The 115,343-nt window shown below is 68.9% G+C and carries 92 protein-coding genes and 3 tRNA genes (1 of these 95 running past the window's edge); 30 read left to right on the top strand and 65 right to left on the bottom strand.

Annotated elements, in window-relative coordinates; genetic code table 11:
• On the top strand, positions 1–425 hold the 3' portion of the coding sequence (locus ACYVDG_RS06255; protein ID WP_460747382.1) for a phosphotransferase family protein. It extends 226 nt beyond the left edge of the window; 425 of the gene's 651 nt are visible here — the last part of the coding sequence; its start codon lies off the left edge, out of view; it ends in the stop codon at positions 423–425.
• Positions 426–467: 42 nt separating this feature from the next.
• Here ACYVDG_RS06255 and ACYVDG_RS06250 read toward each other — a convergent pair whose 3' ends face one another.
• The 8 genes from ACYVDG_RS06250 to ACYVDG_RS06215 form a co-directional block, all read right to left on the bottom strand.
• Positions 468–1,355 carry an alpha/beta hydrolase fold domain-containing protein gene (locus tag ACYVDG_RS06250; protein ID WP_460747381.1) on the bottom strand — a complete coding sequence of 296 codons (888 nt, stop codon included), beginning with the start codon at positions 1,353–1,355 and terminating at the stop codon, positions 468–470.
• 1,632 nt (positions 1,356–2,987) lie between these two features.
• On the bottom strand, positions 2,988–4,151 hold the full coding sequence (gene proB, locus ACYVDG_RS06245) for a glutamate 5-kinase (RefSeq protein WP_460747426.1): 1,164 nt from the start codon (positions 4,149–4,151) through the stop codon (positions 2,988–2,990).
• Between the two features lie 99 nt (positions 4,152–4,250).
• Entirely contained in the window at positions 4,251–5,615 is a 1,365-nt protein-coding gene (gene obgE / locus ACYVDG_RS06240; protein WP_460747380.1) for a GTPase ObgE, read from the bottom strand.
• A gap of 137 nt (positions 5,616–5,752) precedes the next feature.
• Positions 5,753–6,010 carry a 50S ribosomal protein L27 gene (gene rpmA, locus ACYVDG_RS06235; RefSeq protein ID WP_460747379.1) on the bottom strand — a complete coding sequence of 86 codons (258 nt, stop codon included), beginning with the start codon at positions 6,008–6,010 and terminating at the stop codon, positions 5,753–5,755.
• 13 nt (positions 6,011–6,023) lie between these two features.
• Entirely contained in the window at positions 6,024–6,335 is a 312-nt protein-coding gene (gene rplU, locus ACYVDG_RS06230) for a 50S ribosomal protein L21 (RefSeq protein WP_460747425.1), read from the bottom strand.
• A 283-nt stretch (positions 6,336–6,618) separates the two neighbouring features.
• Positions 6,619–9,771, bottom strand: a complete 3,153-nt coding sequence (locus ACYVDG_RS06225; RefSeq protein ID WP_460747378.1) for an Rne/Rng family ribonuclease — start codon at positions 9,769–9,771, stop codon at positions 6,619–6,621.
• A 158-nt stretch (positions 9,772–9,929) separates the two neighbouring features.
• Complete coding sequence (locus tag ACYVDG_RS06220) at positions 9,930–10,712, bottom strand: TIGR03936 family radical SAM-associated protein (RefSeq protein WP_460747377.1); 783 nt, start codon at positions 10,710–10,712, stop codon at positions 9,930–9,932.
• Between the two features lie 625 nt (positions 10,713–11,337).
• Entirely contained in the window at positions 11,338–11,880 is a 543-nt protein-coding gene (locus ACYVDG_RS06215; RefSeq protein WP_460747376.1) for a TetR/AcrR family transcriptional regulator, read from the bottom strand.
• 164 nt (positions 11,881–12,044) lie between these two features.
• On the opposite strand from ACYVDG_RS06215, the gene ACYVDG_RS06210 reads away from it, so the two are divergent.
• Entirely contained in the window at positions 12,045–13,022 is a 978-nt protein-coding gene (locus ACYVDG_RS06210) for an aldo/keto reductase (RefSeq protein WP_460747375.1), read from the top strand.
• Positions 13,023–13,107: 85 nt separating this feature from the next.
• Here ACYVDG_RS06210 and ACYVDG_RS06205 read toward each other — a convergent pair whose 3' ends face one another.
• From ACYVDG_RS06205 to ACYVDG_RS06165, 9 genes are all read right to left on the bottom strand, one after another.
• A complete protein-coding gene (locus tag ACYVDG_RS06205) occupies positions 13,108–15,048 on the bottom strand; it encodes a TIGR03960 family B12-binding radical SAM protein (protein WP_460747374.1) in 1,941 nt (646 codons plus the stop codon).
• A gap of 170 nt (positions 15,049–15,218) precedes the next feature.
• The gene (rodA, locus tag ACYVDG_RS06200) at positions 15,219–16,403 is read right to left on the bottom strand and encodes a rod shape-determining protein RodA (protein WP_460747373.1); all 1,185 of its coding nucleotides are present in this window, start codon (positions 16,401–16,403) and stop codon (positions 15,219–15,221) included.
• Entirely contained in the window at positions 16,404–18,536 is a 2,133-nt protein-coding gene (mrdA, locus tag ACYVDG_RS06195; protein WP_460747372.1) for a penicillin-binding protein 2, read from the bottom strand.
• 4 nt (positions 18,537–18,540) lie between these two features.
• Positions 18,541–19,101, bottom strand: a complete 561-nt coding sequence (gene mreD / locus ACYVDG_RS06190; RefSeq protein WP_460747371.1) for a rod shape-determining protein MreD — start codon at positions 19,099–19,101, stop codon at positions 18,541–18,543.
• Entirely contained in the window at positions 19,098–19,997 is a 900-nt protein-coding gene (gene mreC / locus ACYVDG_RS06185; protein ID WP_460747370.1) for a rod shape-determining protein MreC, read from the bottom strand. The genes mreD and mreC overlap by 4 nt, the downstream gene beginning before the upstream one ends.
• Position 19,998: 1 nt before the next feature.
• Positions 19,999–21,033, bottom strand: a complete 1,035-nt coding sequence (locus ACYVDG_RS06180) for a rod shape-determining protein (protein WP_460747369.1) — start codon at positions 21,031–21,033, stop codon at positions 19,999–20,001.
• A 227-nt stretch (positions 21,034–21,260) separates the two neighbouring features.
• Positions 21,261–21,665: a nucleoside-diphosphate kinase gene (gene ndk, locus ACYVDG_RS06175; RefSeq protein WP_460747368.1), complete on the bottom strand. Its 405-nt coding sequence runs from the start codon at positions 21,663–21,665 to the stop codon at positions 21,261–21,263.
• 173 nt (positions 21,666–21,838) lie between these two features.
• Positions 21,839–22,318, bottom strand: a complete 480-nt coding sequence (locus tag ACYVDG_RS06170) for a DUF4233 domain-containing protein (protein ID WP_460747367.1) — start codon at positions 22,316–22,318, stop codon at positions 21,839–21,841.
• 29 nt (positions 22,319–22,347) lie between these two features.
• Positions 22,348–23,697, bottom strand: a complete 1,350-nt coding sequence (locus ACYVDG_RS06165) for a bifunctional folylpolyglutamate synthase/dihydrofolate synthase (protein WP_460747366.1) — start codon at positions 23,695–23,697, stop codon at positions 22,348–22,350.
• A 111-nt stretch (positions 23,698–23,808) separates the two neighbouring features.
• Between ACYVDG_RS06165 and ACYVDG_RS06160 the strand changes: the two genes are divergently transcribed.
• Together ACYVDG_RS06160 and ACYVDG_RS06155 are read left to right on the top strand one after the other, a co-directional pair.
• Complete coding sequence (locus ACYVDG_RS06160) at positions 23,809–25,062, top strand: hypothetical protein (RefSeq protein ID WP_460747365.1); 1,254 nt, start codon at positions 23,809–23,811, stop codon at positions 25,060–25,062.
• Between the two features lie 152 nt (positions 25,063–25,214).
• Entirely contained in the window at positions 25,215–26,087 is an 873-nt protein-coding gene (locus ACYVDG_RS06155) for a hypothetical protein (protein WP_460747364.1), read from the top strand.
• 111 nt (positions 26,088–26,198) lie between these two features.
• On the opposite strand, the gene ACYVDG_RS06150 is transcribed toward ACYVDG_RS06155, so the two are convergent.
• The 7 genes from ACYVDG_RS06150 to ACYVDG_RS06120 form a co-directional block, all read right to left on the bottom strand.
• On the bottom strand, positions 26,199–26,804 hold the full coding sequence (locus ACYVDG_RS06150) for a response regulator (protein ID WP_460747363.1): 606 nt from the start codon (positions 26,802–26,804) through the stop codon (positions 26,199–26,201).
• Positions 26,801–28,069 carry a sensor histidine kinase gene (locus tag ACYVDG_RS06145; RefSeq protein WP_460747362.1) on the bottom strand — a complete coding sequence of 423 codons (1,269 nt, stop codon included), beginning with the start codon at positions 28,067–28,069 and terminating at the stop codon, positions 26,801–26,803. The genes ACYVDG_RS06150 and ACYVDG_RS06145 overlap by 4 nt, the downstream gene beginning before the upstream one ends.
• Positions 28,066–28,917, bottom strand: a complete 852-nt coding sequence (locus ACYVDG_RS06140; protein WP_460747360.1) for an ABC transporter permease — start codon at positions 28,915–28,917, stop codon at positions 28,066–28,068. Before ACYVDG_RS06140 ends, ACYVDG_RS06145 begins: the two co-directional genes overlap by 4 nt.
• Positions 28,914–29,933 (bottom strand): ABC transporter ATP-binding protein, encoded by a 1,020-nt coding sequence (locus ACYVDG_RS06135; RefSeq protein WP_460747359.1) that lies wholly within the window; start codon positions 29,931–29,933, stop codon positions 28,914–28,916. Before ACYVDG_RS06135 ends, ACYVDG_RS06140 begins: the two co-directional genes overlap by 4 nt.
• Before the next feature lie 190 nt (positions 29,934–30,123).
• Positions 30,124–31,539 carry an LVIVD repeat-containing protein gene (locus ACYVDG_RS06130; RefSeq protein ID WP_460747358.1) on the bottom strand — a complete coding sequence of 472 codons (1,416 nt, stop codon included), beginning with the start codon at positions 31,537–31,539 and terminating at the stop codon, positions 30,124–30,126.
• Between the two features lie 192 nt (positions 31,540–31,731).
• Complete coding sequence (locus ACYVDG_RS06125; protein WP_460747357.1) at positions 31,732–33,141, bottom strand: LVIVD repeat-containing protein; 1,410 nt, start codon at positions 33,139–33,141, stop codon at positions 31,732–31,734.
• A gap of 193 nt (positions 33,142–33,334) precedes the next feature.
• On the bottom strand, positions 33,335–34,699 hold the full coding sequence (locus ACYVDG_RS06120) for an LVIVD repeat-containing protein (protein ID WP_460747356.1): 1,365 nt from the start codon (positions 34,697–34,699) through the stop codon (positions 33,335–33,337).
• 260 nt (positions 34,700–34,959) lie between these two features.
• On the opposite strand from ACYVDG_RS06120, the gene ACYVDG_RS06115 reads away from it, so the two are divergent.
• Positions 34,960–35,670, top strand: coding sequence for a DUF305 domain-containing protein (locus ACYVDG_RS06115; protein ID WP_460747355.1), 711 nt, complete (start codon positions 34,960–34,962; stop codon positions 35,668–35,670).
• A 144-nt stretch (positions 35,671–35,814) separates the two neighbouring features.
• Here ACYVDG_RS06115 and clpX read toward each other — a convergent pair whose 3' ends face one another.
• The 5 genes from clpX to ACYVDG_RS06090 form a co-directional block, all read right to left on the bottom strand.
• Positions 35,815–37,092, bottom strand: coding sequence for an ATP-dependent Clp protease ATP-binding subunit ClpX (gene clpX, locus ACYVDG_RS06110; protein ID WP_460747354.1), 1,278 nt, complete (start codon positions 37,090–37,092; stop codon positions 35,815–35,817).
• A gap of 287 nt (positions 37,093–37,379) precedes the next feature.
• On the bottom strand, positions 37,380–38,036 hold the full coding sequence (locus ACYVDG_RS06105; RefSeq protein ID WP_460747353.1) for an ATP-dependent Clp protease proteolytic subunit: 657 nt from the start codon (positions 38,034–38,036) through the stop codon (positions 37,380–37,382).
• Between the two features lie 62 nt (positions 38,037–38,098).
• The gene (locus ACYVDG_RS06100) at positions 38,099–38,662 is read right to left on the bottom strand and encodes a ClpP family protease (RefSeq protein ID WP_460747424.1); all 564 of its coding nucleotides are present in this window, start codon (positions 38,660–38,662) and stop codon (positions 38,099–38,101) included.
• A gap of 270 nt (positions 38,663–38,932) precedes the next feature.
• Complete coding sequence (tig, locus tag ACYVDG_RS06095; RefSeq protein WP_460747352.1) at positions 38,933–40,387, bottom strand: trigger factor; 1,455 nt, start codon at positions 40,385–40,387, stop codon at positions 38,933–38,935.
• 225 nt (positions 40,388–40,612) lie between these two features.
• Positions 40,613–40,687, bottom strand: a tRNA-Pro gene (locus tag ACYVDG_RS06090).
• 117 nt (positions 40,688–40,804) lie between these two features.
• On the opposite strand from ACYVDG_RS06090, the gene ACYVDG_RS06085 reads away from it, so the two are divergent.
• Positions 40,805–40,878, top strand: a tRNA-Gly gene (locus tag ACYVDG_RS06085).
• Between the two features lie 118 nt (positions 40,879–40,996).
• On the opposite strand, the gene ACYVDG_RS06080 is transcribed toward ACYVDG_RS06085, so the two are convergent.
• Complete coding sequence (locus ACYVDG_RS06080; protein WP_460747423.1) at positions 40,997–41,260, bottom strand: hypothetical protein; 264 nt, start codon at positions 41,258–41,260, stop codon at positions 40,997–40,999.
• A 282-nt stretch (positions 41,261–41,542) separates the two neighbouring features.
• Between ACYVDG_RS06080 and ACYVDG_RS06075 the strand changes: the two genes are divergently transcribed.
• Both ACYVDG_RS06075 and ACYVDG_RS06070 read left to right on the top strand, forming a co-directional pair.
• Positions 41,543–42,046, top strand: coding sequence for an adenylyltransferase/cytidyltransferase family protein (locus ACYVDG_RS06075; protein ID WP_460747351.1), 504 nt, complete (start codon positions 41,543–41,545; stop codon positions 42,044–42,046).
• Positions 42,047–42,188: 142 nt separating this feature from the next.
• Positions 42,189–44,051: an ABC transporter ATP-binding protein gene (locus tag ACYVDG_RS06070; RefSeq protein WP_460747350.1), complete on the top strand. Its 1,863-nt coding sequence runs from the start codon at positions 42,189–42,191 to the stop codon at positions 44,049–44,051.
• 71 nt (positions 44,052–44,122) lie between these two features.
• Here ACYVDG_RS06070 and ACYVDG_RS06065 read toward each other — a convergent pair whose 3' ends face one another.
• The 11 genes from ACYVDG_RS06065 to ACYVDG_RS06015 all read right to left on the bottom strand — a co-directional run bounded on the left by ACYVDG_RS06065 (position 44,123) and on the right by ACYVDG_RS06015 (position 54,781).
• The gene (locus ACYVDG_RS06065; RefSeq protein WP_460747349.1) at positions 44,123–44,902 is read right to left on the bottom strand and encodes an AfsR/SARP family transcriptional regulator; all 780 of its coding nucleotides are present in this window, start codon (positions 44,900–44,902) and stop codon (positions 44,123–44,125) included.
• Between the two features lie 57 nt (positions 44,903–44,959).
• The gene (locus ACYVDG_RS06060) at positions 44,960–45,538 is read right to left on the bottom strand and encodes a (2Fe-2S) ferredoxin domain-containing protein (protein WP_460747348.1); all 579 of its coding nucleotides are present in this window, start codon (positions 45,536–45,538) and stop codon (positions 44,960–44,962) included.
• Positions 45,539–45,702: 164 nt separating this feature from the next.
• The gene (gene tnpB, locus ACYVDG_RS06055; protein ID WP_460747347.1) at positions 45,703–47,211 is read right to left on the bottom strand and encodes an IS607 family element RNA-guided endonuclease TnpB; all 1,509 of its coding nucleotides are present in this window, start codon (positions 47,209–47,211) and stop codon (positions 45,703–45,705) included.
• 208 nt (positions 47,212–47,419) lie between these two features.
• On the bottom strand, positions 47,420–48,232 hold the full coding sequence (locus ACYVDG_RS06050) for a M23 family metallopeptidase (RefSeq protein ID WP_460747346.1): 813 nt from the start codon (positions 48,230–48,232) through the stop codon (positions 47,420–47,422).
• A gap of 65 nt (positions 48,233–48,297) precedes the next feature.
• Positions 48,298–49,638, bottom strand: a complete 1,341-nt coding sequence (mgtE, locus tag ACYVDG_RS06045) for a magnesium transporter (protein ID WP_460747344.1) — start codon at positions 49,636–49,638, stop codon at positions 48,298–48,300.
• A 279-nt stretch (positions 49,639–49,917) separates the two neighbouring features.
• A complete protein-coding gene (locus ACYVDG_RS06040; RefSeq protein ID WP_460747343.1) occupies positions 49,918–51,021 on the bottom strand; it encodes a PP2C family protein-serine/threonine phosphatase in 1,104 nt (367 codons plus the stop codon).
• Positions 51,022–51,521: 500 nt separating this feature from the next.
• On the bottom strand, positions 51,522–51,989 hold the full coding sequence (locus tag ACYVDG_RS06035; RefSeq protein WP_460747342.1) for a ribose-5-phosphate isomerase: 468 nt from the start codon (positions 51,987–51,989) through the stop codon (positions 51,522–51,524).
• 98 nt (positions 51,990–52,087) lie between these two features.
• Positions 52,088–52,234, bottom strand: a complete 147-nt coding sequence (locus ACYVDG_RS06030) for a hypothetical protein (protein WP_460747341.1) — start codon at positions 52,232–52,234, stop codon at positions 52,088–52,090.
• Positions 52,235–52,360: 126 nt separating this feature from the next.
• The gene (locus tag ACYVDG_RS06025; RefSeq protein WP_460747340.1) at positions 52,361–53,782 is read right to left on the bottom strand and encodes an aldehyde dehydrogenase family protein; all 1,422 of its coding nucleotides are present in this window, start codon (positions 53,780–53,782) and stop codon (positions 52,361–52,363) included.
• A 123-nt stretch (positions 53,783–53,905) separates the two neighbouring features.
• Positions 53,906–54,037: a hypothetical protein gene (locus tag ACYVDG_RS06020; protein ID WP_460747338.1), complete on the bottom strand. Its 132-nt coding sequence runs from the start codon at positions 54,035–54,037 to the stop codon at positions 53,906–53,908.
• Positions 54,038–54,136: 99 nt separating this feature from the next.
• Positions 54,137–54,781, bottom strand: coding sequence for a mycothiol-dependent nitroreductase Rv2466c family protein (locus ACYVDG_RS06015; RefSeq protein ID WP_460747336.1), 645 nt, complete (start codon positions 54,779–54,781; stop codon positions 54,137–54,139).
• Between the two features lie 209 nt (positions 54,782–54,990).
• Here ACYVDG_RS06015 and pepN point away from each other — a divergent pair, with 209 nt between their 5' ends.
• Positions 54,991–57,534, top strand: a complete 2,544-nt coding sequence (gene pepN / locus ACYVDG_RS06010) for an aminopeptidase N (protein WP_460747335.1) — start codon at positions 54,991–54,993, stop codon at positions 57,532–57,534.
• A gap of 218 nt (positions 57,535–57,752) precedes the next feature.
• Positions 57,753–60,011: a WD40 repeat domain-containing serine/threonine protein kinase gene (locus tag ACYVDG_RS06005; protein ID WP_460747334.1), complete on the top strand. Its 2,259-nt coding sequence runs from the start codon at positions 57,753–57,755 to the stop codon at positions 60,009–60,011.
• Positions 60,012–60,014: 3 nt separating this feature from the next.
• Here the strand turns inward: ACYVDG_RS06005 and malQ are convergent, their stop codons facing one another.
• Complete coding sequence (gene malQ, locus ACYVDG_RS06000) at positions 60,015–62,051, bottom strand: 4-alpha-glucanotransferase (protein WP_460747332.1); 2,037 nt, start codon at positions 62,049–62,051, stop codon at positions 60,015–60,017.
• 198 nt (positions 62,052–62,249) lie between these two features.
• On the opposite strand from malQ, the gene ACYVDG_RS05995 reads away from it, so the two are divergent.
• Positions 62,250–63,674, top strand: coding sequence for an MFS transporter (locus ACYVDG_RS05995; protein ID WP_460747331.1), 1,425 nt, complete (start codon positions 62,250–62,252; stop codon positions 63,672–63,674).
• Here the strand turns inward: ACYVDG_RS05995 and ACYVDG_RS05990 are convergent.
• Positions 63,571–65,010: an amidase gene (locus ACYVDG_RS05990; RefSeq protein WP_460747330.1), complete on the bottom strand. Its 1,440-nt coding sequence runs from the start codon at positions 65,008–65,010 to the stop codon at positions 63,571–63,573. The genes ACYVDG_RS05995 and ACYVDG_RS05990 overlap by 104 nt on opposite strands.
• A 211-nt stretch (positions 65,011–65,221) precedes the next feature.
• On the opposite strand from ACYVDG_RS05990, the gene ACYVDG_RS05985 reads away from it, so the two are divergent.
• Positions 65,222–66,007: a nuclease-related domain-containing protein gene (locus tag ACYVDG_RS05985; protein ID WP_460747422.1), complete on the top strand. Its 786-nt coding sequence runs from the start codon at positions 65,222–65,224 to the stop codon at positions 66,005–66,007.
• A 279-nt stretch (positions 66,008–66,286) separates the two neighbouring features.
• Positions 66,287–68,149: a dihydroxy-acid dehydratase gene (gene ilvD / locus ACYVDG_RS05980; RefSeq protein WP_460747329.1), complete on the top strand. Its 1,863-nt coding sequence runs from the start codon at positions 66,287–66,289 to the stop codon at positions 68,147–68,149.
• Between the two features lie 3 nt (positions 68,150–68,152).
• Here the strand turns inward: ilvD and ACYVDG_RS05975 are convergent, their stop codons facing one another.
• Positions 68,153–68,359 carry an FmdB family zinc ribbon protein gene (locus ACYVDG_RS05975; protein WP_460747328.1) on the bottom strand — a complete coding sequence of 69 codons (207 nt, stop codon included), beginning with the start codon at positions 68,357–68,359 and terminating at the stop codon, positions 68,153–68,155.
• A gap of 188 nt (positions 68,360–68,547) precedes the next feature.
• Positions 68,548–69,099 carry an HNH endonuclease gene (locus ACYVDG_RS05970; protein ID WP_460747327.1) on the bottom strand — a complete coding sequence of 184 codons (552 nt, stop codon included), beginning with the start codon at positions 69,097–69,099 and terminating at the stop codon, positions 68,548–68,550.
• A 327-nt stretch (positions 69,100–69,426) separates the two neighbouring features.
• Here ACYVDG_RS05970 and ACYVDG_RS05965 point away from each other — a divergent pair, with 327 nt between their 5' ends.
• On the top strand, positions 69,427–71,520 hold the full coding sequence (locus tag ACYVDG_RS05965; RefSeq protein WP_460747326.1) for a prolyl oligopeptidase family serine peptidase: 2,094 nt from the start codon (positions 69,427–69,429) through the stop codon (positions 71,518–71,520).
• Between the two features lie 252 nt (positions 71,521–71,772).
• Positions 71,773–72,219: an acyl-CoA thioesterase gene (locus ACYVDG_RS05960; protein WP_460747325.1), complete on the top strand. Its 447-nt coding sequence runs from the start codon at positions 71,773–71,775 to the stop codon at positions 72,217–72,219.
• Positions 72,220–72,231: 12 nt separating this feature from the next.
• Here ACYVDG_RS05960 and ACYVDG_RS05955 read toward each other — a convergent pair whose 3' ends face one another.
• The 3 genes from ACYVDG_RS05955 to ettA all read right to left on the bottom strand — a co-directional run bounded on the left by ACYVDG_RS05955 (position 72,232) and on the right by ettA (position 75,481).
• Positions 72,232–72,783, bottom strand: coding sequence for a globin (locus ACYVDG_RS05955; RefSeq protein ID WP_460747323.1), 552 nt, complete (start codon positions 72,781–72,783; stop codon positions 72,232–72,234).
• Between the two features lie 84 nt (positions 72,784–72,867).
• Complete coding sequence (locus tag ACYVDG_RS05950; RefSeq protein WP_460747322.1) at positions 72,868–73,626, bottom strand: arginase family protein; 759 nt, start codon at positions 73,624–73,626, stop codon at positions 72,868–72,870.
• 190 nt (positions 73,627–73,816) lie between these two features.
• Positions 73,817–75,481: an energy-dependent translational throttle protein EttA gene (ettA, locus tag ACYVDG_RS05945; protein ID WP_460747321.1), complete on the bottom strand. Its 1,665-nt coding sequence runs from the start codon at positions 75,479–75,481 to the stop codon at positions 73,817–73,819.
• Between the two features lie 615 nt (positions 75,482–76,096).
• On the opposite strand from ettA, the gene ACYVDG_RS05940 reads away from it, so the two are divergent.
• Positions 76,097–77,428, top strand: a complete 1,332-nt coding sequence (locus tag ACYVDG_RS05940) for an HNH endonuclease signature motif containing protein (RefSeq protein WP_460747320.1) — start codon at positions 76,097–76,099, stop codon at positions 77,426–77,428.
• A gap of 818 nt (positions 77,429–78,246) precedes the next feature.
• On the opposite strand, the gene ACYVDG_RS05935 is transcribed toward ACYVDG_RS05940, so the two are convergent.
• On the bottom strand, positions 78,247–78,495 hold the full coding sequence (locus ACYVDG_RS05935; RefSeq protein ID WP_460747319.1) for a GntR family transcriptional regulator: 249 nt from the start codon (positions 78,493–78,495) through the stop codon (positions 78,247–78,249).
• 163 nt (positions 78,496–78,658) lie between these two features.
• Between ACYVDG_RS05935 and ACYVDG_RS05930 the strand changes: the two genes are divergently transcribed.
• Both ACYVDG_RS05930 and ACYVDG_RS05925 read left to right on the top strand, forming a co-directional pair.
• Positions 78,659–79,093 carry a hypothetical protein gene (locus tag ACYVDG_RS05930; protein WP_460747318.1) on the top strand — a complete coding sequence of 145 codons (435 nt, stop codon included), beginning with the start codon at positions 78,659–78,661 and terminating at the stop codon, positions 79,091–79,093.
• Positions 79,090–79,440 (top strand): hypothetical protein, encoded by a 351-nt coding sequence (locus ACYVDG_RS05925; protein ID WP_460747317.1) that lies wholly within the window; start codon positions 79,090–79,092, stop codon positions 79,438–79,440. Before ACYVDG_RS05930 ends, ACYVDG_RS05925 begins: the two co-directional genes overlap by 4 nt.
• A 135-nt stretch (positions 79,441–79,575) precedes the next feature.
• Here the strand turns inward: ACYVDG_RS05925 and ACYVDG_RS05920 are convergent, their stop codons facing one another.
• The 7 genes from ACYVDG_RS05920 to ACYVDG_RS05890 form a co-directional block, all read right to left on the bottom strand.
• Positions 79,576–80,655, bottom strand: a complete 1,080-nt coding sequence (locus tag ACYVDG_RS05920; RefSeq protein ID WP_460747316.1) for a DUF4192 domain-containing protein — start codon at positions 80,653–80,655, stop codon at positions 79,576–79,578.
• Between the two features lie 265 nt (positions 80,656–80,920).
• Positions 80,921–82,273, bottom strand: a complete 1,353-nt coding sequence (locus ACYVDG_RS05915) for a sensor domain-containing diguanylate cyclase (RefSeq protein ID WP_460747315.1) — start codon at positions 82,271–82,273, stop codon at positions 80,921–80,923.
• Between the two features lie 574 nt (positions 82,274–82,847).
• Entirely contained in the window at positions 82,848–85,862 is a 3,015-nt protein-coding gene (locus tag ACYVDG_RS05910) for a GTPase (RefSeq protein WP_460747314.1), read from the bottom strand.
• Positions 85,859–87,751 carry a dynamin family protein gene (locus ACYVDG_RS05905; RefSeq protein WP_460747313.1) on the bottom strand — a complete coding sequence of 631 codons (1,893 nt, stop codon included), beginning with the start codon at positions 87,749–87,751 and terminating at the stop codon, positions 85,859–85,861. The genes ACYVDG_RS05910 and ACYVDG_RS05905 overlap by 4 nt, the downstream gene beginning before the upstream one ends.
• A gap of 73 nt (positions 87,752–87,824) precedes the next feature.
• Positions 87,825–89,105: a uroporphyrinogen-III C-methyltransferase gene (gene cobA / locus ACYVDG_RS05900; protein ID WP_460747312.1), complete on the bottom strand. Its 1,281-nt coding sequence runs from the start codon at positions 89,103–89,105 to the stop codon at positions 87,825–87,827.
• A gap of 341 nt (positions 89,106–89,446) precedes the next feature.
• Entirely contained in the window at positions 89,447–91,387 is a 1,941-nt protein-coding gene (gene cobT, locus ACYVDG_RS05895; RefSeq protein ID WP_460747311.1) for a nicotinate-nucleotide--dimethylbenzimidazole phosphoribosyltransferase, read from the bottom strand.
• An 844-nt stretch (positions 91,388–92,231) separates the two neighbouring features.
• Entirely contained in the window at positions 92,232–92,558 is a 327-nt protein-coding gene (locus ACYVDG_RS05890) for a hypothetical protein (RefSeq protein ID WP_460747310.1), read from the bottom strand.
• Positions 92,559–92,706: 148 nt separating this feature from the next.
• On the opposite strand from ACYVDG_RS05890, the gene ACYVDG_RS05885 reads away from it, so the two are divergent.
• Complete coding sequence (locus ACYVDG_RS05885; protein WP_460747309.1) at positions 92,707–93,828, top strand: peptidoglycan recognition protein family protein; 1,122 nt, start codon at positions 92,707–92,709, stop codon at positions 93,826–93,828.
• Positions 93,829–94,018: 190 nt separating this feature from the next.
• The gene (locus ACYVDG_RS05880) at positions 94,019–94,600 is read left to right on the top strand and encodes a GNAT family N-acetyltransferase (RefSeq protein ID WP_460747308.1); all 582 of its coding nucleotides are present in this window, start codon (positions 94,019–94,021) and stop codon (positions 94,598–94,600) included.
• A 63-nt stretch (positions 94,601–94,663) separates the two neighbouring features.
• Here ACYVDG_RS05880 and ACYVDG_RS05875 read toward each other — a convergent pair whose 3' ends face one another.
• Positions 94,664–94,951: a DUF6504 family protein gene (locus tag ACYVDG_RS05875; protein ID WP_460747307.1), complete on the bottom strand. Its 288-nt coding sequence runs from the start codon at positions 94,949–94,951 to the stop codon at positions 94,664–94,666.
• A 342-nt stretch (positions 94,952–95,293) separates the two neighbouring features.
• On the opposite strand from ACYVDG_RS05875, the gene ACYVDG_RS05870 reads away from it, so the two are divergent.
• Together ACYVDG_RS05870 and ACYVDG_RS05865 are read left to right on the top strand one after the other, a co-directional pair.
• On the top strand, positions 95,294–97,540 hold the full coding sequence (locus ACYVDG_RS05870) for a serine/threonine-protein kinase (protein ID WP_460747306.1): 2,247 nt from the start codon (positions 95,294–95,296) through the stop codon (positions 97,538–97,540).
• A 70-nt stretch (positions 97,541–97,610) separates the two neighbouring features.
• Positions 97,611–98,576, top strand: a complete 966-nt coding sequence (locus tag ACYVDG_RS05865; protein ID WP_460747305.1) for a quinone oxidoreductase family protein — start codon at positions 97,611–97,613, stop codon at positions 98,574–98,576.
• 146 nt (positions 98,577–98,722) lie between these two features.
• Here ACYVDG_RS05865 and ACYVDG_RS05860 read toward each other — a convergent pair whose 3' ends face one another.
• The 3 genes from ACYVDG_RS05860 to ACYVDG_RS05850 form a co-directional block, all read right to left on the bottom strand.
• A complete protein-coding gene (locus ACYVDG_RS05860; protein ID WP_460747304.1) occupies positions 98,723–99,814 on the bottom strand; it encodes an SPFH domain-containing protein in 1,092 nt (363 codons plus the stop codon).
• 213 nt (positions 99,815–100,027) lie between these two features.
• Positions 100,028–100,498, bottom strand: a complete 471-nt coding sequence (locus ACYVDG_RS05855) for an NfeD family protein (RefSeq protein ID WP_460747303.1) — start codon at positions 100,496–100,498, stop codon at positions 100,028–100,030.
• A gap of 152 nt (positions 100,499–100,650) precedes the next feature.
• Positions 100,651–103,536 carry a penicillin acylase family protein gene (locus ACYVDG_RS05850; protein ID WP_460747301.1) on the bottom strand — a complete coding sequence of 962 codons (2,886 nt, stop codon included), beginning with the start codon at positions 103,534–103,536 and terminating at the stop codon, positions 100,651–100,653.
• Positions 103,537–103,812: 276 nt separating this feature from the next.
• Between ACYVDG_RS05850 and ACYVDG_RS05845 the strand changes: the two genes are divergently transcribed.
• On the top strand, positions 103,813–104,322 hold the full coding sequence (locus tag ACYVDG_RS05845) for a hypothetical protein (protein WP_460747300.1): 510 nt from the start codon (positions 103,813–103,815) through the stop codon (positions 104,320–104,322).
• Between the two features lie 231 nt (positions 104,323–104,553).
• Here the strand turns inward: ACYVDG_RS05845 and ACYVDG_RS05840 are convergent, their stop codons facing one another.
• Positions 104,554–105,450, bottom strand: coding sequence for a cobalamin biosynthesis protein (locus tag ACYVDG_RS05840; RefSeq protein WP_460747299.1), 897 nt, complete (start codon positions 105,448–105,450; stop codon positions 104,554–104,556).
• Positions 105,451–105,948: 498 nt separating this feature from the next.
• Here ACYVDG_RS05840 and ACYVDG_RS05835 point away from each other — a divergent pair.
• Positions 105,949–106,024: transfer RNA gene (locus tag ACYVDG_RS05835), tRNA-Arg, on the top strand.
• 361 nt (positions 106,025–106,385) lie between these two features.
• Here the strand turns inward: ACYVDG_RS05835 and ACYVDG_RS05830 are convergent.
• From ACYVDG_RS05830 to ACYVDG_RS05820, 3 genes are all read right to left on the bottom strand, one after another.
• Entirely contained in the window at positions 106,386–106,556 is a 171-nt protein-coding gene (locus tag ACYVDG_RS05830; RefSeq protein ID WP_460747298.1) for a hypothetical protein, read from the bottom strand.
• A 272-nt stretch (positions 106,557–106,828) separates the two neighbouring features.
• On the bottom strand, positions 106,829–107,548 hold the full coding sequence (locus ACYVDG_RS05825) for a FadR/GntR family transcriptional regulator (RefSeq protein ID WP_460747297.1): 720 nt from the start codon (positions 107,546–107,548) through the stop codon (positions 106,829–106,831).
• 44 nt (positions 107,549–107,592) lie between these two features.
• Positions 107,593–108,765, bottom strand: coding sequence for an MFS transporter (locus tag ACYVDG_RS05820; protein WP_460747296.1), 1,173 nt, complete (start codon positions 108,763–108,765; stop codon positions 107,593–107,595).
• A 217-nt stretch (positions 108,766–108,982) separates the two neighbouring features.
• Here ACYVDG_RS05820 and ACYVDG_RS05815 point away from each other — a divergent pair, with 217 nt between their 5' ends.
• From ACYVDG_RS05815 to ACYVDG_RS05790, 6 genes are all read left to right on the top strand, one after another.
• Positions 108,983–109,183 (top strand): ferredoxin, encoded by a 201-nt coding sequence (locus ACYVDG_RS05815; RefSeq protein ID WP_460747295.1) that lies wholly within the window; start codon positions 108,983–108,985, stop codon positions 109,181–109,183.
• The gene (locus ACYVDG_RS05810) at positions 109,173–110,423 is read left to right on the top strand and encodes an NAD(P)/FAD-dependent oxidoreductase (protein ID WP_460747294.1); all 1,251 of its coding nucleotides are present in this window, start codon (positions 109,173–109,175) and stop codon (positions 110,421–110,423) included. Before ACYVDG_RS05815 ends, ACYVDG_RS05810 begins: the two co-directional genes overlap by 11 nt.
• A 38-nt stretch (positions 110,424–110,461) precedes the next feature.
• Entirely contained in the window at positions 110,462–111,895 is a 1,434-nt protein-coding gene (locus ACYVDG_RS05805) for an aromatic ring-hydroxylating oxygenase subunit alpha (protein ID WP_460747293.1), read from the top strand.
• Positions 111,896–111,938: 43 nt separating this feature from the next.
• Complete coding sequence (locus ACYVDG_RS05800; protein ID WP_460747292.1) at positions 111,939–112,475, top strand: 3-phenylpropionate/cinnamic acid dioxygenase subunit beta; 537 nt, start codon at positions 111,939–111,941, stop codon at positions 112,473–112,475.
• A gap of 170 nt (positions 112,476–112,645) precedes the next feature.
• The gene (locus tag ACYVDG_RS05795; RefSeq protein WP_460747291.1) at positions 112,646–113,449 is read left to right on the top strand and encodes an IclR family transcriptional regulator; all 804 of its coding nucleotides are present in this window, start codon (positions 112,646–112,648) and stop codon (positions 113,447–113,449) included.
• A 283-nt stretch (positions 113,450–113,732) separates the two neighbouring features.
• Positions 113,733–114,446 (top strand): isochorismatase family protein, encoded by a 714-nt coding sequence (locus ACYVDG_RS05790; protein WP_460747290.1) that lies wholly within the window; start codon positions 113,733–113,735, stop codon positions 114,444–114,446.
• 26 nt (positions 114,447–114,472) lie between these two features.
• Here ACYVDG_RS05790 and ACYVDG_RS05785 read toward each other — a convergent pair whose 3' ends face one another.
• Positions 114,473–115,216, bottom strand: a complete 744-nt coding sequence (locus tag ACYVDG_RS05785) for an MFS transporter (RefSeq protein WP_460747289.1) — start codon at positions 115,214–115,216, stop codon at positions 114,473–114,475.
• Positions 115,217–115,343 lie beyond the last annotated feature (127 nt).

Genomic DNA, 115,343 nt, shown 5'->3' with positions numbered 1-115,343 from the left:
TCCGGTTCGACAACGTCGTCCTGGACGCCGAGGACCCCACCCGCCCGGTCGGACTCCTGGACTGGGAGATGGCCACCCTCGGAGACCCGCTCATAGATCTGGGCGGTTCCCTCGCGTACTGGGTGGAGGCCGGTGAAGACCCGCTGTTCCGCCTGTTCCGGCGCCAGCCCACCCACCTGGAGGGCATGCTCACCCGCACCGAGGCCCGCGACCACTACCTGGAGCGCGTCGGTATCGGGCTCACCGAACGCGAGTGGGCGTTCTACGAGGTCTTCGGGCTGTTCCGCCTCGCGGTCATCTGCCAGCAGATCTACTACCGGTACCACCACAAGCAGACCACCAACCCGGCATTCCGGTTCTTCGGGCTGGCCTGCCGCCTGCTGGAGCAGCGCTGCATGAGGATCATCCGCCGCGCCGACCGCTGACCCCGCGGTCCCGGGCGCGCCTGAAGCGCCCCCGGGGCGGCGTCACAGCTCCTGGACGGTCCGCATGATCCGGTCCCGGGCGTCGCTGCCCTCGGGAACCGGAACCAGCGGGTGGATGTGGAAGGCGCCCTCCTGCTCGAACAGGTGGGACTCTCCCCCCACTTCAGTCACCAGTTCGTGCAGTCGGCGCGTGTCCGGCAACAGCAGGTCTCGCGTACCGATGTAGAGGTCCATGGGCGGCAGGGTCGCCAGTTCCCCGTAGACCGGACTCAGCCGTGGCAGGGACAGGTCGTCGCCGCCCGCCCAGGACCTGGCCGCCTCCACCATGCCCACGGGGCTCAGCCAGGGATCGCGCACTTCCACTTCGGCGATGCCGGGGTTGGACATCGTCATGTCGGCCCACGGAGAAATCAGAAGCAACCTCGCGGGCTCCGGCAGCCCCGCGCCAGTCAGGGTCTGGGCCAGGGCGAGCGCGAGCCCGCCGCCGGCGGAGTCCCCCGCGATCAGCGTCCGCCCGGGTGACACGTCCCCGAGAAGCTCCCGGTAGACCTCCGTCAGGAACGGGAAGGCCTCCCGGTAGGTGTGTTCGGGGGCCAGCCCGTAGATCGGCACCTCCACCCGGCAGCCCGCGTCGGCCATCCTGGAGATCAGCACCCAGTGCCACGCGGCGATCTCGCTGACGTAGGTGCCTCCGTGCACGTACAGCACGGCCTTGTCCGTCTCCTCGACTTCGCGGGGAAGCACCGTGTAGGTGGAGAAGCCACCGACATCCCGGAGGGTGATCCAGTGCCGCTGGGTGAGCCAGATGGGCGGGTCGGGGTCGTCCTTGGGTTCGTGGAGCCACTCCCTGGTGTCCTCCGCCGATTCCAGGGTTGGTTTACGGAAGACCCGGAGGGCCAAAGACAGCAGGCGCGTCATCAGGCTCGGCATGGGTGCCACCCTCCTCAGGAAGTCCTGTCATGGAGCCTTTCACAAGCTCACGGCAGGGCGGACCGAGGAGGGCCCTGGAACCCCGATGTGGCGTCCAGCGGGCAGTCCGGCCCTGAACCGGAGGACTCAGGACTGCTGACAATGGGTGTTGGGTTCTCCTGCCCTTGGGGTGTGCCCCTTTCCGCGTGGGTGCGGGAGGTTCCCCGCGGGTGCGGGAGGTTCCCAGCGGGTGCGGGAGGTTCCCCGCAGGTGCGGGAGGTTCCCCGCAGGTGCGGGAGGTTCCCCGCAGGTGCGGGAGGTTCCCCGCAGGTGCGGGAGGTTCCCCGCAGGTGCGGGAGGTTCCCCGCAGGTGCGTTCGGTCCTGCGTGGCCGTGGGGTTCTCTGCGGGTGCGGGTTGCCCCGTTTCCTGCCGCTTGATGGTGGCCGTCTCCGCTGCGCGCGTCAAGGTCGTCGCCGTCGAAGCGCTGGCGCGCTGTCGAGGGCGCTCCACCTTGACCCGCTTCGCTGCGACGGCGGGTCGGCGGCTATCAGGAAACGGGGGACGTGTGGTCGGGGTGGCGACGGGACCGGCCTTCGGCCGGGAACTGCCCCGAGCCTGCGGCCCGGTCCGGCCGTGGCCGGCCGGATTCCTTCCCGTAGGTCTGGTTGTGTCGGCAGACGCGTCGCAATCCAGTGGCCGGCCGGCGACGAAGAGCCCGATTAGGCCGGGGCGTGGCTGGGCGCGTCCCACCGGTCTTCCGGCTCGGCGGTGGGTGGCCAATACGGGTGCGGGTGGTGCTGTTGGACCGGTCGGGTGTGGGTTCCAGGGCATCGAACCCCCCTGTTGGAGTCATTTTGGGCACCGAGATTGCCTCCAGGGAGGGGGTTCACCGGCCCCCGGGTGCTTCCGGGAGGGGGCTCGGCGCCCCAGGCGCCCCCAAGTGGGGGTAGCGGGCGTCCCCCGGGGGCAGCCCCGCTGTCCGAAACTGGCCCGGCGAAGATGACCGCTGCGTCCGAAACCGGTTGATCCCCGATGATCTTGCCCCTGGCTCAACCCTCGACGGCCGAGGGTGGAGCTGGGAGCAAGATCATCGTTGGAAAGGGGGGCTGAATCCGACCGAAAGCCCGGTGGGACGCGCTCAGCCACCCGCCCGGCCTGATCGGGCCCTTCGTCGCCCACTGGCCACTGGAATGCGACGCGCTGGCCGATCAAGCCGGGCGGACGGGCAGGCATCCGGCCGACCACGGCCGGACCGGGCGAAGCCCGGCCCACCGGGCCGCAGGCCCGGGGCCCGAAGGGCCCCATATCGGCCCCGACCACACCTCCCCCGTTCCTGACAGCCGCCAACCCGCCGTCGCAGCGAAGCGGGTCAAGGTGGAGCGCCCTCGACAGCGCGCCAGCGCTTCGACGGCGACGACCTTGACGCGCGCAGCGGAGACGGCCACCATCAAGCGGCAGGAAACGGGGCAACCCGCACCAGCAGCAAACCCACACCCACCGCGAGCCCCCACGCAGAACCCCAAGCCCACCCCGAACCCCATGCCCGCGCGGACCTCCCACACCCGCAGGGGAACCACCCGCACCCACGCGGAAAGGGGCACCCCCAAAGGGCAAGAGAACCCAACACCTTTTCTCAGCTTCTCAGCAGACTCTCAGAGCAGCACGAGGTCGTCGCGGTGGACCAGCTCCCGCTCGTAGGAGGGGCCCATTTCCCGGGCCAGCCAGCGGGTGGAGCGGCCCATGAGGTCGGGCACCTCGGCCGCGTCGTAATTGACCAGACCGCGGGCGACCACCGTGCCCGACTCGTCGCGCAGGTCCACGGGGTCCCCGGCGCTGAACTCACCGTGCACCTTCACCACCCCGGCGGGCAGCAGCGAGGCCTTCTCGCTCACCACCGCGTTGACCGCGCCCGGGTCCAGCACCAGACTGCCGCGGCCGGCGGTGGCGTGGGCCAGCCACAGCTGACGGGCGGAAGGGCGGCGGCGGTCGGCAGGGGCGAAGAACGTGCCCACCCGGTCCCCGGCCAGGGCCGAGCGTGCGTTGGCGGCCGAGGTCAGCACGGTGTGCACGCCCGCCTCAGTGGCGATCCGGGCGGAGTCCACCTTGGTGACCATGCCGCCGGTGCCCACACCGCGCTTGCCGGTGCTGCCAATGTCGATGCCGTCGAGGTCCGCGGGGCCGCGGACCAGGTTCACCACCGAGGTGCCCTCATCGGCCGGGTTGCCGTCGTAGAGGGCATCCACGTCCGAGAGCAGTACCAGGGCGTCGGCGCGCATCAGGTGCGCCACCAGCGCCGCCAGGCGGTCGTTGTCCCCGAAGCGGATCTCATGGGTGGCCACGGTGTCGTTCTCGTTGACGATCGGCAGGGCACCGATGTCGAGGAGGCGGCGCAGAGTGCGCTGGGCGTTGCGGTGCTGTACCCGGCGCATCATGTCCTCCACCGTGAGCAGGACCTGGGCGGCGGTCAGGCCGTGACCGGCCAGCTCGGCGGCGTAGGAGGCCACGAGCAGGCCCTGGCCGACGCTCGCGGCAGCCTGCTGGGATGCCAGGTCACGCGGGCGCCGCGGCATCCCCAGCGGGCTCATGCCTGCCGCCACCGCGCCGGAGGAGACCAGGATCACCTCCTGGCCGAGGGCGCGGCGGGCGGCCAGCACCTCGACCAGGTCCCGGATACGGCCGGAGTCGATCAGCCCCTCCGAGGTGGTCAGTGAGGAGGACCCCACCTTGACCACCACCCGGCGGGCGTCGCCGATCGCCGTGCGCCCGGTCTGCTCCAGGGGGTCGATGTGCTGCTGTTCGGTGTTTGCGCTGTGCACCACGAGGGGCTTTCCATCCGTGGCACGGAGCCCGGACCGGGCGCCGTGTCCCTACCTGTATGGGTCCGGCTGGTATGGAGCGGTCGGTCCCCGCGCGGGTCAGCCCAGCCGGGCGTCGGTTCCGCGCGGGCCAGACGGGACGGCCTCGGCGTCCGCGGAGGTGTCCCAGTCGAAGACCACCGAGTCCTCCTCCGTACCGATGTGCACCTCGGCGCCCTCCTTGGCACCCGCCTTAGCCAGCTCCTCCTCGATACCCAGGCGGTTGAGGCGCTCGGACAGGTAGCCGACGGCCTCGTCGTTGGAGAAGTCGGTCTGGCGCACCCAGCGGGCGGGCTTGTCGCCGCGCACCTGGAAGACGTTGTCACCGATCGGCACGACCTCGAAGGGGGTGTCGCCGATCATCTTCGGCCGGATCACGACGCGGGTGGGCTCGGCGGCCGGTGCGGCGGCGCGGGCCGCGGCGACCTGCTCGCCCAGTGCGAAGGAGAGTGCGCGCAGCCCTTCGCGGGAGGCCGCGGAGGCCTCCATGACCTTGTACCCGCGCTCCTCCAGGATCGGGGTGACCAGGTCGGCCAGGTCACGGCCGTCGGGCACGTCCACCTTGTTCAGGGCGACGATGCGCGGGCGGTCGGACAGGTCCACCCCGGCCTGTTCGCCGTAGGCGGCCAACTCGGCCTCAAGGGCGTCCAGGTCGCTGACCGGGTCGCGGTTGGGCTCGAAGGTGGCGCAGTCCAGGACGTGCAGAAGGGTGGAGCAGCGCTCGATGTGGCGCAGGAACTCCAGACCGAGGCCCTTGCCGGCGCTCGCGCCGGGGATCAGGCCGGGCACGTCGGCGATGACGTACTGGGTGGCACCCGCCTCCACCACGCCCAGGTTCGGGATGAGGGTGGTGAACGGGTAGTCGGCGATCTTGGGCCTGGCCGCGGACATCGCGGCGATCAGCGAGGACTTGCCTGCGCTGGGGAAGCCCACCAGGCCGACGTCGGCGATGGTCTTCATCTCCAGCCGGACGTCGAAGGCCTCGCCCTCCTCGCCCTTGAGGGCGAAGCCGGGGGCCTTGCGCTTCTTGGAGGCCAGCGCGGCGTTGCCCAGGCCGCCGTTGCCGCCCTGGGCCAGCACCAGGCGGGTGCCGTGTCCGACCAGGTCGGCGATGACCTCACCGTTGTCCTTGGTGACCACCGTGCCGTCGGGCACGGTCAGGACGAGCTCCTGGCCGTTGGCTCCGGCTCGGTGGCCGCCCTGGCCGGGCGTACCGTTCTGCGCGCTGCGGTGCGGTCGGCGCTGGTAGTCCAACAGGGTCGCGGACTGGGTGTCGACCTCGAGGACGACGTCGCCGCCCCGGCCGCCGTTGCCCCCGTCCGGGCCGCCCAGCGGCTTGAACTTCTCCCGGTGCACGGAGGCGCAGCCATGCCCGCCGTTTCCGGCCTTGACGTGCAAGACCGCCTCGTCGACGAAGTCAGGCATTGCTCTCCCCGGGGTTCAGGGGCCACCACCGCCCGGCGGGGCCCGATACTGCATGCGTGTCACCTGTGACAACGCGAGGGGCGGGCCAGTGTTTCCCTGGCCCGCCCCCGAAAACCGCTCTTGATCGGCGCGAACTGCTAGGCGCCGGCCGGAACGATGTTGACGGCCTTGCGGCCGCGGAAGTTGCCGAACTTGACCTCGCCCTCGACCAGGGCGAACAGCGTGTCGTCGCCACCACGGCCGACGTTGGCGCCGGGGTGGAACCTGGTGCCGCGCTGACGGATCAGGATCTCACCGGCGGAAACCTGCTGACCACCGAAACGCTTCACGCCGAGGCGCTTAGCGTTGGAGTCGCGACCGTTCTTGGTGGACGAAGCGCCCTTCTTGCTTGCCATATCTCCAGGCCTCCTACTTCGCCGCGATGCCGGTGACGCGCACCTGGGTGTGCTTCTGGCGGTGCCCCTGGCGCCTCTTGTAACCGGTCTTGTTCTTGTACTTCAGGATATTGATCTTGGGGCCCTTGGTCTCGCCGAGGACCTCGGCGGTGACCGTGTAGCCGTTCAGCTTGTCGGCCTCGCTGATGACACTGTCACCGTCGACCACAAGGATGGGCTGCCACGTCAGGGTGGCACCGGTCTCATCCGAGACCCTGTCGATGTTCAGGACGTCATCGACAGACACCTTCTCCTGTCGGCCGCCCGCTCGCACGATCGCGTACACCGGGGAACTCTCTTCCTGCTCGCTCAACGAATAATGCGCTCACTCATGACCGTGATGCCACGATCCACGAATCGCCTGTAGCGGGGCGTGGGGATCTGAGGGAAACAAACCCACCTTGGTGGAGAGCACTTCGGTCTCGGGGCGCGCGAACATTTGGGGCGCGCCGACGCACCGTCCATCAGATTACCATCGACCCGGCACAGGACCGCACACGTGTCCTGGTCCGAACCCGTTCGTTACCGGGTCCGGACCAGGTTGCTGTCCCGCCTTTACCGCCGGTCGGTCAGCCGGCGTCGACCGCGGTGGACCCACTGGTCGGTGAGGTCACCGCCGTCTTGGTCCGCCGCGTACGGCGACGCTTGGGCCGCTCAGCGGTGCCGTCGGACTCGCCGTCGGCGGAGGCGGGTGCCTCGGTGGCGTCGGTGTCCGAGTCCTGCTCGTCACCGCTCGCCTGCGCCTGCTCACCCTCACCGCTGTCGGCCTTCGCGGCCTTGCGGGTGCTGGTGCGCCTGCGGGTCTTCTTCGCCGGTGCCTCCTCGGCCGCAGGGGCCTCGGTCTGCTCCGTGCTCTGTCCGTCCTGCTGCGCCTCGTCCCCGGCCTCCGCGGGGTCCGCTGCCTTCTTGGCCCGGGACGTGCGCTTACGGGTCTTCTTCGCGGGTGCGGGCTGTTCGGACGCGTCCTGCTCAGCTGCGACCGGCTCTGAAGCTGCCTGCTCGGATTCAGGTGCCTGTGCTTCGGCGGGCTCGGACTCGTTCTCCGGCGGCCCTGCGACCCGGCGGCTTCGGCCCTTGGCCGCGGCCTTGGCCGGCTTGCCCGATTTCTCGGCCTTGTCCCCGGGGTGGTCTCCGCCGTCGGCGTTCTCGTCGCCGCCCGCGGACTTGTCGGCCTTGTCCTGCTTGTCCTTGTCGGCCTTCTCACCCGAGGGCTCGACCTCGGCCTTGCCCTTTTTCTTCTTGCGGCCACCGGTGCTGCCGCCGCCCTTGTTCTCCACTGGTTCGCTGGAGACCACCAGGCCGCGACCGTTGCAGTGGTCACAGTTGTGGGAGAAGGCTTCGAGCAGGCCCTGCCCGACCCGCTTACGGGTCATCTGCACCAGGCCCAGCGAGGTGACTTCGGCCACCTGGTGCTTGGTGCGGTCGCGCGAGAGGCACTCGAGCATCCGGCGGAGCACCAGGTCGCGGTTGGACTCCAGCACCATGTCGATGAAGTCGACCACGATGATGCCGCCGATGTCGCGCAGCCGGAGCTGGCGCACGATCTCCTCGGCCGCCTCGAGGTTGTTCTTGGTGACCGTCTCCTCGAGGTTGCCGCCCTGCCCGGTGAACTTGCCGGTGTTGACGTCGACCACGGTCATGGCCTCGGTCCGGTCGATGATCAGCGAACCGCCGCTGGGCAGGTAGACCTTGCGGTCGAGAGCCTTGTTGATCTGCTCATCGATCCGGTAGGCGGAGAAGACGTCCTGGTCCTCGGACCAGTGCGACAGGCGCTCGGCGAGGTTGGGCGCCACGTAGTCCACGTACTCGTGGACGGTGGTCCACGCCTCGTCACCGGAGACGACGAGGCTGGAGAAGTCCTCGTTGAACACGTCGCGCACGACTCGGACGGTGAGGTCCGGCTCGCTGTTGAGCAGGGCCGGGGCGCTCGCCGACTTGGACTTGCGCTTGATCGAGTCCCACTGCTTGGCCAGGCGGTTGATGTCGCGCTCGAGCTCCTCCTCGCTGGCGCCTTCGGCCGCCGTGCGCACGATCACCCCGGCGCCGGAGGGCATCACCTTCTTGAGGATGGCCTTGAGGCGGGCGCGCTCCTTGTCAGGGAGCTTACGGCTGATACCGGTCATCGAACCGCCGGGCACGTACACCAGGTAGCGGCCGGGCAGGCTGATCTGGCTGGTCAGACGGGCGCCTTTGTGTCCGACCGGGTCCTTGGTGACCTGCACCAGCACCGACTGGCCGGACTTGAGCACGGACTCGATGCGCTTGGGCTGGCCCTCCAGGCCGAAGGAGTCCCAGTTGACCTCGCCCGCGTACAGCACGGCGTTACGGCCCTTGCCGATGTCGACGAAGGCGGCCTCCATCGACGGCAGCACGTTCTGCACCCGGCCCAGGTACACGTTGCCCACGTACGAACGGTGCGCGGCCCGGTCGACGTAGTGCTCGACCAGGACGTCGTCCTCGAGGACGGCGATCTGGGTGCGGTCACCGGTCCTGCGGACCACCAGGTCGCGCTTGACCGCTTCCCGGCGGGCCAGGAACTCCGATTCGGTGACGATCGGCGCGCGGCGCCGACCCTGCTCGCGCCCCTCGCGGCGGCGCTGCTTCTTGGCCTCCAAGCGGGTGGAACCGCGGACCGCCTGGACCTCGTTCTCGATGGGCCGTTCCGGACGCGGCTCGCGCACCTTGACCACGGTGTTCGGCGGGTCGTCGTTGGTGTTCTCGCCACCCGAGCCCGTCCGGCGCCGCCTACGGCGGCGCCGTCGACTGCTGCCCCGCTCATCACCGTCATCGGAGTCGCCACCGGAGCCGCCCTCGGAGCTGTCGTCCTCCTCGGTGGCGGACGATTCCGTCTTCTCCGTCTTCCGGCGGTCCTTGGTGGAGCCCTCCGCAGGCGCGGTGTCGTCCTGGCCGTCCTCGTTGTCGCCGTCATCGGCGCCACGCGACCGGCCTCGGCCGCGGCCGCCTCGGCGACGGCGGCGGCGACTCGGGCGCTCGTCCGAACCGGTCTCCTCGGCCTGGTCGTCCTGCTCGTCGGTCTCTTCCTCGACCTCCGGCTCAGCGACCTCCTGGGGCTTCTGCTGGGCCTTCCTGGCCTTCTCCTTGGTCTTGACCGGAGCGCTCTGATGGGCGACCGGAGGCTGGAAGAGCATGCCGCCTGGCGGCTGGAAGGCGGAGCCGCCGGATTCTTCCGGGGCCTCCTCCCGGACCTCTTCCTCGGGAGCCTCAGCGGCGGGTGCCTCGACCGTCTTCGCGGCACGGCCGCGAGTCCTGGTGCGGGATCGGCCCTTGGGGCCGGTGCCCTCGGACTCGTCAGCGCTGTCCGAGGCCTTGTTCCCCTGGCCTTTGCTCTCCTGGGCCTTGTTCGCCGAGGCCTGCTCGCCCGTGGACCGGGTACGGCCGCGGCGCGTGGCTGCGGCCGGAGCGTCCTCGGGGCGGCCGGCGGCACGCACGGTCCGCCTACGAGAGCTAGGAGTGGTCACCTCGGTCTTGACCGTGCCGCCCTCGCCGGAACCGGCCAGGGTGGTGGTCGGTTTGGCCGGCGCGGAGAACACGTCGTCTGGCTCAGGGGGTGGACCTGCCGCGCGGCGAGCGCCCTTGGCGGACGCGGGTGTGGTCACCCGCACCGCGCCGTCCCCCGAGGGGGGCGTCGCCGCCCTGTTCTCGGTTGTTTCAGTTGTACCCGCGGTGCCTTCGGCACCGTTCTTGGGCTCGTTGTCGAGCATCCGGGCGGTCTCCCGTCAAAGCCTCCGGGCGCGCCGCGACCTCGCGGTCGGCGTCGCGGCTCACGAAAGCTGTCGTCGCTGTGTCAGCGCCGGCGGCACCAGAGTGCCTCCGGGGCAAAGTCCTGTGGTTTCGCCCATGTTCCCCGCTTTGGGACCGCTCATCCTCGCGGTCCCGTCATGGACGATGACGGCCGTGGTGCGCGGGTGCGTCGATCGTTCGTCTTGTCGTGCGCGGGCCCGGCGCTCTCGGTGGTGGGAGCTTCGGGTCGGTCCGCGTCGAACGGGTCGGCAATCACACCTGTCGCCTCGTCCAGTGGCCCCTGCGCCAGCCTGGTCATCTTCGGTGATGACGGCGGCGCGAGGTCGGCCAGTTGGCGAAGGCCGGTCAGCACGTCGTCTGGTCGTACAGCAGGTTGCGTGTGCCGTACGGCCATTCGAAGTATGGCATATGTCGCGTGTCGGTCCCCTGGGGCGCGCCCATGGGATCCGCTACACACGTCGATGCCGAGAACAGCCGGGCGGGTGTCGAAGCGGCGTCGGCCCTTCTTCGTCATCCGTTCCACCTCAACACTGTCGGCGGCCAGATAGGCAGCCACCGACTTGGCGGCGTCGTCGGGGTCGACGTCCGCCATCTCCACTCGCCATTCGGAGGCCTGAAGCCGGTCGGCCAGACCCGGTGTCCGGGCCTCGACGACCTCGAGCACATCGACACCGTCGGGCATGGCCGCGTCGATAGCGTCCCTGACCTGTTCGGGTCGGCATGCCTGGGCCAGAGTGAGCTCTAGATACTCCGCCTCGCTGGCGACCCCGGTCGGGGCCGCGCCGGTATAGGAGATCTTGGGGTGTGGTGAGAAGCCAGCGGAGAACGCCACCGGCACAGAGGCCCTACGCAGGGCCCTCTCCAGTGCCCGGGCGAGATCACGGTGGCTTGCGAATCGCATGCGTCCGCGCTTGGCGTAGCGGACGCGAAGCCGTTGGCCGGGTTTGGCGGTGGAGGGTGAGGTGGTGCCCTCGTGTGCGGGGGGCAGCTCAACTCCTTTCCTCAGTGCCCCCTGAGTCCGGACCGGCTGTGGCGGCCCGCAGGGGCTGTTCCTCGTCCTGTTCAGCGTACGGTGCGCCGCGGTGCACATGCGCCAACAGGACTACGCATACCGGTACCTCCCCCACTGACCTGCGGCCGAAAAGTACCGACCAGGTCTGAGCGGGTGCTGAACCGGTGTTCACCACCAGAACACGGGGGCCTGAGAAAAAAATCCAAAGAAAATCCGCAATCGATGGCAACCCATCGCGCGACCCGCGAGTCTTACTTCACGTACGGCCCGGCGCGAGCGGGGCGCCGGGCCGTACACCTTCCGGACACAGCCGATGCGACTCCCCTCCACACAGGGTCGAGGTGCGGGGCGGGGTACACGGCAGAGAGCGCCCGAAGCGCGCATCCTACTCTTTTTCCTCCCAGGACACACTGGTTTCACCCGTTTCTGTCTGCATTCGTGTTGCCCTGGACCTCGTTACGCACCCAGTACCCCTCCCCCTCAAGCTCCTCCCCCGTCTCCTCAGACACACGCCTCAGGCCCGGAGCCCGGCCAGCACTACTTCCACGGTCCGCTGGCGCGCCGCCTCGTTCGCACCCCCGCGCTCGCGGGCCATGCACCCCTCCATCAACGCCTTGACGTCGGTCGCGTCCACGTCCTCGCGGACGGCTCCGGCCCGCTGCGCTTCGGCCAGGAGGCCTCCGAGCGCGGCGCCCACGTCGCACCCGGTGTCGCTCACCGCGGCCGCGACGTCGAACCCGCCTCCCCGCAGGGCCTCGCCAAGCCCGTGGTCGAGTGCGCCTTCTTCGACCATGAAGGAGAAGAAGGCCGCGAAGGCCTCCCAGGGCTCCATGTCCGCACCGAACCGGCGCGCGGCTCCGACCAAGCGCTCCATTCGGCTGAGCACGATCGCCCGGTAGAGGTCCTCCTTCGCGGGGAAGTGCCTGCTGACGGTCCCTGTCCCGACCCCCGCACGCCGGGCGATCTCTTGGACCGGCACGGAGAGCCCTTCAGTCGCGAAAGCCTCCACCGCCGCTTGAAGAACCTTCTCCCTGTTGCGTCTGGCATCGGCGCGCACGCGCCACCTTCCCTTCACCGAGCAATAGACAATCGGGACGCCCATCCCGTATATTCCGAACAACCGGGATGGATATCCCGATTCTATTCGGAAGGACACCGTCATGCGTGACGTCACCTTAGGCAGCAACGGTCCCGTTTGTCTCCGCCCTCGGGCTCGGTTGCATGGTCCTGAACCAGTCCTACGGCGCGCCAGCCCATCGCGACGACGCCCTCGCCACCCTCGAACACGCCCTCGACCTCGGCATCCGCTTCTGGGACACCTCCGATGCCTACGCCTTCGGCGAGAACGAGGAGCTGCTCGGCGCGGCAGTGGCCCGTTTCGGCCGTGACAACGTCGTCCTGGCCAGCAAGTTCGGCGGGGTCTTCGACCCCGACACCAAGGAGCCGACCGGCATCCGCGGTGACCCCGACTACGTCCACCAGGCCTGCGACGCGAGCCTGGCACGCCTCGGCACCGACCACATCGACCTCTACTACCAGCACCTCCCCGACCCGGCCGTCCCCGTGGAGGAGACCGTCTCGGCCATGGCCGAGCTGGTCGAAGCGGGCAAGGTCGGCCACATCGGGCTCTCCAACGTCACCGCCGCGCAGGTGCGTGCCGCCCACCGGGTGCACCCGGTCGCGGCCGTACAAAGCGAGTGGTCCCTGTTCGCCCGGGGCGCCGAACGCGAGCTCGTACCCGCGTGCGTCGAGCTCGGGATCGGTTTCGTCCCCTACTCGCCGCTGGGACGCGGCTTCCTCACCGGGGCCTTCACCAACCCCAACGACCTCGCTGAGGACGATGTGCGCCGTGCCTACCCGTGGTTCGCAGAGGGCAACGTCCGCGGCAACGCGGCACTGCTGGCCCCGGTTCGGCGCGTGGCCGAGAAGCGGGACGCCACCCCAGCCCAGGTAGCGCTGGCCTGGCTGGCACACCGCGCCGAGGACACCGGTGTCGCCGCCGCGCCCATCCCCGGCACCAAGCGGGCCGCTCGCCTGGACGAGAACGCCGGTTCCCTGGATCTCCGGCTCACCGACGCCGAAATCGCCGACCTCGACCCCCTGGCCGCGCGCGTAGCCGGGTCGCGCCGCCCGGATCTGCCGCCCGAACTGCGGTCGCTGATGCCCGACGACCACGGCGAGGATGCCGCCCACCCCTGACCGGATCGGGCCAGGACCGGCCCGGGCTCATCGAAACACACCGCGGGCGCGCGAGGCACCACCCCGCGTGCCCGTCGGGGTCCGGTTACCGGACCACGGTCAGCGGCAGCATCGGACGGCCACCGGCCTCATCGTTGATCTGGATCTCAGTGCCCATGGTGGGACACACACCGCAGTCGTAGCAGGGGTTCCAGCGGCAGTCGTCGATCTCCACCGACTCGTTCCCGTGCAAGGAGTCCTGCCAGTCCTGCCAGAGCCAGGAGCGGTCCAGCCCGGCGTCCAGGTGGTCCCAGGGCAGGACCTCGTCCTCGTCGCGCTCACGGGTGGTGAACCAGTCCACGTCCACCCCGGTTCCGGCCAGTCCGGTCTCGCCCGCCTTCATCCAGCGGTCGTAGGAGAAGTGTTCGCTCCAGCCGTCGAAGCGGCCGCCCGCGTTCCACGCCTCCTCGACGATCCGGCCGACCCGGCGGTCGCCCCGGGACAGCAGGCCCTCCACGATGGATGGTCGGCCCTCGTGGTAGCGCAGACCGATGGACTTGCCGAACTTGCGGTCCCCGCGGAGCCGGTCCCTCAGCTTGCGCAGGCGGGCGTCCACGTCCTCGTGGGAGGTCTGGGCGGCCCACTGGAACGGGGTCTGGGGCTTGGGCACGAAACCGCCGATGGAGACCGTGCAGCGGATGTCCTTGCGTCCGGTCACCTCCCGGCCGATACGGATCACCTCGGTGGCCAGGTCGGCGATGGCCAGGACGTCCTCGTCCTCCTCGGTGGGCAGGCCGCACATGAAGTAGAGCTTCACCTGCCGCCATCCGGCTTCGTAGGCGGCGGTGACGGTACGGATGAGGTCGGCCTCGGTGACCATCTTGTTGATCACCCGGCGCATCCGCTCGCTGCCGCCCTCGGGGGCGAAGGTCAGGCCGGAGCGGCGACCGTTGCGGGTCAGCTCGTTGGCGAGGTCGATGTTGAAGGCGTCCACCCTGGTCGAGGGCAGCGACAGCCCGGTGTTGGTGCCCTCATAGTGGTCCGCGAGGTTCTTGGCGATGTCACCGATCTCGCTGTGGTCGGCGCTCGAGAGCGAGAGCAGGCCCACCTCCTGGAAGCCGGAGGACTTCACCCCGTCCTCGACCATCTTCTGGACGGTCTGCTGGTTGCGCTCGCGAACCGGCCTGGTGATCATCCCGGCCTGGCAGAACCGGCAGCCTCGGGTGCAGCCGCGGAAGATCTCCACGCTGTACCGCTCGTGCACGGACTCGGCCGTGGGCACGATCGGCCGCTTCGGATAGGGCCACTGGTCCAGGTCCATCACGGTGTGCTTCTGCACCGTGTTCGGTACCCCCGGGCGGTTGGGCGTGTACGCCGCGATCCGGCCGTCCTCCTGGTAGCTCACGTCGTAGAAGCGCGGCACGTACACTCCGCCGGTGGCAGCCAGGCGCAGCAGCAGGCCGTCCCGACCCCCTGGTTCGCCCTCCTCCTTGAACTCGCGAACGATCTCGGTGATGGCGAGGGTGATCTCCTCACCGTCACCCAGGACCACGGCGTCGAGGAAATCGGCGATGGGCTCGGGGTTGAAGGCCGCGTGCCCGCCCGCGAGGACGACCGGGTCCTCCTCGGTCCGGTCAGTGGAACGGCGCGGGATCCCGGCCAGGTCCAGGGCGGTGAGCATGTTGGTGTAGCCCATCTCGCTGGCGAAGCTCAGCCCCAGCACGTCGAAGGCGCGGATCGGCCGGTGGGCGTCGACCGTGAAGTGCGGGATGCCGTGCTCGCGCATCAGCTTCTCCATGTCCGACCAGACCGCGTAGGCGCGCTCTGCCAGGACGCCCTCGCGCTCGTTGAGGACCTCGTACAGGATCTGCACGCCCTGGTTGGGCACGCCCACCTCGTAGGCGTCCGGGTACATGAGCGCCCAGCGCACAGTCGCGGCGTCCCAGTCCTTGACGACGGAGTTGAGCTCACCGCCCACATACTGGATGGGCTTGCCCACTTGGGGCAGGAGGGGTTCGAGGCGCGGGAAGAGGCTTTCGACGGACATGGTGTAGGCCTTCGATCGGCGGACATCGTGTCTGGCTGGTTCCCGTCCGTCCCCGCGCGGGGACGGTGAGACCGGGCCACTGGACCTGGAGCCGCGGTCGCGCGGTGAAGTACCAGAGTACCGGCGGGGGTGCCTCCCGGACCGGTTGTCCACAGCCCCGACAGGCCCGGTCAGTACTCGAATCCCCGATCCCTGGAGTTGACGCCCAGGACCAAGCCGAGGGCGAGCATGTTCGCCAGGATCGCGGTGCCTCCGTAGGACACGAGCGGCAGGGGGATACCGGTCACCGGCAGCAGGCCCAGGCCCATCCCGATGTTGACGAAGGCCTGGAACCCGAACCAGCTGGCCACGCCCAGGCACAGCAGTCGCGGGTACGGAAGGTCGCAGCCCTTGGCAATGCGCAGAATCCGCCAGAGGACCACGGCGAACAGGACGATGATCGCCGCGGCACCGACGAACCCGAGTTCCTCCCCGGCGACGGTGAAGATGAAGTCGGTGTGCTGCTCGGGCACGAACCGCCCATGGGTCTGTTCTCCCTGGAAGAGCCCGGTGCCGTCGAAACCGCCGGACCCCACGGCGATCAGTGCCTGGGCGGAGTTGTAACCCGCGCCCTGGGGATCGGCGGCCGGATCCATCAGGGTGGCGATCCGCTGCATCTGGTAAGGCTCCAGCAGGTCGAACCACAGCACCGCGAACACCGTGGCCGCCCCGGCGGCGAGCATGCTGCCCACCCAGACGATGGGTGCCCCGGACAAGGGGAGCATGCCGAGGAAGATGGCGACGAGGACGAGACTGGTACCCAGGTCGGGTTGGAGCACCACCAGCGCGAGCGGGATGACCAGGGCGAGCAGGCAGAAGAGCACATCCCGGGTCATCGGCCGGGTCTCGCCGTCCCGGGGTTCACCGAGCAGCGTGGCCAGGACCAGGACCAGGCCGACCTTGGCGAGCTCACTGGGCTGGAACTGGAAACCCGCGACCACGATCCACCCGCGGGATCCGTTGATCACCGCTCCGAGCGGGGTGAGCACCAGCAGCAGGGCGATCACCGTGAACACGTAGACGATGGGCGCGTAGGCGCGGACCGTACGGTAGTCCGTGCCCGCCACGATCAGGCAGGCGACCAGGGCCACGCCGAGGTGCGCGAGGTGGCGGACCAACTGGTCGACGGTGTTCAAGGGGTCGCTGCCGTCCCCCGGCAGTGTCGCCGACCAGACGAGCACCGAACCGATCATTCCCAGAGCCAGGACGGAGCAGACCAGGATCCAGTCCAGGCCGCGAGCTCCCCCAGCGGCCGAGGCCAGGGTCTTCCGGAAGTCGCGCTGCCGCTGGGGCGGCCCACCCATGTTCGTGATCAATCAGGGCTCCAGCATCTCGATGGAACCGTCCGAGCGGACGATCGGCAGTTCGCCGTGCGGTTCGCCTCCGGGCAGCAGGGGCTCGCCGTCCGCGACGTCCTCGATGTCGCCGGAGGACGAGAACCCGTAGATGCCCTCGAAGATCTCCTTCGCGATGGGAGCGGCGGTCTCCCCGCCGGTGCCTCCCTGGGAGACCAGGACGGCGATGGCGTACTGCGGGTCCTCGGCCGGGGCGTAGGAGGCGAACCAGGACGAGACCTCGCGCCCCTCCACGTCGGCGCTGCCCGTCTTCCCTGCGACGGACACCTCGTCCTGTGGGAAGTCGGCGAAGGCGCCGCCACCGGTACCGGACTCGGTCACCTCGGCCAGTGCGTCCTGGAGGTAGGAGATGGTCTCGTCGCTGACGGGCAGTTCCTGCTTGACCGTCGGTTCGATCTCCTCCACCTCGGAACCGTCGGCCGCGACCATCGCCTTGGCCACTCGGGGCTCGTACAGCGTGCCGCCGTTGGCGATGGCCGAGTAGGCGCTGGCCAACTGCAGCGGGCTCACCAGGACGTCGCCCTGACCGATCGAGAAGTTGATGGCCTCGCTGGCCCGCCACTCGAAGCCCTCCACGCAGTGCTCGTGCGCGAGCTGTTTGAGGTAGGCGGCCCGGGACGGGTCGGTCTCGGCGACGTCCGGGTAACCGTTCTCGGCCCGCTCGCAGTTGACCTCCCGGGTCTCCTCCCAGAAGGTCTGCTTCCACTCGCGGTCCGGGATGCGGCCACCGGTCTCGTAGGGCAGGTCCACACCGGTGGGCGAACCGAAACCGTAGCCGCGGGCCATGTTGGCCATCGCCTCGTCGGGTTCGCCGTCGGGGTGGAGCCCTCCGTCCTCCTGCCACATCTGGTAGCCGAAGTTGTAGAAGACGGTGTTGCACGAGGCGATGATGGCCTGGCGCAGGGTGATAGTGCCCTGCCCGGCGCCCGCGTAGTTGTCGTAGCTCTGCCCGGCCAGGCTGACCGAACCCGGGCAGGCGTAGGTGCTGCGTAGCTCGTACCCGTTCTCGACCGCGGCGGACATCGACGACACCTTGAACGTGGAGCCGGGCGGATACGTGCCCTGAACCGCGCGGGAGAGCAGGGGCTCCCCCGCTTCCTCGCTGAGCATGGCGTCGAAGGTCTCTTGGTCGATCCCGCCGTCCCAGATGGTGGGGTCGTAGGTGGGCACACTCGCCATGGCCACGACCCCGCCGTTGGTGACGTCCAGGACGACGGCCGCCCCGGAGTCGGCCTGGTACTCGGGCCGGGCGCCGGCCATACCCCTGGCGAGGGCTTCCTCAGCGACCTTCTGGACGTTCATGTCCATGTGGGTGACCAAGTGCCTGCCCGCCTCGGGTGCACGCTCGGAGACGACGTCCATGATCTCGCCGTGGTTGTTCACGCCGAGGGTCCGCAGCCCGGCGGTGCCGCGCAGCTCCTTGTCGTAGATGGCTTCGAGTCCGTCCCGGCCCACCTGGTCGATCCCGGTGAAGTGGGTGCGCAGCTCCTCACGCGCCTCCAGCTCCTCCTGGGTGACCGGCTGCAGGTAGCCGAGCATCTGTCCGGCGTGCTCCCCATAGGGGTACTCGCGCACGGCCTGGGCCTGGGCGGTGATACCTGGGAAGTCGTCGGCGCGTTCCATGATCTGGAGCGCGACGGGCCCGTCGACGTCCTCAGCGAGGGTGACGGGCTGGTAGGGCGAACCCGGCCAGCAGGGCCGCTCGACCTCGGGACCGCACAGGCGCATGCGCTGCTGGAGTTCCTCCAAGGGTACGTCGAGCACCTCGGCGAGACCGGTGAGGACCTCCTCGCCGCCGTCCGGCATTCCCTGGAGTTCATGGTAGTCAGCCGACACCAGCAGCTCGGTCTTGTTGCTCACCACCGAGCGCCCGCTCGAGTCGAGGATCTGCCCTCGAGTGGCGGGGACGACGAGCTCCTGGTGGTGGTTGGAGACCGCGAGTTCACGGTAGTGGTCGGCCATCGGCACCTGGAGGTACCAGAGGCGGCCGACCAGGACCGCGAACAGGACCAGGACCAGGAACTGGGCGAGGAGCAGGCCGAACCGGCCGAATCTGCGCCCCGGAAGCGTGGGATCTACGGGAGGCTTGCGCACCGGGTCACCACCCGCCCGAGTAGGTCGGTCCTTGGATCGTGGCGAAGTCGCTTTCGGTGAGTTTGGCGCGCACCCAGAGGACCGGCAGGGTGACCAGGGGTGCGACCGCCATGGTCAGCAGCGCGCCGATACCGGTGTTGACGGCGACCGAGCCGAGGGTGATGTGCGCGTCGCCCATCACGAGGCCGAGGAAGGCGTATCCCAAACCCACGGCAACGGACACGACCGGGACGATGCCGCAGGCGGCCCAGCCCGACGCACCGGCCCCGGTCGCCCCGCCGAAGCCGGTGTTGGCCCGCAAGAGCGCGAGAACGTAGGCAGCCAGGCACAGCACGAGGGCGTAGCGGCCCATCGGGTGTTCGGCCGGCGGCAGTACGTCCATGGCCATCCCCGCCGCGAACCCGCATCCGGCTGCCGCCGCGGGGCTGGTGGTCAGGGCGACCGCGACGACCGCCGCGATCACCAGGTCGGGCCCCGGCCCCCACTCGAAGGGCAACCGGTGGATGACCGTGGTTTGGGCGAGCACCGCGACGGTCACCATGATCAGGGTCGCGACGGCCCTCATTGGTCCCCCTCGGGGTCGGGTTTGGGCGGAAGCACGGAATCCCGCGGGTCCTCGGACGGCCCGTCGACGACCACCCCCACCACGTCCATGGCCGCGAAGTCCACGGCCGGTGTGATACGGGCGATCCGGCTCAGCGCACCGGGCGCGACCTGTACTTCGTCGACGGTCCCGATGGGCACGCCTGGCACGAAGGGCGCCCCTTCGTGGGAGCCGAGCGTGACCACACGGTCCCCTTCCTCGATGGGTGCCTCCATGTCGAAGAGCTCGAGGGTCAGGTCGGCCTCGGGACCGTTCGGGACGCTGCCACCGGTGACGGCGCCGATCTTGCGGGTCTCCTCCAGGCGGGCGCCGACCGAGGAGTTGACGTCGGTGGCGAGCTGGACCGTGGCGGTGCGGGGGCCGGCCTCGACGATCTTGCCGACCAGGCCGGATCCGCTGACCACGGTCATGTCCGGCTGGATCCCGGAGGAGGTTCCCGCGTCCAAGGTGGCCGTGTGCGCGTATCCGCGGGCCGTGGTGCGGGTGACGGCCTGGGCGGTGACGACCTCGTATCCGCCGATCCCGGACAGGTGCAGGAGTTCGTCGAGCTGGTCGGCGCGGCCGTCGTCGATCTGGGCTGCCTGCACCTCGGACTCGAGCTCGGCGTTGGCGGCCTCCAGCTCGGCGATGCGGTCAGCGGCTTCGGGTCCCTGGCTCACCCCTGCGTAGACCTCGGCCACGGGCCCGCCGACGTAGCCGACACCCGCGGCTGCGGGTGCGAACACCAGCTCGCCGCCGCCTCGGGCGAGTGAGGTCACCGGGTCATTGCCTGGACGGGCGTCCAGAACGAGCAGGGCCACGGCTGCCGCGACGAGGACCGCGAGGAACAGCCGGGACCGCGAGGAGTCGCGGAACATGTCAGCGCCGCCGTTCCGGGACGAGGACCTGGTGGAGCCGCTCGTAGTTCTCGACGCAGGTGCCGGAGCCGACGGCGACCGAATCGAGAGCGTTGTCGGCGAGGTGGATGGGCATCCCGGTCTCGTGGAGGAGCCGGTCGTCGAGGCCGCGCAGCATGGCGCCGCCGCCGGTGACGGCCACTCCCCGGTCCATGATGTCGCCGGACAGTTCGGGCGGGCACTTGTCGAGGCTGGTCCGGACCGCGTCGATGATGGCGGTGACCGGCTCCTCGATGGCCTGGCGCACGTCGGACTCGGACATGACGATCGTCTTGGGCAGCCCGCTGATGAGGTCGCGGCCGCGTACCTCCGCGTGCAGTTCCTCGGAGCCGGTGGGGTAGGCGGAGCCGACCGCCACCTTGAGTTCCTCGGCGGTGCGCTCCCCGATCATCAGGGAGTACTCCTTCTTGACGAAGGTCATGATGGCCTGGTCGAGTTCGTCACCGCCCACGCGGATCGACTGGGAGGTGACGATGCCGCCCATGGAGATGACGGCGACCTCGGTCGTGCCGCCGCCGATGTCGACGACCATGTTGCCGGTGGGTTCGTGAACGGGGAGCCCGGCGCCGATGGCGGCGGCCATGGGTTCCTCGATGATGTACACGCGGCGCGCACCGGCCTGGTAACCCGCTTCCTTGACCGCGCGGTGCTCGACCGAGGTGATGCCGCTCGGGACAGCGACGATGATGCGGGGTTTGGCGAAGTGGCGCCGACGGTGGATCTTCTGGATGAAGTACCTGAGCATGCGCTCGGTGACTTCGAAGTCGGCGATGACGCCGTCCTTGAGGGGGCGGATGGCGGTGATGTTGCTCGGCGTGCGGCCGATCATCTGCTTGGCCTCGATACCGACGGCCACGATCTTGCCGCTCGAGGTGTTGAGCGCGACCACCGACGGCTCGTTGAGGACGATGCCGCGCCCACGTACGTAGACGAGTGTGTTGGCGGTACCAAGGTCTACGGCCATGTCCCGGCCGAGAAATGCAAGGTTGTTCGGCATGTAACGTCCTCAGAGGCGCCGTGTCGGGCGTGGAAGCACGGAACGACCATAGGTAGTCGCGCCAGCACGTTAGGTGTCCAGTCCCCCGCATCGTAACGGTCAGCACTTAGCTGGTTACGCAAACACACCGAATTGTTGCCTCGTCACCGGACGAAAGGCGAGAAAAGAGAAGTGTCCCGGGGCGGTCGTCCCGGGACACCGACGTTGGACTCTGAGTCCGAATCCCCTTACAGGTCGGGGAAGAAGAGCTTGATCTCGCGCTCGGCGGAGTAGGTGGAGTCCGAACCGTGCACGATGTTCTGCTGGACCTCCAGAGCGAAGTCGCCTCGGATCGTGCCCGGGGTGGCGGTGACCGGGTCGGTCGCACCGGCCAAGGCACGGAAGGCCTCGATGGCACGCTCGCCCTCGACCACCATCGCGACCAGTGGGCCGCCGGTGATGAACTCCACCAGCGAGTCGAAGAACGGACGCGAAGCGTGCTCCTCGTAGTGCGTCTTGGCGGTGTCGGCGTCGAGCGTGCGCAGCTCCATCGCGACCAGGCTCAGGCCCTTGCGCTCGATGCGCGAGATGACCTCACCGACGATGTTGCGGCGGACACCGTCGGGCTTGATGAGAACGAGAGTGCGCTCCACGTGCGTTTCAACTCCTCACTGGGGACCCCACTCGTGGCGCGCACGGGCCTGCGCCCGCGGTGGCGACCGCACGCGTGAGGTGTACGGATGTGTGTCCGGGGTCCGACGGCGAGCTGAGGGGTTGGTCCGCGATCCGCGGATCCGGCCGCCCGCCTGCCCGGATGTGCGTCAGACTATCGCGTTTGACGCTGGGACGCGGTGGCCACCTCGTCATCAGCGGTGGAGCCCTCCCCTGTCCCCTCGGACTCCTGGGAACCTTCGGGCCCCTCAGCGCCTTCGGAGCCCTCGGCCCCCTCAGCCGCCTCGGCCCGCTCGGCCGCCTCCGCGTGCGCGGCATGCGCCGCCTGGGCCTCGTCGACCTTGCGCCCCATGATCACACCGGTGACCCACAGAGAGACGAACACGATGGCGACCAGCGGCATACCGGTGACCGTGAAGGAGCTGAACAGGAGCCCGGCTTGCAGGGCCCAGGCAGCATAGTGCGCCCAGGTGTGCTTCTGGAGCCCGGCGAGCACCAGCGCGGCCACGGCCATCCCGCCCCAGAGTCCTCCGGCGACGGCGGGGTCGGCGCCTTCCAGGTTGATGGCGATGGGGATCGCCAGGCCGATCACGATGACCTCGAACGCGAGGACGACGGCACAGACTGTGCGCACGGCAGTTTCCCTTCGTGGTGGGTCGCCCGCTACTCGCCGGACCCGCGCAACAGGTGCACGGCGTCACCCGCGGTGACGACCGATCCGGTGACCAGCACACCGACACCGCCGAACTCGCCGCCGCTCTCGGCCAAGCCCACGGCCTGGTCGATCGCGTCGTCGAGCCTGGCAGCCACGTGCACGCGGTCCTCACCGAAGATCTGTTGGGCCGCGGTGGAGAGCTGCGCCGCGTCGAGGGAACGCGGCGAGGAGTTGCGGGTGACGACGATCTCGTCGAGCAGTGGTTCGAGGGGATCCAGAATCCCCTCAACGTCCTTTTCGGCCATGACCGCGACCACGCCGATCAGCCGCGAGAAAGAGAAGGCCTCCTCCACGGCGCCGACGGTGGCGATCATCCCGGCCGGGTTGTGTGCGGCGTCGGCGATGACGGTCGGGCTGGTGCGAACGACCTCCATACGCCCGGGTGACTCCAGCCCCATCAGGGCTTCGCCCACGATCTCGGGGTCGAGTCCGACGGCGTCCTCCACAGCGGAGAACGCCTCCACGGCGGCGATCGCGACAGCGGCGTTGCTGGCCTGGTGTTCGCCGAACAGGGGCAGGAAGAGGTTGTCGTAGCTCCCGGTGAGGCCCTTCACGGCGATCTGCTGACCGCCGACGGCCACCTCACGGGAGGTCACCCCGAACTCCAGTCCCTCCCGGGCCACGGTGGACCCGACCTCGGCGGCGTGCCGGAGCAGCGCCTCCGCGGCGGGCACCGGCTGCTGTGCCATGACCGTGACGGAGTCGGGTTTGATGATGCCCGCCTTCTCCTCGGCGATGCCGTCGAGGGTGTCGGGCAGGTACTCGGTGTGGTCGATGCCGATCGGTGTGACGACCGCGACGTCCCCGTCGATGACGTTGGTCGCGTCCCAGCTGCCGCCCAAACCGACCTCCACCACGGCGACGTCCACGGGGGAGTCGGCGAAGGCGGCGTAGGCCATGACGGTGAGGATCTCGAAGAACGACAGCTGCACGTCGTGCATCGCGTCGGCCATCTCGAGGAAGGGCCGGATGTCGTCGTAGGCCTCGACGAACTCCTGCTGGGAGATCGGTTCGCCGTCGACGACGATACGCTCGCGCACCGTCCTCAGGTGGGGACTGGTGTAGCGGCCCACGCGCAGGCCCCGGGCGCGCATGAGCGCGTCGATCATGCGCGCGGTGGACGTCTTGCCGTTGGTCCCGGTGACGTGGATGACCCGGAAGTTGCGCTGCGGGTCACCCAACAGGTCCAGGACGGTGCGGACACGGTCCAGGTGAGGGTCGATTTCGGACTCGGGTGCGCGGGAGAGGATCTCCGCAGTGACCTCGGCGTAGCGCCCTTCGGCGCCCGCGCCACTCACGGCGTCTCGATGGTCGGGGTGTACACCCGCGCCAGTGTACGCGTCCCCACCTGGGAACGGTCTCCGGGTCGGGCGTGCTGAGCCCGATATCACCGGGACCATACTGAAGGCATGCCTAGCGTTGACCCCTATTTCACCGAGTGGGCGAGCCGTCGTCTCGGACAGACCCGAAGCCTGGGCCGGGCGGCCGCCCTGCTGTCGGCCCTGGACTTGGGCGCCCCCCGCACCCCGGTTCTGGGCGTGGTGGGTTCCAAGGGGAAGGGCAGCACCGCCACATACGCCGCCGCGGCTCTTTCCGCAGCCGGACTGAGGACGGTCCTGGTGACGGGTCCGAGCTTCCGCGGGTACCGGGAGCGGGTGCGGGTGGACGGCGCGTCCGTGACCGACGCGGAACTCCATGCCCTAGGTGAGGAGATCGAGCGGGCCCGCCTGGCGCTGCCGCCCGTCGGGGAAACCGGGGGGTACCTGGCACCGAGCGGCCTCTTCCTGGTCGCTGGCCTCCTGCACGCCCGTGCCGTGGGCGCGGACGTGTGCGTTCTCGAAGCGGGAATGGGCGGCCACCGCGACGAACTCCGGCTGATCGGCCCCGAGGTGGTGGCCCTCGGTTCGGTCTTCGCCGAACATGTCGGGATCCTCGGCGACACCGTGACCGAGATCGCGCGTGAGAAGGTGCGCGTGGCCGGTGAACGGACCCGGGCGCTGGTGAGCCTGCCGCAGACCGCGGACGTGGCTGCGCAGGTGGCGCGGACCCTGGCCGAGGTGACCGAGAGCCGAGTGGCTCCGGAGGTCGCGGACCCGGCTACGGACGGAACGGAACCACCGGTGGGGCTGCGCCCCGCCGGGCTGTCCGCCGCCTCAGGGGTTCTGGGAACAGCGGCCGCGGAGCGGATGCTGGAGTTTCTGGGGCGACCGGCGGCCGCCCCGGAACGCCTGCACCGGGTCCTGGCGACCCTGAACCTGCCCGCCCGCCTGTCCGAGCACCCCGTGCCCGGCAGCGCGACCGCCCGCGTACTCGTGGACTCGGCCATCGACCGCGTGGGCGTGACCGCCGCCCTGGCCCACGCGCGCACCCTCTGGGGCGGGGTGGACCACGTGCTGCTGTGCCTGCCCGACCACAAGGACGTCTCCGGCGCCGTTGCCGCCCTGGGGGAAACTCCAGTCACCGCTGTACGCCTGCCCGAGGCCCACCTGCGCTTCGCCCACGACCTACCCGGGCACTGGAACCGGGCCGACGCCGAGAAGCTCACACCGGACACCATCGCCGCCCTCGGCGACCGCGTGCTGGCGCTCGGGACCGTGTACTTCACCGGCCGCATGACCGAGGTCCTGGACGCCCCCACGGACCGACTCTTCGACGCCCGCTGACCCCGGTTCCCGCCACACCCGAATTCGTTGATCTCTCGAAACGTCCGGCTTCCCAACACACAGCACGGCATGCTGGCTCCGAGTTGCTTCTCGCAGTAAACGCACCACAACTGCGCGTGCATTCGACCATGCCCGGATTCCAGGAAGCCGTCATGCCCACACGAGAACACGAGATCCCCCTGCGGCTGGTGCAGAACCAGCCCGCCTTGGCCCCGGCGCTGCTGGAAACCCTCGGTTTCGAGGTCCCCCACCACACGGAGGCGCTCAACACCAGTTCGGTACTGACCAACTGCGATCCGAAGGAGTTCAACAGCGACGGTGCCGTGCTCCTGCGCAACGGATCCGACAACGTCATGGCGGTGGTGGTCGAGCGGCAGAACGGCCGCGATTATGACAAACGGCGTAGTTGGCCGGCCTACCTCGTCACCCTCCATGTCCGCCTGAAGTGTCCGGCGATGCTGCTGGTCCTGTGCCCGACCGATGCCATGGCGCGCTGGTGCTCCGAGCCGCTCCGGACCGGACACCCGGGGTTCGACCTGGTGCCGCTGGCGATCGGGCCGAGCAAGGTACCGAAGATCGCTGACGAGCAACAGGCCCAGGATCTCCCGGAACTGGCCCTGCTGTCCGCACGGGCACACGGCGACCGCGACCCTGAAGCGCTGAAAATGGTCGTGGAGGCACTGAATTCCACGGAGGCGGAGAACCGCACGTTCTATTATGACTACGTGCTCGCCGGCCTGAACGAGGCCGCCCGAAAGGAGTTGGAGGGCTTGATGAGCGTGGCAACCTACGAGTGGCAGAGCGACTTCGCCCGCAAGTATGTCGGTATCGGCCGCGAGGAGGGCCGCGAGGAGGGCCGGGCGCTCGAGGCCGCCAAGAACGTCATCTCGTTCCTGGAGGCACGCGGGCTGACCGTCACCCCAGCGGTCCGTGAACGGATCGAGTCCTGCACCGACCTGGAGATCCTTGAGCAGTGGGTCCCCGCGGCGGCGAAGGTCGATCGGCCCGAAGAGCTCTTCGACTGAGGACCGGACTCCGTCCGGGGCCGGGGCCGGGCGCCGCCCCACCCCGTGCCGTCGCCTTTCCCTCGGTGCAGGCACTGCTGTGCTCCGGTGACTTCCACTGCTCCACGGGGCTCACAGCCAGCCCATCTCCTGGGCGGCGCGCACGGCGCCGATGCGGTTCTCCGTGCCCGTCTTCCCCATAGCTGTCGAAACGTGGTTGCGGACTGTGCCCTCGGCGATACCCAGCTTCCCTGCCACCTCGGTCACGCTGCCGCCCGAGGCCAGGGCCCGGAGGATCTCGGCCTCACGAGCGGTCAGGGGGCTGACCCCGGCGGTCATCGCGGCGGTGGCCAGTTCGGGGTCGATCCTCTGCTCCCCGGCGTGTACGGCGCGGACCGCCTCGGCCAGCTCGCCCACCGGGGCGTCCTTGTGCAGGAAGCCGCGGACCCCCGCGGCCACGGCGCGGCGCAGGTAACCGGGTCGGCCGAAGCTGGTCAGCACCACCAGGGCGCACTCGGGCGCCGAGACCGCGAGATGGTCGGCGGCGTCCAGACCGGTGGCACCGGGCATGTCGATGTCCAGCACGGCGACGTCGGGCCGCAGCTCGGTGACGAGCCCGGCGACCTCGTTGCCGCGGCCCGTCTCCCCCACGACCTCCAGGTCCGGTTCGAGGTTCAGGAGCGCGGCGATCGCCCCGCGCACCAGGTGCGCGTCGTCGGCCAGCACGATCCGGATCACGGCCCCTCCTCGTCGCTCTCGTGGCCGTCCTGGAGGGTTGCGACGCGCGTCGGCAGCACGGCACGCAGCTCGAAACGGCCTTCCTCCGCGTGGCCCGCGGCCAGGGTCCCCCCAGTGGCGGTCACGCGCTGGGTCAGGCCGAGGATCCCGCTCCCCCCGTTCACGTGGCCCGGATCCGTGCCCACCCCGTCGTTGCGGATCCGGAGGGTCAACGCGGCCCCGTCCTGTTCGAGAAGAATCTCGCAGCGGCGGGCGGCACTGTGCCGGACGATGTTGGTCACCCCTTCCCGGACCACCCAGGCGGCTGTGCTCCGCAGGTGGTCGGGTACTTCCTCCACCCGGCCGGTCACGGTGAGGCGCACACCCGTGGCGGCCAGGACCTCCCGGGCGCCTTCCAGCTCGTCGGTGAGGTCGGCGTCGCGGTAGCCGCTGACCGTCGAACGCACCTCACGCAGGGCGCCGCGGGCCTCGTCCTGGACGGCGCGCATCTCCGCCGCGGCGCGGGCGGTGTCCACCTCGGTGAGGCGGGCGGCCAGCTCACTGCGCACGGCGATACCGGAGAGGCTGTGGCCGAGCAGGTCGTGGATGTCCCGGGCGATGCGCACCCGTTCCTCACTGGCCGCCAGCCGGGAACGGGCCCGCTGCCCGGCGACGACCTCGCGGCTCAGCTCCCACAGCCGCAGATTCATCCAGTTTCCGGCCAGGAGCGCCCACCCCAGGGCCAGGAGCAGGAGTGTCCACAGCGGGGAATGGGAGGCCCCGCCGGTCAGCAGATCGTACACCCAGGGCAGGGCAAGCAGTACCACCCCTGAGAGAGCGCTCCACCAGCGCGGGACGACCAGCGCCACCATCCCCCACCACACGGCGGGCACGACGACCGTCGCCCCCTCAGGCAACAGGATCCAGACCGCGGTGACCAGGGCCGCGAACGAGGCCAGGAAGAGGGCGGGAGAGCGTTCCCTCCGGGCCGGTGCCCCCGGTCCCGGACGCCGTGGAGGGCCCTGCCCCGAAGCGCTCCGGCCCGGGGGGCGGGCGTGCTCGCGCGGGGCCAGGGCGCGGCGCAACACCATCCACAGGGCGAGCGCCGCGGCCGCCGTGGCCAACACGCCCGCGAGGAACAGCTCGACCGGGCCGGGGTGATCGCTCAAGTACCACTGGAGCGCCACGACGCCGGGGATCGGCAGGGCCATCCCGAGCAGGGTGCACACGACCACCCAGCGCTCTCGGCGCAGGCGCTGGTCCGCGATGTGCCACCCCTCGGTCACTTGCCCTCCCTCGGGTCCCAGCGGAGGAAGCGGGTCAGGTAGGCGGACAGAACGATCCAGACCACGATGACCGCGAATCCGGGGAGGGCGGCGACCCACAGGTCCATTCCGGTGAGGGCTTGGGTCCCGTCGGCACCGCCGAGGAAGTCGCGGCCGAAGTAGGCGCTGGTGACGATCTCGACCCCCGGGGCGGCCGGCAGGAGGCGGGAGATCTCCGCGACCCGGTCGGGCATGGCGGCCAACGGCAGCATGAGGCCGCTCAGTCCGTAGAACAGCATGAGGGGCACGACGCAGAGCATCTGTGCGCTCTCCGCGTTGCGGCACAACCTGGTGAAGGCGATCGCGAACAGGGAGACGGCCACGGTCACCAGCAGGATCGACAGGACGATCAGCAAGGGGTCGGCGGGTGTGACGTCGAAGTGGTGGAACAGGACCGCGCCGACGGCCACGGAGATCACCAGTGTCACCACGAGCACGGAGACGATGATCGCGCCGAACATCACTGCCGGAGGTGTGCCCGAGACCAGCAGGCGCTTGAGCACCAGTTGTTCACGGCGGGCCGTGACGAGGTTGCTCACGTGCATGATCGACAGGAACAGCGGGGTCATCATGAGGGCCCCCGCGGTGTAGTGGGCGCCCATGTCCACTCCCGGCACGATGTCCGTGCCCTCCTGGACGAGTCCGAGCAGGGCCAGGCCCATCGGGAACAGGGCGAAGTAGAGCGCGGTGCGGTAGCGCCAGAACAGGGTCATCTCGGCGCGGGAGTACTCGTAGGTCTGGCGGATCAGCCCCACCGGCCGGTGGTCGCGGACGTCGGGGACCCGGGTGGTGGCGGTGTCGGTACTCATCGGGTGACGCCTCCGGCCGTGGGGATCTCGTGTCCGTCGGCGACGCTGAGGAAGACGTCCTCCAGCGAGGCCCGGTGCAGGGCCAGTTCCTCCAGGCCGACGCGTTCCCGGCCGGCCCACTCCGTCAGGGCGGCCATCGCCGCGTGGGCGCGGTGGACCGGGTCCCCTTCAATAACCGTGTAGGTGACGGAACAGCGTCCGCCGGTGTCGACCACGCCGAGTTCGCTGCCCGGCAGCGCGGGCAGGGTGTCGGCTGCGGCGTCGGAGGGGATTCGGAAGGTGATGCGGTCGCCCCAGCCCGACAGCACCTCGCCCAGGCGGCCCTCCACCTCGATCCGGCCCCGGTGCATCAGGGCCAACCGGTCCGCGAGGCGCTCGGCCTCTTCCAGGTAGTGGGTGGTGAGCAGGATCGCGGTGCCCTCCGCGACCAGGTCGGTGATGAGGTTCCAGGTGGAGCGCCGGGCCTCGGGGTCCATGCCGGTCGTGGGCTCGTCCAACAGCAGGACCTCGGGCCGGGTGACGATGGCCAGGGCCAGGTCCAGGCGGCGTTTCTGACCGCCGGAGAGCTGGCGGACCCGCACCCCCGCCCGGTCCTCGAGGTCGACCCGGCCCAGCACCTCTTCCAGGCCGCGCGGCCTCGTGTGGGTGCGGCGGGTGAGTTCGACGGTCTCGGCGACGGTGAGGTCGCTGAACGTCCCGCTCTCCTGGAGGACCGCGTTGACCCGGCCGCGCAGGGCTTTCCGGCCCTTCCTCGGGTCCAGGCCGAAGACCCGGACCGATCCGCCGGAGGGGCGCTGGAAGCCCTCGAGTGCTTCGATCGTGGTGGTCTTCCCGGCACCGTTGGTGCCCAGGAGCGCGAAGAGCTCGCCGGGTGCGATGTCGAGGGAGACCCCCCGTACCGCTCGGAAGTCGCCGTAGGCGCACTCCAGGTCGCGGACCCGGACCACGGAGCCGTCGGGCGGGGGTCCGGCGCCTTCGGTACCGCCGGTCGGGCGTTGACATGTCGTCGTGAACATGCTTCCAGCTTCGGGGAACGGCGCCGCCGGGTACATGCGCACGAGTCACCGCTTCGGCCTGTGTTCCGCAGGGGTCAACCCATGACATTAATCATGGGCCCGGCCGGGCGGGAGGAGACCGGCCAGGCGGGAGGGGCCGGCGGACCGTGTCCGCCGACCCCTCAGGTTCGGCCGTTTCTAGGCGCCGCGCCTACCTGTCAGGGCGGTAACTGGGTTGGGTCTGCGGGTTGAACTCGTCGAAGTCGACGCGCTCAGCGGGGCGCAGACGGGGATCGGTGAGCTCCAGGACGTCCAGGCCGCGGACCATGTCCGAGGAGTAGACGTGGCCGTTGTAGTAGTAGGCCGACCAGGAGCTACCGTTCTCGATGTCCGGGTCGATCCGGTCGTCGGGGTCGAAGTAGCCGATCTCGTGCGGGTTGGTCGGGTCGTTGAAGTCGAGGATCGACACGCCGCCCTGGTACCAGGCCTGCACGAAGTAGTTCTTGCCGGGAACGGGGATCAGGGACCCGTTGTGCGCGACGCAGACCTGCTCGTCTCCCTGGTGCCGCTCGAGCTTGTAGTAGCTCGCGAACTCCAGGCTGTGCCCGTCGTCGGTCTCGTCCAGGGTGTAGATCGCGTTGGCGCCGTGCTTGGGCCCGATCTCCTCGGTGCACGTGGCGGCACCGCCGCCACCGAGCTCGTCGGTGAACAGCACCGTCTCGGCGTCGTTGGTGAAGGTCGCCGAGTGCCAGAACGCGAAGTTCTCGTCCTGGATGACCTCGGTGACGACCGGCTCGACCGGGTCCGAGATGTCCATGATGATGCCGTCACCCATGCAGGCGCCCGCGGCGAGGTCCTTCTCCGGGTAGGCGGTGATGTCGTGGCAGCCCTCAGTGGGACGCAGCAGGTTGTCCTGGTCGTGGTTGCCGCCGTCCGGGAACAGCACCGGTTCGTTGACGACCTTCGCCTCTGCGGGATCGTCCAGCGGCACGTCGATGATCGAGATCTTGTCGTGCGGCGGCTGGCAGTTCGGGAAATCTTCGGAGGGCGCGTAGGACGAGACGTAGATCAGCTCACTCTCGCCGTCCTTGCTGGGCACAAGGGTGAGGGTGTGCGAACCGCAGTCGGTGCGCACCGCCGAGACGTACTCGGGGTTGGCCTTGTCCGAGATGTCGAAGACGCGGACGCCCTCGAAACCGTCCGGGTCGGTCACCGGCACCTCGGGGGCACCGCACTCGTCGGTGGCGCGCGGGGAGTCCACCGCGACGTACAGCAGGTCACCGCTGACCGAGACGTCACCCTGAGCGCCCGGGCACAGCACCTCGGAGACGATCTGCGGGTCGGCCGGATCCGAGGCGTCGTAGATGACGAACCCGTCGTAGTTGCCGCCGATGACGTAGTCGCCGCTGAACGCCAGGTCCGAGTTGGTACCGCTCACCGCGTCCGGCTTGGGGACGTTGGCGATGTGCTCGACGTTGTCGCTGGTGATGCTGTCAGAGGGTGGCGTGTCGGCGTGTGCCGTAGCCGGACCAAGGAGCCCGGCGAACAGTGTGGCGGCTGCGGTCAGCGCGATGGTGGTCGCGCCGCGCAGGCCGCCACTGGCCCGTTCCGGGGGAGCTGCGGGCATGGTTTCTCCTGAATGGTTCACACAGTGGGGGCGGGGGTTGGGGGTCAGGACAGGGGTGGGAGGTCTGGAGGTCGGACGATCGGGGCGAGGCGCGGAACGCGTCGGGGCCGCGGCCGGAGGACCGCGGCCCCTGTCACTCCCGTTTGCCCTGACTCCCCAGGAGGAGCCACCGGGAGGGATACGTGGCGCGCGTCAGCGTCCCGGCCGGTAACTCGGCTGGGATTGCGGGTTGAACTCGTCGTAGGTCACGTGCTCCGCCGACCGCAGACGCGGGTCGTCGAGCCGGATCACGTCCAGGCCGCGGGTGATGTCGGACGAGTAGACGTAGCCGTTGTAGTAGTACGCCGACCAGGATCCGCCGAGGACCAGCTCGTCCTCGTCGATCGGTCCGCGGTCGAAGTAGCCGATCTCGTGCGGGTCCTGCGGGTCGTTGAAGTCGATGACCGAGACGCCGCCCTGGTACCAGGCCTGCACGAAGAAGTCCTGGCCGGGGACGGGGATCAGGGACCCGTTGTGCGCGACGCAGTTCTCGGTGTCGGCCTGATCGCGCGGGATCTTGTAGTAGCTCTCGAAGTCGAGCTCGGGGTCCTCGTCCGTGCCGCCGATGGTGTAGATCGCGTTGGCGCCCTGCTCGTACTCGTACTCGTCGGTGCAGATGGCGCCGCCACCGCCGCCGAGTTCGTCGGTGAAGATCACCGTGTCGGCGTTGTTGGTGAAGGTCGCCGAGTGCCAGAACGCGAAGTTCTCGTCCTGGACCACGTCGGTGACGACCGGTTCCGCGGGGTCGGAGATGTCCATCAGGATCCCGTCACCCATGCAGGCGCCCGCGGCGACGTCGATCTCCGGGTAGGCGGTGATGTCGTGACAGCCGCTGGTGTTGTCGTTCCCGCCGTCGGGGAACAGGACCGGTTCACTGACCAGTGCCGCCTCTGAGGGGTTGTCGAGGGGGATCTCGACGATGGAGATCTTGTCGTGCGGCGGCTGGCAGTTCGGGAAGTCCTCCGAGGGCGAGTACGAGGACACGTACACGTAGTCGTGCTTGCCGTCCTTGCCCGGCACGAGGGTGTTGGTGTGCGAACCGCAGTCGGTGTCCACCGCGGCGACGTACTCGGGCTTGGACATGTCCGAGATGTCGAAGACGCGGATGCCCTCGAACCCGTCCGGGTCGGTGGTGGGCGTCTCCGGGGCGCCGCACTCCTCACCGGCGCGCGGGTAGTCCACGGAGAAGTACAGCAGGTCCCCGCTGACCGACACATCGCCCTGGCCGCCGGGGCAGAGGACCTCGGAGACGATTTCGGGGGATTCCGGCTCGGAGATGTCGTAGATGACGAAGCCGTTGTAGTTGCCGCCGATGGCGTAGTCACCGGTGAAGGCCAGGTCCGAGTTGAAGTCGTCCATGGCCTCGGTCTTCGGGACGTTGGCCACATGCGTGACGTTGTCGCTGGTCTCCGCATCGCTCTCGAACTGGGGCCCGTCCGCCGATGCGGTGGCGGGGCCGAGAAGGCCCATGGTCAAGGCGGTGACGCCGGTGAGAGCGAGGCCGACGATTCCGCGACGGTACATGGGGCGTCGGGAGCTAGGAGGGACGGGGGATGACGCCATGTGTACTCCTGATTCCTATTGGAGCGAACCAGAAAGAACGTACACAGTTCAACATCAATATGTATAGAGGGGAACAAAAGAAACATGGTTGTTAACACGGTGTCCAGTTGACCCGATCCCGCTACGCACGGTGCCTAGGCTCAGCCCGGAGTGACCCGGTGCGGCGACGAAGCGCCGCCGCACCAGCCAAGGTTTAGCCGCTCGGGAGCGCCGGTTGTGACTGCGGGTTGAACTCGTCCATGACCAGTTCGTCCGCACCGTCGAACCGGGGGTCGGTGAGCTCGAGAACGTCCAGGCCCTGCTCGATGTCCGACGAGTAGACGTGCCCGTTGTAGTAGTACGCCGACCACGAACCCGCCGTGCGCAGTTCGTCGGGATCGACGGGCCCGCGGTCGAAGTAGCCCACCTCGACGGGCTCGTCCGGGTCGGTGAGGTCGATGACCGAGACACCGCCCTGGTACCAGGCCTGCACGAAGAAGTCGGCACCCGGTACCGGAATCAGCGAACCATTGTGCGCCACACAGTTCTCAGTTTCGGACTGATGACGGGGCAATTTATAGTAGCTCCGGAACTCGAGTTCAGAATCGCCCCCGGAACGGTCCAGCGAGTACACGGCATTGGCCCCCCGTTCGGGACCGACTTCCTCGTTGCAGGTGGGCGCGCTTCCGCCGCCGAGTTCGTCGGTGAAGACCACGTTGGCCGCGTCGTTGGTGAACGTGGCCGAGTGCCAGAACGCGAAGTTGGGGTCTTGGACGCGTTCCTCCACCTCGGGGTTGAGCGGGTCGGAGATGTCCATCATGATCCCGTCGCCCAGGCAGGCGCCGGCGGCGATCCCCTTCTCCGGGTAGGCGGTGATGTCGTGGCAGCCCGTGGTGGTGCTGTGACCGCCGTCCGGGAAAAGCACCGGCTCGTTGACGACCGCGGCCGCCTCGGGGGCGTCGTGCGGCACCTCGATGATCGAGATCTTGTCGTGCGGCGGCTGGCAGTTCGGGAAGTTCTCCGCGGGCGAGTACGAGGACACGTACACCACGTCGCTCTCCCCGTCCGCCCCCGGCACGAGGGTGTTGGTGTGCGAACCGCAGTCGGTATCCACCGCGGCGACGTACTCGGGATCGGACTTGTCGGAGATGTCGAAGACGCGGATGCCCTCGAACCCGTCCGGATCGGTGGTGGGCACGCTCGGCGCACCGCACTCTTCGCTGGCGCGCGGGTAGTCCACGGAGAAGTACAGCAGGTCCCCGCTGACCGACACATCGCCCTGGCCCCCGGGACACAGAACTGTGGCCACCACGACGGGGTCGGCCGGGTCGGAGATGTCGTGGACCACGAAGCCGTCGTAGTTGCCGCCGATGGCGTAGTCACCGGTGAAGGCCAGATCCGAGTTGAACGACGAGGACAGCGCGCTGGGCTTGGGGACGTTGGCCAGGTGCTCCACTCCCCCGCCCGTACTCACCCCGTCGTCGGCCGCGGCCCCCGGAGCCCCGAGGAGTCCCACAACCAGCGAGGCGCCCGCCAGAGCCCCTCGAAAGCCGTGTCTTCGTCCCGTTCCCGAAACCATGCCCCACCCCCGAAAACCACACAAAGAAATCAGTTGACTACTTTGGGTTCTATCCGCTGAACACGCCGCAGACCAGACGAAACGCCGCACTCGCCCATAGGGCATGTTCAGGGGGCGCGGACCAGACGGAGCGGACCCGACACGCGCCCAGCACTGGACAAAACACCCGTGCAGTGAGTAGAAAACCGGCAGGATGTCGTGTTCCAAGCGGCAGCCAGCGGGCATCCGGCCCGCTGTCCCCCACCATTGGAGGAGTCCTCGTGCGTCGCCTGGCACTCGCAGCCGGAACCGCCCTCGTGTTGTTCGCAGCCTCGGCCTGTAGCGGCGATGAGGACGGGCAGGAATCGGCCAACGTCATCGCCCCCGGGGCCCCCGGAGAGTCCGCCTCCCCCGCCACCTCCGAGCAGATCGCCGCCCTCGCCGACGAGCAGGGACACAACGAGGCCGACGTCAGCTACCTCGTGAGGATGATCGAACACCACACCCAGGCCCTGGAGATGACCGATCTCGTCGAGGACCGCTTCGAGCGCGACGGAATCGAGCGCATCGCCGACCGGATCGCCGCCGCGCAGGACCCCGAGATCTCCGCGATGGAGAGCTGGCTGGAGGTGAACATCTTCGCCCCCGCCAGGGAGAACCCCGCCCACCAGAACTTCTGCGGCCTCGAAGGCGACGGCAGCCATCACGCCGAGGACGAGGACATCCCCGAGTGCCTCCTCGAAGTCGACCACGACGACATGGAGGGCATGGTCACCGAAGAAGGCCTGGACCGCTTGGCCGACGCCGAAGGCGACGACTTCGACCAGCTCTTCGTGGAACTGATGACCGAGCACCACGAGGGCGCCGTCACCATGGCGGAGGAGGCCATGGCCGAGGCCAAGGACCAAGAGGTCCTGCGCATGGCCAACGACCTCATCGCCGAGCAGAACACCGAGATCACCCGCATGGCGAACGTCCTCGAAGGCGACTAGGGCCCCTCAGGCTCCAGCGTCCCGGACCCCGGGCCGATTGAGCAGCGCCCAGGGGCCCGCTACACGCACGTCGGGGCGCCTCCCGTGAAAGGGGCGCCCCGAACTGCGTCGTCGCTTCCTGCGCCCGCTGAGCGGGCCGCGGGGTCAGGCCGACTTCTCCTGGCGGTCGTCCGCCTCCAGCTGGGCACGCGGCACGATGGTCGGGTTCACGTGCTCCTCGACCGACTCCCGGGTAATGATCACCTGGGCCACGTCCTCGCGGCTGGGCACCTCGTACATCACCGAGAGCAGGACCTCCTCGATGATGGCCCTCAGACCACGGGCGCCGGTCCCGCGGATGATGCCCTGCTCAGCGATGGCCTCCAGCGCGTCCTGGCTGAACTCCAGGTCCACGTGGTCCAGTTCGAACAGCCGCTGGTACTGCTTGACCAGGGCGTTGCGCGGTTCGGTGAGGATCTGGATCAGCGCGGCCTTGTCGAGGTTGTGCACGCTGGTGATCACCGGCAGACGGCCGATGAACTCCGGGATCATCCCGAACTTGAGCAAGTCCTCCGGCATGACCTCGCCGAACAGCGCGGTCTCGCCCTCTTCGCTCTTGGGCCGCAGCACGGCGTTGAAGCCCATGCCCTGCTGCCCGGCCCGGGACTCGATGATCTGCTCCAGCCCGGCGAAGGCGCCACCGCAGATGAACAGCACGTTCGTGGTGTCGATCTGGATGAACTCCTGGTGCGGGTGCTTGCGGCCGCCCTGCGGGGGGACGCTCGCCGTGGTGCCCTCCAGTATCTTCAGCAGCGCCTGCTGGACACCTTCACCGGACACGTCCCGCGTGATCGACGGGTTCTCGCTCTTCCGCGCGACCTTGTCGACCTCGTCGATGTAGATGATGCCGGTCTCGGCCTTCTTGACGTCGTAGTCAGCGGCCTGGATCAGCTTCAGGAGGATGTTCTCGACGTCCTCGCCCACGTAACCCGCCTCGGTGAGCGCCGTGGCGTCCGCGATGGCGAACGGGACGTTCAGGATCTTGGCGAGCGTCTGCGCCAGCAGGGTCTTACCGGACCCGGTCGGGCCCAGCAGCAGAATGTTCGACTTGGCGATCTCCACGTCCTCGTCACTGGGACGGTCGCCTTCCGAACGGACCCGCTTGTAGTGGTTGTACACGGCCACGGAGAGGGACTTCTTGGCCTGTTCCTGACCGATCACGTAGGAGTCGAGGAACTCGTAGATCTCCCGGGGCTTGGGGAGGGAGTCCCACGTGAGCTCGGTGGCGTCAGCGAGCTCCTCTTCGATGATCTCGTTGCACAGATCGATGCACTCATCGCAGATATACACGCCGGGGCCCGCGATGAGCTTCTTCACCTGCTTTTGGCTCTTACCGCAGAATGAGCACTTCAGCAGGTCCCCGCCGTCGCCGATGCGTGCCACCCAGCCACTCCTCAAAACTAAGGCCGCCCCGCTCCCGGCGTACTCGGCACCGGACGGACGGGAGGTTTCTCCCGCTTCCCGTCCACGACCGGCCAGCCACGAACGGGGCGATCTGTGTGTCGCTCTCCGCCAGACTAAGCGAAAAACCGGACCGGCTTCACCACCGGGCTGTCCCAGGCGGGTCAGAAACCGGTCCGGTAGGTACTTCTGGCGGCCGAATCCCCTGCCCGGAAACGCCTTCGCGTCCGCGAAAACGCCCGGCCAGAGGTGGTCGGCCTATGGGAACCCTACTTCAGGGAAGCCTTGCGGTAGGGAAGCACGAAGTCGATGAGACCGTATTCGACGGCCTCCTCCGCGGTGAGGATCTTGTCCCGCTCGATGTCATGAGACACCTGCTCGGCCGTACGGCCCGTGTGCTTGGCCAGAGTGCTCTCCAGCTGCTGACGGATCCGGGTGATCTCGTTGGCCTGGATCTCGATGTCACTGGCCTGACCGTGCATTCCCTCGGTCGCGGGCTGGTGGATCATCATCCGGGCGTTGGGCAGGGCACCACGCTTGCCCGTGGTTCCGCCCGCCAACAGGATCGCGGCGGCCGAGGCGGCCTGTCCGATGCACACCGTCTGGATGTCGGGGCGCACGAACTGCATGGTGTCGTAGATCGCCATGAGCGAGGTGAAAGACCCGCCCGGCGAGTTGATGTACATCTGGATGTCCCGCTCGGAGTCGAGCTGCTCAAGCGTGATGAGCTGGGCCATCAGGTCATTGGCCGAAACGTCGTCGATCTGGACGCCGACGAAGATGATCCGCTCCTCGAAGAGCTTGTTGTACGGATTCATCTCCTTGACGCCGTACGACGTACGCTCCACGTAGGACGGCAGGACGTAGCGGCTCTGAGGAGCCATCGAGGCCGCGCCGCCGATAGGACTGGGGTTGAACTCGGTCATTTCACGCCTTCCACGCACTGCGCCGATTCATGGACTGGGCCAGGCAAGCCCTGGAGCTACGTTCAGTTACTGGTGACATCGAGGGTGCCCTCGAGCACCTCGTCGATGAAGCCGTACTCCAGCGACTCCTGAGCCGTGAACCAACGGTCCCGGTCGGCGTCCTTCTCGATCTGCTCGACCGCCTGCCCGGTGTGCTCGGAGATCTTCGCGATGAACATCTTCTTCACGTAGAGCAGCTGGTCGGCCAGGATCCGGATGTCGGAGGCGGTACCCCCGATGCCACCGGAGGGCTGGTGCATCATGACGCGGGTGTGCGGCAGCGCGTAACGCTTACCGGGCGCACCGGCGCACAAGAGCATCTGGCCCATGGACGCGGCCATACCGATACCCACGGTGCGTACGTCGTTGGGGATGTACTGCATGACGTCGTAGATCGCCATACCCGCCGTCACGGAACCACCGGGCGAGTTGATGTACATGGTGATGTCTCGCTGGCGGTCCTCAGCGGACAGAAGCAGGAGTTCTCCAACCAGTCGGTTGGCGATGTCATCGTCGACCTGCTGGCCGAGGAAAACGATTCGCTGGCGCAACAGGCGCTGAGGCGTCTGCTCAATAAAAGGGGAAATCTGCGGCTCGGACGCGTATGCGTCGGAACGCGGGGACTCATCAAAGGTCGGCGGCACTCTCGTCACCTGCTCCGGAATCGAAACGGTTGCGACTACAGCGACACTAACGCCGACAGGCGACGGGCTCGTCCGGATCCCGTCCCTGTTCGCTTTGAGCGCAGGGTGCGGGGCAAGCCCGGATCACCCCGTTTCGCCCACCAGCGAACACACAACGGGCCCCGACCGTCCCTGGGAGGGACAGTCGGGGCCCGTTCGAACGCTCTCGAAGAGTTACTTGGAGTCGGCCTTGTCGGCGTCCTCGTCGTCCTTCTTCGCCTCGTCGGCACCGTCGCTCTCGGCGGACTCGGCCTCGGTGGACCCGACCGCAGCGGCGGCGGCCTTGGCGGCCTCCTCCACTGCGTTCTCGTCCGAGTCCTCGACGATCTCCTGCTCGACGACGTTGCCGTCCTCATCGGTCACCTTGGCACCGGCCAGGACCAGGTCCATGGCCTTGCCGCGGACGACCTCGGTGAAGGCGACACGGATCTGGTTCGACTCGACCAGGTGCTGGGCCAGCTGGTCCGGGCTCACACCCATGCGCTGGGCCTGCTCGAACACGTACTGGCTGAGCTCGCCCTGGTCGGCGCTCAGGTCCTCCTGGAGGGCCAGCTGGTCGAGGATGAACCCGGCCTTCACGGCGGAGTTGGCGCCGGTCTTCAGCTCCTCCTCGAACTCCTCCTCGGTTTTCTCCTGCGACTCGAGGTAGGCCTCCTTGGTGAGGCCGCTCTGGCCGAGCTGCTGCTCGAGGCTCTGGCGACGACGGGTGATCTCCTCGTCGACGACCGCGTCGGGCAGCGGGATGTCGACGGACTCGATCAGGCTCTCCAGAGCCTTGTCACGAGCAGAGGAGAGCTGCTGCATGCGACGGACGTCGGCCATGCGCTTGCGCACGTCGTCACGCAGCTCTTCGATGGTGTCGAACTCCGAGGCGAGCTGGGCGAACTCGTCGTCCAGCTCGGGCAGCTCCTTGGCCTTCACCGAGTGCACGTTGACCGTGACGTCGGCTTCCTTGCCCTCGTGGTCGCCGCCGACGAGGGTGGTCTTGAAGGTGGCCTCGCCACCCGACTCCATGCCGCGCAGGGTCTCGTCGAGACCCTCCAGCATGCCGTTGGTGCCCACCTCGTAGGAGTAGCCGCTGACCGCGACGTCCTCGAGCTTCTCGCCGTCGATCGCGGCAGACAGGTCGATGGACAGGTGGTCACCGTCCTCCACGGGGCGGTCTGCGCCAACAAGGGTGGAAAAGCGCTCGCGCAGGGTGCCGATCTGCTCGTCGACCTGCTCGTCGGTGACGGCCGCGTTGTCGACGGTCACCTCGATGCCCTTGTAGTCCTTCACCTCGAACTTCGGTCGAATGTCGACCTCGGCGGTGAAAACGAGCTCGTCGTTGTCCTCCAGCTTGGAGACCTCGACATCGGGCTGGCCGAGCGCGAAGATCTCCTCCTTCTGGATCGCTTCGTTGTAGAGCTCAGGGACGGCGTGGTTGACAGCTTCGCTGATCACCGCGCCGCGACCGACGTAGCGGTCGATCAACCGCGCCGGCGCCTTGCCCGGGCGGAAGCCCTTGATCCGAACCTGCTTCGCGAGCGACTTGTAGGTCACGTCGAAAGCGTGCTCGAGCTCCTCGAAGGGCACCTCGATGGTCAGCTTGACCCGGGTCGGGCTGAGCTCCTCGACATCGGTCTTCACGGGGCGGTACTCCTAGGTTTGCCGGCTGGTGTCCGCGTCGGCCCGCAGGCGCACCACACAATCGGCGAATGCACGCGCGCACCCCGGCCAGTGATGACCATGTTCCATGGGGTGCCCTGCGACGGGCTGGGACTTACAGTTTCCTGCTGATCGCACCAAGTCTAGGGCAGATACGCAGGGGGCCATGGCGCACGGCGCTCAGCCGTACAACCACGGAACCTTTCGTCGGGGTGGCGGGATTCGAACCCGCGGCCTCATGCTCCCAAAGCATGCGCGCTAACCAAGCTGCGCTACACCCCGTGACCCGGCGCGGACACACGTGCCCGAAATCGGGTGTGCAACCAACGCCCCAGAGACTGTACTCTTGTCTCCGTCGGCTCCACGAGTCTAGAGGAAACTCGAAGTCTCCGGCGCCACGCGGGCGTAGTTCAATGGTAGAACCCCAGCCTTCCAAGCTGGTTATGCGAGTTCGATTCTCGTCGCCCGCTCCACTCGGAGCGAGGTGTGTGTGCTCCGCACACCAGCTCGCTCCGCCATCCCACCCGGAGGACGACCCCCGGAACCCCCGTGCGGCTCGGTCCACCACTCCCGGTTCAGCGCTGGCCGAGGCTAGATCCGCTCGGCGACCAGAGTCCTGAAATGGAACTGGCTCATCATCCCGTGGGCGCGAACCTCGTAGTGGTTCTCGGACACCCTGTAGACCTCGCGTCTGCGCTCATGCCAGAAGTCGCCCGTAGTGTGGTCCCTCGCCAGTCGCAGAGGCTCCTCACGAGCGCTCTCGCGGTCCGGAAACACTCCTTGGCGGCCCTCTGACCGGCAGGTGCGCACCATGCCTCCACCGCGAATTTCTTCGACGACGACCACCCATGACATCTCTGGCATCTCTCCCCAGCACGGACTGCGCCTACGGACTTCTGGGTGATGTGATTCACCCCGAGCGGCGGTGGTTCCAGTTCGGTTCGTGCAGCTTCGTCCGGCCACGGCCGCGACGGGACGCCGGTTCGGTGAAAGGGATCACGCCCTGGTGAACAACGTTCGGTTCCACGGGCCCAAGAGACGGAATACCCGTCCCAAGCGGGTACGTTGACCCTTCGGGCGGACCCGTCGGCGCGATCAAGTGCGGGTGCCCCTCGGGTTCGGCGAAACGGGGGCCAGATGACGGACTCAGGCGAGACACACGAGATGACCAGACCGCTCAGCGCGCTCTGGTTCCAGCGACCGGAGGCTCTGGAGCGGCCGGTCGTGGTGACGGGTGTCTTCGACGTTCTCCACGTCGGTCACGTCCGCTTTCTGCGTTCCATCGCAGAACGCGGACTCCCCCTGGTCGTGGGTATCGAGTCCGACGAACGCGTCCGCTCATGGAAGGGCCCCGGACGACCGGTCAACCCCGCCGAGGAGAGGGCCGAGACCATCGCCGCCCTGGCCTGCGTGACCGGCTCCTTCATCATCGACGGCCCGCCGCCGGTCGCCGACTGGGCGGCCTACGCGGAACTCCTCAGGCCACTCGCGCCGGCGGCACTGGCCTTCACCGCCGGAGACCGCTACACCCAGGCCAAGATCCGAGGCGCGGACGCGCTCGACGCCCAAGCCTGGGAACTGCCCTTCACCGCCGGCCGCTCCACGACCGCCGCGCTCGGCCGTCTCGCGCACTCCCTCTAGACGGGCTGGTGTGCGGGGCCCCGACAGGGATGCGCGGGCCTCTACGGCTTACGCAGGAGTGCTGGGCCCGCTTCGGGAAGCGGCGGGAGCAGACCGGTGTTGACGCATGCGTGGCGAACCTGTGTAGAGAACGAGGCTGCGGATGATGTCAGGTAGGCCCTCCTACAGGGCTCTGGTCAACGACGGAAGCGCGCGGGGACAGCAGCTCCCCCCTGGGATCACCAAACGCATCCTGTCGTACGCGAGGCCGCACTGGCGGGCGATCCTCCTCTTCCTGGCGGTGACCTCCGTGGGCGCGGCCATCGTCGTGGCCAACCCCCTGTTGCTCCGGGCCATCATCGATCAGGGCATCATCCCCGGGGACACGTCCGTCGTGGTCTGGTTGGCGATCGCCGCCGCGGGGCTGGCACTCCTCGAAGGCGTCATCACCCTGACCGGCAGATGGCTTTCGTCCCGGATCGGCGAGGGTGTCATCTACCTGCTGCGCACCCAGGTGTTCACGCACGTGCAGCGGATGCCGATCTCCTTCTTCACCCGCACGCAGACGGGTTCGCTGATCAGTCGGCTGAACACCGACGTGGTCGGCGCCCAGCGCGCCATCACCTCGGTTCTGCAGTCGGTGGTGTCCAACCTCATCAGCGTGGTGGCGGTGCTCATCACGATGCTGGCCCTGTCCTGGCAGGTGACCCTGCTGGCGCTGGCGCTGCTGCCGCTGTTCATCGTCCCGGCCAAGCTGCTCGGCCGGAAACTCGCGAACATCTCGCGGGACGCCATGGACACCAACGCCGGGATGAGCTCGCTCATGACCGAGCGGTTCAACGTGGGCGGAGCCATGCTCGTCAAGCTGTACGGGCGGCCGGACGAGGAGTCCGAGGGCTTCGCCCGCCGGGCCGCTCGCGTCCGTGACCTGGGGGTCCGCCAGGCGGTGTACGGCGGTCTGCTGTTCACGATGCTGGCCACGATCACCGCGCTCGCCATGGCGATGGTCTACGGCGTGGGCGGTGTGCTGGCCGTGGGCGGCGCCTTCGAGGTGGGCACGCTGGTCGCCCTGACCACCCTGCTCGCCAGGCTGTACGGCCCGGTCACCACGCTGTCCAACGTGCACGTGGAGATCATGACCGCGCTGGTGTCCTTCGACCGGGTCTTCGAGGTGCTGGACCTGGAGCCGCAGATCAAGGAGAGCCCGGAGGCGCGTCCCCTGCCGGAGGGGCCGCTGAGCGTACGGTTCGACGACGTGTCCTTCCGCTACCCGGCCGCTTCGGAGCTGTCGGTTGCGTCCTTGGAACTGACCCCGCAGTCGGAGGCGGTCGACGACACGCAGGTGCTCAGCGGGGTCTCCTTCACCGCGGAGCCCGGGCAGATGGTGGCGCTGGTGGGCCCGTCGGGTGCGGGCAAGACCACGCTCACCCACCTGGTGTCGCGGCTCTACGACCCGACCGAGGGTTCCGTGCGGATCGGCGGGCTGGATCTGCGCGACGCCACGGGCCGCTCCCTGCGCGACAGCGTCGGCGTGGTCACCCAGGACGCACAGCTCTTCCACGACACAGTGGGCGCCAACCTGCGCTACGCCAGGCCGGAGGCGACCGAAGCGGAACTGGCGGAGGTGCTGCGGATGGCACGGCTGGGTCCGCTCTTGGAGCAGCTGCCCGACGGCCTCGACACGATGGTCGGTGACCGGGGCTACCGGCTCTCGGGCGGGGAGAAGCAGCGGCTGGCCATCGCCCGACTGCTGCTGAAGGCCCCGTCCGTCGTGATCCTGGACGAGGCCACCGCCCACCTGGACTCCGAGTCGGAGGCCGCGGTGCAGGAGGCCCTGGCCATCGCTTTGGAGGGCCGCACCTCGCTGGTGATCGCGCACCGGCTGGCCACCGTCAGGGAGGCCGACCAGATCCTGGTTCTGGAGGACGGCCGGATCCTGGAGCGCGGCACACACGACCAGCTGTTGGAGACGGGGGGCCTGTACACGGCGCTGTACCGGACCCAGTTCGCCCCCCAGTCGCGGTAAGAGCGCGGCCGGGGTGGGAGGCGATTCGCCGCGCAACCGGATCCGTTCGCCCTCGCGTCCCGCGAACCGGATCAGGGGTTGTGCGGCCGCCGCACCGGAGGTCCACCTGGAGCCGGAGCCCCGCGCAGCAGTCGGAGGTGGAGTTCCCGCAGCCTCGGACCGGGGTCGGTGCCCACTTTCTCGGCGAGGAGCCGCCGGTAATCCTCGTGAACCGTGAGCGCCTCCGCCTGTCTCCCGTCAGCGGCGAGTGTGGCGATCAGGAGTTCGCGGAGCCGTTCACGCAGTGGGTGGTCGGCCACGAGCTTTTCCAGCTCCACCACTCGGGTACCGGCGTCGGCCTCCGGCGATCCCAGTTCGGCGGCGAACAGGTCCTCCCGCACCCGCAATCGGACCCGCTCCAGCCTGGCGGCGGCCGCTCCGGCGAAGGGCAGGTGAGCGATGTCGGTGAGCGGCGGGCCGCGCCACAGCCCCAGGGCCACCCGGAGCAGGTCCGCCGCGTCCTCCCGGTGGCCGGCTTGCAGGGCACGGTGCCCCTGGGCCGCGAGGCGTTCGAATCGGACAGCGTCGACGGAGTCGGCGGGGAGGGCGAGACGGTAGCCCGTCGGTTCGGAGCGGAGCACCGTGGGTTCGGGAAGCGCGCGCCGAAGCCGGGAGATCAGCGAATGCAGCGCCGAATCAGGCTTCGCGGGGCCCTCGTAGGGCCAGAGCGCCTCGGTCAGGGCTGGCGGAGGAACGACGTCACCGACGCCGAGAGCCAAACGGGTGAGTAGGACGCGTAGCCGAGCTCCACCGACGTCGGTATCCCGTCCGTCGGCGACCACCCGCAACGGGCCGAGCACACCGATGCGCATGGAGTCATTATCACGACCGCACCGCCCGACGACAAGCGTGTGACAGGCCGGACCTGCTTAGACCGGCACCGCCTCGGACGTGCGCCGGGCCTTCTTCCCCTGCTTGGACTTCTTGGCCTTCTTCAGACCCTTGTCGTCCTCGCTCTTGGGCCGCTTGTCCTTGGGCTTCTTCGCTTCCTTCTCGCGCTTGGCCCTCTTCTCCGCGGCCTTCTTCCGCTCCTTCTTCGCAGCCTTGGAACCCTTGTCCTTCTTGGACTTCTTCGGCTTCTTGGCGTCCTTGGAGGTCACGTGGTCCTCCAGGACCGCGGGGACCGGGGTGAGGCCGGGGCCGCCCTCGAAGATCCAGTCGTCCAGCGCGTCCAGGAGCTTGTCCTCGGTCATCTGGCCGAACCAGACGGGGCGACCGCCCGCGGCGCGCCCCTCCTTGGAGGGCTGGACCACGACGACGTTGGACTGGAAACAGATCCCCAGGCACTTGCTGGTACGGACCGGAATGCGGCGGGCGGCATGGTCGTCGATGGCGCTGAGCCGGGCGAACTGGGCCTGGTGGTCGACGCCCGGCATCTTCTTCTTCGTGCCGCAGCAGCAGCCGCGGCAGACCGTGAGTTTGCAGGGCGCACCGTCGGTCGCGGTCACCGCACACCCCCCGCCCGTCAGATCGTTAGGTTCGCCTTACCTCACTACCAGGGTAATCTCCCGCCGAACCGGACTGACCGGCGGGTACAACCTCGGGCCGTTGCTGATGTCTTAAGCAAACATCAGCATCCCGTGCATGTGTGCACGAAAGGTCCGTGACGGTGTCACCACAACCTCAGTTGGGTGTCCTGACGACGGTGTCCCGCTTCTTTCCGCCTGTGCGGTCTTGCGCCACCAGCCCGCCCCGCACCCGCCCTGCGGCGGGTGCGGGTAGTGCGGGTCTTACGGTCGGCTCCACGGGCCTTCAGAGCCCTCGCTCCCCGGTCTCCGGCCACTCCGGTACCGGTACTGCCCACCTGCGCCGCCAGGGCGGCGAGGTTGCGTGCTGCGTTGACGTCCCGATCCAACACCAGGGGACACTCATCGCAGTCGAACACCCGGACGTGCAGCGGCAGCTTGGCTTTCGTCGCCCCGCACCCCGAGCAGGTCCTACTACTGGCGAACCACCGGTCGGCCACCACCAGGCGCCCACCGTTCCATACGGTTTTGTAGTCCAGCTGGCGGCGGATCTGCCCGAACCCCGCATCCGCGATACGGCGGGCCAGACGGCGGTTCTTGACCATCCCGGCCACGTTGAGGTCTTCGATGACCACCGTGCCGTACTCGCGCGCCACACTGGTGGTCAGGTGGTGCAGCGCATCGGTGCGCACATTCGCCACCCGGTGGTGCACCTTGTTGCGGGCCCGGTTGGCCTGGACCCACCGCTTGGAGGGAGGGCGCCCGGTGCGCCGGTCCGGCCCCTGGCGCCGCGACACCCTGCGCGAGGCCCGGCGCAGGTCGGTCAGTGCCCCCTCCAGGTGGCGGGGGTTGGCCACGTGCCACGCCCCACCGTCAGAGTCGGCGACCACCGCCAGGGACTTGACCCCCAGGTCCACCCCGGCCACCCCCTGCGGCCGGGCCGGGACACGGGGGGCGCGTTCGATCTCGACCTGGAAGGCCACCTGCCACCGGCCCCGCCGGTGCGAGACCGTGGCCGAGAGGATGCGCGCGGTGCCGTTGGTCAGGCGGCGGTGGAGTTTGCGGGTGGACTCATGGGTACGCACCCGCCCCACCACCGGCAAGGTGACATGGCGGCGGGTGTCCTCGCACCGGATCGCCCCGGTGGTGAACCGGCACGACAGGGGCGCCCGGTGCTTGGACTTGGGCCGCGGCACCCCCACCCTCGGCCCTTTGCGATCGCCGCGCTTGGCGGCGGCATAGCCGTCAAAGCCGGCCGCCGCGTTCGCTAGGCCGGTGTTGTAGGCCTCCTTGGAGTTGTCGGCCCACCAGGAGGCGAACCGGGGGTCCTGCCTTTTGGTGGCGTTGAACGCCCGCCGCAGGCTGGGCAGCGACCAGGACCGCCACGGGGTGCGCTCGGACTCAGCAACCCCGTAGGAGGCCTCGGCCGCGCGCTGGTCCCAGGTGGCCAGGACGTGCTTGCGGGCCCAGTTGAAGGCCGTCCGGGCCCCTCCGCAGTGCGAGCGCAGCCGCTGCTCGGCCTCGGCGCCGGGGTCCAGGGCGAAGACGTAGGCCTGGACCGCGTGCCCGGGGCGGGGCTGGAACCCCCGCTTCTTCTTGCGCTTGTTCTTGCCTTCTGCTTGTTGCTCGTCCTGCTGTGGGGCGGTCTCGGCCACGGGTCCCACCCCCTCCCGGTGACTCGTTCACACGTTCGAGAAAGACGTTAGCGGTGTGGGCGGGCCGGTGTGGGGGAATCGGCGAACTCTCCCTGATTCTTTTCTCCGGGGCGAATCGATCCGAGTGCCTGGCTCTTCAACGGTGGCCTGCGGCCGTAGTGATCATTGCTGACGGGAGTGGATGGTTGCTGAGGGAACACAGAAAAGCTCACAACCCCATGATCTCAACCGGCCGCCAGGTCTCGGGGAGTCCTTCCCGTTCCGGGGCCTTGGCCCGCCAGCCGCTCCCCCACACCATGGGGATCCCAGCGGCGAACAGCGGGTGGCGCAGATCCATCAGCTGCACCCGCACCTGCGGTTCGGTGCAGGCCCCCGAACTCCCGCAGTGGGCGATCCGCTGGCCGAGCACGACCCTGTCGCCGCAGGCCACGGAGACCGACCCCCGACGCAGGTGGCCGAGGAGTACGTGGGCACCACCGATATCGATGACCACGTAGTTTCCCAGCAGGCCCGAGGGACCGCGTAGTTCGCGGAGGGTGTTCTCCAGGACGGTGCCGAGCAGCCAGAGCCAGGAGTTTCGGCTCCGGTGGTCCCGTTGGCGGTCGTACACGCGGACCACGGTCCCCTCGGCGGGCGCGTACACGGGGGCGCCGAAAGCGGGGAAGTCCTCCGGCGGCCGACTGAGCGGGCGCCAGGCGATGTCGGGGCGTGTGCCGTCCTCGGCCACGAGACCGAGCGCATGGGTCTGGCCGTAGGCGTGGGTGCCCTGGCTCGGCACACTGTCCACCGGGCTGCTCAGCGCCATCCAACGGCCGCGTACCGGCGGAGCCAGGACGCGCGGGGCACAGCGGACCGTTCCGAGGCGCAGGTTCACCGCGAGCGCCGCCACCAGCAGGGCTCCGCCGACCCACCAGGACAGGCCGAGGTAGCCGGCGAAGAGGGCGGCCATCGCCAGCCACATCAACGGCATGCGAACCCTGGCGAGGAGGACGGGCAGACGGCGCGGAGCGGAGGAGGGCATCCACCATTTTGACACCGTCTCCTCCGCTCCGCGTCACCACCGCTCCGTGCTCTCGGAGGGCGGGGTTAGATGCCGAGGACCATCCGGGCGATGGAGAAGTAGATCAGCAGACCCGTGGCATCCACCAGAGTCGCGACCATCGGCGCCGAGACCACCGCCGGGTCCACCCCCACCTTGCGGGCCAACAGCGGCATCGCCGAACCGATCACCGCCGCCCAGGTACAGATCGCGATCACCGACAAGGAGACCACCACCGCTATATCGAAGCCCACCAGCACCGACCCGATCAACAGCGCCACCCCGGCGAGCACCACCCCCAACAGCAACCCGACCCGGCTCTCCTTCCACAACACCGAAGGCAGGTCCCGGATCCGCACCTCACCGACCGCCAGCGCACGCACGATCGCCGTCGCCGACTGGGCACCGACGTTACCGCCGGTCCCGATGAGCATCGGGATGAACATCGCCAACGCGGTGACCTGCTCCAGAGTGGCCTCATAGACCTGCATGACGTTGACCGTCAAAGTCGCCGCGACGATCAGCAGCAACAACCACACCACGCGGGCGCTGACCAGCCGGAACACCCCGACCGTCACGTAGTGGTCGCCGACCGGGCTGGCACCGGACTGGCGGGCCATGTCCTCGGAGTCGGCCGCCTCGATGACCTCCAGGGCGTCGTCGAAGGTGAACACGCCCACGAAGCGGTCCTCGGAGTCCACCACCGGCAGGGCGACCAGGTTGGCCTCCTGGATGAGTCGGGCGGCGTCCTCGACCGGTTCGCTGACCCCGGCCCGCGGGGCGAACACGTCCACCAGGTCCTTGAGGAGCCGGCCGTCGTCGCTGATCACCAGGTCGCTCAGGGTGATGGTGCCGACCAGGCGGCGGCCGTCGCTGACCACCGGCAGGGTGTAGATGGTCTCGGCGTCGGCCCCTTTGGCGCGCACCACCTCCAAGGCGCGGCCCACGGTCAGGTCCCGGTGCAAGATGACCGTCTCGGGGGTCATGTAGCGGCCGACCGAGTCCTCGGGGTAGCCCAGGAGCGAGGCGGTCATCTTGCGCTCGGCGGGGCTGAGCCCGGCCAGGGCCCGGGTGGCGATCTTGGCGGGCGCCTCCCCGATCAGCCGGGCCCGGTCGTCGGGGTCCATCTCCTCGAGCAGGTCGTGGAAGTCGGTGCGGCGCAGTTCCAGCAGGATGGCCTGCTGCTGGCTGGGGTCCAGTTCCTCGAAGACTTCCAGTTCCCGGTCCTTGTCCAGGAGCCGGAAGGGGATGATCGCCTCACGACTGGATATGCGCGCGAATTCGTCGGCGATCTCGTGGGGCCGGTGTTCGGCCAACCAGATCCTGATCCCGGTCAGGTCGTTGTTCTCGACCAGGTCGGTGAGTTCGTCAGCGCGCTCGCCGTCCATGCGAAGCACCCCCTTGGTCCTCAGGGCCCGGCGGGCACACCCGCGGGGCCGGGAAAGCTGGGAAGTCCAGGGCCGGTCAACAGCCCGGTCCCGGCCCCTCGCCACTGGTGTGATGGGCCGTGCGGCGTCGGCGCCCGGGGGCGAAGAGGGCGGACACGGCGATCCGGGGACGTGTACGAAGACCTCGTACCGGGGTCGGGGAACATTCCGACCCTACCGCCAGGAAGAGTGCTCGTGTCGCACCCCCGCGTCAGGAGGCGGGGCGGAATGCCGACCGCATCAGGTGCGCCAGAGGACCACGAGTGCGCAGTCGTCGTTCTTGTCCTTGCTGAGTGTGTCCACCACCTCGCCCGCACCGGTGGCGAAGCCCTGGGTGACCAGGGTGTCGGCGGCACCCAGGAGGCGGTCGATCCCCTCGTCCAGGTCCTCTCCGGGTGTCTCGATGAGGCCGTCGGTGCACAGCATGATCGCGTCGCCTGGGCGGAGCTTGCCCTCCACTGAGGCGTAGGTCATCTCGGGGATGACCCCCAGGACCACGCCCTTGGCCTCGGTGGTGCTCCACACCCCGGTGCCGCCGTCGTAGTGCAGGGCGGGAGGGTGGCCGGCCGAGGCGACCTGGTAGGCGCCGGTGTCGGTGTCCACGCTCAGGTGCACGGCGGTCACGAAGCCCTCTCCGCCGCTGTTGCGCATCAGGTAGTCGTTGCAGTGGGCGAGGAAGTCCCGGGCCGGAACCGCGCCGATCAGGCCGCTGAAGGCGCCGGAGAGCATGAGGGCGCGGGTTCCGGCGTCCACGCCCTTGCCGGAGACGTCCACAACCGCGATGTCGAGCCGGTTCTCCCGCCGGATGGAGACGACGAAGTCACCACCGAAGGACGAGCCGCCCGCCTGGCGCAGGACCGCGGTGCGCCCCCACCCGGACGGGACCTCGGGCATCCTGCCCTGGTGCCGCAGGCGGTCGCGCAGGTCCAACAGCATCATCTCACCGCTCAGGCCCTGCACGCCGAGCCGTTCACGTACCCCGGACAGCAGGTACGACAGGACGGCGGTCACACCGATGGTGACCAGAAGTCCCGGTCCCACCTGGCCGAAGTCGAGCATGGAGGCCACGAACACCAGGACCGCGGCTACCACGCCGAGCAGGAAGGCGAGGCTCTTGCGTTTGAGGAGCAGCCCCCCGGCCAGGACGGTGAGGATGGTGGAACTGGGCGGGAACCAGCCCGCTGGGCCCCAGACGGCGCCGATCCCGATACCCACGGCGATGACGACGAGGGTGATGAGGACGAGTCGGTAGCGGAAGAGCACCTTGCGCCGGAGCACCGCGACAAGCCGCTGCGTGGTGGATCGCAGCAGCCGGGTGGTCTTGGCGGTCGGTGTGGCGTTCATTGATCCTCTGGCTCGGCACACCCGCTCACCCGCGGGGGTCACTCCTGGTCGTTGTGCGGCACACCGGTGCGGTCACGGTCACGGTCGCGCCGGGGCCGGTCTGCGTCGGCGGGCTGGGGCGGTGCGGGGGACACGCGCCCGGATCGTGGTGGCTGGTTACGCCCGAAGGCGGGCACCGCTGTGTCGCGGACAACGATGGCCCGCCGCTGTGCACGAACTGTAGCGCTTGCGGTGCGGCCGTAGCACGTGCAACCAGGGGTGTTCCACCCCGTAAACCCGGGTTTGGGTTCCGCCTAAACCCGGGGGCTAGGGGTAGGACAGGCGGAGGTCGCGGCGGGTCCTGTGCGAGAACAGGATCCCACAGCCCTGCCGGGCGGGAACAGAGCCTCTGAGGGCGTGCCGTGGCTCCGCCCGCCGTTGGCCGCGCCCGGGCACACGAACGCCCCCGTGCGACCTGCGCACGGGGGCGGACACATGGCCCCGTCCAAGGACGGGCGGGGTTACGGAAGCGGGGGAAGCTCGCCGGTCTCCTCGTAGTCGCTGAGCATGGCGATCCGGCGAGTGTGCCGGTCCTCGTCGCTGTACGGCGTGGCGAGGAAGAGCTCGACGAACCGGGTGGACTCCTCCAGGGAGTGCATCCGGCCGCCGATGCTGAGCACGTTGGCGTCGTTGTGCTCACGCGCCAGCTTGGCGGTGTCCTCACTCCAGGCCAGGGCTGAGCGGATGCCCTTGACCTTGTTGGCCGCGATCTGCTCGCCGTTGCCGGAACCGCCGATCACGATGCCCAGGGAACCCGGGTCCTTGGCGACGCCCTCTGCGGCGCGCAGGACGAAGGGAGGGTAGTCGTCGACCGCGTCGTAGACGGCCGGTCCGGCGTCGACGACCTCGTGGCCCTGCCCCTTCAGCCAGGAGACAAGGTGTTCTTTGAGCTCGAAGCCCGCATGATCTGATCCAAGGTAAACACGCACGTCACCAGTGTGACAGCTCCCTGTCGCGCGCAACGCCGCGCCCCGCCTGGTTGGGGACCGGGCGGGGCGCGGCGTTCGTCGTGCGGGATCCGGCTGGCTCAGGCGCCAGCGGCCGCGGCCGCGACGCTCAGGCCGAGGGCGGCGAAGCCGGCCATCGAGAGGATCGCGATCAGGTTGTACACGAAGATGGCCTTCAGGTCCTTTCCGAGAGGACCAGCCTTGGAGACCGCGGGCTTGTTGCTCAACTCACACCTCGATTGGGTTCGACCAGAGGATGACCAGTCGGAATTTTTCCACACCACACAACGCGCACGTCACCGGGGGTGATTCCCGGCGAGTGCGGAATCAGGATGTGACTCCGACCACAGGCGTCACATCTGCACGGCCTTGACCTCGCAGAACTCCTCCAAGCCCGGCAGCCCCCACTCGCGCCCGTTGCCGGAACGCTTGTACCCGCCGAAGGGCGCTCGGGGGTTCATCGCCCCACCGTTGAGCTCGACCTGGCCGGCCCGCAGGCGGCGGGCGACAGCCAGTCCCTCCTCGGGCTCGCCGGACCACACAGCGGCGTTGAGCCCGTAGACGGTGTCGTTGGCGATTTCGACCGCATCCTCGACCGTGTCGTAGGGGATGAGGGCGATCACGGGGCCGAAGATCTCCTCCTGGGCGATGCGCATGTCGTTGCGCACGTCGGCGAAGACCGTCGGGCGGACGTAGAAACCGCTCTCCTGGCCCTCGACCGGCTCGGAGCCGCCGACGACCAGGCGGGCCCCTTCCTCCACCCCGAGGTCCACGTAGGAGCGGACCTTGTCGCGCTGGGCGGCGGACACCAGCGGGCCCATCCTCGTTCCCTCGTCCGCGGGATCGCCCGGAACGTACTTGGCGGCGGAGGCCGCGGCCAGTTCCACGGCCTCGTCGTAGGAGTCGCGCTGCACGAGCATCCGGGTGAGCGCGTTGCAGCTCTGCCCGGTGTTGCGCATGACGTCGGCGACGCCGCGCTTGACCGCCTTGGTGAGGTCCGCGCCGGGCAGGACCACGTTGGGCGACTTACCGCCCAGCTCCAGCGCGACCTTCTTGACCGTTTCGGCCGCGACCTGGGACACCCGGGTGCCGGCGCGGGTGGAGCCGGTGAAGGAGACCATGTCGACCTTCGGGTGGGCCGCGATCGCCTCCCCCACGACGGGCCCGGTACCGGAGACCAGGTTGAACACACCGGCGGGTAGCCCGGCCTCGTCGAACACCTCGGCCAGGGCGTAGGCGCTCAGCGGGGCGACCTCGCTCGGTTTGAGGACGACCGTGTTGCCCGCGAGCAGCGCGGGGACGACCTTGAGGACGATCTGGTGCAGCGGGTAGTTCCACGGGGTGATGGCGCCGACCACGCCGATCGGTTCGTGCACGACGAGGGAGTTGCCGACCTGCTCCCCGTTGAAGTAGCGCTCCCCGTGCTCCTCGACCAGGTCGATGTAGGTGCGGAACATGAGGGAGGGGAGCCCCGCCTGCACCTTGGTGGCGAAGGTCGCGGGCGCGCCCATGTCACGGGTGAGTTCGGTGGCGATGTGGCCGAGGCGGGCGTCGAACAGCTCCAGCGCCTTGGCCAGGTGCGTGACCCGCTGTCCCGGCGTGAGCGCGGACCAGGCGGGGAGGGCGGCGGCCGCGGCTTCGACCGCGGCGTCGACGTCGCGGGTGGATCCGGCCGGAACGGTGTCGATGACCTGCTCGGTCGCCGGGTTGACCACGTCCAGGGCCTCTTCTGAGGCGGAGTCGCGCCAGGCGCCGTCGATGTAGAGGGATCGCATGGATCCACTGTCTCAGAACGCGATTCTGGTTGACCAGTGCGGGAGGTGCCCCAGTGGGCGCACCGGTGCTTTCACCGATGACCGGACAACGCGGAGGTACGGCAGCCAGCCCCAGGGGACGGGTCAGTCCCAGTGCGGGGGGCGTTCGGCGATGAGGCGGGCCGTGGAGTCGTCCTCACCGTCCCCCCAGCCTTCGGCCCGCTCGTCGCGGGTGGTGTCCGGGAAGAGCTCGGAGTCGTCGTCGGGTCCGGGCATGGGCCTTCCTCCCTGTAGTGCTGACAAGCCTTACCTCAACTCTATGAGGGCTGCCCGGGCGGCCGGCCGACCGCCCCGGGCAGCCCAAAAGGGGAGGAATCAGTCGAAGGCGGGTGCGCGCGTGCGGGTGCGCTTCAGCTCGAAGAAACCGTCGGTTCCGGCGACCAGGCGCACGCCGTCCCACAGCTTCCCGGCGTCCTCTCCGCGCGGGGCGGGGGTGACGACCGGGCCGAAGAACGAGACGCCCTCCACCTGGATGACGGGGGTGCCCACGTCCTCGCCGACCAGCTTCATCGCCTCACTGTGCGAGGCCCGCAGCGCCTCGTCGTATTCGGTGGAGTCCGCCGCCTCGGCGAGGTCGGCGGGCAGGTCGACATCGGCCAGCGCTGCACTGACGGTGTCCAGGGTGCGCGGCTCGCCGTTGTTGTGGAAGCGGGTGCCCAGAGCGGTGTAGAGGCCATCGAGGACCTCGGGCCCGAAGCGCTGTTCGGCGGCCACGCACACGCGCACCGCCCGCCAGGAGCGGGCGATCGACTCCTTGTACTCCTCGGGCAGGTCCCGGCCCTCGTTGAGCACGCCCAGGCTCATCACGCGCCACCGCACCCGCACCGGACGGACCCGCTCCACCTCCACGAGCCAGCGCGAGGTGATCCATGCCCAAGGGCAGGCGGGGTCGAACCACATGTCGGCGTAGGCGGTCTCCCCGCCAGCCTCACCAGCCCGCTGTCCCGCGGTCTGAGTCATCGCTGCTCCTCTGTCTGGACGGTCGAATATCTCGCCGTAGAGCCCCAACCACGGGAATCGGTTGCGCATTCCACCCCCGCGCGTGACAGGATCGATGCCGACGAGAAGACGACCTCCGGCCCGACGATGCCCACCCCAGTCGGCAGGCTCGCCGTGGTCGGCAACAATTTTCCGGCCGGCGACGATGGCGGCCGTGGAGGGAGCGTGGCGTGGCAGGGAACCTGACACGGGACGAGGCTCGGGAGCGGGCGCGCATTCTCAGCGTCGACTCCTACGCTGTGGAACTGGACCTGACCACGGGTGACGAGACCTTCCGGTCCACCACTCAGGTCCGTTTCTCCAGCAAGGAGACGGGCGCCCGGAGCTTCATCGACCTGGTCGCGCCCTCCATCAGGAGCGCCGTGCTCAACGGCCGCGAGCTGGACGTGGCGGAGCTGTTCGACGGAGAGCGGCTCGCTCTGCCCGATCTGGCGGCCGAGAACGAGCTGACGGTCGTCGCCGACGCCGCCTATATGCGCACCGGCGAAGGCCTCCACCGGTTCGTGGACCCGGTCGACGACTCGGTGTACCTCTACAGCCAGTTCGAGACGGCCGACGCGCACCGCATGTTCACGTGCTTCGACCAGCCGGACCTGAAGGCCGCGTTCGAACTGACCGTCTTCGCTCCCCCGTCGTGGGAGATCGTGTCCAACAGCGCCCCGGACGTGGAGCGCGAGGCCGCGGGCGACGAGCGGGTGCGCTGGCACTTCCCCGCCACCGAGGTGATGTCCACCTACATCACCGCCCTGATCGCCGGCCCGTACCACGTGGTCCGAGACGAGCACGACGGCATCCCGCTGGGCCTGTACTGCCGCGCCTCGCTCGCCGAACACCTGGACTCCGACGCCCTGTTCGAGGTCACCAAGCAGGGCTTCGACTTCTTCCACGGCCTGTTCGACCTTCGCTACCCGTTCGGCAAGTACGACCAGCTCTTCGTGCCCGAGTTCAACGCGGGCGCGATGGAGAACGCCGGCGCGGTCACGTTCCTGGAGGACTACGTCTTCCGCTCCCGCGTCACCGACGCCCGCTACGAGGTCCGCGCCGAGACGATCCTCCACGAGATGGCGCACATGTGGTTCGGCGACCTGGTCACCATGCGCTGGTGGGACGACCTGTGGCTGAACGAGTCGTTCGCGACCTACGCCAGCGTGTACTGCATGGTCAACGCCACCAAGTGGACCGATGCCTGGACGACCTTCGCCAACGTGGAAAAGGCCTGGGCGCTGCGCCAGGACCAGCTGCCCTCCACCCACCCGATCGCCGCCGACATGGTCGACATCCAGGCGGTCGAGGTGAACTTCGACGGCATCACCTACGCCAAGGGCGCCTCAGTGCTCAAGCAGCTGGCGGCGTACGTGGGTGTGGACGCCTTCTTCGCGGGTGTGCGCGCCTACTTCAAGGAGAACGCGTTCGGCAACACCGAGCTGAAAGACCTCCTCAAGCACCTGGAGGCCGCCTCCGGCCGCGACCTGTCCGGCTGGTCACGCGAGTGGCTGGAGACCACCGGCGTCAACACCATGCGCCCCGAATTCGAGGTCGACGCGGACGGCAACTTCACGTCCTTCGCCGTGTTGCAGGAGGCCGACCCGGAGCACCCGACGCTGCGCTCGCACCGCTTGGCCGTGGGCCTGTACGACCGCACCGAGGACGGCATCGTGCGCCGCGAGCGCGTGGAACTGGACGTCAGCGGGGCGCGCACCGAGGTCGCCGAGCTGGTCGGCAAGGCACAGCCGGACCTGGTACTCATCAACGACGACGACCTCACCTTCACCAAGATCCGTCTGGACGAGCGCTCGCTGCGCACCGTGGTGGACAGTGCCGGTGAGATCCGCGAGTCCCTGCCGCGTGCCCTGGCCTTCAGCTCCGCCTGGGACATGACCCGCGACGGCGAGATGGCCGCCCGCGACTACGTCGCCCTGGTGATCTCCGGGATCAGCGGCGTGGACGACGTCACGGTCGCCCAGACCCTGCTCCGCCAAGCTTCGGGCGCGCTGTACAACTACGCGGACCCGGCGTGGCGCCCGTTCGGATTCGAGAAGCTGGCCGACCGGCTGCGCGACCTGCTGTCCGCCGCCGAGCCCGGCGGCGATCTGCAGCTGGCCTACATCAACGCGCTGGCGGGCGCAGCCGTGAGCGACGCCCACCTGTCGCTGCTGCGCGGCCTGCTGGACGGCGCTCTCACCGTGGACGGTCTGACCGTCGACACCGACCTGCGCTGGACGCTGCTTCGCCGCCTGGTCGCCGCCGGCGAGGCCGGAGAGGCGGAGATCGCCGCCGAGGTGGCGGCCGACCCGACCGCCACCGGTCAGCGCAACGCCGCCGGGGCCCGGGCCGCGATCCCCACCCCCGAGGCCAAGGAGACCGCCTGGAACCGGATCGTGGGCGGGGACCTCGCCAACGCCGAGTTCCGCGCGACCCTGCTGGGCTTCTCCGAGCCGAGCCAGGCCGAGCTGTACCGGCCCTATCTGGACCGGTACTTCGACCAGCTCGCCCCGGCCTGGGACAAGTGGACCGGTGAGTTCGCACAGACCTTCGCCGAGGTCATGTACCCGAGCCAGCTGGTGGAGGATGCGACGCTGGAGCGCACCGACTCCTACATCGCCGAGAACTCCCCGGCTCCGGCGCTCCGCCGCCTGCTGATCGAGGGCCGGGCCGGGGTGGAGCGCGCCCTGCGCGCCCGAGCTACGGACATCGCCGCCGGTCAGAACGGCTGATCGTTGGCCTGACGCGGCGCTTTCGGGGCGCTGCGCCTTGGACGGCCCCGGGGGGCGGGTGTTCACCCTCCGGGGCCGTTCTCCTGCTCGGGGAGCGCCCTCGGGTACCGTTCCCGGTCACCGATGCGTGCTGTCCGGTAGCGGCCCTCCCCTGGTATGCGGGGCATCCGCCGCCGATACTGGGAAGGCGGGGGCGGCGTGAGAGAACGGGTATTGCGGTGCTGCCCCTGTCGTCCGAAGACCCGGAGTACATAGGCCCCCACAGGCTCACCCACCGGTTGGGCGCTGGCGGGATGGGGCAGGTCTACCTCGCCGAGAGCCCCGGTGGTTTCCGGGTCGTGGTGAAGACGATCCTGCCCCAGCACGCCGAGCGGTGGCTGCACCGCGGCCGGTTCGTGCGCGAGGTGGAGGCGGCCCGGCAGGTCGGCGGGTTCCACACCGCGCCGGTCGTCGGCGCGGACCCTTGGGCGGAGCGGCCATGGGTGGCCACCTCATACGTTCCAGGGCCGAACCTGGCCGAGGCCGTGCGCGAGCACGGCGGGTGGGGTGGCTCCGGGCAGGGAGCCCCGGGGTTGTGGGAGCTGGTAGCCGGGCTCGCGGAAGGGCTCAGCGCGATACACCGGCAGGGTCTCGTGCACCGCGACCTCAAGCCCGCCAACGTCATCCTGACCGCTGACCGGCCGCTGGTCATCGACTTCGGGCTGGCCCGGTTCCCGCACGGCGGAACGCTGACGGCGCAGGGAAGCATCGCCGGGACGATCCCGTACATGTCTCCCGAGCAGACCCGAGCCGCGCCCGTCGGACAAGCATCGGACCTGTTCTCCCTGGGCACCGTGATCGTGTTTGCCACGACCGGGAGCAACCCTTTCCGGGGCCGCAACCACGAGGAGACCATGTGGCGGATCCGCACCCTGGAGCCGGGTTTGGGCACGGTTCCCGAAGGCGTGCGGGCGCTGGTCCGGGAATGCTGGCGCAAGGACCCACGGCGGCGCCCTTCGGCGCAGTGGGTTCTGGAGCAGGTGCTCCAGCACCTCGGCGGGCAGGGCCCGGGTGCGGCGTGGCCGCCCGCTCACCTTCCCGCGTTGCCCCCGGTACAGCCCGGGGCACATGAAGCACAGTCCGGGGCACAGGCGGGCCCTGGGAACGGCTCGGAAGACTGGACGCTGGATTCCGACATCCCCGCTGACCAGCACGGCACCTCGGCTGAGCGGGAAGGCATCCCCGCTGAGCAGGACTCGGAGCAGGGCCGGGGCCGGGCACACCGGCAGCCCTTCGGTTCGCTCCGGCTCGCGTTGAACGCGCTGGCCGCCACCATCGTGGTGTTCCTGGGGCTCATGGCAACGCCGCCGTCCCCGCCGCAGCCCTCACCGGAGACGAACCCCGGCCCCGACACCGCATCCGGCGCCCAGAGGACCGTGGACCTCCTGGCGGCGGAGCCGGAACCGCGGGTGTGGGAGACCAACGCGGAGTCGATGGCGTTCTCGGGTGACACCCTCCTCGCCATGGAGGTCGGCGGACACATGCTGGCGGCGTCCCCCAGCGATTCCGGCGAGTGGCGTTCGGGCCCGGTACTCCGCGACGTCAACCCGGACCACTACCTGGCCTTCTTCACCGGTGTCCTGAGCACCGATGGCACCCTGGCCGCCGCGACCTGGCACAACAACCTAGCAGTATGGGACCTGGAGTCCGGCACAGAGGAGTACCTGCTCGAAGACGCGGACGAGCTGCTGCACCGTGTCGCCCTCTCCCCCGACGGAGACCTGCTCGTGGCGGCCGGCAACGGGGGCACCGCCTATATGTGGGAGACCGGATCCTGGTCCGAGTTGGACGGGCCGGACGAAGCGGACCGGTACCACAGCGCCGCGTTCACCCCCGACGGGGCATGGCTGGTCATGACCGGCGCGTTCGACGGGGAGGACGGCGAAGCACAGGCGGCGGTGATCCTGTGGGACACCGGCGGGCGCGAGACGGTCCACGAACTGCACGCCTCCGCTGAGACCATCGTGAGTCCGCACCCGGCCCCGGGAGGGCAGCACGTGGTGACCTCCGGAACCGCCGCCAACCGGATCTGGGACCTGCATGAATCGAGCGTGCGGGAGCTGGGGCCGACCTCCGTCGCGGGGCGGGGCGCGGTAGCGGTGTCCCCCGCCGGCTCCTTCGCCGTGGTCTCCGCACAGGAGGACCTGGTACAGATCCGCTCACTCCCCGGCGGGGAACCAGTGACCGAGCCCCTCGTGCACGAGGCGTCCGTGCAGGCAGTGGCGGTGAGCCCGGACGAGAGTGCCGTGGCCACAGGCGACCACGACGGCACGGTCCGGCTGTGGGACACCTCCGACTGGACGGAAACGGCGGTACTCGAAGGCCACACCGAGCAGCTGCACACGTTGGAGTTCGGAACCGACGGCGCGTCGCTGGCGGGTGCTTCCGGCGGGAAGGGCACGCCGGGAGGAAAGGTGACCGTGTGGACGGCCACCTGAAGGCTAGGTGTTCCGGTTCTGGCCGCCGAGCGGGCCCAGGGTCCGGCGGATCCGGGCGACCATGCGGGGATCCGCCAGTAGTTCGTCCACCAGTACGGGTTCGCCCTCGCCGCTGGTGAGCGGTATCCGCCAGTTCGGATATTCGGTACTGGTTCCCGGTTGGTTCTGCATGCGCCGGTCCCCCACCATGTCGGTGAGTGCGACCCCGAGCATCCTCGCCGGGGTCGCCGCCAGGAAGGCGTGCATCGCCGACACGACGGAGGCGGGGTCACCCACCGGGTCCGCGTCCTCTTCCAGCAGCCCCAGGTACACCAGGAGCGCGCACCACTGGGCCACTTGGGCCTCGACATCGGCCAGTTCCTCATCCGGTGAACGGCTGAGCAGGCCCAAGCGGTCCCGGAGGTCGACGTGCTCCCCGGACAGGTACGACGCCACCGGCGGTAGGTCGTGGGTGGCCACCGTGGCCAGGCAGTCCCTGCGCCACTGGTCGGGGCGGAGCGGGTCACCGTCCTCGTCGTTCTCGAACCACAGCACGGACGTTCCGAGGATGCCCCGGTCGGCCAAGTGGCCGCGGACCCACGGCTCCACGGTGCCCAAGTCCTCGCCGACGATCACCGCGTCGGCGCGGTGGGCGGCCAGCGCCAGCGTTCCGACCATGCCCTCGTGGTCGTAGCGCAGGTAGGTGCCCTGGTCGGCGGAGGCGCCCTCGGGCACGCACCACAGCCGGAACATACCCATGACATGGTCCATCCGCAGGCCGCCCGCGTGCCGCAGGTTGTGGGACAGGATCTGGTGGAGCGGACCGTAGCCGAGCTGGGCCAGACGGGTCGGGTTCCACGGGGGCTGCCCCCAGTCCTGGCCGCGCGGGTTGAACTCGTCCGGCGGGGCACCCACGTGCAGGCCGGGCACGAGCGCGTCCCCGAACATCCACGCGTCCGCGCCGCCCGCCTGCACACCGATCGCGAGGTCGTGCACGATACCGACGCCCATGCCGCTGTTGAGGGCGCTCTCCTGGGACTGGCCGAGCTGTGCGTCGAGGATCCATTGGAGCCAACGGTGGAACTCCACGCGCGGCCACAGTTTCAAGGCTTCCTCGCCCACCGTCCGGGCACCGACGTCGCGCAGGCGCGCGGGCCAGCTGCGGAAGTCGGGCCCGTACTCCTCGGCCAGGGCAGACCACGTCGCGAACTCGACCAGGGGCTGGCCCTCGCGGTCCAGGAAGGAGTGGAGCTCCGCCTCCCGGGCGGGTGCGCGGGGCACCGTGAAGAGGATCTCAAGGGCGGTGCGCTTGGCCTCCCAGACGGCGTCACGATCGAGGAGGTCGGCGGTGCGGCCGCGCTCGCGGAGCGGCCGGGCCAGGCGTTGGATCCCCTCGCGTTGGGCCGGGTCGAGGCGCGCGTACTCGGGCACGTCCTCCACTCGGATGTAGAGCGGGCTGGAGTAGCGGCGGCTCACCGGAAGGTACGGGGACGGCTCGACGGGCGTGAGCGGCTCGGTCGCATGCACCGGGTTGATCAGGGCGAAGTCGGCGCCCAGGTCGCGGGCGCTCCATTCGGCGAGTTCCGCGAGATCGCGAAGGTCACCGGTCCCCCACGAGGCGCGGGAGCGCACGCTGTAGATCTGGGTCATCAGGCCCCACAGGCGCGGGTGGTCGCGCAGGGCCGTGGGCTCGATCCGGTCGGGGACCACCAAGAGCGGGGCGTCGTGCTCGGCGCCGTTGTCGGTCACCCGCAGCGTGTGCACCCCAAGCGGCAGCCCGGGGTCGAAGGGCAACAGGGATCTGTCGGCGGTCTCCACGGCGCTCCGGGCCCCCGCCGGCAACACCAGATCAGGTGCCTTGCCCTCGCGGACCACCACCGCGGGCGGCAACAGTCCCCGCCCCGGCCTGGCTCTGTCGGGATCTTTCGGATCCACCCCCAAAGCGGACAGAACATGGTGGATCGTGTCCGGGCTGACGGGCACCTGTCGTCCCCGCCAGTCCTCGTAGGTGGTCGCGATCCCGTACTGCTCGGCTATCCGGGCCAGCTGAACGTCCCTCACAGACACCGATCATGCCCCAAGGGGAGGCGCGTACACCGGAGGTCAGCCCGGCGTGGGGTCAGAAGATCCTCCCTTTCCTCGCGTGACATTCCCGCTGGCCACACCTGGCCTTCGACTTTCCGGAACAACCGCAGACCCCTGCCACACATGGTGATAAACACGTCGCGTAAATCCTGCACAGACCGCATAATCAGTGCTGTGTTCGCGAACTACCGGCTCCTCTTCGCCGTTCCCCATGTCCTGTCCCTGTTGAGCTGGTCCCTGGCGGCCCGGTTCTACACCCCGGGGCTGATGATCGGGGTCACCTTCCTGGTCGAGGGCTGGACGGGCTCCTACACCCTGGCCGGGCTGGTCGCGGGCGCGTTCACCCTGGGAATGGCTCTGGTGGGGCCGCTGCGCGGGCGGATGGCCGACCGTGGCAACAGTGACAAGTTGGTTCTGGTGTGCGGCGTGGTGTTCACCGTCGGCCTCACGACCCTGGCGCTGCTGCCCGCGTCACTGTGGTGGCTTTCGCTTCCGCTGGCCCTGGGCACCGGGCTCTTCGGCACCCCGGCCAACCAGATCGTGCGTGCGCTCTGGCCCCGGTTGACCAAGGGGCCTGCCCGGCAGGCGGTCTACGCGACTGAGGCCACGACCCAGGAACTGCTGTTCATCTTCTCCCCGATCCTGACCGCCGGTGTGGTCGCGATGGCGGGGCCTCGCTGGGCGCTGCTGCTTCTGGGAGTTCTGGGGCTGGTAGGAGCTGTGGGGTTCGCGCTGTCGCTGCGGCGGGCCGGGGTGACCGGCCCGGCCCCGGTGGAGGACGAGGACGCCGAAGCCGATACCGCTTCCGAGGACGGTTCCGAGAGCCGCGGGGCGACAGCCGGGGCGGGGTCGGGCAACGCTCGGAAACCGCGCCGCAGCCTGCTGTTCCACCCCGCGCTGTGTCTGGTGTTCGCGATGTGCCTGCTGATCGTCTCCGGCGTGGTCGGCATGGACCTGGTGATCGTCGCCTGGGCCAACGAGCTGAACGCGCCCCACTACGTGATGGTCCTGGCCTCGATCTGGGCGCTGGGCTCCCTGGTGGGCGGTGCGGTCGCCGGCGGGCTGAAGGGCACCCCTCGCGTGGCGCTGCGGGCCTTCGCCGCGGCGTTCGGCCTCGCGGTACTCGTCCCGTTCGTCCCGCCGATCACCCACCTGCCCACCCCACTGCTCATCACACCGCTGCTGTTCGTGTCAGGGCTGGCGCTGGCGCCGACCCTGGCCGCCGTCATGGGGCGGCTGGGCGACACCGCTCCCGCCCGGCGGCGGGCCGAGGCGTTCGGCTGGATGGCTACGGCGATGAGCACCGGCGCCGCGGTCGCCGGCCCGGTGACCGGCGCCCTGGTGGACACCAACGGGATCGCGGGCGGTGTGCTGGGTGCCACCGGGTTGGTCCTGTTGGCGGCGGTCCTGAGCCTGTTCCTGCCCCGTCCCGCCACCGCGGCGTCTGCTGTGGCCTCGGCGTCGGATCCCGCCTCGGCCTCGGCTCCCGCTTCGGTCACTCCGACCAGCCGTCGGGAACCCGGTGTGCCCACGGCCGGGCCCGCTCCAACTGGGCCGACAGGGACAGCAGAGTCCCCTCGGCACCCATCCGGCCCGTGAGCATGGAGCCGATCGGCAGACCGCTCTCCGACCAGTACAGCGGGACGTTCACCGAAGGTTGCCCGGAAACGTTGTAGAGCGAGGTGAACGGTGTGAACTCGGTCATCCGCTGGAACTCGGCTTCGGGCCCGCCCGAGTTGAAGTGCCCGATCGGTACCGGAGGCCGCGCCAGGGTGGGGCTGAGCACGGCGTCGAAGCGTGCCGTGGCCGTCAGCATCGCGCGCACCCCGCGCTGGAGGCGGGCGCTGGCCGCCACGTACTGGGGGACCGCGGTAGTGCGGGCGCGCTCGCGCAGCCAACGGTAGATCGGGGTCAGTTCGCCCTCGCTGCCCGGGGCGATGGGTGTGGCGGAGGCGACGGCCGCCCACAGGTGCTGGAAATCCCCCGCGAAAGCGCCCCCGAAGGCGGTGTCGGCGGGGTTCTCGATCTCCTCGACCTCGTGTCCCAGGTCCCGGAGCAGCTCAGTGGCCCTGTCGTGGGCGTCGAGCACGTCGGGGTGGACCTCGATGCCGGCGGAACCGGTGTCGGCGTAGCGGGCGATCCGCAGCTTGCCGGGTTCACGGCGGACATGGTCGGCGAAGGTCTCGCCGGGCGGCAGCGGCGGTGCGGAGTAGAGGTCGCCCGGCATGTTGAAGGCCATGGCGTCCAGGAGCAGGGCGGCGTCGAGCACCGACCGGGTCATCGGGCCCGCCGTGGACAGGCCCGCCAGGTCGGCGCGGTCTGGGCCGCCGGAGATCCGGCCCCGGGTGGGTTTGAGGCCGAACAGGCCGCAGGTGCTGGCGGGGATACGGATGGACCCGCCCCCGTCGCTGGCCTGGGCCACGGGGGCCAGCCCGGCGGCCACCGCGGCGGCCGCTCCCCCGCTGGAGCCGCCAGGGGACAGCCGTGTGTCCCAGGGGTTCCGGCTGGGCGGTGCGATGTCGTTCTCCGTGTAACAGGTGGCCCCGAACTCGGGGGTGTTGGTCTTTCCGAGGAAGACGGCCCCGGCGGCGCGCAGTTGGGCGACCATTCCGGAGTCGGCGGGGGCGACGAGGTCGGAGTAGACGCGTGAGCCGAAAGTGACCCGGACCCCGGCGAGCGTGTCCAGGTCCTTGATCGGCACGGGAACGCCGTGGAGGGGTGGCAGGTCGCCCGGCGTGTCGCTCATCGCGCGTTTCTGCGCGTTTCGGGCCTGATCCAGAGCCAATTCATCCGTGACCGTAATGAAGGCACCGTAACGGTCGTCCAGGCGGTGAATCCGCTCCAGATAGTGCTCAGTGATCTCAACAGGCGACAGCTCACGACTGCGGACCAACGCCGCAAGACGGTGCGCGGGAAGTTCGTGAATCCGGGTCATGCCCACCGAGGTTATCCGGGTAGGGCAACGGGAACTAGGGCGGTGGGACGGGCTTTCTCTAGAGAGGTGGCGAAAAGGTAATCGTTCCCTGTCCTGGTGTCCCAAACACGCATGGGCCCGAGGACACAAGGGAAGCAAAGTGTGAGAAGTAATGCTCTAGGACTCAGATATGGATGGAACTAACCTGTCCGTCGTGGAATCGGCAACCAGTGTGAACGGTCGTAGCCCATCGTCTGACGGGTCGGAGCCCGAACGACCCGAAGCCCTCTTCTTCCCCAACCAGCGCAAGGAGTCCGGCGGGCCGGGCGGCAAGGCCCTCTACGGGAGCCTCAAGTCCAACGACGCCGCGCGCCGGTGGATACTCCGGAGCGCTGCCGCCGCGCTGGCGGCGGGCGCCTTCGGCATGCTCAGCGGGGACTGGAGGGTCGGTGTGACCTTCGGGATCATCGCCCTGGTCGCGGTCATGGTCTGGAGCTCCCGGCGCGAGTCGGAGATCCCCCGCTGGCGCAAGCCCTCGGCCGCCCAGCGCCGCACCGAAGCCCAGCTCAAGCTCATGAAGCAGCTCGGTTACCGCGTGCTTCACGCACGTGCCGTGCCCGGCGGCAACGGCCAGATCGACCACTTCATCGTGGGTCGGCGCGGCGCGTTCGCCATCGACTCGGAGTCCTGGGACAAGCGCCTCCCGCTGCGCAACAAGCTGGAGAAGCTCTACCACGGACGGTTCAGCAAGAACGAGCGGATCGATGAGGCCCTGGAGGAGGCCAAGCGCGCGGAGGAGCTCATCAGCGCGGAGCTCGGCCGGGACATCTCGGTACGCGCGTCCCTGGCCATCTACGGACCAGGCATGCCCTGGGACAGCCATCGGCTCCGGGGCGTGGACATCATCACCGGAAACAAGGTCCGCAAGTGGTTGCGCAGCGGGCGCGACCGCCTCAGCGAGACCGAGATCGAGGAGATCTACCAGGCAGCCAAGAAGGCCCTGCCGCCCCGTTACTAATCCCCTCCCCCGTCGAGGAACGGCCCGGAAACCGGCCACACCGTGGTGGCCTCCGGGCCCTACGTATGCCAGGGGCCGAGCGACTTGCCCCGAAACACCCCGCTACGGCCGCGTTCGGGACAGAGCGCCCCGAAAAGCTTGAAAAGCCCCCTTGCTGACCTCCGAGCCCGCCGAAGAGTCTCAGCATGCGGAACGGTGGTCTTTCGAGTCGAGACCAAACCTGCCCCCGGAGGGGATTACCATCGAGGGGAAACACCCGTAACGATGGGAGTCCACCCGATGCCCGCCCTACGCTCACGCACGGTCACCCACGGCAGGAACATGGCTGGCGCCCGCGCTCTCATGCGCGCTACCGGCGTAGAGCGCGAGGACTTCGGCAAGCCCATCGTGGCCGTAGCCAACAGCTTCACGGAGTTCGTGCCCGGGCACGTACACCTGCGCGAGGTCGCCGAGGTCGTCGCGAACGCCATCAAGGAGGCCGGTGGCGTCCCCCGCGAGTTCAACTCCATCGCCGTCGACGACGGCATCGCCATGGGACACGGCGGCATGCTGTACTCGCTGCCCAGCCGCGAGCTCATCGCCGACTCCCTCGAATACATGGTCAACGCGCACTGCGCCGACGCCCTGGTGTGCGTGTCCAACTGCGACAAGATCACCCCTGGCATGCTGCTCGCGGCGATGCGCCTCAACATCCCCACCGTGTTCGTCTCCGGCGGCCCCATGGAGGCCGGGAAGGTCACGGTGGTCGAGGGCACGGCCACCACCGTCAAGAAGCTCGACCTGATCAACCCCATGATCGCCGCGGCCGACGAGAGCGTCTCCCAGTCCGAGCTGGACGAGATGGAAGAGAACGCCTGCCCGACCTGCGGTTCCTGCTCCGGCATGTTCACCGCCAACTCGATGAACTGCCTCACCGAGGCCATGGGGCTGGCCCTGCCCGGCAACGGCACTGTCCTGGCCACCCACACCGCCCGCAAAGCCCTGTACGAAGACGCCGGGCGCCGGGTGGTGGAAGCGGCCAAGCGCTACTACCAGGATGACGACGACTCGGTGCTGCCGCTGTCCATCGCCACCCCGGCAGCCTTCGGCAACGCCATGGCCCTGGACGTGGCCATGGGCGGGTCCACCAACACGATCCTGCACCTGCTGGCCACGGCCCACGAGGCCGGTGTGGAATTCGGCCTCCCCGAGATCGACGAGGTCTCACGTCGCGTCCCGTGCCTGTGCAAGGTCGCTCCGAACACGGAGAAGTACCACATCGAGGACGTGCACCGGGCCGGCGGCATCCCCGCCATCATGGGCGAACTGGCCCGCGGCGGCCTGCTCGACACCTCGCTGCCGACCGTGCACGGCAAGACCATCGGCGAGTTCATCGCCGAATGGGACATCGTCTCGGACCAGGTCCTGCCCGAGGCGGTGGAGCTCTTCCACGCCGCTCCGGGCGGCAAGCGCACCACCAAGGCCTACTCCCAGAGCGTCCGGTGGGACACGCTGGACACCGACCGCGCGCAGGGCTGCATCCGTTCGGTGGAGGACGCCTACACGAAGGACGGCGGTCTGGCCGTGCTCTTCGGCAACCTCGCCCCGGACGGCGCGATCGTCAAGACCGCCGGTGTGGAGGAGGAGCTGTGGACCTTCTCCGGCCCCGCCAAGGTGTTCGAGTCCCAGGACGAGGCGGTCGAGGGCATCCTCAACAAGCAGATCGAGCCCGGTGACGTGGTCGTCATCCGTTACGAGGGCCCCAAGGGCGGCCCCGGCATGCAGGAGATGCTGTACCCGACGAGCTTCCTCAAAGGCCGGGGCCTCGGCAAGGCGTGCGCGCTCATCACCGACGGGCGCTTCTCCGGCGGCACCTCGGGCCTGTCCATCGGCCACGCCTCACCGGAGGCGGCCGCCGGGGGCGACATCGCCCTGGTCGAGAACGGCGACACCATCAGCATCGACATCCCGAACCGGGGCATCGTGCTGGAGGTCCCCGAGGACGAGCTGGACACCCGCCGCGAGCGCCTGCTCAAGGAACTGGGCCGGTTCCAGCCCCGTGACCGCCAGCGCCCGGTGACGCCGGCGCTGCGCGCCTACGCCGCGATGGCCACCTCGGCCTCCACCGGCGCAGCCCGGGACATCAGCCAGATCGAGAAGTAGGGCTCAGGAGCAGCAACCGCCCCCGCAGCACCCGCCACCACCGGAGGGCGCGGGGGCGGCGGCACGTCCGCCCACCGCCACGGTGGACAGGAGCCGGACCGTGTCGTCATGGCCTTGGGGGCAGTCGGCGGCGGCATCGGACTCCGCCATGGGGCGGGAGAGTTCAAAGGTGTCGCCGCACTCGCGGCAGCGGAAGTCGTATCGGGGCATGGAACCAGGATACGGGCGGGCGGCGGACGCTGACAGGGGCACCAGGCACTGCCCGAGGCACCGTGCGCGGACGAGGGTGCCGGGAGCGGACAGAGGTGCGCCCCCGGGAGTGCCGTGGGGGGTTCGGCGCTCCCGAGGGCGCTGGCTGGGCCGGGTGGGACGCCCGGAACCGACCCTTGCGGCCGCCGTTACGCGGCCAGGTGTGCCATGTACGGCTCCCACTGGGGATCGCCGTGCATGTCACCGTTGATCAACCGCCAGTGGGGGCCCTTGGGCACCTTGGGAGTCAGGTGCAGTTGCCAACCGATCTCGTCCAGGAACTTGTCCGCCTTCCGGTGGTTGCAGGGCTTGCAGGCCGCGACCACGTTCTCCCACACGTGGGCACCGCCGCGGCTGCGCGGGACGACGTGGTCGATCGTCTCCGCCTTCTTCCCGCAGTAGCCGCAGATGTGCCGGTCCCGCCGCATGAGCGCCACCCGGGTGAGGGGCACCCGGCGGCTGTACGGGATACTGATGTAGCGCCGTAGCCTGATCACCGACGGCACATCGTAGGCACGTGTCGCCGAGTGCAGCACCGCCCCAGCGCCGTCGTCGTGCACGACCTCCGCCTTTTCCCGCAGTACGAGCAGAATTGCTCTGCGCAGCGGAAGGGTCGTCAAGGGTTCAAAGCTTGCGTTGAGCAGCAGTACGTGGCGACGGGCGGCACCTGTGCCGCTCTGCTGGCCGCGCCGGGCGCTCATCGTGTCGCCCCTGCCGCCGGTTTCGGCGGCCGTGTCTCTTCCCCGGCCAGCCGTTCGGCCAGCCAGGAAACCTCCCTGTGCACCGACCCGAGGATCGGTGTCTCTGTACGCCTTGCCACACGGACCTCCCGGTGGTTCCCGCCGAGTTGCGTCCCGCATTCAGTTTGCTGGTTCGGACCGCCCCGGCGCCACCCCAATTTACGTCGGGCTGCCCAGAAAACACACGTTGTCGCTTTCTGGAACCCATTGTGCGGCCGACTCGCCAGGATTCACGTTGTCGCCGCGCCGAACACACTCGGTGAGATAACGGTGTATAGAGTGCGAAGTATGCGCGAACTCCGCTATCCCCCGGCCACCAGGCTGGACATCCACGAGACCCTGCACGGCCACACGGTCCGTGACCCCTACCGGTGGTTGGAGGAGGCCGGTTCCACCGAGACCAAGGAGTGGTCGACCGCCCAGGACGCCCTGTACAACCAGATCTCCCAGACGTACGGCGCCCGGGACTGGTTCGCCGAACAGGTACGGTCACTCCTCGGCTCCGGGAACATCGGGGTTCCGGTGTGGCGCGGCCAACGCCGGTTCCTCGCCCGCCGGACCGCCGAACAGGAGCACGCCGTGCTGCACGTTCAGGACGGCGACGGTCCCGAGCGCGCGCTGATCGACCCCGGGGCCCTCGACCCCGACGGCTTGACCACCCTGGACTCCTGGCGCCCCTCACCGGACGGTCGACTGCTCGCCTACCAGCTGTCCGAGGGCGGCGACGAGGAGTCGCTCCTGCGCGTCATGGACGTGGATTCGGGAGAACTCGTCGACGAGCCCATCAACCGCACGCGCTACAGCCCGGTGGCCTGGCTCCCCGACGGGTCGGCCTTCTACTACGTGCGCCGCCTGCCCGCCAGCGAGGTCCCCGAAGGCGAGGACTCCTACCACCGCCGGGTCTACCTGCACCGCCTGGGCACCCCCGCCGACCAGGACGCCCTGGTATTCGGTGACGGCCGGGACAAGACGGCGTTCTACGGGGTCTCGGTCAGCCACGACGGGCGCTGGCTCGTCCTCACTTCCGCAAAGGGCACCTCCTCCGCCACCGACGCGTGGGTCGCGGACCTGGCAGAGGGGCCGTTGGAGAGTCCCCGCCTGGTCACCGTCCAGGAGGGTGTGGACGCCGACCTGCGCCCCCACCTGGGCTGGGACGGCCGCCTGTACCTCCTCACGGACCGGGAGGCACCCCGCGGGCGCCTGTGCGTGGCCGATCCCGCCGCCCCCGGGTACGAGAACTGGACCACCCTGGTTCCCGAGGACCCGGACGCGGTCCTGGAGGGGCACGCCCTCCTCGACGGTGCCGGGTTCGCCGCACCCGAACTGCTCGTGGCCTGGAGCCGCCACGCGATCAGCGAGATCGGCAGACACTCCCCCAGCACCGGCGAGCGCCTGGGCACCCTGCCGATGCCCGGCCTGGGCAGCCTGACCGGCCTGACCTACCGTCTCGAGGGCGGGCACGAAGCGTGGTTCGGCTACACCGACAACACCCACCCCTCGTCCGTGTACCACTACGACGCGCGCACCGGTGAGGTGGCTCTGTGGGCCAGGCCACCGGGCGAGATCGACCTGCCCGAGGTGCGGACCGAACAGGTCCCCTTCACGTCGAAGGACGGCACCACCGTGCGCATGCTGGTGGTCTCCCCCGCGGAACCGGCCGACGGCCCGCGCCCGACCATCCTCAACGGGTACGGCGGCTTCCAGATCCCGCTCACCCCGGGCTACTCCGCCACGGTCCTGGCGTGGGTGCGTGCCGGCGGCGTCTTCGCCGTCGCGAACCTGCGCGGCGGCCTCGAGGAGGGTGAGGAGTGGCACCGGGACGGGATGCTCGGCAACAAGCAGAACGTGTTCGACGACTGCGCCGCCGCCGGTGATCACCTGGTCGCCACCGGGGTCACGAGCCCGGACCGGCTCGCTGTCCTGGGCGGCAGCAACGGCGGACTGCTGGTGGGCGCCATGGTCACGCAGCGGCCCGACCTGTTCGCCGCGGCGGTGTGTTCCGCGCCCCTGCTCGACATGGTGCGCTACGAACGCTTCGGCCTCGGGCAGCTGTGGAGCGGAGAGTACGGCACCGCCGAAGAGCCCGAGCAGCTGGGCTGGTTGCTGGGGTACTCGCCGTACCACAACGTGCGCGAGGGCACCCGTTACCCGGCGACCCTGTTCACGGTGTTCGACAACGACACCCGGGTCGACCCGCTGCACGCGCGCAAGATGTGCGCCGAGATGCAGCGGTCCACCTCCGCTCCGATCGACGAGCGCCCGATCCTCTTCCGCCGCGAGGCCGAGGTCGGGCACAGCTCCAGGTCGGTGAGCCGGACGGCGGCCCTGTCAGCCGAACAGCTCGCCTTCTTCGCGCACCACCTGGGGTTGCCGGTCCCCTGACCCGCGCTTCGTTCCAGCTGGGCAGAGCCTGACGGGAGAGCAAGGACACAGGCCTCCGACATCCCGGACAGCGGTTCCGTAGAAGGCCCTTTGAGACAATCGGGTAGGGCGCGATCGGTGATCGCGCCCTACCCGAGGCGCGTTTCGAGTGCCCGTTGCGCGTACGAGTTCCGTGCACGACACAGAGAGCGCGACCACGGGACCACCCCTCCCGGGGCACCCCCGGGAGTACCGCAGGAGAGGATCCAGGACGTGACACAGATCGAGGCCGAGAGCGCCACGACCACCGGGCCGCAGCGCTACGTGCACCTCGCGCAGGTGCGCTACGCCGACCTTGACCCGCAGCAGCACGTCAACAACGTCCGGATGCTCACCTACCTGGAGGACGCCCGCGTCGGTTTCCTGCACTTCGGTATCGGAGAGGTCGGTGCCGAGGGCGCCGAGAGTTTCGGCGCGACGGTCGTGGCCCGTCAGGAGGCCGACTACGTCGCCCCGCTGCTACCCCGCACCGAGCCGGTACGCGTGGAACTGTGGGTGACCGAGGTCCGCAACGCGAGCTTCAGCATGTCCTACGAGATCCTCGACGACGACCGCGTCTACCTGCGAGCCAAGACCGTGCTGGTCGGATTCGACGTCGAGACGCAGAGCGCCCGGCGCCTCAACGACGCCGAGCGCACACTCCTGGCCCAGTACTCCTAACCGCCTCCGGGGTCACCGCTTCAGGGAGATGGTGATGGGCTCGCCGTCGTCATCGTCGCCGCCCCGCCCGGTGTCGCGGGTGACCTTGCCGTCACCGCCCACGCGCACCGACGTCGGGTTGACCACGGCCGGAGGCGTGGCCTCCTCCGGCACGTTCACCATGCTGTGCGCGGCCATCACCATGTACTCCCAGAGCTGCCGGTCGAGGTCCTCGTCCAGCTCCAGGGAGTCGACCGCGGCTCGCATGTGCTCGAGCCACAGGTCGCGCTCGGCGGCACCGATCCGGAACGGGACGTGCCGCATCCGCAGGCGCGGGTGGCCGCGCTGCTCGTTGTAGGTGCGCGGGCCGCCCCAGTACTGGATGAGGAACAGGCGCAGCCGCTCCTCGGCGGGGCCCAGGTCCTCTTCGGGGTACATCGGCCGTAGCACGGGGTCGTCGGCCACGCCCTCGTAGAACCGGCGAACCAGCCGGGTGAAGGTCTCCTCACCGCCCACGGCCTCGTAGAACGTCATTCGCACGGGCTCTTCGCCCGCGCCCTGGTGGTCATCACGCGCGGAAGTCATCGCGTCCAGGGTATGCGACGGCCCCAGGTCCGTCAGGCCGGGCGGGTCCCCGGGAATAAGCGGCAAAGGTCCCGGGACCGGCCGTCAGCCCAAAGGTTCCAGCAGGTCGGCCAGCAGTCGTGCGCGGGCGCCTCCGGCGCGGTCGAGCTCCTCGTCCGGTCCCCAGGTACAGCCGATACTCAGTGCGACGACCCGGCCCGTTGCCAAGAACATGTGAGCTGCCGTGACTACCTCGTCGAGGGCTGGACCGCCGGGCGTAGGGAAGAGCACACCGGGCACCTCAGAGGGGTCGACGACGTCCAGGTCCAGGTGGAGGAGAAGGGGACCGTCCGGGATCACGGAGGGTTCGACATCGACGACGTCAGTCTGCCGTACGTCGGAACCGCGCAGGTACTCGGCCTCGGGTGGATCGAGGTCGCGGCCGTCGACGAGGAGTAGCCGCTCCTCGGGGATGTCCTTCAGCCCGAGCCGGTCGGTAGCCGGGGTCGGCCGGTATCCCGCGAGTACGCGCAGCGGTATCCCGCCCTCGTACCCCGATGCGCTGGTCTCCATGGTCTGGACGTCCCCGTGCGCGTCGAACCACACGACAGCGGGGTCCACGCCCGCGCGCTGGACCCCCGTGGTGGTGCCGAGGGCCACCATGCAGTCTCCGGACATCACGATCGGGACCCGTCCGGCGCGGATGTCGTCGGCGACCCGGTCAGCGACCTTAGTGTGCAGCGCCGCCATGCGGGTCCAGCGGTCGGCGTCCGGCAGGTCCTCCACCAGCGCCTTCGCGGGCATCGGGACTCGGAAGCCGGACAGGTATTCGTCCAGGTGGTAAGGCACGCACAGAATCGTCATTCGGCGACACTAGCGACGTGCGAACCCGGACGTACAGCGGGTTTCCGCACCCGGAGCCCGATCCGGGAAGGCCGGGTCGGGACGGCCAGGTCGGGACGGCCGGGTCGGGACGGCCGGGTCGGGAACGCGCAAGACCCCGCCGACCGGACGGATCCGACTGGCGGGGCCTGATGACGCTGTTCCCCTGCGACTAGTCGCGGGTGAGCTTGCGGTGGGTGACCGCGTGCGGGCGCGCAGCCTCCGGGCCGAGGCGCTCGACCTTGTTCTTCTCGTAGGACTCGAAGTTGCCCTCGAACCAGTACCAGGAGGAGCCGCCCTCCCACGCGAGGATGTGGGTGGCGACGCGGTCCAGGAACCAGCGGTCGTGGGAGGTGATCACGGCGCAGCCCGGGAAGTCCAGGATGGCGTTCTCCAGCGAACCGAGGGTCTCGACGTCCAGGTCGTTGGTGGGCTCGTCCAGGAGCAGCAGGTTGCCGCCCTGCTTGAGGGTGAGCGCCAGGTTGACGCGGTTGCGCTCACCACCGGAGAGCACACCTGCGGACTTCTGCTGGTCCGAACCCTTGAAGCCGAAAGCGGCGACGTAGGCGCGGCTGGGAATCTCGACCTTGCCGACCTCGATGAAGGTCTCGCCGTCGGAGATGGTCTCCCAGACGTTCTTGGTGTCGTCGATGCGGCCCCGGTACTGGTCGACGTAGGAGGTCGACACGGTGTCACCGATGGTGATCTTACCCTCGTCGGGGGTCTCCTCGCCGACGATCATCTTGAACAGAGTCGTCTTACCGACACCGTTGGGTCCGATGATGCCGACGATGCCGTTGGGCGGCAGCGAGAAGCTGAGGTCCTCGATGAGCACCCGGTCGCCGAAGCCCTTGGTGAGGTTCTTGACCTCGACCACGCTGTTGCCCAGGCGCGGGCCCGGCGGGATCTGGATCTCTTCGAAGTCCAGCTTGCGGGTCTTGTCGGCCTCCGCGGCCATCTCGTCGTAGCGGGCCAGACGGGACTTGCTCTTGGTCTGGCGGGCCTTGGGGTTGGAGCGGACCCACTCCAGCTCTTCCTTGAGGCGCTTGGCCTTCTTGGCGTCCTTCTGCCCCTCGACCTTGAGGCGGGCCTGCTTGGTCTCCAGGTAGGTGCTGTAGTTGCCCTCGTAGGGGTAGAACTGGCCGCGGTCCAGCTCGAGGATCCACGTGGCGACGTGGTCCAGGAAGTACCTGTCGTGAGTGATGGCGACGATGGTGCCCGCGTACTTGGCCAGGTGCTGCTCCAGCCAGTTCACGCTCTCGGCGTCCAGGTGGTTGGTGGGCTCGTCCAGGAGCAGGAGGTCGGGCGCCTCGAGCAGGAGCTTGCACAGCGCGACGCGGCGCTTCTCACCACCGGACAACTGGTCGATGGAGGCGTCGCCAGGCGGGCAGCGCAGGGCGTCCATGGCCTGCGCCAGCTGGCTGTCGAGGTCCCAGGCGTTGCGGTGGTCGAGCTGCTCCTGGAGCTTGCCCATCTCCTCGAGGAGATCGTCGGAGTAGTCGGTCGCCATCTTCTCGGCGACCTCGTTGAAGCGGTTCATCATCGCCTTGGTCTCGGCGACACCGTCTTCGACGTTCTCCAGGACCGTCTTGCTCTCGTCGAGCCGAGGTTCCTGAGCGAGCAGACCCACGGAGAAACCGGGCATGAGCCGCGCCTCACCGTTGGACGGCTGCTCGATGCCGGCCATGATCTTCAGCAGCGTCGACTTTCCCGAACCGTTCGGGCCCACGACACCGATCTTGGCTCCGGGCAGGAACGACCCCGAAACGTTGTCAAGGACGACCTTGTCGCCGTGCGCCTTGCGCACGTTTTGCATGGTGTAGATGTACTCCGGCATGCCTCCAGCCTAGGGCGTCCCGGCCGGTGCCACAGCCACGGTTTTTGAGGGATTGTGACCGCCTCACAGAGTTGCCTTCCGGGCTGGGGTGTCCTCCTTTCCCGCCGCCCGATGGTGGCCGTCTCCGCTGCGCGCCTCAAGGTCGTCGCCATCGAGCGCTTCGCGCGTCAAAGGCGCTCCACCTTGACCCGCTCCGCTACGACGGCGGGTTGGCGGCTATCGGGAAAGGGGGACGGGTGGTTGAGGTCTGTGGCGGTTCGGGCTTCGCCCGAACAGCCGAACCCCGTCGGCCTGACGGCCGATGCCTGCCACTCCGCCGGAGCGTTGACGGGTTGGGTGTCGCGGCCGGTCATGCTCTGCTGCGAACCGCCACGGTCGGCCCTTTTCCCCGATGATCTTGCCCCCAGCTCCACCCTCGACCGTCGAGAGTGGAGACAGGGGCAAGATCAACCCCTATGAGCGACCTGGAATTCCCGGTGCCAATAAACACCACACCAGGTGGCCTGAATCAGGAGCCCGAAGAAAGTCAGGGGGCACCCCTGACGAAAGTCATGCATTCAGCACGAGCCAGCGATAAGACTTCCTTTGTTCGGCCCTTTCGCTTACAATAGAAGAATGACGATCTCTCCCGAAGCACCCACCCCCACCGGGCACACCCCGGTGGATACCACGGTGGTCGCTGCCCGGGAAGAGACCACCGCGTTCTTCGACCGCGACGTACCCCCGGGGGCGGCGGGCGAGGTGCTGGACCAGGCCACCCGCGTGTGGGAACACCTCGACCAGATCAAAGTCTCCATGGCCGCACGGCTGGCCCAACTCGAAGCCACCGGCCAGCTGCTGGAACAGGGCGGACAGAGGAACCTGGAGGCGTGGCTGCGCCACGCCTTCGGCATTCCTGCTGGGCAGGCCAACGACCTGGCCCTGATCGCGCGCGCCCAGTTCCGCCAGGAAATGGCCCCCACCCTGCAGGCGCTGGCCGAAGGGACCCTGTCGGTGGGTGAAGCCGCAGCGGTCATCAAGGGCGCCGATGCCGGGGTGGAGAAAAGGCAGAAGGGCGACCACCCCGACCCGGAACTGTTCCGCGCGAAAATGGAATGCGGAATCCTGGACTTCAAGGAGTCGCGCCCGAACATGTCGGTGGGCCAGATCACCCACTTCGCCCACCAGCTGTGCATGCGACTCAACCCGAACAAGGTGGAAAAGGACCACGCGGCCGCCCACGCCGCCCGGGGCGCCCAACTGGTCACCACCTTCGACCGCACTTTCCTGTTCCAGATGTGGGGCTCGCCCGCCGACGCCCTGCGGATCCAGGTCGCGTTGGACAACTACCAGGTGCCTTTCCACCCTGAGGACGGGCTGTCCAAGTATGAGCGCACCTACGACGCCCTCATGGCCGCGTTGGGCTTCGCCCAGTCCCACCAGGGGTGCGACACCCCGACTACGGCCACGGCGTTGATCAACATCACCGTGCCCGCCACCTCCCTGGCCGGGGACGAGGAAGCCGAGGACGCAGGTCCGGCCACCACGGAGACCGGACAGGTCGTCCCCATCTCCGTGGTGCGCGAACTCCTCGGCCAGAGCTGGATCCGCCGCCTGGTGGTGGAGCAGAAGAACGGCCAGGTCCTGGACGTGGGCCGCTCCTGCCGGCTGGCCCCGCCCAAGATCCGAGCGGCCGCCTTCCACGGCCACACCAGCTGCGCCTGGCAGCACGGGTGCGACGTACCCCTGCCCTGGACGCAGGCTGATCACATCGTGGAGTTCTGGCAGGGCGGCACGACCAGCGCCGCTAATATCCAGCCGCTGTGCGCGACCCACAACCAGATCAAGCACCGGTGGTCGGTACGCCAGGACCGCCGCATGTGGTCCGGGCGCACCCGAGGCAAGAACCGGGGTGGGTCATCGGACTCGGGTGGGGATGGGGACCCAGCCCCAAACCCGAACCCGTAACCACCCACCCTCACCAATCACCCCCGTCACCGCCGGGTCCCTACCCGCACACGCCCATGCCCAGGCACGAGGGCTTCCATCTCCCGGGGTCCGCCGTGCACCGTGACCAGCCGCGACACCCCCAGGCGTCGAAGCGCCGGCGGAGTGGCCCACCCGGCCGCAGGCCGTGCCGTTCAGGGTTCGCAGCAGAGCATGACCAGCCGCGACACCCCCAAGCGTCAACGCTCCGGCGAAGTGGCGACTGACGGCCGCCAGGCCGTGCTTGTGCCGTTGGCCTTCCGGGGCCCTTCGGGCCCGAAGGGCCCATCGCCTCCCCGACCACACGCCCCGCGTTTCCTCATAGCCGCCAACCCGCCGTCGTAGCGAAGCGGGTCAAGGTGGAGCGCCAATGACGCGCGAAGCGCTCGATGGCGACGACCTTGAGGCGCGTAGCGGAGACGGCCACCATCGGGCGGCAGGGAAACCGGGGAAACCCGCACCCGACAGGCATCCGGCACCGACCAAGCACCTCACCGGGACAGTCCCCAAGAACCCCAACCCATCAGCGCCCTCAAGTACCACCACCCACCGGGGCCGGGTTGTGGGCATGCGGATGCGGGCGGGAATGAAGGGTCCCCCGATATCGAGCATGCGCGTCCGACCAGACCCCCGACAAGCCGGGCGCTGCGAGGCTGTGGATAACGAGGGCCGCCCGGCTGCGGACCACCTCACCGGCCGACAAGACTTGCCGTCCTGCCCGTACTCGCCCCGCAGTCCACACGCACGCCCGCGCGGCAGCACCTACACCCAACCATGGGCTCCGTTGTCGACCGAACCAGTCAATCTTCCTGTTCCGAACGCTCCGCAACGTAGGAGCCCTTCCCCCGGACCGTGGTGACCAGCCCCTTATCCGTGAGCAGCGAAATGGCCGCGCGGACGGTAGGGCGGGAGACACCAAACTCTTCGCACAGCGCGGCCTCCGAAGGGATGCGCCGTCGGGATGCGTACTCACCGCTTGCGATCCGCCCGGCCATGACCTCAGCGATCTGCTCAAAAAGAGGTTCCGGTCCGTCTAGATCAATGGTCATGTGGCGACGTTACGCCGCATATCGCAATGCATCACGTAATCTAACTGCGCATGACTTCACATGACAACACCTTACAAGTTGACGTACAGTGGGGAGCCTCACAAGGCGGCCCGGCGGCGCTACCAACACCCCGGGCCCGGACAAGCGAACAGGAGCGCTTGCCATGGGCTACGTTACTGCCCTGCTCACACTGCTCACACGACTCTTCCGGCCGACGCGCGGCGTGCACGTCTCGCCCTATGGCTACCTCTGGGGGCTCGCGGCCGAACTTCGCCGCCGACGCTCGCACCGCGTTCGCAAGTACATAACGGCTCTCCCCTGCACCGCCGACGCTGAGTCGCGCGCAGAACCCACTCCCCTGATCCCCGCGCCCCGCCGTCCCCTGGACGACGGGCCTCCGTCCGCACACTCCTCAGTTCGGGTGCAGCCCACCACCCGTTCCCTCCCCCGGGGAGCAGAGACGCAGGTGGACATCGTTCGCGGCCCGTACCGCGCGTGGGAAGCCCGCGAGGCACTCCGCCGCACGAACGGCCTCGGCTTCGGACTGACGGCACTCCGCGAACCCTCCCCGGCCGGGCACACGGGGGTGACGGCATGAACCGCACCTCCACTCTCACCCACCGGATCTCGTCCGCTCTGGCCGACCCCGGGCACGAGGCACACGCCGTGTCCCGGCTCAACACGGCGGACATGGCGTTCTCCCACCTCGACACCCTCCTGCGATCCGGTGCGGAGCCCCCGGACACGTGGAAGGTCACGCCCGGCGACTCCTTCACCACCTGGGTCTACGTCACCGCGCTGTACGACTTGGTCTCCGAAGTCCTCCGCACGGAATGGGACAGCTCGGAAAGCGCCGAAGCCCTTCAGATCGCGGCGGTCAACTGGCAAAGGCTGACCCGCGCACTCCAAGAAGGCGCTCCGCTCCCGGAGCCTTGGCAGCAATAGGCCACGTAGGCCCCTCCGCTCAGGCCCTCACCACGGGTTGGCGGGAGCTTGAGCGGAGGGTTGACGCACAGGGGGCGTCCACGCGCGCCGTCACGCCCCCTGTGCGGGTTCGGTGGGTCAGGGCCGGCCCCAGAGCTACCCCTGAGGTGGCGACCCCTCTCCATCGGCTCCAGCTTCCCCAGCAGGCCCGGCCTCCCCGTCGGGCCCGGCCTCATCGCCGTCCCCGTCCGGCTCCGCCTCCCGGCGCTCGGCCACGAACCCCCGCCAGCGTTCGGCGGGCAGTCCCCAACTCAGCGCACGGCTCATCAGGACCGCCATGGAGTACCACGGGTCCACGGACAGGGCCGCGTCCAGGGCGGCCTTGGCCAACCGCTGGTCGTCGTACTGCCAGGCGGCCACCGCGAGGAGCGCGGCGGGCGCAGGGCGGAGGCGTTCGGGCACGTGCCTGGTAACCCGCGACCACAGGCGGACGTGCACCTCGGCGGTCTCCGGGACGATCCGCGTCCACATGTCATCGCGGACCCGGAGCTCGGTGAGGTGGACGCCGATCCGGGCGAGGGCCGCGGGCTCGGTGACACGCTCTGTCTCCTCCCGGCGAAGCGCGCCGCGCACCTCGGGGATCCACCGGTTGACCAGTGCCGTCTCGGTGTCCTCCCGTGCGACCAGTGCCTCCTCGGCCGCCACCGCCTCGGCCACCGCCGCACGGAGGGTGCCGTGCACGGGTTCCAGGAGGCCCCGGACCCGGTCGGTCTCGGCTGGGCCCCCCGGAACCAGGCCCCGCAGGACCGCCTCGGCTGGGACCGTGGACACGCCCGGATCGAACAGCCTGCCCTCGGCGGGACAGCAGGCGTGGTTCCGGCAGATATAGGACCAGTAGCGTCCGTCAGTCACCCTGAGTGCCTCCAGGACCGGCATCCCTCTCGCCCGGGCCTCGGACAGGAGTGCGCTCACATGTGGTGTGACGCGCGCTGGCTGACCGAACCCGGCCACGAGCACCCCCGTGGCGTCGGCGGCCAGCGCGGCCCGGACCGCCGCCACCCCGCTGCCGGCCGGGGTCAGGACCCGGTCCAGGTGGTCGATCCCGTTGTAGAGCACCCCCAGGACCTTCCCGTCCCCGAGGACGAGCACCACCACCGCGTCAGTCAGGGGCTGTGTGACCAGGTACGGGAGCGCGGCCAGGAAGTCGACGGGGTTGCGCAGCCGGAGCGGAACCATATCGGCGTCTGGGGACGCGCGAGGGGCGGGGACGGTCGGGGAACCGGGCGCTACCGGAACCTCCGGTGTGGCCGCGGACCCGGACTCGGTCCGGGGGTCGGGATGGCGGCCCGACAGGGCGTCGGGCCGGGGGTCGTCGGAGGGATCAGAGGAAGGTTCATGCTGATCACAGGGCATAACCTTACGTTCGGTCACTGGAAGTCAACGTGCAACCGGGCTTGCCCGGAGCTGTGGACAACTCACGCCACCTCACTGTCTCAGCAGTTCAGGAGGGCTCACCGGGACTGGTGGTCGGGTCGGAGAGCTCACCTTCCCTGGGCCCCGGAATCTTTCCGGTGACCTCTGGGCGGCCCGCGGGCAGGCAGACCCGGTCGCGCCCGGTCTCCTTCGCGCGGTAGAGCGCGAGGTCGGCCGCGGTCAGCAGCTCCACGAGGTCGTTGCCGTGATAGCCGACGACGGCCACCCCGATCGAGATGGTGATCGACACCGGGACGTCGTCCACCGCGATCTCCATCCGCCCGACCTGGGAGCGCAGCCGTTCTGCCGCCTGCCAAGCCTCAGTGGTGTCGGCCCCTGGCAGCAGGACCACGAACTCCTCACCGCCGAACCGGCCGAGCAGGTCGGACTGGCGCAGCTGTTGGGCGATCGTGGTCGCCACCCCCAGCAGAACCTGGTCACCGAAGAGGTGCCCGTGACTGTCGTTGACCCGCTTGAAGTGGTCGATGTCGACGATCAGCACGGCGGCGCGACCGCGCGAGGAACGGGCCCTCGCGATCTCGTCGGCAGCCTCCTGCTCCCAGGTGGGCGCGTTGAGCAGCCCCGTCTTGGGGTCGGTTCGCGCCGCGACCTGCAACTGCTGGTACACCAGACTGCGCTGCAGCAGCAGCACTGGGGGCACCGCGATGACCAGAAGGAACAGGGACAGCTGGGCGAGGATGGCGACGGTGACGCCGACACATAATTCGACGGAGTCCACCAGGAGCGCTTCTCGGTCCCACATGCTGTTGGTCTTGGCGCCCGCGCTGAGCCTGGCGGCCATGGACACGAGGAGCGTGTTCAGCAGGGTGAACCCCGCGCAGCACAGCAGCGCGACGAACACACCGTTCACGGTGGTCAGGACCTCGTGTGTGGCCGGTGACCCACCGATCCCGGCGAGCAACCCGACCTGCGATCCGTGCCAGACCACCGAGGCGAGGAACCCGGAGACGCCCACGGATGCCGCGTTGAACAGCCTGCGGTGCACCAGCATGCGTCGGCTGCGGCGCTGGAGCAGGATGAACACGGGGATGGGTATGAGGAGCGAGTAGACCGGCGGCAGGAGGAGCATCGCGGGGAGCCACCAGGCCCCCAGTAGGTCACGGCTGAGCCCGGATGGCATGCCGATGCGCCGGATCGCCTCCACGCACACCACGGCGGACACCACGAGAGCGAAGAAGACAGTGAGGTCGAACAGCGTGAGAACCGTCTGTGCCGCGGCCACCCCGAACAGGAACAGCGCCAAGAAGACCAGCAGGAGCAGGTAGACGATCAGTCCTCGGGACTGCTGGAAGAACGGCCAGGACCGTCGTCCGCCATGGAGGCTCTCCTCGGCCGCCATCGGCTTCTCCGAGATACTCACCGCTCCATCCTCCCTCCCAGTTTCACCGTCTGCCATCCGTGCCATACACCCGACTCTGATGTGCCCATCGCCCCCTACGGTTCTCCATTCGACGAACCGGACTCGCCCCGCGTTCCCCCGTGGTGCCGCTCGGTCACCGGCAGGAACGCACAATCTCCCAGGTAGGCGGGTGGCAAGCACACCCTCCTTACTTTACATTACTTTGAGTAATAACTTAATTGCCGATTGTATGGGACGCGCAGGTTGAGGCTACCGTAGCTGTCACCCTCTGTTCTAGGGGGGTTGGTAACTGTGACAAATTAGGGCATCCTGCCATAGGGCGTCGGCGGTTCGGCCAGAAACTTGGCCCGGTTCGTCCGTCCGTCTGTCGTACCGACCGCTCGAGCACGCCTGCATCCAGCACTCGAACGAAGGAGCATCACATGGCCAAGAAGGTTCTGAACTGGAACTAGATCCCCCTCCCTAACGCAAACGGGGACGGGCGCCCAACAGGCTGCCCGTCCCCGGTTACTCCGGGTCGGCCGGGATTCACCCTCGGCCGACCTTTCTCATGTTCTGTCACGCACCAGCGCGGTCACCGCTGGACCCTGGCCACCTCGTAGGCGGCCCGGAAGGCCCGATAGCGCTCCAGTTCCTTCTCCATCGGCGCCACGACGCGCAGTCCCGCGATCTCCCGCACCCGCCCCTGGGCAGCGCGCTCCACGTCCTCACGGCGCTGGACCGCGGCGACCTCCACAAGGTTTCCGCAACCCACCCCGATCAACCAGCCCACCACAAGGCCGGCGAGGACCACCGCGCCCGAGTAGACGATGAAGACCGGGTCGTCGAACACCCGCAGGCCGGTGAACCCGCCACCGATCCAGCTCACGAGCGCGAGCAGCGCCCACGCGAGTCCCACTCCGGCCACGGCCAGCAGCGCGTACTGCACCGTTCGGGCCAGTCGCCACCACGAAGGGCTGCGGTCCGGGTCTCCGACCGCACCGGAGACCGCCTCGCCCAGCTCGGCGGGGAGTTCGGCGACACCGGAACGGGCTGCGGCGCGCATCCGACGGCGCCACGGGCCGGGCATCCCCTCGGACGCCTCGTCGGCCACCTCGCCCAGAACCGTCTCCAGCTCGGCCTCCCCCGCGTCGACGGGACCGCCGACTCCGGGCTCGTCCCGGCGCAGGAAGTCCAGCTGCACCGCGGCCAACGGGTCCTTGCGCAGCTTGGCCACGCGGCGGACCACCGGCCACCCGACCTGGCGCTTGCCTCGCCGGACGTCGTTGGTCTCCACCACGTCCGAGACCGCGGTGACGCCGGCCGCGCCGGCCAACCCCTCCTGGACGCGCGACCGCACCTGTGCGGACACCGTCGCGGGGAACTCCTCGCCGTAGAATTCCTCGAACGGTTCGACAACCTGGTCCAAGTCGGCCACCAGCCGGTCCACGAGGGCCCGTCGGTCGGTGACCGTCTCCCCCAGGAACTCGCGCAGGTCGCTGATGCCCTGGCCGGTGAGGGTGGAAGTGGTGATCACCCGAGGGTGCACACCCGACTCCGACTCCAGAAGACGGCGCAGGTCGGTGAGCAGCTCCTCGAGCTCGTCCGACTCCACCTTGTCCACCTGGTTGAGGACGGCCACGGTGACCGCTCCGTGCCCGGCCATCTTGGCCAGGTAGCGGTGGTGTACGGCGGCGTCGGCGTACTTCTGGGGGTCCAGGACCCACACGAGCAGGTCGACGGAGCCGATGAGGCGGTCGGCCTCTGCCGTGTGCATGCTGCGGACGGAGTCGTGATCGGGCAGGTCGAGCAGGACCAGGCCGGTCAGCTCGGAAGCGCCCGAGTCCAGGACGCTGGTCCGGGAGTGGCGGTACCGGGTGGGCACGCCCAACCAGCTGAGAAGGGCGTCGGCCCCCTCGTGCCCCCACACACAGGCGTGTGCTTTGGAGGTCGTGGGCCGGGTGACACCGGTCTGCGAGAGTTCGAGCCCGCACAAGGCGTTGAACAGGGAGGACTTACCACTTCCGGTACCGCCCGCCAGGGCCACGACGGTGTGTTCGCCGGACAGGCGCAGGCGCGCTCCGGCGTGGTCAAGGAGCTGCCCGGCCCGGCCGAGGACCTCCGCGGGAAGGTCGTCCTGACCGAGTTCGGTAAGCGTACTCAGGGCGTCCAGTCGCTCGATGAGTTCGGCGCGGCTGGTGGTGCTGGTGGGCTGCCAGTGATCGTGGGTGGTGGGGCGGTACTCCTCCTCTGCCTCCACCGCATGTGTCCCCTGCCCGGAGGGGCCCTCCTCGGCGGCCCCCTCCGGCCCGGGGCTGTTCTCCCCCGGGCCCTCGTCCCGGGTACGCCCTTCCGGACCGGGAGCGGCGGTGTCGCCGCCGATCGCCCGGAAGGCCCCGGAGACCGCGGACGGTCCGGGAATGCGGCGGGGCAGCGGTTCGGGAGCGCCTTCGCGCTGCTCCGCCTCGGCTGCCTGGGCCGCGTGCGGGTCCCCGGCGAGCTGTGCGGCGCCGGAGTCTCCGTGCCCGGTGGGCCCACCGGGCGCACCGTGTCCGCTGTGTTCTGCGGGACCGGAGTCGGGCTCGGAGTGTGCTGTCCCGGGCTCGTGGTGCTCCTGCTGTTCGTCATCCTCGGGCGCACGGGGCTCGGTCCGGTCGGTCCTGGCATGCGCCGCCCCGGCGATCGCCTCCTGAGCTGCGGTACCACCGCTCCGCTCACGCTGGGCCCGCTCACGCTCGACCCGGGCTCTCTCCAACCAGGCGCGCTCGGTCCAGGTGTCCTCCACGGGCTCATCAGGTTCGGCACCGGGCACCCCCTCGGTGGTGGTGCGCGCCTGGTGGCCACCCAGGGCTCCCCGAGGGCGGCGCTGCGGCCTGCCCCGTTCTCCGGAAAGGTCGGCTGAACCGTCGGAATGCTGGTCCGAGGGCAGTTCCCCGGGGCGCTCGGTGTCCGGGGAGATCACCGGGAAGGTACCGGTATTGCGCCCTGCGATCCGGGTGTCGTCGGCGGCTGAGGTGAGACTGTCGACCCAGCCCGCGAGACCGTCCGGGTCGTCGTGGTCCCCACTGTCCGGACCTTTCCGCTCCCCTACTGAACCGTGCCGCTCTTCCCGCGCGGGCGCGGAGGGGCGCGCGTGCCGCCCAGAGCGCCGTTGCTGGGCCCAATCCGACTGCGGAGACCCAGAGCCAGCGTCCGGCTGCGCTGAGCCACCCTCGCGCCCCTCAGGGCCGCGGGGGTCGACGCCCTGTGCCGAGCCCGCTCCGGACGGGTCCGGATACCCGGTGATCCCGTCGTAGGCAGGCGGGTCCTCAGCGGCGCGCTCCCGCTCCTCAGCGTGCTCGGGGTGTTCGGGCACAGGCATGGTGTAGCCGCGCCAAGGGCTGCTTTGATAGGGGGAGGCGTCACGGGTCGAGGCGTCGCGGCCCGAGGTGTCTCGGGGCCCGGCGGATTCGTCGTTCCAAGGCCCCGCCGCGGGTTCGTCGTTCCAAGGCCCGGACGTGGCGGGCCCGCTCTCGCGCTCCCCACCCTCCGCCGAAGCACGGGTGTCCCCCGGTCCGGTCTCGCCCGGTCCGGTGTCCCCCGCGTGGGCAGGGTTCCACTGAGTCGTCATCGTGCAATCTCAAGGTTGTACGTGGCCTGATAGAGCTGGACAGCACTGTCTTCGGACGGGATCCCCGCCGTCGACAGCGCGTGGTCGAAGGGCGCCCGCTCGTGCTTGAGCAGCCCGAGGACCCGCTGACGCAGGTTCTCCCGCGCCGTCCCGCCGATGCTTCGCAAAGACTGGGCGCCGAACAGCCCCTTGAGCAGCCTCTGCGGGGAAGGACCGGAGGCTTCGGCCGCGTGGACCCCGCCCCCGGACTGGGACCGCTCGTAGCCGAGCAGGTCGATGATCATGACCAGGGCGACGATGTCGTGGTCGAAGGTGACGAAACGGGCCACGGAACGCTTGGTGGCACCGGTGGCCGCGGTCATCTCCGCGATCTCCCGCTGCCACTCGGTGATCTCCTGGCGGACCTGCTTGGCGAGCAGCCCGGTGCCGGGCTGGTTGAGGGCTTTGGAGGCCAGTTCCGCACCGCCGGAGACGTCCTGCCAACGCTGCTCGATCTGGTCCGAGGCACGCTCGTTGGCGGAGACCACCACTGCCTCCAGCGCGTCACGCACGGCCCCTTCCAATGCACTGACCCGCTGCCCGCGTTCGGCCTGGTCGGCGCGGCCCTTGCGGCCGCGCTTGCGGCGCAGTCGCAGGCTCTTGGCGAGCTCGCCGCTGGCCGCGACCTCCTGCCAGCGCGCGAGCAGGGAGCCGCGCAGCAGAGTGCCGTCTCTCAGGGCGCCGTCGATACGGGCAGCTGCGCCCGCGTACTCGTCGTCGACGACCGCGCTGAGGGAGCGCCCGGTCTCGATCTGCCCCTCGACCTGGCGAGCGAGCTCAGGCACACGGGTGCGAAAGCTCTCGATGACCCCGATGAAGGTGCGGCGTGAGACCCGGTCCCGCTGCCCGGCCTCACCGGCCACGTCCGCGAGGTATTCCCGGATGTGGTCGGCGACGTTGGAGGTGAAGCGCTCGCCCTGGATCTGGTCGGTCTCGGGGATCGCGAACCGGGCGGCGTTGGCCAGCCCGTTGGCCTCCAGCATGGCGCCGAAGTGGTCCAGCAGCTGCCGGCGGCCCTTGCGGGGGACGCGGGAGAGCACCACGGCCAGGGAGGTGTCGCGGTCCCTGGCCACCTGGAGGAACTCCCACACCCGCGCGTCCGCGTAGCGGCCGCTGGTGGTGACGAACATCCACAGGTCGGCGGCGTCGAGGAACTTGGCGGCGAACTCGTGGTGCGCTGCCACGGCGGAGTCGACGTCTGGGGTGTCGAGCAGGGCCACACCCGGAGGCATGGCCTCGGTGGCCGCGAGCACGAGCATGCCGTCCTTGCCGGGCATCGCCAGCCCCTGCTGGCGGACGCGGGGCAGGGTGGGGATGAAGGACGCCTCGCTGAACCAGTCCACGTCGGCCGGGTTACAGGCGAGCACCGGGCTGTTGGTGGTGGGACGGCGCACGCCGGTGGTGGTGACCTGCTCACCCACCAGGCTGTTCACTAGGGTGGACTTCCCCGCGCCGGTGGAACCGGCGACGGCGATGAGCAGGGGGATGTCGGGGCGGCGCACTCGGGGAAGGACGTAGTCGGAGAGCTGGGCCAGAACATCCGTCTGGAGCTCCTTGCCCTCGTCGGCGCCGGCCAAGCCCTCGGCGAACTCGAGGTCGCGGATCTGCTTGCGCAGGGACTCCAGCACCTGCTCGAAGCGATCGTCCTCGTTGACGGGGGCGCGGTGTTTGGCCGGTCCCGCGGACACGGGGACGGTGGGTCCGCGGCGTTCGCCGTCGGGTACACCGGCCGTGGGCGCGGTTTCTGAGCCCGCGGCGGCGGGCTGGTCGGAGGCGGCGTCCGGTCCGGTTCCGAACCGGTCCGAGGCATCGGAACCCGAGGTGTGCGGTGCGGCCGACGGCCGGGTCATGATCGGTATGCCCTCCTCATCGGTACTGATGTTCCCCCGTCGACGTGACTGGCGTGCGCCGCCGCCGAAGGTCTCATTGAAGATCGCGCCCGGTCGCCAGTCGATCGGTCTCGAGCTGGGCTCCCGTGTGCAGTATGTCAAGATCCCGCGCTGTTTTGACCACTTCTCCGATGATCACCACTGCGGGAGGCCGCACTTGGGCCGATCGGACCGAGGCAGCAATGTCCGCAAGCGTACCCGTCACGGCCCGTTGGCCCGGCAGTGTGGCGTCTTGGACCACCGCAACAGGGGTGTCGGAACCGCGGCCGTGCTCCACCAAGGCGTCGGCGATCGCCTCGATCCGCTCCACGCCCATAAGGACGACGACGGTACCGCCGGCCCGGGCCAGCCCGGCCCAGTCGACCGTGGACCGGCTGTCACCTGGGACGACATGGGCTGAGACGACGTGCACGTCCTGAGCCACCCCGCGGTGGGTGGCGGGGATCCCGGCACTGGCCGGTGCGGCGAGCGCACTGGTCACACCGGGCACCGCCATGACGGGAACACCGGCGGCGGCGCAGGCGGCCGCCTCCTCACCGCCCCTTCCGAAGAGGAACGAGTCCCCGCCCTTGAGGCGGACCACGAACTTACCCTCCTGGGCACGCTCGACGAGGACGGAATTGATGTCGTCCTGTGTCATGGAGCGCCCATAGGGGATCTTCGAGGCGTCCACGATCTCGACGTCCGCGGGCAGCCGGTCGAGCAGTGACGTCGGGGCGAGACGGTCCACCACCACGACGTCAGCCTGAGAGAGGAGCTGCTGCCCCCGCACGGTGATGAGCCCGGGCTCACCGGGACCACCCCCGACGAGGGCCACACCGCGCAGGCGTTCACGACCGCGCCGCGCATCCAAGGTGCCGTCGGCGAGTCCGTCGATGACGGCGTCCCGCAGCCCGGCGGAACGGCGCGGGTCCCCGGAGGCGACGATGCCGACGGTGATCCCGTTGGCGGAACCGCTGGCCGGGGTCCAGGCGGAGGAGGCGTGCCGGTCGTCGGCGCGGACGCACCAGATCCGGGAGTTCTCGGACTCCTCGGCGACCGCCGCGTTGACCTGGGCGACGTCGGTGGCGGCGTGCACGAGCCAGTAGGGCGCCGCGTCGGGGCCGACCACGTCGCCGGGTTCCCAAGGGCGGCGCAGCCAGGTCAGGCGCCCGGCGTCAGCGAGGTCCTCCAGTGCCGCGGAGACCTCCGGGGAGATCAGTGTGACGCGGGCACCGGCCTCGAGCAGGACGGGAACCCGCCGCTGGGCGACCCTCCCACCACCGACCACCAGGACGTCACGGTCCCGCATGCGCAAGCCAAGAAGATAGGTCACGGGTCGCACCCCTCCGGTCCGGTCGTCCGCACCGGCCCCCGGCTTCGACGGCGGGGTGCGCGTACGAGAGCTGGCCGTGCGAAGGCTTGCTCTCAACGCGCCGCCGGCGATGTTCGGCGATTTCTCCAAAGTACCTTGTCAGAGCGGTGTTACGCAGAGGTAAATCAACGCACAAGGGACAGAGTGACACGGAACGCATCGAAGCCAACGCACAGCGTTTGTCGCCGTGTTCGTTGCCGTGTTCGTTGCCGTGTTCGTCTCCGTTGAACGGCCCGGTGCGGCCCCTCCTCCGGTCCCCTCGGGGGAGGGGTGAAGAGCAGGCCCCACCGGGCCGGGCCACGTCATTGCGCCGACGAAACGCCCGCCGTATCGAAGGTCGCGACGTTGCGCAGCGCCCTGGCCGACGCCTGGAGGAGGGGCAGCGCCAGCAGCGCACCCGAGCCCTCGCCCAAACGCATCTCCAGGTCCACCAGCGGGCTCAGGCCCAAGTGCTCCAGGGCGATACCGTGTCCGGGCTCGGCAGAACGGTGGCCTGCGAAGCAGGAGCTCAGGGACTCCGGGGAGATCGCGGCGGCGGCGAGCGCGGCCGCACCGGCGGCCACCCCGTCCAACAGCACCGGAACCCGGAGTGCGGCACCGCCCAGGATGAACCCGGTGAGCGCCGCGTGTTCGAAGCCGCCAAGCGCCGCGAGGGTTCCGATCGGGTCCTCGGGGTCGACCGGGTTGGCCTGCAGCGCCCGACGGACCACCTCGACCTTGTGTCCGTAGGTCGCGTCGTCCAGCCCGGTCCCGCGGCCGGTGGCGACCGACGGGTCGGCCCCGGTGAAGGCGCAGAACAGCGCCGCGGCCGGGGTGGTGTTGCCGATACCCATGTCGCCGGTGACCAGGCAGCGATTGCCCGCCGACACCAGGTCGCGGGCGACCTCGATGCCGCCCTCGATCGCCTGGAGGGCCTGGTCCCGGGTCATGGCCGGGCCCTGGGTGAAGTCGGTCGTCCCCCGGGACACCTTGCGGGGCAGGAGTCCGGCCGCGTTCGGGAGGTCGCCGACCACGCCGACGTCCACCACGGTGACATCGGCGTCGACCTGCTCGGCGAAGGCGTTGACCACGGCCCCGCCGTCGAGGAAGTTCTGCACCATCTGCGCGGTGACCTCCTGCGGCCAGGCGGTCACCCCCTGGGCGTACACCCCGTGGTCTCCGGCGAAGACCGCGACGGCCGCGGGCTCGGGGATCGGAGGCGGGCACTCTCCCGCCAGCCCGGCGAGCTGGACCGACACCTCTTCCAGGATTCCGAGGGACCCCTGGGGCTTGGTCATCCGGTCCTGCCGCTCCCTGGCTTCCTCCACGGCACGGGCGTTGAGCGCTCCGATGGCGGTGATGGTCTCCTCCAGCAGGGTGGTGGGCTCCTGGCCGGGCAGACCTCGGCGACCGTAGCGGTCGCGGTGCACCGCCCAGGACAGGGGGCGTCCCTTCGCCCAGCCACCGAGGCTGAGTTCGGGTTCGGTGGGGAACTCCTCGACGTAGCCGACGCACAGGTAGGCGACGACCTCGAGGTGGGAGGGAAGCTCGAGCACACGGGCCACGTCGCGTTCGTCGGCGAACGCGACCCAGCCGACCCCGAGCCCCTCCGCGCGCGCGGCCAACCAGAGATTCTCGACCGCCAGCGCGGCGGAATAGGAGGCGGGCTTGGAGTGCCGACCGGCGGTCTGCGCCCCTCGGGTCGGGTCGACGGTGACGGCGATGTTGAGCGGGCTCTCCAGAACCGCTTCGACCTTGAGCCCGGAGAACGCCTGGGCGCGGGGACCGGGTCGGGCGTGTGCCTGCGAGTCCCGCTCGTTCTCGGCGAGGTCACGTACCAGGGCACGCCGCTCGGGGTCGTCGATGACCAGGAAGTCCCAGGGCTGGGTGTGCCCGACACTGGGCGCTTGGTGAGCGGCGTCAAGGACTCGGGTGAGCACGTCAACGGGGACCGGCTCCGGACGGAAACCCGCGCGGACGTCGCGGCGTTCACGGATGGCGCGGTAGACGGCCGCGCGCTCGGTCTCCTCGAAGGCGTGGACGTCGAGCTGCCAGGCGTCGTCGCTGGCCGCGGTGGGCTGACTCGGCTGGGACGGCTGGTTCACTACCTGGGGCTGGCTCGGGGCCTGAGCGGGGTGGGTCGGTGCTTCCTGGGTTGCCTGGGGTCCGGTCCCTTGAGGCGGACCGGTGTGCTCCGGCTCCGGAAGGGGCGCCGCTGCCTGGTGTGCGTGCACGGTGTCGCTCTGCTCTGGGTCGGTGGCCATAGGACTGGCGTCCGTGTGGCCGGGGATCGTGGTGTGCGCGGGAGGCGGGGGTGTTGTCGACGCGGGGTGGGCTTGTCCTGTCGGGGGCTCGGGGTAAGGGGGTGCGGGCTGCGGGCCGGTCTGCGGCGGACCAGCCTGCGGCATAGACGGCTGCGGACCGGTCTGGGGCGGGCCAGCCTGCGGCATAGACGGCTGCGGACCGGTCTGGGGCGGGCCAGCCTGCGGCATAGACGGCTGCGGACCGGTCTGGGGGCCGGGTGGTGGCCCGTCCGAGTTCCGGTTGCCTCCGCGGAAGGGAATGACGTTAGGCCGGGTCCCGTGCGCGGGGGGCGATGGTGGTGCCGTCGGGGGCTGAGCCTGGACCTGGGGCTGGGGCGGTGACTGCGCGGGGCCGGGGTGCGCTGGGGGCTGCGGGGCCTGGGGCTGCGCGGGAGCCGCGTGCCATGCGGGTTCAGGAGCCGGTGCAGGCTCGGGCTCCGGGGTCGGCTCCTGCGGCGCCTCCGGCTCCTGAGCGGTGCGCCGGAAGGGGTTGTTCGGCACGGCGGAGGGTTTCGGCTCCTGTGCCTTGGTTCCCTTGCCGCTCTCCGGCAGCCCGTCCAGGAGGCCGCCCAGCAGACCACCCAGTCCGGGTGTGGGGCGGCTACCGCGCCGCTTGGTGCCCTCTTCCGGACGCGCGTCCTCGCGGTCGTCATCGGTCATGGTCGCTCCCCGAAGAAAAAGTCTGTGAGCTGCCCGTTTTCGCCTGGTCCGATACGGGTCCGGACCAGCGTAGTCCGCGGCGTCCAAGCCGCTCACACGGGTCCCCGGCCCGGGGCAGCCTGCCCCGGTTGGAACGCCGGGGGCCTCAAGTCATCATCAACTGTGCCAGAGTTCGCGTGAACGCGCGCTGGGTACCCGGTTCCCGTACGGCCACACGGAACCACTCCCGTCCCAGCCCCGAAGAGGTCTCGCCACGGCGAACCGCGATGCCGCGCGCCCCCAGCCTTGGCCTGAGTTCTTCCGCGTTGGGCGCTCTGACCAGCAGGAACGAGGCCTTCGCGGCGAGGACAGCGGACAGGCCGAGCCCGCTCACCGCCGCAGCGAGCTTTTCTCGGTGACCGGCCGTTGCCCTGGCCCGGGCGTCGGCCTCCGCCAAGGCTCTCGGTGCGCAGTACGCCTCGGTCGCAGCCAAAACCGGGGTGGACAGCGACCACAGGACTTGGGCACACCACGACATTGCCGCGATCCAAACCGGCGTGTGGTGCATCACACCGCGAAGGCACCAGATCCGACCCCCTGCCCCGGTGAGGAACCCCCGAACCCACTGGAACGGATGGTCCATGCGACGTCGTACCTTTCTGGCCAGCGCCACCGCCGCGGCGGGTCTGAGCGCGTTCACCCCCGCCCTCTTCGACCAGCGCCCCGCCGCCGCCCAAGGATCGGGGGCCCGCGCCGCCCCCAGGGTGCTCAGTGAGCGGGCGACCGCCAGCGGCTCGGTCGTCCGTCCCGGTCTCCGTTTCGACCTGGTCGGTGTCTCCCAGGCACCGGAAGCGGTCTCCGAGGGGGCCTCCGTGCGTTTCGAGACCTCCGACGGCGCGCTGGGAGAATGGCGGGACCTGCACTTCCACACCGGCGGCCCCGAACACCACCCCCGGTCCGCAACCGCCATGGTGCGGGCGCCGAAGGGCGCGACCGGCTACGAGGTGAGCGGCGCGGACGGCGCCGACCTCACCGCTGTGAACCTGTTCGACGGTGAAGAAGTGAGCGTCAGCGGAGTAGAGGAGGTGCCGTTGTCCGCCGACACCGACGAAGTCCGCACGCCCTCCGGCGACGCGGTGCTGCCCGTGCGCACACGCGCGGGCTGGGGCGCCGACGAGTCACTGCGCTTCGACGAGGACGGCACCGAGCTGTGGCCCGCGGAGTTCCACCGGACGCAGGCCCTGACCGTGCACCACACGGCGATGGCGACCACCGGCGACTACGCCGCCGACGTCCGCGCCGTATACCACCTCCATGCGGCCGAGCAGGAATGGGGCGACATCGGGTATCAGCTGCTTATCGACCCCGAAGGCGTGGTCTACGAGGGTCGGCATTCGGGCGGCGGGGTGCCGGTCTTCTCCGGGCCGCCTCTGCCGGTCCGGGCGGAGTCGGTGACGGCCGGGCACGCCTTGGGCTTCAACCACGGCAACATCCGTGTGTGCCTCCTCGGTGACTTCACCACCGAACTCCCCACCCAGGCCGCGCAGGACGCTCTTGTGAGCACCCTTCGGTTGCTGTGCGCGGTGACGGGGGTGGACCCGGCCGAACAGATCGAGTACGTGAACCCGGACACCGGGGACGTGACCCCGCAGGAGGCGGTGGCCCGGCACCGTGACTGGCTCTCCACGGAGTGCCCGGGGGGCGCCTTCGCCGAGGTGTTCGACACGGCGATCCGCCAGCGCGTGATCGACGGCTGGCACTGACGCGCGCTTTGACACGACCCCTGGAACGCCCGTCCAGCACCCGTGTGTGCCGCCCGCCTGGGACGCCCACCGAAGACTGGGCCTGGCCCAGGCGGGCGGGAAGCCCGTTGTTCCACCCGGAACGCAGGCGCGTATGGTGAACCACGCCGGTGAGGCGTCGGCACGTCGAAGCACAGAGGGGACTCCTAACATGGCCACCGTTCAGAGCGCCCCGATCATGCCCGCGGTCATCCTCGAGACCGACCGCCTCCGTCTGCGCTCGATTCTCGAGCGCGACATCGACGACGTGTACGCCTCGTGCGCGGACCCCGAGCTGCAGCGCTGGATCCCGATCCCCGCCCCCGGTGAGGCCTACACCCGCGAGAACGCCGAGCAGTTCTGCCTGCACGTCGCACCGTCCGTCCGGACCGGCGGCGACGGCCAGCACTGGGCCGTAGTGGAAGCGGAGACCGACCGCTTCGTCGGATCGGTGGCCCTGCTGCGCACGCAGTGGCCGTCCATGGTCACGGAGACCGGCTACTGGATCTCACCCTGGGGCCGTGGCCAGGGCTACGCCGCCGAGGCGGTCGTGGCCGTCTCCCATTGGGCCATCGACCAGGGATTCCAGCGCGTGGAACTCAAGGCGGCCAGCGGGAACACCGCTTCGCGCCGGGTGGCCGAGTCCGCCGGGTTCGTCCGCGAGGGTGTGGAGCGCAACGCGATGCCGCTCCACAAGGGCCGCGCCGATTTGGCAGTGTACGGCCTCATCCCCTCCGACCTGGTCGGCCGCTGACCTCGTCGATCTCCGGCCCGAAGCCAGCGGGGACCAAGAAGACCAACGGGAGGCGCGGGCCGCTCAACCCCAGACCCGGGAGAGCAGCCACTCCTCTGCGTTCGTGTCGTGGCACAGTTCGTACACGCCCTGCGAGTAGGCGGACCCTGCCTCCACCCGCCAATGCCTGCGCTCGGGAACCTGCGATCCCACACCGGGTGTCCAGTCGCGGCGCAGAGTGACCCAGTAGTCGAGGATCCTGCGCACCCCGTAGACCCTTCCGTCCCAAGTGAAACGGGTGGGCCGCCCGTTGTCCTCGACGACCGTGACCTCCGCCCCGTAGTACCGCCCCACGACTGTTCCCCTCAACATCGACCCGCTCCTGTTTGCCTCGGCGTCGGACCGCGCGCGAAGGCACGCAGCCGGGTGGCCCGCCCGTGGGGAAGTACGGCCAGGCGTTCGAACACATATTCGAATAGTAGCGAAGGTGGGGCTTCTAGGGAACTGTTTCCCCGTTTCCGGCATCACCTCAAAGAGCACCGGCTCTCAGCACCAGCTCTGTCACCACCGGCACCACAGAGCACCCCGGCCTCGGCCCCCCGCTCAGCCGCGGCCCACCCCTGTCGGGCCGAGGACCGCCAGAACCTGTCCGCGTATCGGCATCGGTACGCTGATAGGCGCGAAACTCACGATCCATACAAGGGACCCCCAACTGTGACGTCCAACGGGCACGAAAGCGGCAAACCCCTGCGCGCGGGGGACCCGCGCGAACTCGACGGTTACCGCATCGTCAGCCGCCTCGGACGCGGTGGCATGGGCACCGTGTACCTCGCCAAGGACGCCGCCGAGCGCTCCGTCGCCATCAAACTCATCCACCCGGACCTGGCGGACGACGAATCCTTCCGGCTGCGCTTCGCCCGAGAGGTGGACTCCGCCCGACGCGTCGCACGCTTCTCCACCGCCGGGGTCATCGACGCCCGTTTGGAGGGCGAGCCCCTCTTCATCGCCTCCGAGTACGTGCCCGGCCCCAACCTCGACGAGGCGGTCCGCGGCGGAACACCGATGCACGGCGGCACCCTCGAGGGCCTGGCGATGGGGGTGGCGGCCGCGCTCACCGCCATCCACGGTTCGGGCATCGTCCACCGCGACCTCAAGCCGGCCAACGTCCTCCTCTCCCCTGTCGGCCCCAAGGTGATCGACTTCGGGATCGCCCGGGCCCTGGACGACACCGGTGGCGCGGTCACCCGGTCCAGCCAGCTCATGGGCACTCCCTCCTACATGGCACCCGAGCTGATCCTGGGCGAGCAGGCCACCGCGGCCGCGGACATCTTCGCCTGGGGCTGCCTGGTCGCCTTCGCCGGGACCGGCAAGGCGCCCTTCGACGCCGCCACGGTGCCCGCTGTCCTGCACAACATCTCCTCGGCACCGCCGAAACTGGACGGGCTCGACCCGAGCCTGTTGGACCTGGTGAGCTCCGCCCTCGACAAGGAGCCCGGGAACCGGCCCACCTCGCAGCAGATCCTGGCCCGGCTGACCGGCCAGTCGGAGCCGGAGGAGTCCGAGGTGCGGCGCACGATCAGTACCTCGTGGGCGCCGCCGAGCAGCGCCCCCGTGCCCGGCCTGCCGCCCGAGGACACCCAGGCGGGGCAGGGACAGGCACCCGCCGGTGGTTCCACCCGACCTGCCGGTCAGCCCACCGATACCAGTGGCCAGCCCACCCAGGCCGGCGTTCAGTCCACCCAGGCGTACACCCAGGCGCAGCCGCCGGTACCGCACGACCCGCAGATGCCGCCTCCTCAGCAGGGCCAGCCATACCCCCCGGGAAACGCTCCCCAGCAGGGCCAGCCAGGCCAACAGGGCCAGTTCCACAACCCGCACCTGCCGCCCCAGCAGGGCATGGGGCAGGGCGGCCCTGGTCCGCAGGGACCGCACGGCCACTACCCCCAGGGCCCGTACGGTCCGAGCGGCGGTCAACCGCCCTTTCCGCAGTCCCAGCAGATGGGACACCCCCCACACGGGCAGTCGCCGTCCCATGGCCAGGCGGTCTTCGGAGCACAGGGCGGCTCGGGCGGCCCCGGCCAGCCCCCGACCGCTCAGGCCGCTGCCAACGGGGCCGACGGATCCGCTCGTGGGCGGCGCAAACTGGTGCTCATCGGCGGCGCCGCGGCCGCGGTGGTGCTGCTGATCGGTGTGGGCGCCACGGCTCTGTTCTCCGGTTCGGAGGCCCCTCCCGAGGACATCACCAGCATCTACGCCACCGACTTCGCCACCGATCCCGACTGGATCAGCAATCGTTCCTTCGACCAGAGCGACCCCGAGCACTCGGACGGTTACTGGGAGGAGCAGAACGCGATGGTGCTCCAACTCGACCCCGACTCCAACCCTTCCCGAGGCGAGGTCGTCCCGTTCGAGCGTGAGACCCCCGAGCACGTCCTTATCGAAACCAACGTCGCCGCCATGGAAGGGCCCGGCGAGGGCCAGATCGGTGTTCGGTGCTGGGACCAGGACGGCGACGAGGAGCGCACCCAGTACGAGGCGCTGCTGCGCTTCGACGGGGAGGAGGCGCAGATCCGCAGGGTGACCGAGGAGAGCGGCGACAACGCGCTCGCCGAAACCACGGACGTGGGGGGCTTCGAGACCTACGACCTCTACGACGAGCGCTCCTCCGTGACGGGCCTGCCCTACGACGTGCAGGTGGCCGACCTGGTCACCAACAACCTCAAGCTCTCCTGCGAATACGTGAACGAGGAGGACGAGGACCCGTACATGGACCTGAACATGTGGGTCAACGACAGCCTCGTGCTCTCCGCCACGGACGAGAACCCGCTTCCGGACGACGGCGACCTCGACGACGAGGACCGGCGCCGGGTCGGTGCCGTCATGCGCCCCTCCGCCGGAACGGAACCGCTCACCGCCGCGTTCACGGACTACGCTCTGTACAGGATCAACGTCGAGGACTGAGCTCACCGGGCCGCGGCCCGTTCCCGGTCCTCGCAGTCGCTCCAGCACCCGTCCCCCAGTGAGGAGAACCATGCGCGCGATCGTGATCGAGGAGAACGGCGGCCCCGAAGTACTGCGCCTGGCCGAAACCGACGACCCCGTGCCGGGTACCGGCGAGGTACTCGTGGACGTCGAGGCCCGAGGCGTCAACTTCATCGACATCTACCAGCGCAGCGGCGCCTACAAGATCTCCCTGCCCCACATCCCCGGCATGGAGGCCGCCGGTGTGGTCGCCGGCCTCGGGGAAGGCGTGAGCGACCTGCGGGTGGGCCAGCGGGTCGGCTGGGCGATGGCCCCGGGCGGGTACGCCGACCGGGCAGTGGTGCCTGCGTCCCTTCTGGTTCCCCTGCCCGACGCGGTATCCACCGAACAGGCCGCTGCGCTGCTCCTCCAGGGGCTGACCGCGCACTATCTCACCCACTCGGTACACCCGGTGGGCGAGGGCGAGAGCGTCCTCGTGCACGCCGCAGCAGGCGGTACCGGGCTGCTCATCACCCAGTTGGCCAAGGCGCGCGGCGCCCGGGTGATCGGCACCGTCTCCACCGACGCCAAGGAGCGTGTGGCGCGCGAGGCCGGTGCCGACGAGATCATCCGTTACACCGAGACACCGGTGGCCCCGGCCGTCCGCGACCTCACCAAGGGCGAGGGCGTGGCCGCGGTCTACGACGGGGTCGGGCGGGACACCTTCGACGCCAGCCTGGAGTCGCTGCGCCCGCGCGGCGTACTGGCGCTGTTCGGGCAGTCCAGCGGCCCGGTGGAGCCCGTCGACCCGCAGCGGCTCAACAGCGCCGGTTCGGTGTACTTGACGCGCCCCTCGCTCGCGTACTTCGTGGCCGACCGCCAAGAACTCCTGGGGCGGACGGAAGACCTCTTCGGCCTGGTGGAGCAGGGCCGCCTCAATGTACGGATCGGCGGCCGGTACGCACTCGACGAGGCGGGACTGGCACAGAGCGACCTGGCGGCGCGGAGCACCACCGGCAAGCTGCTCCTGGTCTGACCGGCCGGGCACAACCCGAGCACACAGACCTCACAGCGGTGGTGGCGGGCCCCTCCGTTCGGGACCCGCCACCACCGCCGTTCTTACGCTGTGTCTCGGTCAGTCAGTTGTGCACCGGCGATACTTCGGCCGCGCCTACGGGGCGGTCAGTCGCCCTCGCGCTGTTCCGGAGCCGGCGGGCCCATGCGCGCACCCGCCCTGCGGACATCGTCGCGCGCGTCCGCGACCGCCTTTTCCGCAGCTTCGGCCGCGTCCGCCGCGGCCTGCGCGGAGGCGGAGGCCTTCGCCGGGTCGGGGCCGGTGATCTGCGCCGGTCCGCCCTCTTCCCCCTCCTCCTCGTCGGGCCGCTTGGTCGTGGAGGGGGTGGCCTGGGCGGCATCGCCCGCGAAGGCGTGGCTGACGTTCTTGACCGCCTCGGTGAGCTCACCCGGGATCACCCAGAAGGTGTTGCCGTCGCCCTCGGCCAGGCTCGGCAGCGTCTCCAGGTACTTGTAGGCGAGGAGCTTGGCGTCGGCGTTGTTGTCGTGCACGGCCTGGAAGACCCGCTCGATCGCCTTGGCCTCACCGTCGGCCCGCAGGATCGCCGCCTGCTGGTCACCCTGGGCCTCCAGGATGGCTTGCTGGCGGGCGCCCTCGGCCTTGAGGATGCGTGACTGGCGCTCACCCTCCGCGTGCAGGATGGCCGCCCGCTTGTCGCGGTCGGCCCGCATCTGCTTCTCCATCGCCTCCTTGATGGTGGGCGGCGGGTCGATCGCCTTGATCTCGACCCGGTTGATGCGGATGCCCCACTTGCCGGTGGTCTCGTCCAGAACCCCGCGCAGCCGGGTGTTGATCTCCTCGCGCGAGGTGAGGGTCTTCTCCAGGTCCATGGAACCGATGACGTTACGCAGCGTCGTGACGGTGAGCTGGTCTATGGCCTGGATGTAGTTGGCGACCTCGTAGGCAGCGGCCTTGGGCTGGGTGATCTGGTAGTAGAGCACCGTGTCTATGTTGACCACGAGGTTGTCCTCGGTGATCACTGGCTGCGGACGCGAGCTGAATACCTGCTCACGGAGGTCGAACCTGGTGTTGACCCGGTCGACGCCCGGGATGATGAAGTTCAGGCCGGGGTCGAGGGTGCGGATGTAGCGCCCGAAGCGCTCGATGTTGTACGCCCTCGCCTGAGGGACGATACGGATCGCCGACAAAGCGATGGCGACCAGGAGTACAGCGGTAATGATGAACGGTATGTTTTCCACGTTCGGCACCTGTGCCTAGGTCTGGGGGATGTGTCTGTGGCTGTGGCTGGGCTCGGTGTCTGTCGTTGACGTGACGGGGGGCGGACTCTGCCTGCCGCGGGCCGTTCTGCCCGCGCCGGTCCGCCTCAGGTCGGATCGGTACTCTTCGTGCCGACTCGCTGCTTGCGGTCCTGCTCGTTGCCTCCGAACCGGTTCAGTTCTCCGCGGACCGGTTCAGTTCTCTTCGGGCCGGTTCAGCCCGGGCAGTTCCGGAAGCGCCTCCCGCGGATAGACCACGGCCGTCGCCCCGTCGATCTCCATGACGTCGACGTGGGCACCGACCGGGATCACGAGGTCCTCGTCGAGGCAGCGTGCCGACCATTCCTCTCCTTGGAGTTTGACCCTCCCCTCGTCGGCGTCGACTTCCTTGAGGACGACCCCGGATTGGCCCACCAGTGCGGCGGTTCCGGAACGGATGTCCGGTCCTCGCTCGATCTGGCGGTCCATGATCGGTTTGACCAGGACGAGGCCGGCGGCGGCCGCGGCGAGGAAACCGATGATCTGCACGACCAACGGAAGCCCGATGGCCCCGAGGAGCCCGGCGACAAGTGCGGCAGCCGCAATGAGTCCGAGCACAAAGGTCATGGTGAAGAACTCGGCGACCCCGAGGGCGGCCGCGAGAATGATCCAGATCAGCCAGGGCATTTTTCTGTGGCCCTCCCGCTGTGGTTTCGGGTAGTCCTTAAGCTACCCACACAGACCCGGCGCACCACAAAATCAGCCAGATGGATACACGATTGCGGCCCGCGCCGCCCCGTTCGCTTCGGGGCACCGCGGGCCGCATCCGTTGCTCGGGGCTACCTGCCGCCGGAGAACTGGTAGACGAGCTGATACGTGGGCCGGTTCTGCCACGCGATGGGCCACATGTCGATGCCGCCCACCGACTGGTGGATCACCGTGTCAGCGCACAGTTGGTCACCGGCCGAGCAGTGGTCGTCACCAGGGTAGACCTCACCTTCAGGGGTGGCTTCCGCCGCCGCGAGGGTGTCCAGCAGGACCGTGCGGCAGGAGTCGACATCGCCGTCACCGCAGTAGGTCTCGTCACCGAGCGTCCCTTCGACGTCGTGGCCGAGGACCGTGCGCAGGTCCTTGTCCACGTAGGACCACCAGCCGTACTGGTAGGCCGAACCCACGTGGCCTACGCCCGACGGCGCCTCGTCGATCGACGCCGCCCTGCTGAGCTCGGTGAACAGGTCCTCGCCCAGTCCCGGCTCGAACTGCGCCTCGACCAGCAGCGGCCACCAGGCGTCCAGCACGCGGATGGCATCCTCGTGGTCGTAGTGCCCGGCGTCGCGCTCGGGTTCGCGGCGCAGGGAACCGGACTCGCTCCACGCACGCAGGTCCTCCACCGTCTCGGCCAGTTCGGGGTCGTCCACCGCCTCGGTGTCGATCACCTCCAGTAGCACCGGAAGGACCTCCTCGGCACGCAGGTCGGCTACTCCGGCCTCCATCATGGTTGCGGTCAGCGAGGCCGCCGTGAACTGGTGCCCCTCCCCGATCCGGTCCGACACCCGGGTGTCCAACAGATCGTTGCGGTGCACCGAACCGGTGGACCAGGGCGAGGTGTACCCGTCGGCGGGCTTGTTGTTCCAATTGACGATGTAGTCCGCGTTGGTCTCCTGCGGGTGATCCTCCTGCGGGTGGTAGTCGGCCTCATTGGTGACCGGGTCCCAGCCGGACCAGCCGGAGTCGGAGTAGGCGTCGATCGGCAGGGTCGGGTTGGTGCCCTCGGTCCGGACCGGATTGGCACCGGAGTTGATGAAGGCGATGTCCTGGTCGTCGACGTAGTGCCAGTTGAACGCGTACTCGATGTCGTCGGCGGCCTGCGTGAAGGTCTCCGCCGAGGTGATGGCATCGGGGTCGTTGAACTGCTGGAAGCCGAGGATCGAGTCGACCTCGCGCATGTAGGTGGACCGCAGCTCGGTGAAGGCGACGGGTGCGCCGTCGACCGTGGCGAACGACCGCACCAGGCCGAACTCCGAGCGCAGGGAGGTGAGCGTGTATCCGCCCTCCGGCGTGCCGTCGGCGATGGTGGGCGTCCAGTCGTTGCTGACGCTCAGTTCCTCGAAGTCCGTGCACTCCCCCGCCGTGTCTACGTAGGAACGCGAGGACGTGCCGGGGTCGGAACCGTCGGTCTCGCACAGTTCGACCGCGAAGGTGTCGGTGATGTCCTGGCCCGCCGACGTGGCACTCCAGGCGTAGTCGACGCCGCGGCCCATCTGCACGTAGAAGCTCACCCCCGCGAAGGAGGCGCCCCGGGCGCTGATGCCGGGGCCTTGGAGTTCCTGGAGCATAAGGAGCTGCGGGGAGAAGTAGCCGGTCTGGGGCCCCATTACCGCGACGGGGTTGCCGCTCTCGGTGTGCTCCCCGGACACGAGCAGCGCGTTGGACATCCCGCGCGGGTCGAGGAAGTCCTCGGGCAGGACGCCGTCGTCGAAGATGCCTTCAGCGGCGGACAGGTCGCCGTCCTCGACCATCTCGTCGAGTTGCGCCTGCTGTTCCTCGGGGAGCTCGTCGACGGTGGGCGCGTCGGGTCCGGGCGCGTCTTCGGCGCTGGAGGCGAGCGAATCGGCCGCGGCGTCGGACGAGGCGGATCCGTACTCGTCGTGGACGATGTCGTAGGGCTCCACGGAGCCGGCGTCGGGGGCCACCTCGCCGACCGGGTCGTCGGGGGTCTGGGCGTAGGGGAACTCGCCGTCGACGCTGGCCACGGCCTCTGGGTCGTTCTCCATACGCCAGGCGTGCCAGAGCTCGAGCCCTTCCTCGGCTCCGTAGCGGTCCTGGAAGTTGGCGAGCACGATCGCGGCCTGAACCTCGCCGCCGCCACCGCCGCCGAAGATGCCGCCGACCATCGCGCCGATCCCGACGACGTCCGTAGGTGTGAAGTGTTCGATCTCCCCGGCGTTGGTGATGGCGTCCTTGTGCCCGGTCAGGACGTACTCGCCCGGGAAGTAGCGGCCGCTGTCGGCCTCGTCGACGTAGGCGTTGACCCCCTCGAGATAGGCGTCGACGTCGGCGAGGGCCTGCTCACCGCGCTCGCCGCCCTCCGTGGCGACCCGGTCGATCTGAGCCTGCTTCTCCTCCTCGGTGTACGGGGCGGTGTTCCACAGGTCCTGTTCGAGTTCACGGTTGCCCTCCGCGCCTCCGGCGAAGGAGGTGAGTTCACCGCTGCCGACGCGGCGCAGGACGTCCATGAGGAAGAGGCGGTCCTCGCCCGCGGCGTATCCGGCGCCGTACATGGTGCCTTCGCGCGTGGTGCCTTGGACGTGCGGGATGCCGTGGTGGGAGTCCCGGGTAATCGTGACGTCGTCGCGTGGTTGGTACTCACGGCCGACGTCGTCCTCTTCCACACCGAAGGTGGCGTCGATGAAGAAGTCGTCGAGGCCCTCGTCGGTGAGTCCGTCGTAGTGGTGTACGAGGTCGTCGTACATGTCGAGCTGGCTGGAGGAGTGCTCTGGCCGGGTGCCGAAGGCCTGGTGGGCGAGGATTTCGGCCAGCGTGGCGCTGCCGTTCTGGCCGGGCGGGAGGATGTCGAGGCACCCGTCGGGCGCGCAGTAGTCCTCGTAGGTCGGGGGTTCGGCGGAGGCCGGTGTCGCGGGCAGGGCGGCGACAGTGGACGCCGTGATCGCGAGGGCGGCGCCCACGGCACCGGTGCGGAGCCGTCGTCGGAGGGATGGGGGCATGTGCTGTCACCACCTGGGGGTGCGGGCGATGGATCAGCCGCATGTTACGCACGAGTAAGGAAAGTGCGAAAGACATTCATGTTTTACGGCCAGCCCGCCCCAAGGCGGCGAAAAATGGATGGTTTGGAGTGATCCGCGCCACACCAGGCAAAATCCCTGCGTGCGCGGGGTACAGGACTCAGCACAAACGGTCTGCTTTGGCCACATTCGGCCACACCCCGTTCTCATGCTGAGACTGACAGTGGACATACAGGCGTCCTTTGACAGAATCCCCCCATGAATCAGCACCCCAATCCCCACCAGGGGCAACCCTGGCAACAGCCCAGCGGCGAGGCCCCCGGCTGGGGACTGCCCCCTGAGCAGCACACGGGCGGCCAGTTGGAGCCCTACGGCACCGGCGGTTACCAGGCCGCCAACACCGGAGGCCAGCCCGTGCCCAACGAGCCCACGCTCGACACCATCGGGGACATCGCGATCACGCAGAACACCGTGATCACCCCCGGCGGACGCTTCCCCATCAGGGGGACGGTGTGGACCGTGACCGACATGAGCCGCACCGAGCAGTCCACCCCCGCCTGGGCGATCATCATCGCGATTCTCTTCATCTGGACCTGCCTCCTGAGCCTGCTGTTCCTCCTCGCCAAGGAGACCAAGACCAGCGGGCACATCCAGGTCACCGTCCAGGGCGGTGGTCACTACCACGCGGCCCAGATCCCGGTGAACAACAAGGCCTACGTGCACCACGTCAACCAGCAGGTCAACCACGCACGGTCGCTCGCGGCCTGAACCCGGGCCCACACAGGCCGAAAACCTCCGACCGGAACACCCCGCTGAATCATGCCGGCGGGACGACCGGCAACCCCTCGGGGCACCCTCGGCCAGCAGCCGCTAGACGGCACCGGTGTCCATGTGGTGTTCCACCACATCCCCCAGCGCATCCAGCCGGGACTCACGGGCCGCGGCGAAGTCGGTGCCCGAAGCCACCACGAACCCGCGGCCCACCTCCCAAGAGGACGTTCACCGAAGCACCGCCACCAACAGAGCACCGAGGTTCACGGCCTTCGCCAGCCTGACCGCCCTGCGGATATCGCCCACCTCCACCGGAAGCCCCTCTCCCATCAAAGGGCGCCGCTCCTCACGGTCCCCGTACGAGTTCGTCCCACCCAGAGTGCGCCCCAGCGCGCCGGCGAAAGCGGCTTCACACTGCCCGGCGTTCGGACTCGGGTGCGCGTGGCGGTCCCGCCGCCACACGCGCCACGCCCGCCCCGGCTCCCCGCCCACCACGGGCGCGGCCAGCACGGCGAGCACCGCGGTCAGCCGCGCAGGTGCCCACCCGGCCACGTCGTCCAGGTGCGCGGCGGCTTTCCCGAAGCGTTCGTAACGCGCGTTCCGGTGCCCGACCATGGCATCCAAGGTATTGACCGCCCGAAACCCCACCAGCCCACCGGCACCGCACAGGGAACCCCAGACCAACGGGCCCACCACGGCGTCCGACGTGTTCTCAGCGACCGATTCCACCACGGCCCTGGCGACCCCGGACTCGTCCAGGAACTCGGGGTCGCGCCCACAGAGCCCCTTCACCAACGCGCGGGCTCGCTCCAAGTCGTCTGCTTCCAAAGCGTCTGCGACGCGCTCCGCTTCACGCCCCAGCATGCTGCCGCCCAGCACGGTCCACGCGGCCACCGCCGTCGCCAAGGTCCCGCGGGCACGCGATCCCGCCAGAACCACCGGCAGGACGGCCGCGCCCGCGAAAAGCACACCGGCCCCCACCGAGTCCCGGTAGAGCCACCGCTCCAAGCGCCCCACAGCGGCACCGAAGAGCGCCACCGGATGCCCTCGCTCAGGGTCGGGAACCGCTCTGTCCAGCAGAAACCCGCCTACGAGCCCTCGTCTCAACCACCCAGTCAACAGCACTCCCTGTCGTTTCCAAACCACAGCAAAACCACGTTTGCTACGCAATGTATTCACCCATACACCTAGAGCGCCCTACAGTCGACCCGGGGAGGGGACCGCATGCTGGTCGCTGTGGCATCACTGATGATCCTGGCAGGTCAATGGTGGATTTTCTGACCTAGCAGGCCGCCCCTCACCGGGGGCGGCCCCTCGGAGTTGACGAAACGCCAGCAGCACAGCAGCGCACCAGGTGTTAATCACCGGTAACGTGGGGCGCGAGGCCCATAGCGACCGGTTTGGTGGAACGCGCGTGGTAACGAGACGCAACTACGAATCACCGTAGTTGGTGAGGCTTTGCCCTCCCGTGAGCGACATCAGACGAATACCCTAGAATGTCTGCTCGGGACACCAGAGACACCACGGCACGGGCCCTCCCGACCGTAGGATCGCCTTCCCGGCCCCACGACCGGCGACACCGCGGTCGCCACGCCCTGCCACGCCGGGCCACAACTCAATCGCGCACCCGTAGCTCAGTGGATAGAGCACCGGACTTCTAATCCGACGGCCGCAGGTTCGAATCCTGCCGGGTGCACCACAAAACCCCAGGTCAGACGGGGTGCGCGAGGACCTCGAAAGAGGTCCTCGCGGCGTTTGGGGGCGTTGTGTGCTCCTGGTGTGCTCTTCAGTTCAAACTCAGTCGAAACAACCCCACCGGACTGAGAAAGGCCAGGCCACAGCCCACTCCGCCCGGAAAACGACGGCGGGGCGTACCCGGCCACAGGGCCTGTCAGGGCTGGGGCTCTTCCAAGGACGGGGATGGGTGGGCTGCCCCTGGCAGTTCAGGGCCAGTGTCGGGCCACCACACGCCTGTGCGTAGAAACCCTTCCCCGGTTTGAGCGACCAGGACGCCTCGATCGCCCTCCCCTTATCGGTGGCTGATCCACCCGAATGCGGATTCACCCTGTCGAAGCGCGATCGCGCAGCAGGCGGACGCCGTTGAGGGCGACGACGACCGTGGAGCCCTTGTGCCCAGCCACCGCGAGCGCGAGTGGAAGCGTGGCCACCAGGTCCCAAGTCACCAGCACCACGATGAACGTGCTTGCGATTCGCGAAACCACGGAACTCACGCATGAGCAACTCCTACGCCCCGACCAACGCGGACGAGGGCCAGTCAGGCGTGGACGAAGAACGACCACGCCGTTGCGTCTGCGGCAGCAACGTTGGCCGCCAATGAATCACCCTAGCCGATGTGACCAGCAACGCCCAGGACAATACCCTTCCCCCAGTCCTGTCTGGGGTTCTACATACCGCAAGAGGTCTTCCACAAGTAGCTGCTGGAGGGCCAGGACGAGGGCGTTGCTTCAACGAATCGACACCGCCACGCACTGCAGAACAAGAATCAGAAGGCCAACCGGTTGGCCGTCCGCTGTAGATGCTCGCCCAGCACAGTCTGTGCCCGTTCCACGTCACGGTCACGAACAGCTTCGACGAACGCCCGGTGTTCCTCGACGCCTTGTTGACCTTCGTGGTGCGCCTGTTGCAGGGACTTCAGGATCGGCTCCCGGAACGAGCGCATGAACATCACTACCGCCGGGTTGTGTGTGGCCGCCGCGATCCGCGTGTGGAAGTCGAAGGACATGGCCACGGTGTAGGATCCCTGGGACCTCGCCTCCGCCGCCTTGTCGCACAGGTCCATGAGCTCGGTGATGTCCTGGTCATTGGCCCTCTCACACACCAGCGGAACGATTCCCAGCTCGAAGACGCTTCTAGCCTCGGTGACCTGAGCCGAGGAGAGGGCCGACATGCTCAGGAGATCGGTGATCCCCTCACTGACCTGTCCGGATGAGGGGATCGTGACGAAGGCGCCGCCGCCACCGCCGACACGGATCTCGACCAGCCCGTTCGCCTCCAGCATCCGCAGTGCCTCACGCACGGTGATCCGACTGACGCCGAAGCGCTCACCCAGCTCCCGTTCGGAGGGCAGACGAGAACCGACCTTCAATCCGCCGGAGCGGATTAGGGACCGGACCTGGTCGACGATGGTCTGCGAGATACGCGTACTCGACACCGGCTGGAACATGTCCACCGCGTCGTTCGGTGTATCGGGCCCGGTAGACAAGGCATCTCCTGAAGTTGAGCGTTCGGCTGTGGAAACGGGCCGGGTCACTTTCGGCCCCCGGTGTTATTGCGGGAGTTGACCGCCACCGGAAGAACCATGAGGAGGCCGGACACCACCAGTGCCACACTCAACGGTGACACGACGACCAACCCGGCGACACCGACCGGCGCCAATAGAAGTGTCCCGGCCCGAAATGTGCCGGTGGACGCGATCGCCTCACCCCGCTCTTCAGACCCGGTCGAATCGGCCGCTAGGGCGGGACTCACCGTCTGGAGAGCACCCGCGCCGACACCGGACAACATCAGTGCCGCCCCAGCGAGCACTGCGCTCGACGCCACCGGCCCCACCGCAGCGATTCCGACCCCGGTAGCGATCGTGCCAAGGATCAGGGACCACCGTATACGCGAACCGGTGACCCGCCCAACGAGTACGCTTCCCACAAGGGATGCGGCATTCGTGACTGACACGAGCACGCCGATGGTCGAGGATGACTGACGGGCTTCCTCAAGGACGACCGGCACGTAGGAACCGAGCAGGCCGCGCCAGGCACCTGACGTCGCGCTGCCCCAGCAGGCCTCGTAGACACCGGGCCTGCGCCAGATACCGCCCCTGCGCCGGTCCGAGGTGCGCGGCCCGAACGGAGCCAGCCGCACCAGCAGCAGCGCGGGTACGACGGCACAAGCTCCAGCGACGGCTCCCACAAGAAGGGCCAGCTGCGCGGAATGCTCGGAGAGCAGGCCCGCCAGGACGGGGCCGCCGAGGAGGCCGAAGCCCGCAACCAGGTTGATCTTAGCCAACGCGCCCACCGATGAGTCGGACGTGCGTACCGCGTGCGTCTGCGTTCCGGTCCAGAAGAACGCTCGCGCTACGCCTTGGAGTAGCTGCGAGACGATCACAGCCGCCCAACCGCTCGACACCACGACGATCCCGCACGAGATCGAGATGAGCGCTCCCGAGGCCACCACGAACACCTTGTCGGGCAGGCGCCGCATAAGAGCTCCCAGACTCAGCCGAGTGGCCATCTGGGCCACCGCCGCCATGGCGATGACGATCCCGACCTCTGCGACTTCGTAACCGGCCCGGACCATCAACAGTGGGACCGCGATACCGGCGATCGCGTGTGAAAGCGAGAAGAGGGCCACCGACAGGCCGCTGGCTACGCCGTCTCCCCTTGCTCTGGGCGGTTCGGACTCCTCGGGTGGATCAGCTCTGGGCACGGGTTTTCGCCATCCGTCCGGTCTCGGCTTCTGTGTACGGGCTCGTTCGTGATCTTCTTGACGCCGTTGACACGTAGGTCAGACCTTCTTAAGGTATGTTGGTAAGACCATCAAGGCAAGCGCACTCGCACAGCGAATCCAGAGATGGTCGACACTCACCCTTCGTGATCAGCGGTTGCGAGAGCGAGGGCCCGAAAAGCGACCCGGGGAGCGATCCATGCGCATCGGCGCGGATATCGGCAAATGTCAGGGATACGGAAACTGCGTGGTACTCGACTCAGAACACTTCGACCTGGACGACGAAGGCATGGTCGTCGTGCTTCGGGAGTCCGTGGAGGAGAACGAGACTGACAAAGCCACCGAAGCCGTCCGGAGCTGCCCCGTGAACGCGATCTGGCTGACCTCCGATGAAGCCTGAACACGTCGTCGTCGTCGGAACCTCCGTGGGCGGGATCCGCACTGCCCAGGCACTGCGCAGCGCGGGTTTCCAAGGCGACGTCACCGTGGTGGGCGCGGAACGGGAGGCCCCCTACGACAAGCCCCCGTTGTCCAAGCAAGTGCTGACCGGCGAGCAGACCCGCTCCGACATCGCTCTTCTCGGGGAGTCAGGATGGGCGGGCGAGCGCATCGAGGCCCACCTCGGCCATGCGGCGACGAACCTCGACACCACCCGTCGGCGGGTACACCTCGACAACGGTGAGGAAATCCCCTACGACGCCCTGGTCATCGCAACCGGTGTACGCGCACGCACCCTCGGCCCGCAGGACACTCAGCTGGTGCACACGGTCCGTGAGCTCCAGGACGCAACGGCACTGCGCGAACGGATTGCGCGCAAGGGTCCGGTCGTCATCGTCGGCGGAGGGTTCATCGGCGCCGAGGTGGCATCGGCAGCCCGCAGAATCGATAACGACGTGACGATCGTGGAATCACTCGCCACCCCCTTCGCTCACGTTCTGGGACCACGTGTGGGAGGGCTCCTAAGCGGCATCCACCAGGAGGCGGGCGTGTCAATCGTGACAGGAGCAGCCGTCTCCGCGATTGAGCAGCTCCCCGACGACACAGGGGTGCTCCACCTCTCCGACGGCCGTCGTCTCCACGCGGGCACCGTCGTCGTGGGGATCGGTTCCATTCCCAACGACGACTGGCTCGCCCAGTCCAACCTCCGCCTCGACAGGGGGGTGATCACCGACGAGTTCTGTGCGGCTCACGGCGCGGAGGGGGTGTACGCAATCGGTGACGTCGCGCGCTGGTACGACGTGCACACCGGGCAGCACCGGCGGGTCGAGCACTGGACCAGCGCGGTCGAGCAGGCCCACCTGGTCGCGCACAACATCATGGACCCCGGCAACCAGAGACCGCATACCAAGGCGCCCTACTTCTGGTCCGACCAGCACGGGACCAAGATCCAGATGGTCGGCCAGGCCTCCCCGCAGGACCACGTCGAGCTACTGCGCTGTCGGACCACTGCTGGGGAACGGAACATCGCCCTGTACTCGCGGGACAAGTGGTTCAGCGCCGCCGTTGCCTTCGGCTGGCCCCGGGCCGTCATACCGTGCCGACAGGCATGGGAGGGCGGAGCCCCCGTCGCCGACGTACGGCAGCGGATCCAGGCGCTAGCCACCGAGGTCACCCCGTTGGACACCACGAGCCCCGTCTAGAGCGACCCTAACCACACAGCACAGAAAGGCAGAAAACTGTGACCGCTACATTCGATCCGGGAGCTGCGGGGGCCACGTCCTCCGTCCGTGAACTCGTCGATACCGACCGCGGCGAGATCAGTCGCGAAATCTTCGTCAGCCCCGAGATCCACAAGCGCGAGCTCGAGAACCTCTTCCCCCGCGCCTGGCTCTTCGTCGGCCACGAAAGCCAGGTGCCCAAGCCCGGGAGCTTCTTCTCCGCCTGGATGGGGTCCGATCCGGTTCTGCTGACCCGTGACAGTGAGGGCGAGATCAATGTGCTGTTGAACTCGTGCCGCCACCGAGGAATGCGGGTCTGCCGGTACGACGAGGGAACGACCATGCAGTTCACGTGCCCATACCACGCGTGGTCCTACTCCGTTGACGGATCGCTGGTCTCGGTCCCCGGTGACCTGCACGGCGTGCCGCAGATGAAGGCCGCCTACAACGGACGCCTGGACAAACCGAGCTGGGGCCTCATCCGCTGCCCGAAGGTGCGCAACTACAAGGGACTGATCTTTGCCTGCTGGGATGGCCAGGCCCCCGAGTTCGACGACTACGTGGGCGAGTTCCACTGGTGGCTGGACAACCTCGCGGACGCCTTCGACGGTACCGAGGCCGGCACCGAGGTCTTCCGCGGTGTGCACAAGTGGCGGATCAAGTCGAACTGGAAGTTCGTCTCGGAGAATTTCCTCGGCGACACCTACCACGGCGCCTCCACTCACGCCTCCGTCGAGGCCGTCGGGATCGGCCCCGGCGGTGCGGGAAAGCGCCGCCACGGTGAGCGCCAGAACGAAGGTGGCTTCTCCAAGGGCCGGATGAAGACGTCGTTCCGGCTCGGCCACGGCGCCTCGGACAACCTGGAGTACGAACTGCAGTACCCCGAGTTCGCCGAACCGCACCTTGACGAGTACTTCGTGAACGCGTGGGAGACACGCAAAGAGCGCCTCGAAAAGGAGGGTCGACCGCTGGGCGGCCGCGGACCGGCCACCATGTTCCCGAACATGTCCTTCGCCGCAGGCTTCCCCCGAACTATCCTCGTTGCCCACCCGATCGGTCCGAACGAGACCGAGGTGTGGCGCTGGTACCTGGTGGACAAGTCGGCCCCGAACCACGTCCGCGACTGGCTGCGCCACTACTACATGCGATACGCGGGCCCAGCCGGGATGACCGAGCAGGACGACATGGAGAACTGGGACTACGCCACCGGGGCGAGCATGGGCGTGGTGGCCCGCCGATACCCGTACAACTACCAGCAAGGGCTCGGCGACGAGCAGCCAAGCAAGCTCGAAGGGGCGGTGCACTCCCACCACGCGATCGCCGGCGAGGTGAACGCGCGCGCCTTCTACCGCCGCTGGTCCGAGTTCGTGGACAACCTTTCATGGCCCGAGCTCAACAAGCTGGCCGAGCACGACCCCCGGGCGGGTGGCAAGCAGGTCGCCGCAGAGGACTGACTCCGTCCGCTCGACACCCCGACCAATGACTCACGGAGAGATCATGGCAATCAACGAAAAGGCTTTGGAGCGACTGCTGCTCCACTCGGAAGTGTCGGATTTCCTGTACCGCGAGGCGGACCTGCTCGACGAGCGGCGCTACGAGGAATGGCTCGACCTGCTCGCGGAGGACTACCAGTATTCGGTCCCCCTGCGGATGAACGTGCATTTCGATGACGTGGACGAACTCGAGACGACCCGGGCCGGCAGCGAGATCTGCTGGTTCGACGAGGGCAAGGAGACCGTCGGCCAGCGAGTACAACAGCTGATGACCGGCAAGCACTGGGCCGAGGAACCGGTCTCCCGTGTATCACACCTTGTGAGCAACATCCGGCTTGAGAGTGTCGAGCTACCCGAGGTAGAGGTCAGCTGCCGGTTCCTTGTCTACCGCAACCGTGTCGCCGACGAGACTGACTTCCTCGTGGGCCGCCGACGCGACAGGGTGCGCGGAACCGGGGACGGCTCCTGGCAGGTGTGCCGACGGGAACTGTTGCTCGACCAGTCCGTGCTCCTGGCCAAGAACCTCTCCATCTTCGTCTGACATCTCCGTGCCCCCTGTTTCCTGTGCAACAGGGGGCGTCGTCAGCTCGACACCCAATGAGCGCGTTCGGGTCCTGTCAACCGAGCACCGGATCAGCCAGAGCGCACACCCGGTATCCTGGACCTTCGGAAACCAAAGGAAGGTACTGAACTTGCGGATAGGCTTCGTCCATGGCTGAGGACTCCCCCACAAAAAAGGACAAGGCAGGGCCCACCTATCCCATTTCGTCCGTGGACAATGCGCTGCGCCTACTCCTGATGTTCCGTGACCAGGAACGACTGCGCCTGTCGGATGTGGCCACGGCGCTCGACGTCGCCCATTCCACCGCCCACCGTCTGCTGGCGATGCTCATGCACCACGGGTTCGTACGGCAGGAGGGCGATCTGCGCACCTACGTACTGGGACCGGCCATGCTCGACGTGGGTTTCGCGGCAATCCAGAAGATGGATATCCGCACCTACGCACGCCCGGTACTCGAAGACCTCGCGCAGAAGGTTGAGGAGACCGTGCACCTGGCCCGGCTTGAGGGCAACACGGTTCGTTACCTCATCTCCGCCGAATCCAGGCACCCGCTGCGCGTAGCCGACCGGACCGGGCAGGTACTGGCCGCCCACCTAACGGCAACCGGCAAGGCCATGCTCGCCGACCTCGGCACGGACCAGCTCAACGAGCTCTACCCCAAAGACGGGGAGGTCAAGGACGGCATCGCTCTGAGCCCCGAGAGTCGGGAGGAGCTGGACAAGGAACTCGCTCTCGTCCGTGAACGCGGCTACGCCAGTAACCACCGCGAGGACGAGGACATCTTTTCGTTGGCAACCACCGTGCGCTCAACGGACGGCAGGACGGTCGGCGCGATAAACGCCTCCGCTCCCTCACGCCGCATGGGCCCCCAACGCCAGTTCGTCGTTGTCCGCCAACTCCACGCAGCCGCTGCTCGGCTCGAGGAACTCCTCGGGGACCAAGTACGGAGATAAGGGGTCCTTGCCCGCCTCTCCTCTCCGGCCACGCACCTCACCCCGCAGTCGGTGTTGCCTGCCCGCACTGGACGTATCCTCCGGCGAGGCCGAATTCATTAATCTACTCATAGACGCTTATGCGGAATCCCTGCCACACGCTGCCCAAGACATCGCCGACCTGCGTCGACGTTCAAGGAACGCGGGTTCTGCATGAGCCTCAAGGCGTCACTGACCAGTGGGGACGTTCAGGGAACGCGGGTTCCGCATTAGCCCCATACGTTTCAAACTCTTATGGAGAGCCATGCCAATCTGGGATAAATTCCTCACCGAGAATGACAGAACCGTATTCGATACCGCCGGTTACGGAACCTACCTCGGCCCGGGGAAACACCCCGCCCTCCTGGTCGTTGACGTAAGTTACGCGTTCACCGGAGACAAGGGCGAGTCGCTCATCGATTCGATCACCGGATCGCGTAACAGTTGCGGCCCCAGGGCTTGGCAGGCCATCCCCCACATCCAGAGTCTGCTCGAAGCCGCCCGGGCGAAGAACGTGCCGACCTTTTACACGACCGGGTATGACACACGCCCGGGGGACGTCGGCACAGGCCTTTGGCGAAGTTCCCGCAAGGACGAGGTGGTACGTCCCGCAGGCAGGAACCCGCAGGAGATCGTTGCCGAGGTCGCCCCCCAGGAGCAAGACATCGTTCTGACCAAACGCGCACCCAGCGCTTTCCACGGGACCCCGTTGGCATCCGACCTGACGGGACTGGGTGTCGACACACTCATCGTCGTCGGAACCACCACTTCCGGATGTGTACGAGCGACCGTCGTCGACGCCTTCTCGAACAACCTTCGGGTCCTCGTAGCCGAAGAAGGCTGCTTCGACCGCGGCGAAGCATCCCACGCCATGGCCCTGTTCGACCTCAACGCGAAGTACGCCGATGTCATGGCCAGTCCTGACGTCCTCGAGTACTTCGCAGGGCTGGAGTCGGATCTCTACGGGCCGATGCGCTGATCGAGCCAGGATTCGCCTGGCATCTGTCACAGTGAGCGCATTCGTGCAGCGGACAACACCGGCAGCGTCATGATGACACCACACACCACCAGTGCCCCACTCAACGGGGCCACCAGGACCACACCCGCCAGACCCACAGGACTGGCCAGAAGTGCTCCTGCCCGGAACGTCCCGGTCGAGGCGATCGCCTCACCCCGTTCATCGTCGTGGGCGGAGTCGGCGGCAACGGCCGGTCCGATTGTCTGTAGCATGCCCGAGCCGAGACCGGATACTGCCAGTGCCGCCCCTACCAGCAGAGTTGCCTCGGCAGCCGGACCCACAACGGCCATTCCGACACCTGCGGCCAGCGTTCCGATAGTCAGAGACCACCGGACCCTAGAGCCGCTGACTCCACCCACCAGCACACTCCCCGTCAGGGAGGCAGTATTGGCGATCGCCACCAGAGCGCCGATGGTCGACGAGGACTGACTAGCCTCTGCCAGGACAACAGGTATGTAGGAGCCAAGTGCTCCGTACCACGCACCCGCGGTAGCACTCCCCCAACAGGCCTCACGTATACCCGGCCTGCGCCAAGGTCCTCCGCGTGGCCGATCCTTGCGTGGCGGGGCGAACGGGGCCAGGCGCACCAGCAGTAACGCCGGTACCACGGCGCACACGCCTGCGATCGCTCCGACGAGAAGGGCCAGCTGCGGGGAGTGTTCGGACAATAGTCCCGCAACCACCGGACCACCGAGCAGGCCTATACCCGCGAGCAGGTTGACTCTGGCCACTGTTTCGTACCGGAGTTTTTAGAGACTCGGAACCGACGCATCGACGGGTGTCGATGCGGGATTGTGCTGGTAGAAGTCGGCTTCGAACTCCGAGGGTGGGACCAGGCCGATCTCTCCGTGCAAACGG

The organism is Nocardiopsis oceani (genome assembly GCF_054777395.1).
The sequence above is the reverse complement of the archived record's forward strand: the minus strand, read 5'-3'. Positions and strand labels throughout refer to the sequence as shown.

Coding starts and splice junctions, on each gene's coding strand:
- mreD (WP_460747371.1), bottom strand. CDS start 19,101: ATGAGGGCCGTCGCGACCCTGATCATGGTGACCGTCGCGGTGCTCGCC.
- ACYVDG_RS05790 (WP_460747290.1), top strand. CDS start 113,733: ATGCCAATCTGGGATAAATTCCTCACCGAGAATGACAGAACCGTATTC.
- ACYVDG_RS06250 (WP_460747381.1), bottom strand. CDS start 1,355: ATGCCGAGCCTGATGACGCGCCTGCTGTCTTTGGCCCTCCGGGTCTTC.
- ACYVDG_RS06025 (WP_460747340.1), bottom strand. CDS start 53,782: ATGCGATCCCTCTACATCGACGGCGCCTGGCGCGACTCCGCCTCAGAA.
- mreC (WP_460747370.1), bottom strand. CDS start 19,997: ATGTTCCGCGACTCCTCGCGGTCCCGGCTGTTCCTCGCGGTCCTCGTC.
- ACYVDG_RS05910 (WP_460747314.1), bottom strand. CDS start 85,862: ATGACGACTCAGTGGAACCCTGCCCACGCGGGGGACACCGGACCGGGC.
- ACYVDG_RS05935 (WP_460747319.1), bottom strand. CDS start 78,495: ATGACCATTGATCTAGACGGACCGGAACCTCTTTTTGAGCAGATCGCT.
- ilvD (WP_460747329.1), top strand. CDS start 66,287: ATGCCCGCCCTACGCTCACGCACGGTCACCCACGGCAGGAACATGGCT.
- ACYVDG_RS05965 (WP_460747326.1), top strand. CDS start 69,427: ATGCGCGAACTCCGCTATCCCCCGGCCACCAGGCTGGACATCCACGAG.
- ACYVDG_RS06105 (WP_460747353.1), bottom strand. CDS start 38,036: ATGACCGAGTTCAACCCCAGTCCTATCGGCGGCGCGGCCTCGATGGCT.
- ACYVDG_RS05970 (WP_460747327.1), bottom strand. CDS start 69,099: ATGAGCGCCCGGCGCGGCCAGCAGAGCGGCACAGGTGCCGCCCGTCGC.
- ACYVDG_RS06070 (WP_460747350.1), top strand. CDS start 42,189: ATGATGTCAGGTAGGCCCTCCTACAGGGCTCTGGTCAACGACGGAAGC.
- ACYVDG_RS06065 (WP_460747349.1), bottom strand. CDS start 44,902: ATGCGCATCGGTGTGCTCGGCCCGTTGCGGGTGGTCGCCGACGGACGG.
- ACYVDG_RS06020 (WP_460747338.1), bottom strand. CDS start 54,037: ATGCCCGGACCCGACGACGACTCCGAGCTCTTCCCGGACACCACCCGC.
- ACYVDG_RS05865 (WP_460747305.1), top strand. CDS start 97,611: ATGCGCGCGATCGTGATCGAGGAGAACGGCGGCCCCGAAGTACTGCGC.
- ACYVDG_RS06180 (WP_460747369.1), bottom strand. CDS start 21,033: ATGCCGAACAACCTTGCATTTCTCGGCCGGGACATGGCCGTAGACCTT.
- rpmA (WP_460747379.1), bottom strand. CDS start 6,010: ATGGCAAGCAAGAAGGGCGCTTCGTCCACCAAGAACGGTCGCGACTCC.
- ACYVDG_RS05975 (WP_460747328.1), bottom strand. CDS start 68,359: ATGCCCCGATACGACTTCCGCTGCCGCGAGTGCGGCGACACCTTTGAA.
- ACYVDG_RS05955 (WP_460747323.1), bottom strand. CDS start 72,783: ATGACTTCCGCGCGTGATGACCACCAGGGCGCGGGCGAAGAGCCCGTG.
- ACYVDG_RS06040 (WP_460747343.1), bottom strand. CDS start 51,021: ATGAACGCCACACCGACCGCCAAGACCACCCGGCTGCTGCGATCCACC.
- ACYVDG_RS05925 (WP_460747317.1), top strand. CDS start 79,090: ATGAACCGCACCTCCACTCTCACCCACCGGATCTCGTCCGCTCTGGCC.
- ACYVDG_RS06205 (WP_460747374.1), bottom strand. CDS start 15,048: ATGTCCGTCGAAAGCCTCTTCCCGCGCCTCGAACCCCTCCTGCCCCAA.
- ACYVDG_RS05920 (WP_460747316.1), bottom strand. CDS start 80,655: ATGGTTCCGCTCCGGCTGCGCAACCCCGTCGACTTCCTGGCCGCGCTC.
- ACYVDG_RS05810 (WP_460747294.1), top strand. CDS start 109,173: ATGAAGCCTGAACACGTCGTCGTCGTCGGAACCTCCGTGGGCGGGATC.
- ACYVDG_RS06050 (WP_460747346.1), bottom strand. CDS start 48,232: ATGCCCTCCTCCGCTCCGCGCCGTCTGCCCGTCCTCCTCGCCAGGGTT.
- ACYVDG_RS05795 (WP_460747291.1), top strand. CDS start 112,646: ATGGCTGAGGACTCCCCCACAAAAAAGGACAAGGCAGGGCCCACCTAT.
- ACYVDG_RS05850 (WP_460747301.1), bottom strand. CDS start 103,536: ATGCCCCCATCCCTCCGACGACGGCTCCGCACCGGTGCCGTGGGCGCC.
- ACYVDG_RS06075 (WP_460747351.1), top strand. CDS start 41,543: ATGACGGACTCAGGCGAGACACACGAGATGACCAGACCGCTCAGCGCG.
- ACYVDG_RS05815 (WP_460747295.1), top strand. CDS start 108,983: ATGCGCATCGGCGCGGATATCGGCAAATGTCAGGGATACGGAAACTGC.
- ACYVDG_RS05800 (WP_460747292.1), top strand. CDS start 111,939: ATGGCAATCAACGAAAAGGCTTTGGAGCGACTGCTGCTCCACTCGGAA.
- ACYVDG_RS06080 (WP_460747423.1), bottom strand. CDS start 41,260: ATGTCATGGGTGGTCGTCGTCGAAGAAATTCGCGGTGGAGGCATGGTG.
- ACYVDG_RS06160 (WP_460747365.1), top strand. CDS start 23,809: ATGCCTAGCGTTGACCCCTATTTCACCGAGTGGGCGAGCCGTCGTCTC.
- ACYVDG_RS06220 (WP_460747377.1), bottom strand. CDS start 10,712: ATGCGATTCGCAAGCCACCGTGATCTCGCCCGGGCACTGGAGAGGGCC.
- ACYVDG_RS05875 (WP_460747307.1), bottom strand. CDS start 94,951: ATGTTGAGGGGAACAGTCGTGGGGCGGTACTACGGGGCGGAGGTCACG.
- obgE (WP_460747380.1), bottom strand. CDS start 5,615: ATGCCTGACTTCGTCGACGAGGCGGTCTTGCACGTCAAGGCCGGAAAC.
- ACYVDG_RS05950 (WP_460747322.1), bottom strand. CDS start 73,626: ATGACGATTCTGTGCGTGCCTTACCACCTGGACGAATACCTGTCCGGC.
- ACYVDG_RS05905 (WP_460747313.1), bottom strand. CDS start 87,751: ATGACCCGGCCGTCGGCCGCACCGCACACCTCGGGTTCCGATGCCTCG.
- ACYVDG_RS05940 (WP_460747320.1), top strand. CDS start 76,097: ATGACGATCTCTCCCGAAGCACCCACCCCCACCGGGCACACCCCGGTG.
- ACYVDG_RS05880 (WP_460747308.1), top strand. CDS start 94,019: ATGGCCACCGTTCAGAGCGCCCCGATCATGCCCGCGGTCATCCTCGAG.
- ACYVDG_RS06015 (WP_460747336.1), bottom strand. CDS start 54,781: ATGACTCAGACCGCGGGACAGCGGGCTGGTGAGGCTGGCGGGGAGACC.
- ACYVDG_RS05930 (WP_460747318.1), top strand. CDS start 78,659: ATGGGCTACGTTACTGCCCTGCTCACACTGCTCACACGACTCTTCCGG.
- ACYVDG_RS06210 (WP_460747375.1), top strand. CDS start 12,045: ATGGTCCTGAACCAGTCCTACGGCGCGCCAGCCCATCGCGACGACGCC.
- ACYVDG_RS06130 (WP_460747358.1), bottom strand. CDS start 31,539: ATGCCCGCAGCTCCCCCGGAACGGGCCAGTGGCGGCCTGCGCGGCGCG.
- ACYVDG_RS06155 (WP_460747364.1), top strand. CDS start 25,215: ATGCCCACACGAGAACACGAGATCCCCCTGCGGCTGGTGCAGAACCAG.
- ACYVDG_RS06140 (WP_460747360.1), bottom strand. CDS start 28,917: ATGAGTACCGACACCGCCACCACCCGGGTCCCCGACGTCCGCGACCAC.
- ACYVDG_RS06225 (WP_460747378.1), bottom strand. CDS start 9,771: ATGCTCGACAACGAGCCCAAGAACGGTGCCGAAGGCACCGCGGGTACA.
- ACYVDG_RS06125 (WP_460747357.1), bottom strand. CDS start 33,141: ATGGCGTCATCCCCCGTCCCTCCTAGCTCCCGACGCCCCATGTACCGT.
- ACYVDG_RS06120 (WP_460747356.1), bottom strand. CDS start 34,699: ATGGTTTCGGGAACGGGACGAAGACACGGCTTTCGAGGGGCTCTGGCG.
- ACYVDG_RS05855 (WP_460747303.1), bottom strand. CDS start 100,498: ATGCCCTGGCTGATCTGGATCATTCTCGCGGCCGCCCTCGGGGTCGCC.
- ACYVDG_RS06135 (WP_460747359.1), bottom strand. CDS start 29,933: ATGTTCACGACGACATGTCAACGCCCGACCGGCGGTACCGAAGGCGCC.
- ACYVDG_RS05990 (WP_460747330.1), bottom strand. CDS start 65,010: ATGACCCGGATTCACGAACTTCCCGCGCACCGTCTTGCGGCGTTGGTC.
- mgtE (WP_460747344.1), bottom strand. CDS start 49,638: ATGGACGGCGAGCGCGCTGACGAACTCACCGACCTGGTCGAGAACAAC.
- cobT (WP_460747311.1), bottom strand. CDS start 91,387: ATGGCCACCGACCCAGAGCAGAGCGACACCGTGCACGCACACCAGGCA.
- ACYVDG_RS05845 (WP_460747300.1), top strand. CDS start 103,813: ATGAATCAGCACCCCAATCCCCACCAGGGGCAACCCTGGCAACAGCCC.
- ACYVDG_RS05885 (WP_460747309.1), top strand. CDS start 92,707: ATGCGACGTCGTACCTTTCTGGCCAGCGCCACCGCCGCGGCGGGTCTG.
- ettA (WP_460747321.1), bottom strand. CDS start 75,481: ATGCCGGAGTACATCTACACCATGCAAAACGTGCGCAAGGCGCACGGC.